General features: G+C 63.6%; 111 protein-coding genes and 1 pseudogene (1 of these 112 only partly in view). 40 read left to right on the top strand and 72 right to left on the bottom strand.

From position 1 onward, the window contains the following. Window positions 1–215 precede the first annotated feature (215 nt). The 4 genes from YH62_RS17970 to amn all read left to right on the top strand — a co-directional run bounded on the left by YH62_RS17970 (window position 216) and on the right by amn (window position 3,193). Window positions 216–476, top strand: coding sequence for a hypothetical protein (locus YH62_RS17970; protein ID WP_046795654.1), 261 nt, complete (start codon window positions 216–218; stop codon window positions 474–476). Between the two features lie 442 nt (window positions 477–918). Continuing rightward, on the top strand, window positions 919–1,212 hold the full coding sequence (locus YH62_RS17975) for a hypothetical protein (protein WP_046795655.1): 294 nt from the start codon (window positions 919–921) through the stop codon (window positions 1,210–1,212). A 222-nt stretch (window positions 1,213–1,434) separates the two neighbouring features. Next, the gene (locus YH62_RS30195; RefSeq protein WP_156176968.1) at window positions 1,435–1,599 is read left to right on the top strand and encodes a hypothetical protein; all 165 of its coding nucleotides are present in this window, start codon (window positions 1,435–1,437) and stop codon (window positions 1,597–1,599) included. A 94-nt stretch (window positions 1,600–1,693) separates the two neighbouring features. Continuing rightward, window positions 1,694–3,193, top strand: a complete 1,500-nt coding sequence (gene amn / locus YH62_RS17980) for an AMP nucleosidase (protein ID WP_046795656.1) — start codon at window positions 1,694–1,696, stop codon at window positions 3,191–3,193. 22 nt (window positions 3,194–3,215) lie between these two features. Here the strand turns inward: amn and YH62_RS17985 are convergent, their stop codons facing one another. Next, a complete protein-coding gene (locus YH62_RS17985; protein ID WP_046795657.1) occupies window positions 3,216–4,193 on the bottom strand; it encodes a lysylphosphatidylglycerol synthase domain-containing protein in 978 nt (325 codons plus the stop codon). Between the two features lie 98 nt (window positions 4,194–4,291). On the opposite strand from YH62_RS17985, the gene YH62_RS17990 reads away from it, so the two are divergent. Continuing rightward, window positions 4,292–5,293 (top strand): glycosyltransferase family 2 protein, encoded by a 1,002-nt coding sequence (locus YH62_RS17990; protein ID WP_046795658.1) that lies wholly within the window; start codon window positions 4,292–4,294, stop codon window positions 5,291–5,293. Beyond that, complete coding sequence (locus YH62_RS17995) at window positions 5,293–6,795, top strand: glycosyltransferase family 39 protein (RefSeq protein WP_046795659.1); 1,503 nt, start codon at window positions 5,293–5,295, stop codon at window positions 6,793–6,795. The genes YH62_RS17990 and YH62_RS17995 overlap by 1 nt, the downstream gene beginning before the upstream one ends. Window positions 6,796–6,825: 30 nt before the next feature. On the opposite strand, the gene YH62_RS18000 is transcribed toward YH62_RS17995, so the two are convergent. Next, the gene (locus tag YH62_RS18000) at window positions 6,826–8,193 is read right to left on the bottom strand and encodes an aspartate aminotransferase family protein (RefSeq protein ID WP_046795660.1); all 1,368 of its coding nucleotides are present in this window, start codon (window positions 8,191–8,193) and stop codon (window positions 6,826–6,828) included. A gap of 91 nt (window positions 8,194–8,284) precedes the next feature. Between YH62_RS18000 and YH62_RS18005 the strand changes: the two genes are divergently transcribed. Further along, a complete protein-coding gene (locus tag YH62_RS18005; RefSeq protein ID WP_046795661.1) occupies window positions 8,285–9,619 on the top strand; it encodes a glutamine synthetase family protein in 1,335 nt (444 codons plus the stop codon). Between the two features lie 103 nt (window positions 9,620–9,722). Beyond that, window positions 9,723–10,466, top strand: a complete 744-nt coding sequence (locus tag YH62_RS18010) for a GGDEF domain-containing protein (protein WP_046795662.1) — start codon at window positions 9,723–9,725, stop codon at window positions 10,464–10,466. A 13-nt stretch (window positions 10,467–10,479) separates the two neighbouring features. On the opposite strand, the gene YH62_RS18015 is transcribed toward YH62_RS18010, so the two are convergent. Next, the gene (locus tag YH62_RS18015) at window positions 10,480–11,418 is read right to left on the bottom strand and encodes a diacylglycerol kinase family protein (protein ID WP_046795663.1); all 939 of its coding nucleotides are present in this window, start codon (window positions 11,416–11,418) and stop codon (window positions 10,480–10,482) included. Window positions 11,419–11,673: 255 nt separating this feature from the next. On the opposite strand from YH62_RS18015, the gene YH62_RS18020 reads away from it, so the two are divergent. Next, the gene (locus YH62_RS18020; protein ID WP_046795664.1) at window positions 11,674–12,912 is read left to right on the top strand and encodes an MFS transporter; all 1,239 of its coding nucleotides are present in this window, start codon (window positions 11,674–11,676) and stop codon (window positions 12,910–12,912) included. Here the strand turns inward: YH62_RS18020 and YH62_RS18025 are convergent. After that, complete coding sequence (locus tag YH62_RS18025; RefSeq protein WP_046796027.1) at window positions 12,898–13,293, bottom strand: helix-turn-helix domain-containing protein; 396 nt, start codon at window positions 13,291–13,293, stop codon at window positions 12,898–12,900. The genes YH62_RS18020 and YH62_RS18025 overlap by 15 nt on opposite strands. Before the next feature lie 127 nt (window positions 13,294–13,420). Between YH62_RS18025 and YH62_RS18030 the strand changes: the two genes are divergently transcribed. Both YH62_RS18030 and YH62_RS18035 read left to right on the top strand, forming a co-directional pair. Beyond that, window positions 13,421–14,431 (top strand): zinc-binding alcohol dehydrogenase family protein, encoded by a 1,011-nt coding sequence (locus tag YH62_RS18030; RefSeq protein ID WP_046795665.1) that lies wholly within the window; start codon window positions 13,421–13,423, stop codon window positions 14,429–14,431. A 139-nt stretch (window positions 14,432–14,570) separates the two neighbouring features. Then, the gene (locus tag YH62_RS18035; RefSeq protein WP_082118409.1) at window positions 14,571–14,987 is read left to right on the top strand and encodes a DoxX family protein; all 417 of its coding nucleotides are present in this window, start codon (window positions 14,571–14,573) and stop codon (window positions 14,985–14,987) included. A 10-nt stretch (window positions 14,988–14,997) separates the two neighbouring features. Here YH62_RS18035 and YH62_RS18040 read toward each other — a convergent pair whose 3' ends face one another. The 3 genes from YH62_RS18040 to YH62_RS18050 form a co-directional block, all read right to left on the bottom strand. Next, window positions 14,998–15,618, bottom strand: a complete 621-nt coding sequence (locus YH62_RS18040) for a L,D-transpeptidase (protein ID WP_046795666.1) — start codon at window positions 15,616–15,618, stop codon at window positions 14,998–15,000. 100 nt (window positions 15,619–15,718) lie between these two features. After that, window positions 15,719–16,246 carry a GNAT family N-acetyltransferase gene (locus YH62_RS18045; RefSeq protein WP_082118410.1) on the bottom strand — a complete coding sequence of 176 codons (528 nt, stop codon included), beginning with the start codon at window positions 16,244–16,246 and terminating at the stop codon, window positions 15,719–15,721. Further along, window positions 16,246–17,910 (bottom strand): electron transfer flavoprotein-ubiquinone oxidoreductase, encoded by a 1,665-nt coding sequence (locus tag YH62_RS18050; RefSeq protein ID WP_046795667.1) that lies wholly within the window; start codon window positions 17,908–17,910, stop codon window positions 16,246–16,248. The genes YH62_RS18045 and YH62_RS18050 overlap by 1 nt, the downstream gene beginning before the upstream one ends. Window positions 17,911–18,183: 273 nt before the next feature. On the opposite strand from YH62_RS18050, the gene YH62_RS18055 reads away from it, so the two are divergent. From YH62_RS18055 to YH62_RS18075, 5 genes are all read left to right on the top strand, one after another. After that, the gene (locus YH62_RS18055) at window positions 18,184–19,584 is read left to right on the top strand and encodes an FAD-binding oxidoreductase (protein WP_046795668.1); all 1,401 of its coding nucleotides are present in this window, start codon (window positions 18,184–18,186) and stop codon (window positions 19,582–19,584) included. A 94-nt stretch (window positions 19,585–19,678) separates the two neighbouring features. Beyond that, on the top strand, window positions 19,679–20,467 hold the full coding sequence (locus YH62_RS18060) for an SDR family oxidoreductase (RefSeq protein ID WP_046795669.1): 789 nt from the start codon (window positions 19,679–19,681) through the stop codon (window positions 20,465–20,467). 84 nt (window positions 20,468–20,551) lie between these two features. Next, a complete protein-coding gene (locus YH62_RS18065) occupies window positions 20,552–20,755 on the top strand; it encodes a hypothetical protein (RefSeq protein ID WP_046795670.1) in 204 nt (67 codons plus the stop codon). A gap of 224 nt (window positions 20,756–20,979) precedes the next feature. Continuing rightward, entirely contained in the window at window positions 20,980–22,212 is a 1,233-nt protein-coding gene (locus YH62_RS18070) for an efflux RND transporter periplasmic adaptor subunit (RefSeq protein WP_046796030.1), read from the top strand. Further along, complete coding sequence (locus tag YH62_RS18075) at window positions 22,209–25,334, top strand: efflux RND transporter permease subunit (protein WP_046795671.1); 3,126 nt, start codon at window positions 22,209–22,211, stop codon at window positions 25,332–25,334. Before YH62_RS18070 ends, YH62_RS18075 begins: the two co-directional genes overlap by 4 nt. Before the next feature lie 152 nt (window positions 25,335–25,486). Here YH62_RS18075 and blaOXA read toward each other — a convergent pair whose 3' ends face one another. Continuing rightward, window positions 25,487–26,311: a class D beta-lactamase gene (gene blaOXA, locus YH62_RS18080; RefSeq protein ID WP_052760455.1), complete on the bottom strand. Its 825-nt coding sequence runs from the start codon at window positions 26,309–26,311 to the stop codon at window positions 25,487–25,489. Between the two features lie 105 nt (window positions 26,312–26,416). Here blaOXA and YH62_RS18085 point away from each other — a divergent pair, with 105 nt between their 5' ends. The 5 genes from YH62_RS18085 (at window position 26,417) to YH62_RS30200 (ending at window position 30,406) form a co-directional block, all read left to right on the top strand. Further along, window positions 26,417–27,298 (top strand): LysR family transcriptional regulator, encoded by an 882-nt coding sequence (locus YH62_RS18085; RefSeq protein ID WP_046795672.1) that lies wholly within the window; start codon window positions 26,417–26,419, stop codon window positions 27,296–27,298. Window positions 27,299–27,443: 145 nt separating this feature from the next. Beyond that, complete coding sequence (locus YH62_RS18090) at window positions 27,444–28,736, top strand: Hsp70 family protein (protein ID WP_046795673.1); 1,293 nt, start codon at window positions 27,444–27,446, stop codon at window positions 28,734–28,736. A gap of 249 nt (window positions 28,737–28,985) precedes the next feature. Then, a complete protein-coding gene (locus tag YH62_RS18095) occupies window positions 28,986–29,885 on the top strand; it encodes a uracil-DNA glycosylase (RefSeq protein ID WP_046795674.1) in 900 nt (299 codons plus the stop codon). Window positions 29,886–30,035: 150 nt separating this feature from the next. Continuing rightward, window positions 30,036–30,227 carry a hypothetical protein gene (locus tag YH62_RS18100; protein WP_046795675.1) on the top strand — a complete coding sequence of 64 codons (192 nt, stop codon included), beginning with the start codon at window positions 30,036–30,038 and terminating at the stop codon, window positions 30,225–30,227. Window positions 30,228–30,250: 23 nt separating this feature from the next. Then, on the top strand, window positions 30,251–30,406 hold the full coding sequence (locus YH62_RS30200; protein WP_156176969.1) for a hypothetical protein: 156 nt from the start codon (window positions 30,251–30,253) through the stop codon (window positions 30,404–30,406). A gap of 2 nt (window positions 30,407–30,408) precedes the next feature. Here YH62_RS30200 and YH62_RS18105 read toward each other — a convergent pair whose 3' ends face one another. Further along, the gene (locus YH62_RS18105; RefSeq protein ID WP_046795676.1) at window positions 30,409–31,347 is read right to left on the bottom strand and encodes a DMT family transporter; all 939 of its coding nucleotides are present in this window, start codon (window positions 31,345–31,347) and stop codon (window positions 30,409–30,411) included. Between the two features lie 306 nt (window positions 31,348–31,653). Here YH62_RS18105 and pepN point away from each other — a divergent pair, with 306 nt between their 5' ends. Next, on the top strand, window positions 31,654–34,302 hold the full coding sequence (gene pepN, locus YH62_RS18110; protein WP_046795677.1) for an aminopeptidase N: 2,649 nt from the start codon (window positions 31,654–31,656) through the stop codon (window positions 34,300–34,302). Window positions 34,303–34,412: 110 nt separating this feature from the next. Here pepN and YH62_RS18115 read toward each other — a convergent pair whose 3' ends face one another. Further along, window positions 34,413–34,964, bottom strand: a complete 552-nt coding sequence (locus tag YH62_RS18115; protein WP_046795678.1) for a TetR/AcrR family transcriptional regulator — start codon at window positions 34,962–34,964, stop codon at window positions 34,413–34,415. A gap of 114 nt (window positions 34,965–35,078) precedes the next feature. Here YH62_RS18115 and YH62_RS18120 point away from each other — a divergent pair, with 114 nt between their 5' ends. Together YH62_RS18120 and YH62_RS18125 are read left to right on the top strand one after the other, a co-directional pair. Further along, complete coding sequence (locus YH62_RS18120; RefSeq protein ID WP_046795679.1) at window positions 35,079–36,275, top strand: MFS transporter; 1,197 nt, start codon at window positions 35,079–35,081, stop codon at window positions 36,273–36,275. 158 nt (window positions 36,276–36,433) lie between these two features. After that, window positions 36,434–38,758 (top strand): ATP-binding protein, encoded by a 2,325-nt coding sequence (locus tag YH62_RS18125; protein WP_046796032.1) that lies wholly within the window; start codon window positions 36,434–36,436, stop codon window positions 38,756–38,758. On the opposite strand, the gene YH62_RS18130 is transcribed toward YH62_RS18125, so the two are convergent. The 21 genes from YH62_RS18130 to YH62_RS18230 form a co-directional block, all read right to left on the bottom strand. After that, window positions 38,745–41,699, bottom strand: coding sequence for a bifunctional [glutamine synthetase] adenylyltransferase/[glutamine synthetase]-adenylyl-L-tyrosine phosphorylase (locus YH62_RS18130; protein ID WP_046795680.1), 2,955 nt, complete (start codon window positions 41,697–41,699; stop codon window positions 38,745–38,747). The two genes, YH62_RS18125 and YH62_RS18130, sit on opposite strands and share 14 nt — an antisense overlap. Window positions 41,700–41,743: 44 nt before the next feature. After that, window positions 41,744–43,135 carry an ATP-binding protein gene (locus YH62_RS18135; RefSeq protein WP_046796033.1) on the bottom strand — a complete coding sequence of 464 codons (1,392 nt, stop codon included), beginning with the start codon at window positions 43,133–43,135 and terminating at the stop codon, window positions 41,744–41,746. A 24-nt stretch (window positions 43,136–43,159) separates the two neighbouring features. Further along, complete coding sequence (locus tag YH62_RS18140) at window positions 43,160–43,918, bottom strand: response regulator transcription factor (RefSeq protein ID WP_046795681.1); 759 nt, start codon at window positions 43,916–43,918, stop codon at window positions 43,160–43,162. An 80-nt stretch (window positions 43,919–43,998) separates the two neighbouring features. Then, window positions 43,999–45,549 (bottom strand): Do family serine endopeptidase, encoded by a 1,551-nt coding sequence (locus YH62_RS18145; protein WP_046795682.1) that lies wholly within the window; start codon window positions 45,547–45,549, stop codon window positions 43,999–44,001. Window positions 45,550–45,784: 235 nt separating this feature from the next. Beyond that, a complete protein-coding gene (locus YH62_RS18150) occupies window positions 45,785–46,216 on the bottom strand; it encodes a cytochrome c-type biogenesis protein (protein ID WP_046796034.1) in 432 nt (143 codons plus the stop codon). 224 nt (window positions 46,217–46,440) lie between these two features. Next, window positions 46,441–48,429, bottom strand: coding sequence for a heme lyase CcmF/NrfE family subunit (locus YH62_RS18155; RefSeq protein ID WP_046795683.1), 1,989 nt, complete (start codon window positions 48,427–48,429; stop codon window positions 46,441–46,443). Further along, window positions 48,426–48,878, bottom strand: coding sequence for a cytochrome c maturation protein CcmE (gene ccmE, locus YH62_RS18160; protein ID WP_046795684.1), 453 nt, complete (start codon window positions 48,876–48,878; stop codon window positions 48,426–48,428). Before ccmE ends, YH62_RS18155 begins: the two co-directional genes overlap by 4 nt. Further along, window positions 48,875–49,999, bottom strand: coding sequence for a c-type cytochrome biogenesis protein CcmI (ccmI, locus tag YH62_RS18165; protein WP_046795685.1), 1,125 nt, complete (start codon window positions 49,997–49,999; stop codon window positions 48,875–48,877). The genes ccmE and ccmI overlap by 4 nt, the downstream gene beginning before the upstream one ends. Before the next feature lie 145 nt (window positions 50,000–50,144). Next, on the bottom strand, window positions 50,145–50,570 hold the full coding sequence (locus tag YH62_RS18170; RefSeq protein WP_046795686.1) for a membrane protein: 426 nt from the start codon (window positions 50,568–50,570) through the stop codon (window positions 50,145–50,147). A 221-nt stretch (window positions 50,571–50,791) separates the two neighbouring features. Next, the gene (locus tag YH62_RS18175; RefSeq protein WP_137326893.1) at window positions 50,792–52,198 is read right to left on the bottom strand and encodes a HAMP domain-containing sensor histidine kinase; all 1,407 of its coding nucleotides are present in this window, start codon (window positions 52,196–52,198) and stop codon (window positions 50,792–50,794) included. A gap of 5 nt (window positions 52,199–52,203) precedes the next feature. Further along, entirely contained in the window at window positions 52,204–52,878 is a 675-nt protein-coding gene (locus YH62_RS18180; protein ID WP_046795688.1) for a response regulator transcription factor, read from the bottom strand. A 54-nt stretch (window positions 52,879–52,932) separates the two neighbouring features. Next, complete coding sequence (locus tag YH62_RS18185; RefSeq protein WP_046795689.1) at window positions 52,933–53,199, bottom strand: hypothetical protein; 267 nt, start codon at window positions 53,197–53,199, stop codon at window positions 52,933–52,935. Between the two features lie 115 nt (window positions 53,200–53,314). After that, window positions 53,315–53,527, bottom strand: coding sequence for a hypothetical protein (locus YH62_RS18190; RefSeq protein WP_046795690.1), 213 nt, complete (start codon window positions 53,525–53,527; stop codon window positions 53,315–53,317). Window positions 53,528–53,542: 15 nt separating this feature from the next. Then, entirely contained in the window at window positions 53,543–57,391 is a 3,849-nt protein-coding gene (locus YH62_RS18195) for a glycoside hydrolase/phage tail family protein (protein WP_046795691.1), read from the bottom strand. Between the two features lie 329 nt (window positions 57,392–57,720). Further along, the gene (locus tag YH62_RS18200; protein WP_046795692.1) at window positions 57,721–58,161 is read right to left on the bottom strand and encodes an NlpC/P60 family protein; all 441 of its coding nucleotides are present in this window, start codon (window positions 58,159–58,161) and stop codon (window positions 57,721–57,723) included. Further along, window positions 58,158–59,033, bottom strand: a complete 876-nt coding sequence (locus tag YH62_RS18205; RefSeq protein ID WP_046795693.1) for a DUF2163 domain-containing protein — start codon at window positions 59,031–59,033, stop codon at window positions 58,158–58,160. The genes YH62_RS18200 and YH62_RS18205 overlap by 4 nt, the downstream gene beginning before the upstream one ends. After that, complete coding sequence (locus YH62_RS18210; protein WP_046795694.1) at window positions 59,030–59,668, bottom strand: DUF2460 domain-containing protein; 639 nt, start codon at window positions 59,666–59,668, stop codon at window positions 59,030–59,032. The genes YH62_RS18205 and YH62_RS18210 overlap by 4 nt, the downstream gene beginning before the upstream one ends. A gap of 14 nt (window positions 59,669–59,682) precedes the next feature. Continuing rightward, the gene (locus YH62_RS18215) at window positions 59,683–60,219 is read right to left on the bottom strand and encodes a phage tail tape measure protein (protein WP_046795695.1); all 537 of its coding nucleotides are present in this window, start codon (window positions 60,217–60,219) and stop codon (window positions 59,683–59,685) included. A 214-nt stretch (window positions 60,220–60,433) separates the two neighbouring features. Continuing rightward, on the bottom strand, window positions 60,434–60,685 hold the full coding sequence (locus YH62_RS18220) for a rcc01693 family protein (RefSeq protein WP_280950069.1): 252 nt from the start codon (window positions 60,683–60,685) through the stop codon (window positions 60,434–60,436). Window positions 60,686–60,720: 35 nt separating this feature from the next. Then, window positions 60,721–61,077 carry a gene transfer agent family protein gene (locus YH62_RS18225; protein WP_046795696.1) on the bottom strand — a complete coding sequence of 119 codons (357 nt, stop codon included), beginning with the start codon at window positions 61,075–61,077 and terminating at the stop codon, window positions 60,721–60,723. Beyond that, window positions 61,074–61,484, bottom strand: a complete 411-nt coding sequence (locus tag YH62_RS18230; RefSeq protein WP_046796036.1) for a phage major tail protein, TP901-1 family — start codon at window positions 61,482–61,484, stop codon at window positions 61,074–61,076. Before YH62_RS18230 ends, YH62_RS18225 begins: the two co-directional genes overlap by 4 nt. A 122-nt stretch (window positions 61,485–61,606) precedes the next feature. Here YH62_RS18230 and YH62_RS18235 point away from each other — a divergent pair, with 122 nt between their 5' ends. Continuing rightward, entirely contained in the window at window positions 61,607–62,812 is a 1,206-nt protein-coding gene (locus tag YH62_RS18235; protein ID WP_046795697.1) for an MFS transporter, read from the top strand. Here YH62_RS18235 and YH62_RS18240 read toward each other — a convergent pair. The 15 genes from YH62_RS18240 to YH62_RS18310 all read right to left on the bottom strand — a co-directional run bounded on the left by YH62_RS18240 (window position 62,807) and on the right by YH62_RS18310 (window position 73,020). Continuing rightward, complete coding sequence (locus tag YH62_RS18240) at window positions 62,807–63,214, bottom strand: DUF3168 domain-containing protein (RefSeq protein WP_046795698.1); 408 nt, start codon at window positions 63,212–63,214, stop codon at window positions 62,807–62,809. The two genes, YH62_RS18235 and YH62_RS18240, sit on opposite strands and share 6 nt — an antisense overlap. Beyond that, entirely contained in the window at window positions 63,211–63,546 is a 336-nt protein-coding gene (locus YH62_RS18245; RefSeq protein WP_046795699.1) for a phage head closure protein, read from the bottom strand. Before YH62_RS18245 ends, YH62_RS18240 begins: the two co-directional genes overlap by 4 nt. Before the next feature lie 2 nt (window positions 63,547–63,548). Then, the gene (locus YH62_RS18250; RefSeq protein WP_046795700.1) at window positions 63,549–64,118 is read right to left on the bottom strand and encodes a head-tail connector protein; all 570 of its coding nucleotides are present in this window, start codon (window positions 64,116–64,118) and stop codon (window positions 63,549–63,551) included. A gap of 123 nt (window positions 64,119–64,241) precedes the next feature. Next, entirely contained in the window at window positions 64,242–65,495 is a 1,254-nt protein-coding gene (locus YH62_RS18255) for a phage major capsid protein (protein WP_046795701.1), read from the bottom strand. After that, window positions 65,492–66,073: an HK97 family phage prohead protease gene (locus tag YH62_RS18260; RefSeq protein ID WP_046795702.1), complete on the bottom strand. Its 582-nt coding sequence runs from the start codon at window positions 66,071–66,073 to the stop codon at window positions 65,492–65,494. The genes YH62_RS18255 and YH62_RS18260 overlap by 4 nt, the downstream gene beginning before the upstream one ends. A gap of 217 nt (window positions 66,074–66,290) precedes the next feature. After that, the gene (locus YH62_RS18265; RefSeq protein ID WP_046795703.1) at window positions 66,291–66,608 is read right to left on the bottom strand and encodes a DUF6107 family protein; all 318 of its coding nucleotides are present in this window, start codon (window positions 66,606–66,608) and stop codon (window positions 66,291–66,293) included. 186 nt (window positions 66,609–66,794) lie between these two features. Further along, window positions 66,795–67,100 (bottom strand): type II toxin-antitoxin system RelE/ParE family toxin, encoded by a 306-nt coding sequence (locus YH62_RS18270; RefSeq protein WP_046795704.1) that lies wholly within the window; start codon window positions 67,098–67,100, stop codon window positions 66,795–66,797. Continuing rightward, entirely contained in the window at window positions 67,100–67,360 is a 261-nt protein-coding gene (locus YH62_RS18275; protein ID WP_046795705.1) for a ribbon-helix-helix protein, CopG family, read from the bottom strand. The genes YH62_RS18270 and YH62_RS18275 overlap by 1 nt, the downstream gene beginning before the upstream one ends. 54 nt (window positions 67,361–67,414) lie before the next feature. After that, window positions 67,415–68,599 carry a phage portal protein gene (locus YH62_RS18280; protein ID WP_046795706.1) on the bottom strand — a complete coding sequence of 395 codons (1,185 nt, stop codon included), beginning with the start codon at window positions 68,597–68,599 and terminating at the stop codon, window positions 67,415–67,417. Window positions 68,600–68,744: 145 nt separating this feature from the next. Further along, window positions 68,745–69,053: a Dabb family protein gene (locus YH62_RS18285; RefSeq protein WP_046795707.1), complete on the bottom strand. Its 309-nt coding sequence runs from the start codon at window positions 69,051–69,053 to the stop codon at window positions 68,745–68,747. Window positions 69,054–69,106: 53 nt separating this feature from the next. Next, window positions 69,107–69,721, bottom strand: coding sequence for a glycoside hydrolase family 19 protein (locus YH62_RS18290; RefSeq protein ID WP_046795708.1), 615 nt, complete (start codon window positions 69,719–69,721; stop codon window positions 69,107–69,109). Between the two features lie 334 nt (window positions 69,722–70,055). Next, window positions 70,056–71,315, bottom strand: a complete 1,260-nt coding sequence (locus YH62_RS18295; protein ID WP_046796037.1) for a terminase family protein — start codon at window positions 71,313–71,315, stop codon at window positions 70,056–70,058. A 241-nt stretch (window positions 71,316–71,556) separates the two neighbouring features. Continuing rightward, window positions 71,557–72,216, bottom strand: a complete 660-nt coding sequence (locus YH62_RS18300) for a hypothetical protein (RefSeq protein WP_245282127.1) — start codon at window positions 72,214–72,216, stop codon at window positions 71,557–71,559. 238 nt (window positions 72,217–72,454) lie between these two features. Next, window positions 72,455–72,778: a BrnA antitoxin family protein gene (locus YH62_RS18305; protein ID WP_046795709.1), complete on the bottom strand. Its 324-nt coding sequence runs from the start codon at window positions 72,776–72,778 to the stop codon at window positions 72,455–72,457. Continuing rightward, window positions 72,775–73,020, bottom strand: coding sequence for a BrnT family toxin (locus YH62_RS18310; RefSeq protein ID WP_046795710.1), 246 nt, complete (start codon window positions 73,018–73,020; stop codon window positions 72,775–72,777). Before YH62_RS18310 ends, YH62_RS18305 begins: the two co-directional genes overlap by 4 nt. A gap of 160 nt (window positions 73,021–73,180) precedes the next feature. Between YH62_RS18310 and YH62_RS18315 the strand changes: the two genes are divergently transcribed. Genes YH62_RS18315 through YH62_RS18325 form a run of 3 tightly spaced genes read left to right on the top strand, consistent with a single transcriptional unit; the run spans window position 73,181 to window position 76,958 of the window. Beyond that, the gene (locus YH62_RS18315) at window positions 73,181–73,696 is read left to right on the top strand and encodes a 2Fe-2S iron-sulfur cluster-binding protein (RefSeq protein ID WP_046795711.1); all 516 of its coding nucleotides are present in this window, start codon (window positions 73,181–73,183) and stop codon (window positions 73,694–73,696) included. Then, window positions 73,693–74,709: a xanthine dehydrogenase family protein subunit M gene (locus YH62_RS18320; protein WP_046795712.1), complete on the top strand. Its 1,017-nt coding sequence runs from the start codon at window positions 73,693–73,695 to the stop codon at window positions 74,707–74,709. Before YH62_RS18315 ends, YH62_RS18320 begins: the two co-directional genes overlap by 4 nt. An 11-nt stretch (window positions 74,710–74,720) precedes the next feature. Beyond that, the gene (locus tag YH62_RS18325; RefSeq protein WP_046795713.1) at window positions 74,721–76,958 is read left to right on the top strand and encodes a xanthine dehydrogenase family protein molybdopterin-binding subunit; all 2,238 of its coding nucleotides are present in this window, start codon (window positions 74,721–74,723) and stop codon (window positions 76,956–76,958) included. Between the two features lie 48 nt (window positions 76,959–77,006). On the opposite strand, the gene YH62_RS18330 is transcribed toward YH62_RS18325, so the two are convergent. Further along, window positions 77,007–78,467 carry a protein adenylyltransferase SelO gene (locus tag YH62_RS18330; RefSeq protein WP_046795714.1) on the bottom strand — a complete coding sequence of 487 codons (1,461 nt, stop codon included), beginning with the start codon at window positions 78,465–78,467 and terminating at the stop codon, window positions 77,007–77,009. 96 nt (window positions 78,468–78,563) lie between these two features. Continuing rightward, window positions 78,564–79,952 (bottom strand): MFS transporter, encoded by a 1,389-nt coding sequence (locus YH62_RS18335; protein WP_052760456.1) that lies wholly within the window; start codon window positions 79,950–79,952, stop codon window positions 78,564–78,566. 212 nt (window positions 79,953–80,164) lie between these two features. Between YH62_RS18335 and YH62_RS18340 the strand changes: the two genes are divergently transcribed. Beyond that, window positions 80,165–80,791: an outer membrane protein gene (locus YH62_RS18340; RefSeq protein WP_046795715.1), complete on the top strand. Its 627-nt coding sequence runs from the start codon at window positions 80,165–80,167 to the stop codon at window positions 80,789–80,791. Between the two features lie 397 nt (window positions 80,792–81,188). Beyond that, entirely contained in the window at window positions 81,189–81,665 is a 477-nt protein-coding gene (locus tag YH62_RS18345; protein ID WP_046795716.1) for a VOC family protein, read from the top strand. 252 nt (window positions 81,666–81,917) lie between these two features. Here YH62_RS18345 and YH62_RS18350 read toward each other — a convergent pair whose 3' ends face one another. The 7 genes and pseudogenes from YH62_RS18350 to YH62_RS18380 form a co-directional block, all read right to left on the bottom strand. Then, the gene (locus YH62_RS18350) at window positions 81,918–82,118 is read right to left on the bottom strand and encodes a heavy-metal-associated domain-containing protein (RefSeq protein ID WP_046795717.1); all 201 of its coding nucleotides are present in this window, start codon (window positions 82,116–82,118) and stop codon (window positions 81,918–81,920) included. Between the two features lie 262 nt (window positions 82,119–82,380). Further along, entirely contained in the window at window positions 82,381–82,803 is a 423-nt protein-coding gene (gene cueR / locus YH62_RS18355) for a Cu(I)-responsive transcriptional regulator (protein WP_046795718.1), read from the bottom strand. A 70-nt stretch (window positions 82,804–82,873) separates the two neighbouring features. Beyond that, on the bottom strand, window positions 82,874–85,288 hold the full coding sequence (locus YH62_RS18360; RefSeq protein ID WP_046795719.1) for a heavy metal translocating P-type ATPase: 2,415 nt from the start codon (window positions 85,286–85,288) through the stop codon (window positions 82,874–82,876). Between the two features lie 75 nt (window positions 85,289–85,363). Next, complete coding sequence (locus tag YH62_RS18365; RefSeq protein ID WP_082118411.1) at window positions 85,364–85,843, bottom strand: cupin domain-containing protein; 480 nt, start codon at window positions 85,841–85,843, stop codon at window positions 85,364–85,366. Window positions 85,844–86,029: 186 nt separating this feature from the next. Then, window positions 86,030–86,449: a DUF2442 domain-containing protein gene (locus YH62_RS18370; RefSeq protein WP_046795721.1), complete on the bottom strand. Its 420-nt coding sequence runs from the start codon at window positions 86,447–86,449 to the stop codon at window positions 86,030–86,032. Continuing rightward, window positions 86,442–86,681 carry a DUF4160 domain-containing protein gene (locus tag YH62_RS18375; RefSeq protein ID WP_046795722.1) on the bottom strand — a complete coding sequence of 80 codons (240 nt, stop codon included), beginning with the start codon at window positions 86,679–86,681 and terminating at the stop codon, window positions 86,442–86,444. The genes YH62_RS18370 and YH62_RS18375 overlap by 8 nt, the downstream gene beginning before the upstream one ends. A 146-nt stretch (window positions 86,682–86,827) precedes the next feature. Then, window positions 86,828–87,292 (bottom strand): annotated as a pseudogene (locus YH62_RS18380) (YcgN family cysteine cluster protein); the annotation flags it as partial. Between the two features lie 213 nt (window positions 87,293–87,505). Here YH62_RS18380 and YH62_RS18385 point away from each other — a divergent pair. Continuing rightward, window positions 87,506–89,728, top strand: coding sequence for a PBP1A family penicillin-binding protein (locus YH62_RS18385; RefSeq protein ID WP_046795723.1), 2,223 nt, complete (start codon window positions 87,506–87,508; stop codon window positions 89,726–89,728). A gap of 4 nt (window positions 89,729–89,732) precedes the next feature. Here the strand turns inward: YH62_RS18385 and tet are convergent, their stop codons facing one another. Further along, window positions 89,733–90,902: a Tet(A)/Tet(B)/Tet(C) family tetracycline efflux MFS transporter gene (gene tet, locus YH62_RS18390; RefSeq protein WP_046795724.1), complete on the bottom strand. Its 1,170-nt coding sequence runs from the start codon at window positions 90,900–90,902 to the stop codon at window positions 89,733–89,735. 101 nt (window positions 90,903–91,003) lie between these two features. Here tet and tetR point away from each other — a divergent pair, with 101 nt between their 5' ends. From tetR to YH62_RS18405, 3 genes are all read left to right on the top strand, one after another. Then, window positions 91,004–91,627 carry a tetracycline resistance transcriptional repressor TetR gene (gene tetR, locus YH62_RS18395; protein ID WP_046795725.1) on the top strand — a complete coding sequence of 208 codons (624 nt, stop codon included), beginning with the start codon at window positions 91,004–91,006 and terminating at the stop codon, window positions 91,625–91,627. A 723-nt stretch (window positions 91,628–92,350) separates the two neighbouring features. Next, on the top strand, window positions 92,351–92,938 hold the full coding sequence (locus YH62_RS18400) for a DUF1214 domain-containing protein (RefSeq protein ID WP_046795726.1): 588 nt from the start codon (window positions 92,351–92,353) through the stop codon (window positions 92,936–92,938). Then, the gene (locus tag YH62_RS18405; protein ID WP_046795727.1) at window positions 92,931–93,509 is read left to right on the top strand and encodes a DUF1254 domain-containing protein; all 579 of its coding nucleotides are present in this window, start codon (window positions 92,931–92,933) and stop codon (window positions 93,507–93,509) included. The genes YH62_RS18400 and YH62_RS18405 overlap by 8 nt, the downstream gene beginning before the upstream one ends. Window positions 93,510–93,528: 19 nt before the next feature. Here YH62_RS18405 and YH62_RS30210 read toward each other — a convergent pair whose 3' ends face one another. Further along, window positions 93,529–93,714: a hypothetical protein gene (locus YH62_RS30210; protein ID WP_197082535.1), complete on the bottom strand. Its 186-nt coding sequence runs from the start codon at window positions 93,712–93,714 to the stop codon at window positions 93,529–93,531. Between YH62_RS30210 and YH62_RS30530 the strand changes: the two genes are divergently transcribed. Both YH62_RS30530 and YH62_RS18415 read left to right on the top strand, forming a co-directional pair. Continuing rightward, entirely contained in the window at window positions 93,713–93,919 is a 207-nt protein-coding gene (locus YH62_RS30530; RefSeq protein ID WP_197082536.1) for a hypothetical protein, read from the top strand. The genes YH62_RS30210 and YH62_RS30530 overlap by 2 nt on opposite strands. Before the next feature lie 376 nt (window positions 93,920–94,295). Continuing rightward, entirely contained in the window at window positions 94,296–95,351 is a 1,056-nt protein-coding gene (locus YH62_RS18415) for a DUF2336 domain-containing protein (protein ID WP_170986375.1), read from the top strand. Here YH62_RS18415 and YH62_RS18420 read toward each other — a convergent pair whose 3' ends face one another. The 3 genes from YH62_RS18420 to YH62_RS18430 form a co-directional block, all read right to left on the bottom strand. Continuing rightward, window positions 95,352–95,699, bottom strand: a complete 348-nt coding sequence (locus tag YH62_RS18420) for a DUF1491 family protein (protein WP_046795729.1) — start codon at window positions 95,697–95,699, stop codon at window positions 95,352–95,354. Between the two features lie 243 nt (window positions 95,700–95,942). Then, window positions 95,943–97,016, bottom strand: a complete 1,074-nt coding sequence (locus YH62_RS18425) for a peptidoglycan-binding domain-containing protein (protein WP_046795730.1) — start codon at window positions 97,014–97,016, stop codon at window positions 95,943–95,945. Continuing rightward, the gene (locus tag YH62_RS18430; RefSeq protein WP_082118413.1) at window positions 96,988–98,586 is read right to left on the bottom strand and encodes a HAMP domain-containing sensor histidine kinase; all 1,599 of its coding nucleotides are present in this window, start codon (window positions 98,584–98,586) and stop codon (window positions 96,988–96,990) included. The genes YH62_RS18425 and YH62_RS18430 overlap by 29 nt, the downstream gene beginning before the upstream one ends. A gap of 437 nt (window positions 98,587–99,023) precedes the next feature. Here YH62_RS18430 and YH62_RS18435 point away from each other — a divergent pair, with 437 nt between their 5' ends. Together YH62_RS18435 and YH62_RS18440 are read left to right on the top strand one after the other, a co-directional pair. Further along, window positions 99,024–99,458 (top strand): DUF5330 domain-containing protein, encoded by a 435-nt coding sequence (locus tag YH62_RS18435; RefSeq protein WP_046795731.1) that lies wholly within the window; start codon window positions 99,024–99,026, stop codon window positions 99,456–99,458. A 210-nt stretch (window positions 99,459–99,668) separates the two neighbouring features. Further along, entirely contained in the window at window positions 99,669–100,088 is a 420-nt protein-coding gene (locus YH62_RS18440; protein ID WP_046795732.1) for a SufE family protein, read from the top strand. 185 nt (window positions 100,089–100,273) lie between these two features. Here the strand turns inward: YH62_RS18440 and YH62_RS18445 are convergent, their stop codons facing one another. The 10 genes from YH62_RS18445 to YH62_RS18490 all read right to left on the bottom strand — a co-directional run bounded on the left by YH62_RS18445 (window position 100,274) and on the right by YH62_RS18490 (window position 108,998). Beyond that, complete coding sequence (locus tag YH62_RS18445) at window positions 100,274–101,098, bottom strand: DUF6456 domain-containing protein (protein WP_046795733.1); 825 nt, start codon at window positions 101,096–101,098, stop codon at window positions 100,274–100,276. Continuing rightward, window positions 101,091–101,513, bottom strand: a complete 423-nt coding sequence (locus tag YH62_RS18450; protein ID WP_245282128.1) for a helix-turn-helix domain-containing protein — start codon at window positions 101,511–101,513, stop codon at window positions 101,091–101,093. The genes YH62_RS18445 and YH62_RS18450 overlap by 8 nt, the downstream gene beginning before the upstream one ends. A 444-nt stretch (window positions 101,514–101,957) precedes the next feature. Further along, window positions 101,958–102,383, bottom strand: a complete 426-nt coding sequence (locus YH62_RS18455) for a MucR family transcriptional regulator (protein WP_046795734.1) — start codon at window positions 102,381–102,383, stop codon at window positions 101,958–101,960. 440 nt (window positions 102,384–102,823) lie between these two features. Further along, window positions 102,824–103,168, bottom strand: coding sequence for a monovalent cation/H(+) antiporter subunit G (gene mnhG, locus YH62_RS18460; protein ID WP_046796044.1), 345 nt, complete (start codon window positions 103,166–103,168; stop codon window positions 102,824–102,826). After that, window positions 103,165–103,572, bottom strand: coding sequence for a cation:proton antiporter (locus YH62_RS18465; protein WP_046795735.1), 408 nt, complete (start codon window positions 103,570–103,572; stop codon window positions 103,165–103,167). Before YH62_RS18465 ends, mnhG begins: the two co-directional genes overlap by 4 nt. Next, window positions 103,569–104,042: a Na+/H+ antiporter subunit E gene (locus YH62_RS18470; RefSeq protein WP_046795736.1), complete on the bottom strand. Its 474-nt coding sequence runs from the start codon at window positions 104,040–104,042 to the stop codon at window positions 103,569–103,571. The genes YH62_RS18465 and YH62_RS18470 overlap by 4 nt, the downstream gene beginning before the upstream one ends. Then, the gene (locus YH62_RS18475) at window positions 104,039–105,616 is read right to left on the bottom strand and encodes a Na+/H+ antiporter subunit D (protein WP_046795737.1); all 1,578 of its coding nucleotides are present in this window, start codon (window positions 105,614–105,616) and stop codon (window positions 104,039–104,041) included. The genes YH62_RS18470 and YH62_RS18475 overlap by 4 nt, the downstream gene beginning before the upstream one ends. A gap of 219 nt (window positions 105,617–105,835) precedes the next feature. Then, window positions 105,836–106,213, bottom strand: coding sequence for a Na+/H+ antiporter subunit C (locus YH62_RS18480; protein ID WP_046795738.1), 378 nt, complete (start codon window positions 106,211–106,213; stop codon window positions 105,836–105,838). Beyond that, window positions 106,213–106,632: a Na+/H+ antiporter subunit B gene (locus YH62_RS18485; RefSeq protein WP_046795739.1), complete on the bottom strand. Its 420-nt coding sequence runs from the start codon at window positions 106,630–106,632 to the stop codon at window positions 106,213–106,215. The genes YH62_RS18480 and YH62_RS18485 overlap by 1 nt, the downstream gene beginning before the upstream one ends. Beyond that, window positions 106,629–108,998 (bottom strand): putative monovalent cation/H+ antiporter subunit A, encoded by a 2,370-nt coding sequence (locus YH62_RS18490; protein WP_046795740.1) that lies wholly within the window; start codon window positions 108,996–108,998, stop codon window positions 106,629–106,631. The genes YH62_RS18485 and YH62_RS18490 overlap by 4 nt, the downstream gene beginning before the upstream one ends. A 166-nt stretch (window positions 108,999–109,164) precedes the next feature. Here YH62_RS18490 and msrB point away from each other — a divergent pair, with 166 nt between their 5' ends. Further along, window positions 109,165–109,575: a peptide-methionine (R)-S-oxide reductase MsrB gene (gene msrB, locus YH62_RS18495; RefSeq protein ID WP_046795741.1), complete on the top strand. Its 411-nt coding sequence runs from the start codon at window positions 109,165–109,167 to the stop codon at window positions 109,573–109,575. A 6-nt stretch (window positions 109,576–109,581) separates the two neighbouring features. Here msrB and YH62_RS18500 read toward each other — a convergent pair whose 3' ends face one another. Together YH62_RS18500 and YH62_RS18505 are read right to left on the bottom strand one after the other, a co-directional pair. Beyond that, window positions 109,582–110,151 (bottom strand): hypothetical protein, encoded by a 570-nt coding sequence (locus YH62_RS18500; RefSeq protein WP_046795742.1) that lies wholly within the window; start codon window positions 110,149–110,151, stop codon window positions 109,582–109,584. Continuing rightward, window positions 110,151–110,531, bottom strand: coding sequence for a helix-turn-helix domain-containing protein (locus tag YH62_RS18505; RefSeq protein ID WP_046795743.1), 381 nt, complete (start codon window positions 110,529–110,531; stop codon window positions 110,151–110,153). Before YH62_RS18505 ends, YH62_RS18500 begins: the two co-directional genes overlap by 1 nt. 109 nt (window positions 110,532–110,640) lie before the next feature. Here YH62_RS18505 and YH62_RS18510 point away from each other — a divergent pair, with 109 nt between their 5' ends. Then, a protein-coding gene (locus tag YH62_RS18510) for an NAD(P)-binding domain-containing protein (RefSeq protein WP_082118414.1) crosses the window boundary here: on the top strand, window positions 110,641–111,027 show its 5' portion. The gene runs 492 nt beyond the window's last position; only the first 387 of its 879 coding nucleotides appear in the window; the start codon lies at window positions 110,641–110,643; its stop codon lies off the right edge, out of view.

The raw sequence follows: 111,027 nt of genomic DNA on the forward strand, positions 1-111,027 counted from the left end.
AGTCGCATGTCGACGCCCGCCACACCGGCAGCATCAACAGCGGCAACCACTCGGTACTCGCCCAGAACGATCAGACCATCAATCGTGGCGATTACTACGAAGGCGCGAACCGCCCGAACTAATCGGCGCAGTTCATTCAGGACACACGGTCTCCCCGCGCACCGGTCGCAAACCTTAGGTGCCGGGAGACCTCCAAAACTCAAAGGATACGCAAAATGACCAAGTCTTTGGCAATCATTGCTGCCGTTGTCGCTTCGACGACCTTTGGCGGCGCCGCTCTCGCTGCTGGCGACTATTACCAGGGCGCTGACAAGAACGCCTCCGAGTCGCATGTCGACGCTCGTCACACGGGCAGCATCGGCGGCACCGGCTATACCCGCTTCGAGCAGACCACCCGTGGCAACCACACGTTCGACAATTCGCTCGGATCGGTCAATCGCGGCGACTATTACCAGGGCGCAACCCGCCCGAACTAAGCCGGAATTCTCCTCATCGAGGCACAAGCCTCGTTCGAGGGTCCGAATAGAAAAAGCGCAGAAAAAAGCCAGCCGCTCAGCGACTGGCTTTTCGCAGTTCATTCAAGACACCGATTGGAAAAGGCGGGTCGCAATCGCCTTTCCGGTGCTGTGCGATGTCATCGCCGGATACGAGCGGTAACATCAATGCGAGCTTAGAATAGCGCCGCGATCGAATCAACGAGAACACGGCGTGATCTTGAACTATTCTTGCTCTCTTGGTTCAGAGGTGTGGCCGGAGCGCCGCAGAACCCACCTCACGACCCCTTGAAAATTTCTGTCCACATCGTGAGCAGGAAACTCAGCTTTTCACGGAACGATGTCCATTCCTGCCGGTTAATATCAGGCAAGCCATGGCGATATCCGTGGCCTTGCTGCCGAAACGCATGGAAAGGACAAAGCAATGAAATCCTATCTCAAGTCCGGCATTGCAGCCACTCTTCTCGCTTCCGCAGCGTTTGCGGGCTCGGCCTTCGCCCAGAGCACCGTCTATGGCGATCGTTTTGACAATCGGCCTTCCTTGAATACCGAGCGGCAGAACCTCGATGAGGGCCGTTATGTAGACCCTATGTCGACCGGTAGCATCGATGGCGGTAGCCAGATGATGTGGAGATCGCAGGGGCCTGCAGACACCTATATCGACGGCTCCCAGGACCGCGGTGACTTTTATGAGGGAGCCTTGCGTCCACAGGACTAAAGCAGTTCCTTCAAGATACCGCTTTCCGCACCGGTCGCATCCATCGTGCGGAGGCAAACAACACGAAAGCCGGCCATTTCAGGCCGGCTTTTTTTCGTGAAAACCGCATGCGCACTCGCAGATCACGCAATGTAACGATAGTGAACATGAGATGAACCGGGCTCTCAGCCGAGGTTCAGCCCGTCGCCCTTATTCTGCCGTCATTGGATCTGGGAGACGACCATGTCTGTCATCGCACGCCGTTTTGCAATCATGACGCTGATCGTGGCGCTTTTCGCGATTTCCTTCTCCGCGCTGGTCGCAAGCAACGACCGCGGCCATCGCGTTCTCGGCAGCGTCGCGCCTTGCCACCATTCGGCCATGCCGGGCTGCGTCGCCCTACTCTGAGGCAGAGCCTGGCTGATGCATGGATCAGTGAGGAATTCCGGGTGCGGCCTCTCGACGTCGTTTGCTTGTCAACGACTTCAGCATATAATGGCGCATGAACACACGAATCTTCTCGCTATCTCCTTTGAGTTTCATCAGCCCCAGCCCCTATGAGCCGCGTGTCTTCGATGATGCCGAACAGGCCGTCGAGGCTTTGATCGAGCTTTACGAGCGAAATACGAAGTTCCTGAACGGCGCGTTCGGCGCATTGGCGGAAGGTGCTCCGATCACCGGCCGCTACCGGGCCTGCTATCCGCAGGTGAGCATCGAGACGACCTCGTTCGGGCATGCGGATTCCCGCCTCTCCTACGGACATGTGACGGCGCCGGGCGTCTACACGACCACGGTCACGCGCCCGAAGCTCTTCCGGCACTACCTGATCGAACAGCTCGATCTTCTGATGCGAAACCACGGCGTTCCGGTGAAGGTTTCGGAATCGACGACGCCGATACCGCTGCATTTCGCCTTCGGTGACGGCGCGCATGTGGAAGCGTCCGCGGCAGCCCTTTCCGATATCCCGCTGCGCGACCTCTTCGACACGCCGGATCTCAACAATACCGACGATCTGATCGCCAACGGCGAATACGAGGAAGTGCCCGGCGTGCCCGCGCCGCTTGCGCCCTTCACCGCGCAGCGGATCGACTATTCGCTCGCCCGGCTCAGCCACTACACGGCAACCAGCGCCGAGCATTTCCAGAATTTCGTGCTTTTCACGAACTACCAGTTCTACATCGACGAGTTCGCCGCCTGGGCGCGCAAGCTGATGGCCGACGGCGGCGAGGGTTACACCGCCTTCGTGGAGCCCGGCAACATCATCACGCCGGCTGGCTCCGACAAGCCGGAAACGACGATCGCTGCCCGGATGCCGCAGATGCCGGCCTATCACATCAAGAAGGAAGGGCATGCGGGGATCACGCTCGTCAACATCGGCGTCGGCCCGTCCAATGCCAAGACGATCACCGACCATATCGCCGTGCTGCGTCCGCATGCCTGGCTGATGGTGGGTCATTGCGCGGGTTTGCGAAACAGCCAGCGGCTCGGCGACTATGTGCTTGCGCATGCCTATGTGCGCGAGGACCACGTGCTCGACGACGACCTGCCCGTCTGGGTGCCGATCCCGGCGCTCGCCGAGGTGCAGCAGGCGCTGGAGAGTGCTGTCGAAGAAGTCACCGGCTACGAGGGCTTCGAGCTGAAGCGGATCATGCGCACCGGGACCGTCGCCACCATCGACAACCGCAACTGGGAACTGCGCGACCAGCGCGGGCCGGTGAAGCGCCTGTCGCAATCGAGGGCGATCGCTCTCGACATGGAATCGGCGACGATCGCGGCGAACGGCTTCCGCTTCCGCGTGCCCTACGGCACGCTGCTCTGCGTCTCGGACCGGCCGCTGCATGGCGAATTGAAACTGCCGGGCATGGCGACGGCCTTCTATCGCACCCAGGTGAGCCAGCATCTGCAGATCGGCATCCGCGCCGTCCAGAAGCTGGCGGCCATGCCTGTCGAGAAGCTGCATTCGCGCAAGCTGCGCAGCTTCTACGAGACGGCGTTCCAGTAGTCGGCCGCGGCCGGCTTCACTATCACGCGCCGGCGGCGAGCCGGCGCTTCCCATGCGCCATCAGTATCGACAGCGCCGCTCCCATCAGGGCGGAGACGATGATGATCAGATGCATGTTGACGCTTGCCTTCGCGAGCGTTGCGACGGCCGGGGCCGCCCTGTCCGCGCCGAGCAGGAGAGCACCCGCGGCAATCCCCGAAGGGTAGGTCCCGACACCGGCCGGCGCGTGCAAGGGCAGCACGGACGAAAGCTCTCCGCCAAGCGCGCCGCCGAAGCTGGCCGCTATCGGAAAAACGCCGAGCAGCCGCAGGCACCAGGCAAACACCAGGACCTTGGTTCCCCAGTTCACGATGGTAAGCACCCAGGCCCGCACGAAGACCCCGGCATCCGCCGGAAGCCCCTCGCGAATACTTTCGAGAATCCTGTGGGGCTTGCCGGAGGATTTGCGCAGCGCAAAATCGAAAAGCGGACCCTTTATGAAAAAGGCGACGAGCGGCGCGGCCAGAAAGGCGATCCATAGCGGCCACTCCAGCCAGGGCCGGTTCCCCTGAAGAACGAGTCCCAGGCCACCTGCCGCGAGCAAGGCGTGAAGATCGAGCAGCCGCATCACCAAGAGCGCCGCCGTGCCATGCAGCAGGCCAACGCCGAACTCGCTGCGCATCAGGAGCGGAAAGCTCGTCTCTCCGCTGCGGAAGGGCAGCATGATGTTTAGAATGTTGTGCACCTGAGTGACATGGAAGACCTCCACGAACCTCCCCTTCGTCTGCGAGGGGAAATAATCGTACAGGCGGTAGGCCCGGACGAAATAGGTCGAGACCAGGAGAAGCATGGCAAGCGCGACCGTGCCGTAGCCGACGGCATGCCACTCGGCGATCAGGGAAGACCAGCCCCAGACATATTGGAGGAAACCGGCGTACAAGATAACGCAAGCCGCAGCGATCAGCGTAAGCCGATGGCGCGTAAGGGCCGAAGGCCGCCGTTCCTCTTCGATCTTGTCCATTGGTATCTCTGGAGATTGGCGTTGTATGGGCTCGGGCGTTCGTATAACAAACGCCGAACGAAAGGCCAGTATTTTCCGGAGCCACCGCCTTGCACCAAATGTCCGCAGCAACACATCCGCAGCCCGTGGATTATTATCCCTACGAGCTGACGGTCCTTATCCCCGTCATGAACGAGGAGGAAAGCCTCCGTCCCATGCTGGATAGGGTCTGCGATGCCTTGAAGGGGCTCGGCAAGCCCTGGGAACTGATCCTCGTCGACGATGGCAGCACCGACCGGACACTTCTCTACGCGCGCGAATATCTCGGTCGCGAGGGACTGGACCTCAAGATCATCGAGTTCCAGCGCAATTTCGGCAAGGCCGCCGCCTACCAGGCCGGTTTCGATGCCGCGCAGGGCCGCCTGATCGTGACGCTCGACGGCGATCTCCAGAACGACCCTCACGATATCCCTGCGATGATAGCGGAACTCGAGGCGCGCGACCTCGACCTGCTTGCCGGCTGGCGCAAGGCCCGGCAGGACGCCCTGGTGCTGAGGAAGATCCCCTCCTGGTGCGCGAACCGTCTGATCGGCTGGGTGACCGGCGTGAACATCCACGACAACGGTTGCGGCCTGAAGCTCTACCGCTCCTCGATCATCAAGCAGGTGCAGATCATCGGTGGCATGCACCGCTTCATCCCGGCCTGGGTGGCGAGCGTGATCCCGAGCACGCGCATCGGCGAGACGGTCGTGACCCATCATCCGCGGCAGTTCGGTGAATCCAAATACGGCATTTCGCGCACCTTCCGCGTCTTCCTCGACCTTCTGTCGGTGCTGTTCTTCATGCGCTTCAAGGCGCGGCCCGGCCATTTCTTCGGGATGATCGGGCTGGTGCTCGGTTTCTTAAGCGGCGTGATCTTCCTCTATCTCGCCTATGTGAAGTTCATCCTCGGAGAAGATATCGGAACGCGGCCGCTTCTGCTCGCCGGCGTCGTGCTGTTCCTGTCATCGATGCAGATGATCACCACGGGTATCGTCGCAGAACTCATCACGCGCAGCTATATGGGCAGCGAAAACGCACCCCTCTACATCGTACGCGCGACCCATAGAAAAGAAGGCTGATGGTCGAAGCCCTGAGACGACAGCCGGCACTGCTTTACCTGCTGCTCGCGGGCTATTTCGTGCTGCAGGTGGTCGCCAGGCTCAGTCTGCCGCGATCGCTGGAACTCGATGAGGGGCAGCAGCTCTTCCTCGCCCAGTGGTTCGCGGTCGGCTACGATACCCAGCCGCCCTTCTACAACTGGCTGCAATATGCGGTGGTTTCCCTCACCGGCGCTTCGGTCGCCAGCCTTTCCGTGCTCAAGAACGGATTGCTGTTTCTCTCCTATCTGCTCTACGGCCTGACCGCCAACCGACTGCTGCAGAACAGGGATCTTGCGATCATCGCCACGCTGGGGCTGCTGACTATCCCGCAAGTAAGTTTCGAGGCGCAGCGCGATCTGACCCATACGGTCGCCGTTATATTTGCCGCCTGCCTGTTTCTCTACGGCTTCACCCGGACTCTGAAGACGCCTTCGCTCATAGGCTATGCCTTGACCGGGGCCGCGATCGGCATAGGGCTGATTTCAAAATACAATTTCGCCCTTCTTCCGGCCGCCGCGCTGCTCGCGACGATGATGGAGGCGGAGTTTCGCCGCCGCCTGTTCGACTGGCGCATGCTGGCAACGATCGCGATCACCCTTCTGATCGTCACTCCTCATGGGCTCTGGTTCCTCCAGCATATGGATGTCGCAACGGGCCGCACGCTGGGGAAACTGCATATAGAAGAGAATGCCGGCCTGCTGGCAACGCGGGCGGAAGGCCTGTTGTCGCTTGCGCTCGCGCTGGTGGGATTTTGTGCCCTGACATTGGCGCTCTTCGCCGTGATCTTCGGTCGAGGGCTTCGCGAGGCCCTTCGCGCGGAAAACATCTGGACGCGCCTGATCGGCCGCATGATGGTGATCATTCTGATCGCGCTCGCCTGCATGATCCTGTTCACCGGGGCGACGCATATCAAGGACCGCTGGCTCGCGCCCTTCTTCCTGGTTCTGCCGCTCTATCTCTGCCTCAAGATCGAAGCCTCCGGCAGGCCGACACTCGAAGGCGCCTTGAAGCGCACGCTCGGGATCTCTGCCGTTATCGCCGTTCTCGTCATCGGGGTGCTGACCCTGCGGGTTCCCTTCGATTCCTGGACCGACGACGACTACGAGAAGGTGAACGTCCCCTACGGGCCCGCCGTCACGAAAATCCTGTCGGAAGGGCCGCATCAGCCCACGATCATTGCCGCGAACGACATGCAGATGGCGGGTAATATACGTCTTCACGAAAGCGGCATTCCCGTCACCGTTCCCGGCTATCAGAGTTTCGAGCCCTCCTATCCCTGGGATAGGGAGCACCCGATCCTGCTGATCTGGAAGCGGGATGGCGAGGAGACGCCGCTGCCGCAGAACCTTGCCGCATGGCTCGCCGCCAAGTCACCGGCGGCGAAAACGGTCACCGGCCATGTCACCCTGCCCTATCACTACGGGGATGGCGACGACTTCTTCACCTTCGGCTATGTCTGGGCCTATCCGCCGGAGCAATGATCGTCGCCATTTTCGCGACGATGGCCGATTTCACTCCCCCATCACCTTCCAGCCGTGATCGAGGCCCTTGCGGGTGGTGTCGATCATCTCGTCCACTTCGGCGCGGGTAACGATCAAAGGCGGCGAATAGAGCATGCGGTCGCCCGTAGCCCGCAGGACGAGGCCATTGGTCAGGCAATGGTTGCGGACCTCGACACCGGCGCGCTCGCCGTCCTTGAAGCGTTCGCGGGTCTTCTTGTCGGCAGCAAGCTGCACCGCTCCGATCAAGCCGACGCTCTGAACCTCGCCGACCATGGGATGATCCTCCAGCGACTTCAGTCCGGCTGCGAAATAAGGGCCGATATCATCGCGCACCCGCTCGACCAGCCCCTCTTCCTCGATGATGCGGATGTTCTCGAGCGCGGCGGCGGCGCAGACCGGATGGCCGGAATAGGTGAAGCCGTGATAGAAATCGCCCAACTCCTCCACCATCACCTCCGCTACTCGATCGCTCATCAGAACGCCGCCGATCGGCAGATAGCCGGAGGAGAGCCCCTTGGCGATCGGCGCCAGATCCGGTTCGAAGCCGTAGTGCTGGTGTCCGAACCATGTGCCCAGCCGGCCGAAACCGCAGATCACCTCGTCGGAGACCAGCAGGATGTTGCGCGCCTTGCAGATGCGGGCGATCTCCGGCCAATAGGTCTCCGGCGGGATGATGACGCCGCCAGCCCCCTGGATCGGCTCGGCGACGAAGGCGGCGACGCGATCCTCGCCGAGTTCATCGATTTTCTCCTCCAGTTCGCGGGCAACCTTGAGACCGAATTCGGCGGGAGAGAGATCGCCGCCCTCCGCATACCAGTAGGGCTGGCCGATATGGTGAATGCCCTCGATGGGCAGATTGCCCTGCTCGTGCATCCATTTCATTCCGCCGAGCGAGGCGCCGGCGACGGTCGAGCCGTGATAGGCATTGCGGCGGGCGATCACCAACGTCTTTTCCGGCTTGCCGAGAACCTTCCAGTAGACGCGCGCCATACGGAACCAGGTGTCGCTCGCCTCGGAGCCCGAATTGGTGAAGAAGACGCGATTGAGCTTGCCGTCGGTATGGGAGGCGATCTTCTGGGCAAGAAGAGTGGTCGGCGGCGTCGTGGTGCCGAAGAAGCTGTTGTAATAGGGCAGTTCCTGCATCTGCCGAGAGGCGGCCTCTGCGATCTCCCTGCGGCCATAGCCGACGTTCACGCACCAAAGCCCGGCAAAGGCGTCCAGGTATCTCTTGCCGGTGGAATCGTAGATGTGCACACCCTCCGCGCGTTCGATGATACGCGTGCCCGCCGCATTCAGCTTCTTCATGTCGGAAAACGGGTGAAGATGATGGGCGGCATCGATCGCGGCGAGATTGGAAAGCGCGGGCTTGTCGTTCACGGCGTATCTCCCTGGCCGAAGGCTCTGATTGTGCCGCCAATTCTTATCGGCTACGAACTGTTTTCGGCAACACCCTTAGAAGAACGAACTCATGGCCGCAGAAACAGCCCCTCCCCGCATCGAAATCCTTCTCGTCGGCATGAACGGCGATCTTCGCGGCAAGCAGATCCCGCTCGAGCAGGAAAAGAAGGTCTGGGACGGCGCGGTGAGGCTGCCCTCCTCCACCCAATCGCTGGATATCTGGGGCGACGACAACGACGACATTACGGGGCTTTCGCTCACCATCGGCGATCCGGACGGCGTCTGCATTCCCGACGAGCGCAGCCTCGCCCCCATGCCCTGGGCGCCGGAAGGTTCGAAGCAGGTGCTCGCCACCATGCACGAGATGGACGGCTCCCCGAGCTTCATGGACCCCCGCGGCATTCTCGCGGCCATGCTGAAGCGTTACGAGGACCGTGGCCTGACGCCTGTGGTGGCGACCGAACTGGAATTCTACGTGGTGCAGGACGACTGGCGGGAAACCGGCCGGCCCCGCCCGCCCGCAAAACTCATGTATCGCGACGAGCCGAACGGTTTTCAGCTCTACGACATGAGTGCCGTCGACGCGCTGGACGATTATCTCCAGACGGTGCGCGCCTGGACGAAGGCGCTGGGCCTGCCTGCCGATGCGACGACGGCCGAATTCGGTCCCGGCCAGTTCGAAATCAACCTGCTGCACAGGGCGGATGCGCTGGCGGCCGCCGATGACTGCATCTACCTGAAACGCATCGCCGAACAGGCCGCGAAGCGGCATGGGCTCAAATCCACCTGCATGGCCAAGCCCTATGCGGATCAGGCGGGCTCCGGGCTACACGTACATGCGAGCGTCATCGACCGTGACGGCAACAACGTGCTCGACGCCAGGGGCGGCGATCCGGCGCTGCTGAAATCCGTCTGTGCCGGCATGCTCGACACGATGCGCGATGCGCAGCTTATCTTTGCGCCATTTGCCAATTCCTATCGCCGCTTCCAGCCCGGTTCCTTCGCGCCCGTCGATATCGACTGGGGCTACGGCCATCGCGGAACCGCGGTCCGCATCCCCGACGCGCAAGGCCCGGCCGCGCGCATCGAGCATCGGGTCGCAGGGGCCGACACCAATCCCTATCTGCTGCTGACGGCCATCTTGGGAGGCATGCTGCTCGGGCTAGACGAAACGCTCGATCCCGGCCCTGCCACCGAGCCCGGCAAGCAGCCGCCCGAAGGCACAAGACGGCTGACGCACGACTTCCTGACGGCGGTCGAGGACTTTTCCGCTTCGCCGTTCATCAGGGATGTGTTCGGAGAGGCCTACCAGAAGCTCTACGGCGACACCAAGCGCAAGGAGGCGATCACTTACCTGCGCACCGTCTCGGATTTCGATTACCAGACCTATCTGCCGCGGATTTGATCGACCGGGCACCGATCTCATAAATAAAAAGGTCGATTTTTCATCTATCTTAAAGTCATGGCGCTTAAGGAGGCGGAATAGTTCTTAGCTTCCGGCGCTGTCCATGCGTAGAGTCCTAGTCAAAGCACTGCTGACCGGTCTTTTTTCCATGCTGGCATCGCTGGCTCTTTCATTCATCTTCGTTCCGATGATGGGCGGAAAAGTCGCCGGCGCCGGGCTGGTCATGACCATCCTCTGCCCGCTTGTGATTTCCATTCCCGCTTCCGCGCTGCATTTCTGGCAATCGGAAAGGGTCCGGCAAGCCGAGGCGGCAACCGCGGACGCACTGGAAAAACTAGCCTTTGCCTATGAGCAATTAAGGCAACAATCGCGCCGGGACGGGCTTACAGGCGTGCTGAACAGGAACGCTTTTCTGGAAGAGCTGGATGCTTTCAGCCGCAAGGGGATGACCGGAGCGCTGATCTTCTTCGATCTCGATCATTTCAAGTCGATCAACGATCTCCATGGCCATGCGACCGGCGACGACGTTCTCCGCCGGGTGGGCCATATACTCGCCGCCTATCGAGGCCAGTTCGACATAACCGGCCGGCTCGGCGGCGAGGAATTCGCTCTCTTTCAAGGCGGCGCCACGAGCCGGGACATGTTGAAACGGTGCGAGGAAATGCGCGAGCGCATAGAGCGCCTCGATATTCATTCCACTTCCGGCACAGCTGTTGCAGTCTCGGCAAGCATCGGCGCCTTCTACTGCGAGCGGGGCTTTGATTCCCAAGCTTGCCTCAAGGCTGCGGACATCAATCTCTACCAGGCAAAGGCGCGCGGCCGGAACCAGGTCGTGTCATCGGCCTAGCAGCCGCGTCTTCTCAAATCCCGCTGCCGAACTGTTCTTCATCCGCGCGCTGCTGCGGAGCGCTGACCAGCACTTTCAGCTCGCCGGCATGGATGCGCAGTTTCACGTCGCGGTCCATCGGCAGGAGTTCGCCATCGATGACGCAGCGGATTTCGTGACGTTCGCGGGGAAAATGGAGTTCCACTTCCGTGGCCGTCATGGCGGTCACCGAAGCGTTTTCCTTCAGCTTCCCGCGCAGGATATCGAGGGCCAGCCTCGCCACGCCGGCAGGCGTCAACGGATCGGCGATGTAGAAGCCGAGATGCCCGCGCGTCAGACTATCGGCATACATCAGCGGATCCGGTCCGAACTCGTTGTTGGAAACCGAGATCGCCGAAACCTTGCGATGGCCGGTCTGGCCTTCTGCGTTGAACTCCACCTCGAACTCGGGCGGATTGAACATGACGCCGACGGCCGCGCGCGTGCTTGCCCTTATCTTGCCGAGCCGCGAGCCGAAGGTCATGGAATTGCGGTAGCGCACCATGCGGGCATGCAGGCCGGCGGAAAACTGGTGGACGAAGCTCCTGCCGTTGGCGCTGGCGATATCGATATTGTCCGCCTCGCCGTTGGCGAGCGCGCCCAGCACCTGCCAGATGTCCAGCGGCAATTTCAAGGAGCGGGCAAACAGGTTCATGGTGCCGGCCGGAACTACCCCGAGCATGGTGCCGCTCTTCCAGGCAATTCCGGCGGCCGCCGAAATCGTACCGTCGCCTCCGCCGGCGATCAAACCATCGACGCCGGAGATGGAGGCCGCGTTTTCCATGGTCTCGACCACCTGATCGCCCGAGACCACATGGCACTCGATCTCGTGGCCCGCCGCCCTGAAGGTGCCGACGGCATGATCGCAATAAGCGTCCATGTCCGTGGTCCTAAAGGTACCGCCATCGCGGTTGAAGACGGCTACGAAATGCATGGTGTCGGGGCTCTCAAGGGTGGGGATAACGGCGGCTTCATAACGGATCACCTGCCATTTGGTTGCGCATTGCGGTTTAAACCAGACGGCTCGGCTTGCTGCACTACGCACGATGCCGTGAAACCCGGCCAAGGCAAAATTTGGCCCTACCGCAATGCACAACGAGATGATACGGTGAACTCGTCATTTCAATGATGCGCTCGCCTTTCGGCGAGAATTGTTTCCCTACCTCTCTTTTCCAGCCGCTCCCGTGCCATGACCGATACTGCCGTTTCCTATGAGACCGCCTCCAGCGCGGAGAACAGCGCTGCCGAAAGCGCGCCGCTTTCGAAGCTTGCCGTCATCCTGATCGAGATCGCTCTTGCCGTCGGCGGCTTCGGCATCGGCACGGGCGAATTCGCCATCATGGGCCTGCTGCCGGATGTGGCGGCGACCTATCAGGTGAGCATTCCGCAGGCAGGCCATGTGATCAGCGCCTATGCGCTGGGCGTGGTGATCGGCGCTCCGATCATCGCGGTCGCGGCGGCACGCATGACGCGCCGGGCTCTGCTGCTCATCCTGATGACCATCTTTGCGCTGGGCAATATCCTGAGTGCGATCGCGCCGGATTTCTGGAGCTTCACGATCCTGCGCTTCATCACCGGCCTGCCGCATGGCGCCTATTTCGGCGTCGCGGCGCTGGTGGCCGCCTCCATGGTGCCGCCGAACAAGCGCGCCCGCGCGGTCGGCCGGGTGATGCTCGGGCTCACGATCGCCACGCTTGCCGGCACCCCGCTTGCCACGTTCATGGGTCAGATGATGAGCTGGCGCGCCGCCTTCCTGCTCGTCGGCGGGATCGGTGCCCTGACCGTGGCGCTGCTCTGGTATTTCCAGCCGCGCGACAAGGTTCAGGAAGGCGCCAGCATCCGCAGGGAGCTCAGCGCTTTCGGCCGCGCCCAGGTGTGGCTGACGCTCGGTGTCGCCGCTGTCGGTTTCGGCGGCATGTTCTCCGTCTTCAGCTACATCGCCTCGACAACCACCGAGACCGCGCAAATGCCGGTGGCGACGGTGTCCATCGTGCTCGCCCTCTTCGGCATCGGCATGAATGTCGGCAATATCGTCGGCTCGCGTCTGGCGGACATCTCGCTGAACGGCACGATCGGCGGCACGATGGTCTTCAACGTGATCGTCATGACCATCTTCGGCGCCTTTGCGCAGTATCCGGCGGTGCTTTGCCTCTGCGTTTTCCTGATCGGCTGCGGCTTCGCCGCGGGCCCTGCCCTGCAGACGCGGCTGATGGATGTGGCCGCCGACGCCCAGACGCTCGCGGCAGCCTCGAACCATTCGGCCTTCAACATCGCCAACGCGCTCGGCGCCTGGCTCGGTGGGCTGGTGATCGCCTGGGGCTGGGGCTTTGCTGCCACCGGCTATGTGGGCTCGGTGCTGTCGCTCGCGGGTCTCTGCGTCTTCGCCATATCGATGAGCCTCGAGCGGAAGGCGTCAGGCCGCGGCTGAAGGCACCTCATCCCGCTCCATGACCATATATTTCCGGCCATCGCGGCAGACGACATGCTCATTGCCCCATAGGCGCAGGGCCGCAATGACCGGCTCCAGCGTCTGGCCGAGCGGCGTCAGATTGTAATCGACGCGGGGCGGCACCACCGGAAAGACGGTACGCTGCACCAGCCCCGCCTCTTCCAGCTCGCGAAGCTGCTTGGTCAGCATGCGCTGCGTCACCGATGGAATGCGGCGGCGCAGCTCGTTGAAGCGCAACGTGCCCTCCTCGAAGAGATGATGGAGGATGACGCCCTTCCATTTCCCGTCGAGGAAACTCAAGGTCGATTCCACCGGGCAACCCGGAAAGTTATCGGTCAATTTCGCGCGGGGTTTCGACATGGCCTCGTCCTCTACGGTATCCTTTTTGGCACTATACACCAAAAATGTGCATTCTTGCGGACCTCGAACATAGGCGCCATCTAGTCCCTGCACAATGAACACCACAGGAAGACCAAGGAGATTTTCCATGCGCGCAGTCGGATTCGACAAGCCTCAGCCCATCAGCGCCGAAACCTCGCTGATCGATATCGAACTGCCCGTCCCGGAAGCCAGGGCGCGCGACCTGCTGGTCGAGGTCAAGGCGGTTTCGGTCAATCCGGTCGATACGAAGGTCCGGGCCTCGGTCGAGAACGGCCAGCACCGGGTCCTCGGCTATGACGCGGCGGGCGTCGTGAAGGCCGTCGGCCCGGAAGTCACGCTCTTCAAACCGGGCGACGAGGTCTATTATGCTGGCGCGATCAACCGGCCGGGCACGAATGCGGAATTCCATCTGGTGGACGAGCGGATCGTCGGCGCCAAGCCGAAGACGCTGAGCTTCGAGGAAGCCGCGGCGCTGCCGCTTACCGCGATCACCGCCTACGAGACGCTTTTCCACCGCATGAAGGTACAGGACAAGGTATCGGGAGCGGCCAACGCGATCCTCATCATCGGCGGCGCCGGTGGGGTGGGCTCGATTTCCATCCAGCTCGCCCGCGAGCTTACTGACCTGACGATCATCGCAAGTGCTTCCCGGCCCGAGACGAAGGACTGGATCAAGTCGCTCGGCGCGCATCACACCGTCGATCACCGGTCTCCCATGGCGCCGCAGATCGCCGGCCTCGGCATTGGCGCGCCTCCCTTCGTCTTTTCCACGACACAGACGGAACAGCACGTCGCCGACATCATCGAACTGATCGCGCCGCAGGGCCGTTTCGCCCTCATCGACGATCCGACGCAGCCGATCGGCATCAGCCCGTTCAAGGGCAAATCGCTGTCGATCCACTGGGAAATGATGTTCGCGCGGCCCGTCTGGCAGACGGCGGACATGATCGAACAGCACAAGCTGCTCAACCATGTGGCGGAACTGGTGGACGCCGGCAGAATCCGCACCACGCTTTCAGAAACGCTTGGGCCCATCAATGCGGCGAACTTGAAAAAGGCCCATGCCATGATCGAAAGCGGCCGCACCAAGGGAAAGCTGGTTCTTTCCGGTTTCTGATGGCCGGTTTCTGAGGGAGCCAGGAACGCCATAGGCGCATCTCTCGCCAAATAGGCGTAAGCCATCGGCCGACATCTTACCGAAGTCTCGCCGATAAGCTATGAAATCCCCCTGGGCATTTTTCTGCGGGGGATTTCATATGGCTACGCTTCAGACGAACAGTTTCGGCAATCCGGTTTCGGCCATTACGGGCTCGACCTGGTTCGGCTATCTGGCGCGCATCGCGCTCACCTTCATGTTCTGGGGGAGCGGCCTTGCCAAGCTCATCGGCTTCGATGCCGGCGTGGCGGAGATGGCGCATTTCGGGCTGGAGCCGGCAACCCTCTTCAACATCGCGACGATCATCGTCCAGCTCGGCGGCTCGCTGCTCATCATCCTCAATCGCTGGACCTGGCTGGGAGCCGGCGCGCTCGCCGTTTTCACGGCGCTCACAATTCCGATCGCCCACAATTTCTGGGCGATGGAAGAGCCGTTCAAGACGATGGAATTCCATGTGGTGATGGAGCACATCACCGTCATCGGCGCATTGATGGTCGTGGCCTGGAAATCGCGCTAGAGCGGCTTTCTCAGGCCTGCTGGACGACGACGCGGCCGCCGACCTTGGCCTTTTCGAAGAGGTCGATCACGTCATGGTTCATCATGCGGACACAGCCGCTCGACACTGCGTGACCGATCGTCTGCGGCTGGTTCGTGCCATGGATGCGGAACATGGTGTCGTTGCCGTTGCGGTAAAGATATATGGCGCGGGCACCCAAGGGATTGTTCGGACCTCCCGGCACGCCGCCTGCATACTTCAGGTTCTTTTCCGGTTCACGACGGATCATGTTCTGGGTGGGTGTCCAGCTCGGCCATTCCGCCTTGCGTCCGATATAGGCGTTGCCGGCCAGCGCAAGGCCCGCGCGCCCTACTCCGACGCCGTAGCGCATGGCACGGCCGTCACCGAGCACGTAATAGAGCCGGCGTTCGGGTGTGTTGACGACGATCGTGCCGGCCGGATAGGGCGTCTCGTAAGCCACTTCCTGGCGGCGCAGTTCCGGTTTGATCTTGTCGATCGGCACCCTTTTCACCGGATGCTCTTCATCCGGCAGGGCGGCATATTGGGCCTGGTGGTTCATCACGCCGCTGGAAGCGCATCCGGCAAGCAGCAGAGGCAACCCGATCAGAAATCCGCGGCGCGAGATCGTCATGAATGTATCCCCGTAATTCATACCCTCATGAGTCGTACGCTACGAAGATTATGGTTAACGAAATGCTAACCGGAGAGGGCAGGCGTTAATCACGAGCGCGTTAACGGGCGAGGCGAGCAATCATCGCAATCCGCCGATCAGGATCGAGGCCGGCCTCGATCTCGGCCGCCAGCGTCTCTTTCAAGTCCGGCGGAAGCTCGGCCTGGGGGAGTTCCCGAAAGCCCAGCGAGGCATAGAAGGGCGCGTTGAAGGTAATCAGGCGATCGGTCGTGAGCGTTGCTGCCGGAAGGCCACGCCGTCGCCCCTCCTCGAGCGCGGTTTGCATGAGGCGACGGCCGATGCCCTTCTTCTGCCAGGCAGTCTCGACACTCATTTCACCGATGTGAAGCCGGCCTTCCCGCTCCGTGGCGGCAAGGAAGCCGACGGCCCTGTCGGCTTCATCGGCGGCGGCGAACAGCAAGCCTTCACCAAGCGCCTTCTTCAGCGCCTCGCGGGGCATCACCGACGGTTCGCCGGTAAAGCCGCAGGCGGCCGCCCAGACCTCGTGCGCATCCAATTCGATCTCCGCCATACGATCGAGATCGGCGGGGCGTGCGCGCCCGATGGGGATCGCCGAACGCTCGCTCATCACATATTCGGATAGACCGGGCCCTCGCCGCCCTGGGGCGGCACCCAGTTGATGTTCTGGTTGGGGTCCTTGATGTCGCAGGTCTTGCAGTGCACGCAGTTCTGCGCGTTGATGACGAAGGTCGGCTCGCCGTCCTTCTCCACCCATTCGTAGACGCCTGCCGGACAATAGCGCGCCGAAGGCCCGGCATAGACCTCGTATTCGGAACGCCTCTGCAGGTCCATGTCCTTCACCTGCAGATGGACCGGCTGGTCCTCCTCGTGATTGGTGTTCGACAGGAAGACCGAGGAGAGGCGATCGAAGGTCAGCACGCCATCCGGCCTCGGATAGTCGATCGGCTTGTGCTTGGCAGCCGGCTCCAGGCTCTCCGCATCCGTCTTGCCATGCTTCAGCGTGCCGAAGAAGGAACGGCCGAAGAGCTGGTTGGTCCACATGTCGAGCCCGCCGAGCGCGATGCCGACGGCCGTGCCGAACCGCGACCAGAGCGGCTTGACGTTCCTCACCCGCTTCAGGTCCTTGCCGATCGGGCTTGCCCGCCATTCGTTCTCGATTTCCACGACCTCGTCATTGGCGCGGCCCGCTTCGATCGCCGCTGCGATCTTGTCGGCCGCCAGCATGCCGGACAGAACCGCGTTGTGGCTGCCCTTGATACGCGGCACGTTGACGAAGCCCGCCGAACAGCCGATCAGCGCGCCGCCGGGGAAGGAAAGCTTCGGCACCGACTGGAAGCCGCCCTCGGTGATCGCGCGGGCGCCGTAGGAGATGCGCTTGGCCCCTTCGAACGTGTCGCGGATCGCCGGATGGGTCTTGAAGCGCTGGAACTCCTCGAAGGGATGGAGATACGGGTTCTTGTAGTTCAGGTGCACCACGAAGCCGACCGCCACGAGGTTGTCGTGCAGGTGGTAGAGGAAGGAGCCGCCGCCGGTCTGCATGCCGAGTGGCCAGCCGAAGGAATGCTGCACCAGGCCTTGTTTGTGCTTCTCCGGCTTCACCTGCCAGAGCTCCTTGAGACCGATGCCGAATTTCTGCGGCTCGCGGCCCTCGTCCAGCTTGAACCGGTTGATGAGCTGCTTGGCGAGCGAGCCGCGCACGCCCTCGCCGATCAGCACGTATTTGCCGTGCAGTTCCATGCCTCGGGTGAAATTCGGGCCGGGTTCGCCGTTCCGCTCGATGCCCATGTCGCCGGTGGCAACGCCGATCACCGCGCCAGCATCATTGTAGAGCACTTCGGTCGCGGCAAAGCCGGGATAGATCTCGACGCCCAGCGCCTCGGCCTTTTCTGCCAGCCACCGACAGACGAGCCCGAGCGAGACGATGTAGTTGCCGTGATTGTTCATCAGCGGCGGCATCATGAAGTTCGGCAGGCGGAGCGAACCGGCGGGACCGAGGAACAGGAACTGGTCGTCCGTCACCGGCGTATCGAAGGGATGGCCTTCCTCCTCGCGCCAGCCGGGCAGAAGCGCATCGATGCCGACCGGATCGACCACCGCGCCCGAAAGGATATGAGCGCCGACTTCCGAGCCCTTTTCGAGCACGACGACGGAAAGCTCGGGATTGACCTGCTTCAAGCGAATGGCAGCCGACAGGCCGGCAGGCCCCGCCCCGACGATCACGACGTCGAATTCCATCGACTCACGTTCGGGGAGTTCCATGTCTTCGCTCATTATCGATCAACCTCCACTTTGGGGTTCCCTTTTATCAGCCTCTCCTTGGCAAAAGCCGGAAAGCTTGTCGAGCCGGGATGCGACACCCTCTGACCAGATAAACAGAACCGCGATTTTTTAGCGAGAATAATTGACGTTTACGTTAGCGTCAATAATTGTCCTCAGCAACTCAATGGGCATTTAGTTGTCATACAACCTGATGACTTAGCAAGAGGGTTTGCGCATATCCTTGCCACGCCTTAGAGATTGGCAACCGAATCCGCAGTCGAGCCCATGCCCAACATGACCTTCAACGCCGACCAGTTTGCCACACGTCTCACCGGCCTTCATCCCGATCTTGCCGTTCTGGGTCCAGAGGTGTTGAAGAGCCGGCACTCAGGCGAGCACAGCAACAACTTCGATGCCGGCGTCATGGCGCAACCCTCTTCCACGGAAGCTGCCGCCGCGCTCATTTCCTGGTGCGCCGAAAACGGCGTCGCTATCGTGCCGCAAGGCGGGCTCACCGGGCTCGTCGGCGGCAATGTCAGCCGGGCCGGCGAGGTCATCCTCTCTTCCGCGCGGCTCAACCGGATCGTTGCGATCGATCCCGAAGAGATGACCGCCACCGTGGAGGCGGGCGTCACGCTCGAGGCGCTTCAGACCGCGCTTGAGCCTCTCGGCCTCATGACCGGCGTCGATCTCGGCTCGCGTGGATCGGCGACGATCGGCGGCATGGTTTCCACCAATGCCGGCGGCATCCTCGCCTTCCGCAATGGCGTCATGCGGCATCAGATCCTGGGTATCGAAGCCGTGCTGCCGTCCGGCGAAATCTTCCGCGATCTTACCCGTGTGGTGAAGGTCAGCGCCGGCCCGGACCTGAAACAGCTCTTCATCGGCGGCGAAGGCGCTTTCGGCTTCGTGACCCGCGTGGTCCTCAAGATTGAGCCGAAGCGACCCCATCGTGCGACCGCGATGATCGGGGTTCAGGATGCGCGAACGGCGCTTAGGGTGATCCGGCATTTCCGGTCGCTGCCGGGCATCACCCTGGAGGCCGCCGAAATGATGTGGCCCCGCTATGTCCGCGACCATGCCAGACTAAAAGCGCTCGACCTCTCCTGGCTTGAAGATGATGCGTCGGCTTTGCTGGTCGAGGTATCGGGCGAAACCGTCGAGACGGCCACAGCCGCGCTCGAAGAAGGATTGGAAAATCTCTGGGAGGCGCTTTCGCTCAAGGGCGGCGTCATCGCCCAATCGCTCGACCAGGCGCGGCGCTTCTGGGATATCCGTGAGGATTCCGGCTTCTATTACGCGGAAATCCCGGATGCCGCCTCCTTCGACATTTCCGTGCCGCCGACTTTCCTCGATGCTTATGTGACCGGTCTCGAAACACGGCTGAAGGCGATCGATCCCACCTATGCCGCCTACGTTTACGGCCATGTCGCCGATGGAAACCTGCATCTGACGCTCATCAAGCGTGGTCCGCTGCCGGAGGAGGAATTGCGCTCCGTCGAGAACGCCGTTTATTCCGGCATTTCGGAAGCCGGCGGCAGCTTCTCCGCCGAGCATGGCGTCGGCCTCGAAAAGCGTTACGGCTACGAGACCTTCGTCTCGCCGCAAAAGCAGCAATTGGCGAGGGCCTTGAAAAAAGCCCTCGATCCGAACGGCCTGTTCAATCCCGGCAAGGTGCCGTTCTGAAAGAAGCCATATCGGGGCTGAACCGGTCTTTCAAAACCGGATCACCTGCTTATAACAAGTCAGCATTCGATTTTCGTCAGGGAAGGACTTCACAATGGACCTCGGAATCACCGGCAAACGCGCCCTCGTTCTCGCCTCTTCGCGCGGGCTGGGCCTCGGTATCGCGAAAGCGCTCGCCCGCGAGGGAGCAAACGTGCTGCTCGTCGGCCGATCCGGTGACCGGCTTGCCGAGAACTGCAAGACGATCAACGCCGAGGGCAAGGGCAAGGCCGATTGGGTCTGGGGCGATCTTTCCGACGACAATTTCGTGGAAGCGATGACCGCGGCCGTGAAGGAAAAGCTCGGCGGCATCGACATCCTCGTCAACAATACCGGCGGACCGACCCCCGGCACGGCCGAGGAAATGACCGCCGACAAACTCGAAACCTTCTTCCAATCCATGGTGCTGCGCGTCATCACGCTCACCAACGCCTTCCTGCCGCAGATGAAGGAGCAGGGCTGGGGCCGCATTCTCACCGTCGCCTCTTCCGGCGTCTTCGAGCCCATTTCAAACCTCGCGCTCTCCAATACCCTGCGCTCGGCGCTGGTCGGCTGGAACAAGACGATCTCGACGGAGGTCGCCGGCTTCGGCATTACCATCAACATGCTGCTTCCGGGCCGCATCCACACGGACCGCATCGACGAACTCGACGGCGCGAATGCCAAGCGGCAGGGCAAGACGGTGGAGGAAGTCCGCGCCGCATCGGTCAAGTCGATCCCCGCCGGCCGGCTCGGCAAGGTGGAGGAATTCGCCGCCGCCGGCGCCTTCCTCTGCTCCGAACCCGCGAGCTACGTCACCGGCACCATGCTGCGCGTCGATGGCGGCGCATCGAAATCGGTCTAAGGGCGCGTCAAGCCGGTTAGAATTCCGTTTCTCTCCACGCAGGCAGCACCTATGATGCCTGCGTGACCCACCGGAGTTGGTAACATGGCATTCGCAAAGCTCGCCCTTACGACCGTCGGTATTCTCGCGATCCTGATCGGCCTCATCTGGATTGGCCAGGGTACCGGGCTCTTCCCCTACCCCGCGACCAGCTTCATGATAAACCAGACGCCCTGGATCGTTTACGGGGCGCTGGTGGCGATCGCCGGCGCCTTACTCCTGTGGAGCGGAAGACGGATCAACATATAGAGGACGGAAGCCGCAGAGGCATCCATGGGAGGCGTTCTGCGCGCGGCGCGGCCGCAAGGCCGCGTGGAAGTTGAACTAGATTAACTCCGCTTCACAAAGCATCATTATTACAAAGATTTAACCTGAGATCGCGGCTTTCCCCACGACCCTGGGCAGATCCGTCTTTTTTGCGCCGCAATGCAGGCAGCTCGATGGAATATCGGGCGAAACAAGCGAGCGGTCTCATGAAGAAGCTCTGGATTTTGGCAGGCGTCATCGTCGTCGCGGCGGTTGCCGGTTGGGAGTTCCGCGACAGGCTTCCCTTTCTCTCTTCCTTCATTCATCCGGCTTCCGCCGATACGGGCGAAAATGCGGGAGGAGATCAGCAGCACCGCCGCACGGGCGGACCGCCGCCGACGGTCAAGACGGTGGCGGCCATCCGCGCCACGCTGCCCATGGACGTCACGGCGACCGGCTGGGCCGATGCGGACGAAAACACCACCATAGCTGCCCAGCAGGCGGGAACCATCCTGAACATCATGGCTGATGACGGCGCCATCGTGAAGACCGGCGACCTGATCGCCAAACTCGACGATCGCACGGCCAAGGCCACGATCGAGAAGGACAAGGCCGTACTCGTGCGCGATCAGGCAACCCTTGCTCAGGCGGAGACGGCGCTTGCCAGGGCAAGCAACCTTCTCAACGGAAATGCCGGCACGCAGCAATCCGTCGATGAGGCACGCGCCGCCCGCGATACCGCGGCAGCGACCGTGGAAAGCGACAAGGCGACGATTTCCGCCGATCAGGTGGAACTGGACAATACCGATATCCGCGCCCCCTTCGACGGTCGGCTCGGAGATATCTCGGTCAGCACCGGCGCCTATCTCAGCGCAGGTGCCGCCGTCGTGACGATCGCCAAATACGATCCGATCTACGTGAAATTCCACCTGCCCGAGGCCTATCTCGAAGCGCTGCGGGAAGGCTTCGCCGCAGGCACCGTCGGCATCGATGCCGCCCCGCAGAACTCCGCAAAGGCCCCGCTGAAGGGAGTGCTGAGCTTCTTCGACAATACGGTGGATTCCGCCTCGGGCACCATTCTGGCCAAGGCAAGGTTTGACAATCCCTCGGGCGCTCTTTGGCCAGGCCAGTCGGTGAACGTGACGGTCCATTTCCAGAGCGATCGGCAGGACATCGTGGTGCCGACGGTCGCCGTCAGCCCCGGCGCTGCCGGTTCCTTCGTCTACTCGGTCGGCGAGGACGGCAAGGTTCATGTGACGCCGGTAACGGTGGCGCGTTCGAATGGCAGCAATACCGCACTCGCCGGCGGCCTCGAGGCTGGCGCCCATGTGGTGATCGAAGGCCAGGTGCAGCTCGTGGACGGAGCGCAGGTGAAGGAGGAGTTTGCCAGTGGCCAGGATACCAGCCTGCTCAACGCCAACGGCAATGATGGGCAGGTCGAAGTGGGGGCGGCGCGATGATCCCGCAATTCTGCATCCGCCGCCCGGTCGCCACCACGCTTCTCGCCATCGGCGTGGTTCTGGCGGGTCTGGCGGGTTATCGGCTATTGCCGGTGGCGGCGCTGCCGCAGGTCGATTTCCCGACCATCAACGTCTCGGCGCAATTGACCGGCGCATCTCCGCAGACCATAGCGACCGCCGTCTCGACGCCGCTCATCAAGAAGTTCGAGACCATTCCCGGCATCAGCGAGATCAGCGCGACGAATTCGCTCGGCAACACCTCGATCGTCCTGCAATTCGATCTCAACCGGAATATCGACGCGGCCGCCGCCGACGTGCAGGCGGCGATTTCGCAGGCGACCCGGCAACTGCCGGACAACATGACGACGCCGCCGAGCTACCGCAAGACCAATCCGGCGGACGCGCCCGTGCTGCTGCTCGCCGTGCGCGGCGACAACCTGCCGCCCAGCAAGGTGGACGAGATCGCCGAGGACGTGCTTTCGCCTGCGCTCTCCACCCTGCCCGGTGTCGCCGAGGTTTCGATCTACGGCACCAAGACCTATGCGGTGCGGGTCGAGCTTGATCCGGCCAAGCTGCAGGCGCGCAATCTCGGGGTCGATACTGTCGCCAATGCGATCGCCAGTGCCAACAGCCAGGCGCCGGTGGGTTCGCTGAAGAACAGCGCCCAGCAGCTCACGATCAATGCCGATACTCAGCGCACCAATGCCGATGAGTTCCGCTCGCTGGTGATCGCCAATCCGAACGGCGCGCCGATCCATCTGGGCGATGTGGCGGAGGTTCAGGACAGCGTCGGAAACCCCGACGCCGGAAGCTGGTATGACGGCAATTCAGCCATCATTCTCGCCATACAGCGCCAGCCGGACGCCAATACCGTGGACGTGGTGGATGCGGTGCGCGCGAAGCTGCCTCAACTGACCGAGGAGCTGCCCGCTTCGGTTTCGATCAACGTCATGAACGACGCCTCGACCGCCATCCGCTCGGCGATCGACGACGTTCAGTTCACGCTGATGCTGACGATCGCGTTGGTCGTGCTCGTCATCTATCTGTTCCTCGGCCGGCTTTCGGCCACCATCGTTCCGGCACTTGCCGTGCCGCTATCGCTGATCGCAACCTTCGGGGTCATGTATCTGCTCGGCTACAGCATCGACAACATATCGCTGCTCGGGCTCACGTTGTCGGTCGGCCTCGTGGTGGACGATGCGATCGTCATGCTGGAAAACATCATGCGGCATGTGGAGGACGGCATGCCTGTGATGCAGGCGGCGATGCAGGGCGCCTCAGAGGTCAGCTACACGATCGTTTCCATGTCGGTCTCGCTGATCGCGGTCTTCATCCCGATCCTCCTGATGGGCGGCGTGGTCGGCCGGTTGTTCAACGAATTCGGCATGGTGGTGACGCTCGCGATCGTCGCCTCGGCGATCGTATCGCTGACCGTCACGCCGATGCTCGGCTCGCGGCTTTCCGGCGCCGAGCATCACCCGGGCCTGATCGCCCGCGTCTTCGACGCCGGCTTCAACCGCGCGCTGAAAGCCTATGGCAGATCGGTCGGCTGGTGCCTCGGGCACCGGGCAGCGATAATGCTGCTGTTCTTCGCCTCGGTCGCCGGCTCAGTCTATCTGTTCGAGACGCTCCCTTCGAGCTTCTTCCCGACGGAGGACATCGGCCGGCTGACGATCTCGACCCAGGCGCGCCAGGATATTTCCTATCCCGCCATGCGGGACCTGCAGGCGCAGGTGGCGGCGGCCGTTCAGAAGAACCCCGCCGTCGCGCATGTGACCTCGATCGTCGGCAGCAACGGCCGAAGCCCGCTCAACAACGGCACGATCTTCGTGGAGCTGAAGGATCGCGATCAGCGCCCTCCCCTGCAGCAGACGCTTCGCGAACTGAGGCAGGCGACGGCGAAGACCGCCGGCATCAAGAGCTTTATCACGCCACAGCAAAGCCTGCGCTTCGGCGGGCGCTCGACAGCGAGCCAATACCAGCTCGTGGTGCAGGCGCTCAACGCGGCGCAAACCAACGAATGGTCCGACAAGATTCAGGCGGCGATGCGAAGCGACCGCACGCATTTCACCGATGTCACCTCCGACGCCCAGAACAATGCGATCGAGGCGAATATCAAGGTCGATCCGGAAAAGGCAGCCGCATTCGGTATCACCGATCAGCAATTGCGCGAAACGCTGCAGATGGCCTTCGGCGGCTATACGGCGGCGGAAATTCAATCCACCGGCGATAGTTACGACGTCATCACCGAGTTCGACAATACCCGGCAGTGGAACGACCAGATACTGCAGGACGTCCACGTGATGTCCTCCAACGGCTCGCTCGTGCCTCTCTCCAATTTCGCCGAGGTCGTGCGGGCGACGGCTCCGGTCACCATCAACCAGACCGGCCAGCTCGTCTCGACGACGGTTTCGTTCAACCTGCCGTCAGGCGTATCGCTCAGCGATGCGACGGCGGCGATCGACCGGATCAAGGCGAGCCTGCAAATGCCGAACGACGTGTTCACCACCTATGGCGGCACGGCGCAGATATTCCAGCAAAGCCAAGGCAATACGCCGCTTCTGATCCTCGCCGCCGTGCTGACCATCTACGTGGTGCTCGGCGTGCTCTACGAGAGCTTCATCCACCCGCTGACGATCCTTTCCGGACTACCGGCGGCGGCCTTCGGAGCACTTTTGGCGCTGAAACTCTTCGGCTTCGATCTCTCCATCATTGCCCTTATCGGGCTCCTGATGCTGATCGGCATCGTCAAGAAGAACGCGATCATGATGATCGACGTGGCGGTGGAGACCATGCGCTCGAAGGGAGAAACGGCAGCCGCCGCCATCCAAGAGGCCTGCGTGCGCCGCTTCCGGCCGATCATGATGACGACCTTCTGCGCGCTGCTCGGGGCATTGCCGATCGCTCTCGGAACCGGCGCGAGTTCCGAACTGCGCCAGCCGCTCGGCATCGCGGTCGTCGGCGGCCTCGTCGTCAGCCAGGCGCTGACGCTGTTCATCACGCCCGTCATCTTCGTGGAGATGGACCGTTTCGGCCGCTTTCTCGCGGGGCTCGGCCGGAAGAAGGATAGCAGCCGGCGAGAGGCAAACGACGATATGCCGGCGACCATCGCGGCGGAGTGAATTTGCCCCTCATCCGGCTGCCGCCACCTTCTCCCCGTTTTGACGGGGAGAAGGGATATGCCGCACCGTCGCCGGCCCCCCTCGCCCCGCTTGCGGGGAGAGGGTCGCCAAGCGAAGCGGAGGCGGGGTGAGGGGCAAGCCCGGGCGCTTCCTCAGAACCCCTCCGCCAGTTTCGGCAGATCCGCAATCAGCCCGTCCCGCACCCCAAAGCTGATCGGCGATCCGCGATGCTGCTTGGTATCGACCAGAAGGCGGGCGAAGATTACCCGGCGATAGCCCTTCACGGCCCAGCCCACGAACCAGCCGAGCGGGCGGTCGCGGTCAACCTTGCCGCTCCTGTCGCGAAGCCAGCCGGCGCCCGTCTTGCCCTGAATCTCCCAGCCGTCTCCCGCCTTGAAACGCGGCAGGATCGTCATCGTCATGTCGACGGCGTGCTCGGAGATCGGCAGCCCGCCCGTCAGGAACCGGCGCAGGAAGGCGACCTGCTCGTCCGGCGATATCTTCAGCGACGACATCAGCCAGGATTCGGTCAGGCCATCCGCATTGCCGGGGCCACCGGAAACATCGGCATTGCCGTAGCCGAAGCGCCGGACGTAATCGGCAAACGCCCTTTTGCCCAACCGGCGCGTGATCTCCTGCGAATACCAGACGATCGAATCCCTTTCCCATACTACCGGATCGACGGATTTCCGCTCCCGCTTCGGACGATCGAACTTTTCCTGATAATCCCAGCGGGGATGTTCCGCATCGATCAGTATGCCCGCGTCATAGCCCATCATGGCCAAGGGCAGCTTGAAGGTCGACATCGGATAGAAGGCCTGATCGCAGGTTCCCCGACGATAAAGGGTATCGCCGCTCGCTTCATCGATGACGACCGTGCAGCGGATCGGCTCGGCCGCCTTTGCCGAGGCGAAATCAAGGAAAACTGCTGAAAATCCGAGGGATATTCCTAGAAGAATGGAATTTCTGAAAGCCATGGATGCGCTCCGGTCAAGTTCGATGGCGCTGTTTTAGGGCCGCTTGTGGGTGCATGACAAACGATGATATCTGCGGATAGACATGAATCAAACTAGGCCATTGCCATGGTTCGACCACATTTGCCGCTGAACGCGCTGCGTGCCTTCGAGGCGGCTGCGCGGCATCTCTCGTTTACGCGCGCGGCGATCGAGCTCTGCGTCACGCAGGCAGCCGTCAGCCATCAGGTGAAGCTCTTGGAGGAGCGGATCGGCGTCACCCTCTTCCGCCGGCTGCCGCGCGGATTGATGATTACCGAGGAAGGTCAGGCGCTACTGCCGACGCTGCAGGAAAGCTTTGACCGCATGGCCGAAATGCTGGAGCGCTTCGAGGGCGGGCACATGCGGGAAGTCCTGACCCTCGGCGCGGTCGGCACCTTCGCCGTCGGCTGGCTGCTGCCGCGCCTTGCCGATTTCACCGAACGCTATCCCTTCATCGATCTTAGGCTTTCGACCAACAACAACCGGGTCGATATCGCCGCGGAGGGACTGGACTACACCATCCGCTTCGGCAACGGCGCCTGGCACGATATCGAAGCGGAAGCGCTGTTCGAGGCGCCGCTCTCCGCGCTCTGCATTCCGTCCATCGCCAGGCAGGTCAAGCATCCGGAGGATCTGGCGCGCCAGCCGCTCCTGCGCTCCTACCGCGCCGACGAATGGCCGAGCTGGTTCGAAACGGCCAGGGTCACGCCACCGCCCATCCACGGCATGGTCTTCGACAGTTCCGTGCTGATGATCGAGGCGGCAATTCAGGGCACCGGCGTCGCGCTCGCCCCGCCGTTGATGTTCTCGCGCCATCTTGCGGCCGGCACCATCGAGCAGCCCTTTCCGATCTATATCTCCAAGGGCAGCTACTGGATCACCCGGCTCAAATCCCGTGCGGTGACGCCCGCCATGGAGGCCTTCCGTCACTGGATCGCCGCAAAGGCGGCCGAGACGCGCGGCAACTGAGATCGCCCCTTGCCATCCGGCCGGGCTTGTGCGATCACGCGCCCTCTCAAAAAAACCATGGGGCGCGGACAAGCGCCCTTTTCGCGTTCGGGGCTTAGAGGTCCCGTTTCAAGCATTCTACGGCGGATGGATAAGGAGCACGGCCATGGCACGGGCGCTCGGGCTTGATTTCGGCACGACCAATACGGTTCTGGCACTGGCGGATGGCGGCAATGCCACGCATTCGATGACCTTCACCTCCAGCGCCGGCGTGACCGACACCATGCGCACCGCATTGTCGTTCATGAAGGACCCGGTGATGGGCGCGCAGGCGCTGAAGGTAGAGGCGGGCCAGGCCGCGATCCGCCAATTCATCGACAATCCGGGCGATTGCCGCTTCCTGCAATCCATCAAGACCTTCGCGGCAAGCCCGCTTTTCCAGGGCACGCTGATCTTCGCCCGCCGGCACGCCTTCGAGGATCTCATGGAGATTTTCCTGCGCCGGCTGAAAGCCTATGCGGACGGCGCATGGCCTTCGGACATCTCAAGCGTGGTCGCCGGAAGGCCGGTGCGCTTCGCCGGGGCGAGCCCCGATGAATCGCTGGCGGTGGAGCGTTACAATGCGGCGCTTGCCCGGTTCGGTTTTCCGGAAATCCGCTATGTCTACGAGCCGGTCGCGGCCGCCTATTACTTCGCGCAGACGCTGAAGAAGGACGCGACCGTGCTGGTGGCGGATTTCGGCGGCGGCACGACGGACTATTCGCTGATCCGCTTCGAAACGAAAGCTGGCAAGCTTTCCGCGACCCCGGTCGGCCATTCGGGCGTCGGCGTCGCCGGCGATCACTTCGACTTCCGGATGATCGACAATCTCGTTGCGCCGGAGATCGGAAAAGGAAGCTTCTTCAAGAGCTTCGACAAGGTACTTGAGGTGCCGAGCGGCTATTACGCCAATTTCGGCCGCTGGAACCAGCTTTCGATCTTCAAGACGAGCCGTGAGTTCGCGGATCTGAAATCGCTGGTCCGCACGGCGCTCGACCCGGACAAGCTGGAGCTTTTCATCGATCTCGTGGATCACGACGAGGGCTATCCGCTCTATCAGGCGATCTCTGCCACCAAGATGGCGCTCTCGCAGACGGAAGAAGCCGAGTTCAACTTCCCGCCGCTCGGGCGCGCCGGCCGCAAGGTCGTGAAGCGCGCCGATTTCGAAACCTGGATCACCGACGATCTGGAGAAGATCGAGGGCGCGCTCGACGAGGTGCTCGACAAGACGAAGACCGAGCCGAAGGATATCGACAAGGTGTTTCTTACCGGCGGCACGTCCTTCGTACCCGCGGTCAGGCGCATCTTCACCCGCCGCTTCGATGCCGACAGGATCGAGAGCGGCGGCGAACTGCTCTCGATCGCCCACGGACTGGCGCTGATCGGGGAAAGCGGCGAAGCGGAGAAATGGGCGGCTTAGAGGCGCTTGTGGTCGATTCCCTCACCAAGATGAGGCAATTGCGACGATGCGTGGAGCCCCTCCCCCTTGTGGGAGGGGTTGGGGAGGGGAAGTTTCGCTTGCGGACAAGAAAACCCCTCCCGCCTGCCGGCCACCCTCCCCACAAGGCGGAGGGTTAGAGATGCCGCACCGCCTTGCCCTAACCTCTCAACCCCTAATCGCCTCGAAATCGGTTCCCTCTCCCATGCGACATGCTGTAGTGTGAATGTGATGAACACTGCCAGAGACATGGACGCCCCAGAACTCGCCGCACTTCTGCATTTCTATGCAGATTCCGGCGTGGAGTGGCTTGTCGAGGACGAGCCCGCCGACCGCTTCGCCGAGTTCGCCGCCCAGAAGGCGGCGCGGGCAGAAGCGAAAATGTCGGCGGTGGCGCGACCGCAACAGCCGGCACAGAACGAGGCCCCCACATCCCAAACGGTGAGCACTCCCCCGGCGCAGAAGCGCACCGCCCAGGCCCCTCGCCCGCCGGCGCCAAGTTCTTCGCCTGCGGTCGCCGTGCCGGATGGCGAAGCGGTATCCGCCGCGCGATTTTCAGCGGAAAGCGCCCGCTCGCTCGGTGAACTCAAGACGGCGCTGGAAGCCTTCAACGGCTGCAACCTGAAGAACGGCGCCCGCTCCACCGTTTTCGCCAGCGGAGATCCAGCCTCGCGGATCATGGTCATCGGCCCGATGCCGAATGCCGATGACGATCGGGACAGCATTCCCTTTTCCGGTCGGCAGGGCCAGTTGCTCGACCGCATGCTCGGCGCGATCGGTCTATCGCGGGAGGTGGTGATGCTCACTAATGTCATCCCCTGGCGTCCGCCGGGAAACCGCCAGCCCTCGCCCGCCGAGCAGGAAATCTGCAGGCCTTTCCTGGAACGGCAGATCGCGCTTGCGGAACCCAAATACCTGCTGCTGCTCGGCAACTTCCCGGCCCGCTTCTTCTTCGGCGACGGCGGCACGATCCACAGCATGCGCGGGGAATGGCGCGACATCCGTTTCGCCGGGCTGGAGCTTGCCGCAATCGCCACGCTGCACCCGCAGGAGCTGCTGGCGGCACCCGCCAACAAGGCGCTCGCCTGGCAGGACCTGTTGACGTTCAAGTCGCGACTTGAAGCCGTCTAACGGCTGTATTTTGATCAAGATTACCAAATTATGAAAGTTGCCATGCAGTAAGCGCATGGCAGCGCAGCGTCCCGCCGCATTGCGGAATCTATGCTGCGCTGCAATATATGCAGTGTCTTGGGAGGAAGATCAGGTCAAGGAACCAAGGCAATGACGACCCGCTATCGTCCGATCCATTCGGGCTTCGAAACCCTCCGCATCGCCGGCCTCTCGCCGCGCTCGAGCGAGGGCTATCACCGTTTCGGCTCCGCCACGCACGAGCAGATCACCGCGCGCGCCCTCGGCCGCTCGGGCTCTATCACGCGTCCTTCGGCCATCTTCGCCGACTTCCGCGAACGTTGATCCGGAAAGCAGGAGAGCGAACCATGACGGCAGCCTTGCAGACGATCCGCACCCTTCGCGAGACCCTTTACCAGATCGGCACCGCCGTGAACGCCGCCCGGGAATATAACCGCGCCGGCGCCGCCCGTGCCGATCAGGACAAGCGCTTCAATCCGGCATCCGCCGCCATTCCGCTCTAGGGTCAGCTTGCCGGCGGCGATGCGCGGCGCGCCGCCTTGCGCTCCAGCCCAAGCTGGTGCTCGCGATAGATGATGAAAATTCCCGCCGAGACGGTAATCGCCGTGCCGATCAGCATGGTCGTGGTGGGGATGTCGCCGAACAGCAAGAAGGCGACGGCAATTCCCAGCAGAATCGACGTATATTCGAACGGCGCGATGGTCGAGACATCCGCGTGCCGATAGCTTTCGGTCAGGAAAATCTGGGCTATCCCGCCGCATATGCCGGAAGCGATCAGCAGCAGGGCCGGTTTCAACGGCAGCGAAGCCCAGCCGAAGGGAAGGCTGACAAGCGCGAAAACCGAAGCCGTCAGCGAAAAGTAGAGCACGATCGTCGAGGTCTTTTCGGTGCGCACCAGTTGCCGCACCTGCACCATTGCAAGGCCGCCGAGCACGGCCGATAGCAGCACGGCGAGCGCCCCCAGCGCCTGTTCGGAGGCGAAGCCGCCTTCCCGGAACATGGTCAGCTTCGGCCACGAGATGATGAGCACTCCGAAAATGCCGATAAAGACCGCCGTCCAGCGGTAGAAGCGCACCGTCTCACCCAAAATCACCGCCGCGAAGACCACCGCCATCAGCGGCGACGCGTAGCCGATGGCGATCGCGTCGGGGAGCGGCAGATGCACCAATCCGTAAAAGCCGCAGGCCATGGCGAGAATGCCCAGGAAGCCGCGCTTCAGATGTCCGAGGAAATTGTCCGTCCGAAACGCTGCAAGAAGATCGCGGCGGAAGGTGAGATAAATGGCGATCGGCAGGATGGCGAAGGCGGAACGATAGAAGGTGATCTGTCCCGCCGGGATATCCGGCCCCGCAGCCTTGATGCAGGTTTGCATCACCAGGAAGACGACGACGGATAGTACCTTGAACATGATCCCCCTGAGGGGATTTAAGGCATCGGCGGCCATTTACAGCTCATCGGGGGCTGGGGCGGGCAAAAATCACTGCCGCGGAAGGAAAATCGAATCCAATTGGAGAGACCTGTCACAATTAACGGAGCGGGGAATAAAACGGGATGAAAACTGCTGATGGATCGATCAATATACGTGTCGGAAGGATAAGATCCGTGGGCACGACCGATAAGAGCCTGCCCCGAAGAGTTTCAACAATCGTTTAGCTTTGCATGCGATTGTGCCCGCGGCAAACGGGCAAGTGCCAGTCGAACGGGCATCGGAGGTGCCCGACGCCATTCCATAGACGGTTCAGGAAGCACCATGCGAACAGATACGGGCCAGATCGTTCATCTGGCAGACTACCGCCCCACCGATTTCGTCCTGGAACGCGTCGATCTGACCTTCGAGCTTGATCCGGCCAATACCAAGGTGGAGGCAAGGCTGATCTTTCATCGCCGCGAAGGTGTCGATCCCTCCGCTCCGCTCGAGCTCGACGGCGACGAGCTGACCCTTTCCGGCCTGCTGCTCGACCAGTCCGAGATCCCGGCCGGACAGTACGAAGCGACGGCGGAAAAGCTGACGATCCGCGACCTGCCGGCCGAAGCACCGTTCGAGATCACCATCACGACCTTCATCAATCCCGAGGCCAACAGCCAGTTGATGGGCCTCTACCGCACCAATGGGGTCTACTGCACCCAATGCGAGGCGGAAGGCTTCCGCCGCATCACCTATTTCCCGGACCGGCCGGATGTGCTGGCGCCCTACACGGTCACCATCGTCGCCGACAAGGCGGCCAATCCGGTGATGCTCTCGAACGGCAATTATCTCGGCGGCGGCAATTTCGACGAGGGCCGGCATTTCGCGGCCTGGTTCGATCCGCATCCGAAACCCGCCTATCTCTTTGCGCTGGTGGCCGGCGATCTCGGCGTCGTCGAGGATAGCTTCACGACCATGTCCGGCCGCGAGGTGAAGCTGAAGATCTATGTCGAGCATGGCAAGGAGCCGCGCGCGGCTTACGCCATGGATGCGCTGAAGCGCTCGATGAAATGGGACGAGGAACGCTTCGGCCGCGAATACGATCTCGACATCTTCATGATCGTCGCCGTCTCCGATTTCAACATGGGAGCAATGGAGAACAAGGGCCTCAACGTCTTCAACGACAAATACGTGCTGGCCGATCCCGAGACCGCGACTGATCAGGATTACGCGAATATCGAGGCGATCATCGCGCACGAATATTTCCACAACTGGACCGGCAACCGCATCACCTGCCGCGACTGGTTCCAGCTCTGCCTCAAGGAAGGTCTGACGGTCTATCGCGACCACGAGTTCTCGGCAGACATGCGTTCCCGCCCCGTCAAGCGCATCGCCGAGGTGCGGCACCTGAAAGCGGAACAGTTTCCTGAGGATGCAGGGCCGCTCGCCCATCCGGTGCGGCCGACGCAATATCGCGAGATCAACAACTTCTACACGGCGACCGTCTACGAAAAGGGCTCCGAAGTCACCCGCATGATCGCCACGCTTCTCGGCCGGGACGGGTTCAAGAAGGGTATGGACCTCTACTTTGAGCGCCATGACGGCGAGGCGGCGACCGTCGAGGATTTCGTGAAGTGCTTCGAGGACGCCACCGGGCGTGATCTCTCGCAGTTCTCGCTCTGGTACCATCAGGCCGGCACCCCGCTGGTGACCGCCTCGGGCAGCTATGACGCCAAGAGTGCCACGTTTACGCTTTCGCTCGAGCAGAAGGTCCCATCGACGCCGGGCCAGCTCATCAAGGAGCCGATGCACATCCCGCTCAGTTTCGCGCTGATCCTGGGCAATGGATCGCTTGCCGCGCCCGAAAGCGTGGCCGGCGGCGAGGTGACCGGCGACGTGCTGCATCTAACCCGCCGCAAGCAGACCTTCACCTTTTCCGGGATCGCCTCCCGGCCGGTGCTGTCGTTCAACCGCTCCTTCTCGGCACCGATCAACCTGCATCTCGACCAGGCGCCGGACGATCTCGCCCATATCGCACGGCACGACACCGACCTCTTCGCCCGTTGGCAGGCGCTGACGGGTCTTGCCATGCCGAACCTGATGCAGGCGGCGCGCGATGTCCGCGAGGGGCGGGAGGTGAGCTGCGATCCGGTGTTGATCCGGGCGCTTCTGGAGGCGGCGGCCAACGAAACGCTGGAGCCTGCCTTCCGCGCCCAGGCGCTGACACTGCCGAGCGAGGCGGATATCGCCCGCGAACTCGGCGAGAACAACGATCCGGACGCCATCCATGCCGGCCGAAATGCCATCCTATCGGCAATCGCCGAGGCCGGCTGGAAGACCTTTACCCGCCTCTTTGTTGGAATGAAGGCCGAGGGAGCCTACATCCCCGACGCGGCGGGTTCCGGCAGACGGGCGCTCCGCAACCTCGCGCTCTCCTATCTCACCTATGCCGAGGCTTCGCCCGCCCGCGCGGCCGAAGCCTTCGCCCTGGCGGACAACATGACCGATCTCGCGCAGGCCCTTACCCTGCTTGCGCACCGCTTCCCCGATGCGTCGGAAACGACGGCGGCGCTTGCGAGCTTCCTCACCCGTTTCGACGGCAATCCGCTCGTCATCGACAAGTGGTTCTCGGTTCAGGCGACCATTCCGGGAGCCCACACGCTCGACCGGATCAAGGCGCTGATGCAAAATCCGCGCTTCGTCTCCACCAACCCGAACCGCGTCCGCGCCCTGATCGGCACCTTCGCCTTCTCGAACCCGACCGGCTTCAACCGCGCCGACGGCGAGGGATACCGGTTCCTGGCGGAGCAGATTCTTGCGATCGATCCGAAGAACCCGCAACTCGCCGCCCGCATCCTCACCTCGATGCGCTCCTGGCGCTCACTGGAGCCGCAGCGCGCCGATCACGCACGCGCCGCACTGATGACGATCGAACGCGCCTCCTCGCTTTCGAGCGACGTGCGCGACATCGTGGAGCGCATATTGAAGGGGTGAGACCCGTTCATCCGTCATCCTCGGGCTTGTCCCGAGGATCTGCAACGGCTTGATTTACGATCGGTGGTAGATCCTCGGGACAAGCCCGAGGATGACGAGTGATCGGTGGGCTATTTCCCGAAAAAGCGGTCAACCAGGGAGCGGCAATAATCCGGCGAGAGTTCGCGATCGCCGAACAGAATGTGGTAGACGATCGGGGCCATGATGCGGTCGATGGCCTCGTCGATGTCGAAGGGCCTCTCGCCGCGCATCACGGCGCGCTCCCGCAGCGTCTCCAGGTGATGGTAGGTATATCGGCAGCATTGCGCGGCTGCTTCCCCCTCCACGCTGCCGACGACATCGACAAGCATGGCCCGGCCGACCCTGGAGGACATTTCCTCGGCATATTGCAGGATGAAAGCCTCGATATCCGAGACCAGCGCCCCGGTATCGTCCGGGTCGGCGATCGGCCGCATCCGGGCAACCGCGACATCCGCGAGGAGTTCGGAAAGATCGCCCCAGCGGCGATAGATCGTCGAGGGCGTCACCCCTGCCCTTTCCGCGATCATCGGGACGGTGATCGCGCCGCGGTCCATGCTTTTCAGGAGTTCCTGAACGGTGCGATGCACCTCGGCCTGTATCCGTGCGCTCCTGCCCCCCTGACGCAGCATTTCTCTCGCCATTCTTCTTCTCCTTGCCGGCGCCAGGCCGGAATCTCTTAATGCAAAGATATTGCGTTAAGGCATAAATGCAACTATATCCCGCTAACGCTAAAAATTTGCGTTAAGGTGAGCGATATGAGCATCCCATTTTCCCCCGCCGCTTCCACCTCCCGGATGACCGTCTACAGCTTCCTTGGTGCTGTCACGATTTCCGCCTGCAGCAGCGCGCCCACGCCACTCTATCATCTCTATCAGGAGCTTTTTCATCTCTCTCCGGCGATGATCACCCTGATTTTCAGCTCCTACGCCTTCGCGCTTCTTGCAGCCCTGCTCACGCTCGGAGGGCTTTCGGATTACATCGGACGGCGGCCGCTGATCCTGCTCGCCCTGCTTTTCAACGCCGCGGCGCTGGTGATCTTCATGCTGGCGGAATCCGGCGCCATGCTGATGGCGGCGCGGATCGTTCAAGGCATGGGAACGGGCATCGCCTTCCCCACATTCGGCGCGGCGATCCTCGATACCGACAAGGAAAGAGGCCCGCTTCTCAACGGCATCACCGCCTTTCTCGGCCTGATGATCGGCACGCTCGCCGCCGGCACGCTGGTTGCCTTCGCACCGGAACCCACCCGGCTCATCTATGAAGTGCTGCTCGGCGTCACCATTGCCGGCATTCTGGCGCTTGCTTTCATGCCGGAAACAGCGGCCGGCCGGCCCGGCGCACTTGCCGCCATGCGGCCGCAGCTCAGCGTTCCGCGGGCGGCGCGCTCCACACTTCTGCGGGTCACTCCGGTCAATATCGCCGGTTGGGCGCTCGGAGGGTTCTATCTCTCGCTGATGCCGACGCTGGTTGCCATCGCAACGGGCCTCACCTCGCCCTTCGTCGGCGGCTCCGTCGTCGCCACCCTGATGCTCAGCGCCACCGCTTCCGTCTTCATCTTCCGCACCTGGAGACCCCAGCGGGTCCTCTTGACCGGCGCGGTCGTTCTGATAGCGGGCGTCGCCGTCACGCTCGTCGGCGTGTACCTGCAGGATGTCGGCGTGCTTTTCCTTGGAACCGCGATCGCCGGCCTCGGCTTCGGATCGATCTTCGCCAATATCCTGCGCATCATGCTGCCGCTCGCAGCGGCTCATGAACGGGCCGGCCTCTTCTCCGCCTTCCTGGTGGAAAGCTATCTTGCCTTCGCCCTCCCGGCGATCGCCGCCGGACTTGCGGCTCCAGCACTCGGCCTTTCCATGACGGCCTATGTCTATGGCGGCGGCATCATCCTGCTTGCGGCGATCTCGCTTCTGGCAACCCGCGTGAGCCCCACGCAAGCTCCCGCGACCTGCTGAAAGCCGAAGGTGCCGACTCGAATCCTCTGGATTCGCTTTCGATTCAATTGGTTAAAAAAATATTACCAACCCTCTGGACAGCGCGAATCACTAGTGATTCATTAGGGTAGATTCGAGCGAGCGGCGCGCGAATCACCACGAGGGACAATATGAATACGATGGCGGACGTGCGGCGGGCAACCGCGGCCGAGGGGCGTTTGCGTCTCAAATTTCCGGGCTTCGCGCGGCTGCGGCAAGCGCTTCCCGAAAGCGCGAAGCTTTCCGTCAGGCCGATCTCCCGGCAGGAGCCTCGGGTGGAGCTGGTTCTGAAGCGCTCCATCCCGCTTCTCATCCTCGCCTTCCTCGCCGTCGTCGCCGCATCCCGCATTCTCGGCATCGTCGCGGAACATGACCGCATGCATCAGACGGCGCAGCGCACGACGGCGCTGATGGCCGCGACAGGCACCGCCGCCTTTTCCGGCATGGAAAGCCTCATCCAGAACGGCGACCGCACGGCAGCGGAGCATCGCTTCGCAGCGTTCCTGCCGCAGGACCGCATGGAAGACGGCGCCTTCGTGCTTTTCGTCAATGAAGCGGGCCGGGTGTTCGGCGGCTCGACGGCCGCCAGCGGCTATGCCGGCATGCCTCTCGCCGCCCTGCTGCCCGAAACCACGACGCTTCGCCAATTCGGCGTGTTCGAGACCTCTTTCGGCGCCACGCCCTTCTATGCGGCGATCGAGCCGATCGGAAACGAGGGCGCGCTGATCGTCGCCGCCCATTCGATCGAGACGATAAACCGGCTCTGGCGCCATGAGGTTTCGCTCAACGTCACGCTCTTCACCGGCATTTCGGCGATCCTGCTCGTCATCCTCTACGCCTACTACATGCAGGTGAAGCGGGCCCGCGACGCCGACGACATATTCCTTGAAACGAACATGCGCATCGAGACTGCGCTTTCGCGCGGCCGATGCGGCCTGTGGGATTTCGACGTCGCCAACCGGCGCCTCTTCTGGTCCAGCTCGATGTACGAGATGCTCGGCCTGCCGCCGGCCGGCAACGTGATCTCGTTTTCCGATGCGGCACGCATGATGCATCCGACCGACGGCAATCTCTACGCGCTTGCCCGCGCCATCAGCCGCGGCAATGCCAAGCAGGTCGATCAGGTCTTCCGCATGCGCCACGCCGCCGGCCATTACGTCTGGATGCGCGCCCGCGCCCAGGTTGTCCGCACCGCAAGTGGCCGCACCCACGTCATCGGCATCGCCATGGACGTCACCGAACAGCACCGCCTCGCGCAGCGCTATGCCGAAGCCGACCAGCGCCTCGCCGACGCCATCGAATGCACGTCCGAAGCCTTCGTGCTGTGGGACAAGAACGACCGCCTCGTGATGTGCAATACCCATTTCCAGCAGGCTTACGGGCTTCCGGACAGCGTCCTGGTTCCCGGCACCGAGCGGACGGTCGTCAATGCCGCGGCCGCCCGGCCGGTGATCGAACGGCGCGTGGCCGATCCGGACGGCAGCGGTCTTTCACGCACGACGGAAGTGCAGCTCGCGGACGAGCGCTGGCTGCAGATCAACGAACGGCGCACCCGTGACGGCGGCATGGTCGCAGTCGGCACGGACATCACCCTCTTGAAACGCCACCAGGAGCGCCTGCGCGAAAGCGAGCGCCGGTTGATGGCCACGATCGGCGATCTTTCCGCCTCACAGAAGAAACTGGAGCGGCAGAAGACGGAACTCTCCATCGCCAACGCCAACTATCAGGCCGAGAAGGAACGCGCCGAGGCGGCCAACAAGGCGAAATCCGAATTCCTGGCCAACATGTCCCATGAGCTTCGCACGCCACTCAACGCGATCCTCGGCTTTTCCGAGATCCTGACGAACGGCATGTTCGGCCCGCTTGGCTCTCCGAAATACTGCGAATATTCCAAGGACATCCACGATAGCGGCAAGCACCTCCTCAACGTCATCAACGACATACTCGACATGTCGAAGATCGAGGCGGGGCATTTGAAGATCGAAACGGAAACCGTCGATCTCGCGCCGCTGATCGAGGAGAGCCTGCGCCTCACCGCGGTCCAGGCCGAAGAAAAGAACATCGCCATCCGCCAGCGTCTCTCCACCGGCCTCACCATGAGCGGAGACCGGCGCGCGATGAAGCAGGTCATGCTGAACCTGCTCTCCAACGCCGTGAAGTTCACCGACGACGGCGGGCGGGTGGAACTCCGGGCCTGCAAAACCGAGCGGGGTCTGGCGCTGACGATTGCCGATACGGGAATCGGCATCCCGAAAGCAGCGCTCGGCAAGCTCGGACAGCCCTTCGAGCAGGTGCAGAGCCAGTATGCCAAGAGCAAGGGCGGCTCAGGCCTCGGCCTCGCGATCTCCCGCTCGCTGATCGCGCTGCACGGCGGAACGATGCGCATGCGCTCCTGCCCCGGCAAGGGAACCGTCGTTTCGATCAATATTCCCGAAAGTTCGCTGCCCGCCGTCAGGATCGCTTGACGATCCGTCCGAAGACGGTTCGTACCGCCTTCGAGAAACGAACGACCTCGGCTTCCAGCGTCCTGAGGTCCGGGCAATCTCCCGCCCGGCAGACGCGCTCCAGAAGCCCCGCCGGCGCGTCTTTCGGATCGAACGGCCCATCGATGCAAAGGCGGATGATCTGCGAAAGCTCCGTGAACAGCCTCAGCGCCGTCAGGCAGGTTTCCACGTCGTCCGGCTTCATCAGCTTTTCGCCTAGCATCTTCAGCGTTTCGGCCGTGCTGAAACCGTAGGTATCGGCGGCAACGCCCTTTGCCGGCGCGACAAGCCGCAGATATTGCGCGATGAACTCGATATCGATGAGACCACCCGGGATAAGCTTGAAATCCCAGATGTCGCGCGGCGGCTTCTCGTCCTCGATCAGCTGCCGCATCTCGGCGACGTCCGCGGCGATCTTGGCAACGTCCCGCTCCGACGAAAGCACCTCGCCTATGACGCCGCGGACTTCCGTTTCAAGACTCTCCTCGCCGCAGATCAGGCGGGCGCGGGTGAGCGCCATGTGCTCCCAGGTCCAGGCCTCTTCCCGCTGATACTTGCGGAAGGAGTTGATCCTCGTCGCCACCGGCCCCTTGTTGCCCGAGGGACGCAGGCGCATGTCCACCTCGAAGAGAATGCCTTCGGCCATGGGCGCCGAAAGCGCGGAGATCAGCCGCTGCGTCAGACGGGTGAAATAGCGCGTGGAATCGAGCGGCTTCGGGCCGTCGGATTCGAAGACCTCGCTGTCGTAGTCGTAAAGCAGGATGAGATCGACGTCGGAGCCTGCCGTCAGCTCGAAGCTTCCGAGCTTGCCCATGCCCATGACGGCGATCCGCCCGCCGGGATAGACGCCATGCGCCGTCTCCACTTCCCTGACGACGGCGCCAAACGCCGCCTCGATCACGAGGTCGGCGAGATCGGTGAAGGCGCGGGCGGCCAACGCTCCGGGAATCGCGCCGGTCAGAAGCCTGATGCCGATCAGGAAGCGCTGTTCGGCCGCGAAGATGCGCAGCCGATCGAGCAGATCCTCGTAGTGGCGCGCGCCGTTGAGGAATGTGGCGAGCCGCTCGGAGAGATAGTCGCGGGTGGGCAGTTCCGCCATCAAGCCGGGATCGAGCATGCCGTCGAAGACATGCGGCTTGGAAGCGATGATGTCCGCAAGCCTCGGCGCGGAGGACATGATCGTCACGATCAGCGAAAGCAACGCCGGATTGTTACCGATCAGCGAGAATAGCTGGATGCCCGCCGGCAGGCCCTTCAGGAAATTGTCAAAGCGCAGGAGCGCCTCGTCCGCCCGCTTGCTCTCCCCGAAGGCCTTGAGGAGATCGGGCGTCAGCTCGGTCAGGCGCTCGCGTGCCTCCACCGATTGCGTGGCGCGGTACCGGCCGTAATGCCAGGTCCGGATCACGCGGGAAATGTCGGCCGGCCGTTCGAAGCCGAGCGCCGCGAGCGTCTTCAGCGTGCCGGGGTCCTCCTTCTGGCCGGTGAAGACGAGGTTTCCGTCGCTCGAAGAAAGCTTGGCTTCCTGCTCAAACAGGCGTGCGTAACGCTTCTCGACCGTTCGCAGCACGCTTTCGAGCTTTTCGGAAAAGCCTGCCGTATCGGCAAAGCCGAGCATCAGTGCGATGCGCTTCAGCTCGGCGTCAGTGCTCGGCAGGTCGTGGGATTGCTCGTCCCGCACCATCTGGATGCGATGCTCGACGTCGCGCAGGAACCAGTAAGCTTCCGTCAGCTCAACGGCGATCTCCGGGGCGATCCAGTTCGCGTCGGCCAGCGCCGCAAGCGCCTTTTCCGTCTCCCTGGCTCGCAGCGGCGGCATGCGTCCGCCGGCGATGAGCTGCTGCGTCTGCGCGAAGAATTCGATCTCCCGGATGCCGCCGCGCCCGAGCTTCACGTCATGGCCCTTCACCGCGATCGCGCCATGCCCCTTGTGGACATGGATCTGCCGCTTGATCGAATGGATATCGGCAATCGCCGCGTAATCGAGATACTTGCGGAAGACGAAGGGGGTGAGCTGGCGGAGAAAATCCTCGCCCGCCGCGAGATCGCCGGCGATCGGCCGCGCCTTGATGAAAGCCGCGCGCTCCCAGTTCTGCCCGCGACCCTCATAGTAGATAAGCGCCGCCTCGACCGCCACCGCAAGCGGCGTCGAGCCTGGATCCGGCCGCAGCCGCAGATCGGTGCGGAAGACATAGCCGTCCGCCGTGCGCTCCTGCATGATGCGGATCAGCCGCCGCATCATCCGGCCGTAGGTTTCCGAAGCGTCCAGCGGGTCGGCAAGAATGCCAGCCTCGGGATCGAAGAAGACCACCAGGTCGATATCGGAGGAGTAATTGAGCTCCCGTCCGCCGAGCTTGCCCATGCCGAGCACGAGCAACCCGGAGTCTTTGGCGGGATCGCCCGGATCGGCAAGCTTCAGCTTGCCGCCGTCGTGGCCGGCGAGCAGCAGGTGATCGATCGCCGCGGCGACGGAAGCATCCGCCATGGCGCTCAGCCAGCGCGTCGTATCCCTGGCAGAAAAGATGCGGGCAAGGTCGGCAAGCGCCACGAGGAAGCTCAAACCCCGCTTTGCGGCCCTCAGCGCCGTCATGACATCCGCCTCGGTCGGCGTCTTGCCGTCCTTCGGTCGCCAGCTCTGCCGCGCCGTCTCGACCAGCCCTGAAAGTACCGGCTCCAGCGGCGCGCCGATGGCGGTCGCCAGGAGATGAGGGGAAACCGCAGCCGTATCACGCAGATAGGGCGAAAGGCTGAACGCCGCTATGAGGAAATCCTTGAGCGAACCGTTTCCGTTCATCAGCTCGGCGACGCGAGGCTCGGTCCTGCCGATTTCCTTCAGCACCGCCGTAGCGGCTTTCGCCTCCGTCTGGTTCAGCGGACGGATCACATCCGCCTTCACCGCATCGAGCCGCTTTTCGCTTTCCGCCACCCGCGTCCTCCCGAATCTCTCCCTGACCTCACTTGGCCTTCAACCTAGGGCTTCGGTGCGGGAAAGACCATGGTAATGGCAAGCCCCGGCGCCTGGAGATTCGTCTCGTCCGTGGCGGAGAGTTCCAGCGAGCCGCCATGCAGCTCCATGACAGCCTCGACCAGCGAAAGTCCGAGACCGGTGCCCGGCTTCGAGCGGCTTTCGTCGAGCCGCACGAAGCGCTTCGTCACCTCGCCGCGCTTGTCCGCGGGAATGCCGGGACCGTTATCGCAGACCGAAAGACGGAAAGTGCCATCGCGCTGGCCGAGCTTCACCTTGATTGCCGGTTCACCCTCTCCTTCGCCGGAATATTTGATAGCATTGTCGAGCAGATTGAAGATCGCCTGGCCGATCAGTTCGCGGTTTCCGCTGACCGTCAGGCCCGGCTCGATCTCGGTCTCCAGCCTCAGGCCCGCCTCATCCGCGACCGGCTCGTAGAGTTCGGCGCTATCCGCTGTGATCGTCGAAAGGTCGACATCCGACATTTCCGCCGCGATGGAGCCCGCCTCCACGCGGGAGATCATCAGCAGAGCATTGAAGGTCCGGATGAGCTGGTCGGATTCGCCGATAATGCCTTCGAGCGCCACCTGGCGGGTGTCCTCGTTCTTCTCGGCCAGCGCATCGGCCGCCTTGTTGCGCAGCCGCGTCAGCGGCGTCTTCAGGTCGTGGGCGATATTGTCGGAAACCTGCCTCAAGCCCTCGTTCAGCTTCTCGATGCGCCCGAGCATGGCGTTCAGCGAATCCGAAAGACGGTCGAACTCGTCGCCGGAGCGACCGACCGGCAGGCGCTGCGAAAGATCGCCCGCCATGATCTTCTGGCTTGCCGCCGACATGCGGTCTATGCGTTTGAGCGCATTGCGCCCGATGCCGAACCAGATCACCAGGGCGCCGACGCCCATGATCGCCAGCGCCACCATCAGCGCCCGCCGCACGATGCTGCGGAAGCGCGCCGGCTCACCGAGATCGCGGCCGATCATGATCCTCAGGCCGCTGTCGAGGAAGAGCACGTTGGCGGTCGCCATATGCGGACGCGCGTCACCGCTCTCCGAATAGGGCTCGTAACTGAAGGGAAAACGCGTCCAGCCTTCCTGGTCGAGAACGCCGGGCTGCACGGAAGCGACATTGCCGGCAAGCATCTCGCCATTGGGACCGGCGATCACGTAGAGATTGGCGCCCGGCTGGCGGGCGCGCCGCTCCATGATCCGCAGCAGCAGATTGACGCCGCCGCGGCCATAGGCGCGCTGGATGTCGCCCACCTCCTCCTCCAGCGACTGGCGGGTCTGCTGCACGAGCAGCCGTTCGGACATCGCCGTCACGTAGAACACGAGGAAGGCGGCGCACAGCGCAAAGAGCAGAATATAGAGCGCCGACAGCCTCACGGCCGTCGATCGGAACATCAGGCGCAGTCGCGTGAGCAAGGGCTACCCCTCGTCCTTGATCATGTAGCCGGCGCCGCGAATGGTCTTCAGCAGCGGCCGGTCGAAATCCTTCTCGATCTTCGATCTCAGCCGCGAGACGTGCACGTCGATGACATTGGTCTGGGGATCGAAGTGATAGTCCCAGACATTCTCCAGCAGCATGGTGCGGGTCACCACCTGGCCGGCATTCTTCATCAGGTATTCGAGCAGGCGGAACTCGCGCGGCTGCAGCAGTATCTCCTTGCCGTTCCGCTTCACCTCGTGGGAAAGCCGGTCGAGTTCCAGGTCCCCAACCCGGTAGACCATGTCCTGTTCGGGTGTGCCCTTGCGGCGGCCCAGCACTTCGACGCGGGCGAGCAGCTCCGAAAAGGCATAGGGTTTCGGCAGGTAATCGTCGCCGCCGGCGCGAAGGCCGGTCACCCGGTCGTCCACCTGCCCTAACGCGGAGAGGATCAGTACCGGCGTATTGATGCCGCGTTTCCTGAGTTCGCTGATGACCGAGATGCCGTCGCGGCGCGGCAGCATTCGGTCGATGACCATCACGTCATAGGCGTTTTCCGTGCCCATGAAGAGGCCGCTTTCGCCGTCGCTCGCATGATCAGCCACGATGCCCGCCTCGCGAAAGGCCTTCGTCATGTAGGCGGCGGCTTCCAGATCGTCTTCTATCACCAGAATCTTCATGTGCGGAACAATAGCGTCCGCGCCCGTTTTTGCACCATCGGATTCGCCGGCGCGGAGAGAATATCCGGTACTCGTCGCCATCTGTCGCTCCATCGGAATATGAGAAGGGCGCCGGCCGTTGCCGGCGGCGCCCTTCGTCAAGCTGGTTGACCTTGGAAAGCTCAGCCCTGGTCGATAGGCAGGGCCACGAAGCGGCTGCCGCCTTCGGCTTCGACCTGGAAGAGCGCGCGGGTGCGGCCGTCCTTGCGGGCGGCTTCGAGCACCTTGCCCACGTCTCCGGCGGATTCGACCTTCTGGTTGTTCACTGAGAGGATCTTCTCACCGGTCTTGATGCCGCGTGCCGCAGCCTCCGAATCCGGGTCCACATCCGTCACGGAAAGGCCGGAACCGTCTTCAGCCGGGGAGACCGTGATGCCAAGGCTTGCAAGAGCCTCCTCGGTCGAAGGCTTCGGCGCATCCGGCTCGGTCGTCTCGGCGGATGCCGCTTCGTCGCTTGCGAGATTGCCGAGCGTCACCGGAAGCTTCTCCGCGCGGCCGTCGCGCCAGATGTCGACTTCGACCGTGGTATTCGGGCCGAATGTGGCAACCTTCTTGGCGAGATCGCGGGCGTCCTTCACCGGCTGGCCGTTCAGGGCGGTGATCACGTCACCTTGCTTGATGCCTGCCTTTGCGCCCGGAGAACCTTCCTGGGGAGCTACGACAAGGGCGCCGGAAGGCTCCTTGAGGCCGAGCGATTCGGCGATATCCTGGTTCACGGGCTGGATCTGCACGCCGAGCCAGCCGCGCTCGACCTTGCCGTCCTTGATCAGGTCCTGAACCACGTCATTGGCGACGGAGGCCGGGATCGCGAATGCGATGCCCACATTGCCGCCGGAGGGCGAGAAGATCGCGGTGTTGATGCCGACGACCTGGCCTTCGAGGTTGAAGGTCGGTCCGCCGGAATTGCCGCGGTTCACCGCCGCATCCACCTGGATGTAGTCGTCATAGGGGCCGGAGCCGATATCGCGGCCGCGGGCCGAAACGATGCCTGCCGTTACCGTGCCGCCGAGACCGAAGGGATTGCCGACTGCGACGACCCAGTCACCGACGCGGATCTTGCTGTCATCGGCGAAGTTGACATAGGTGAACTTGCGGTTCGCATCGACCTTCAGCACGGCGAGGTCCGTGCGGCTGTCCTTGCCGACCAGCTTGGCTTCCAGCTCGGTGCCGTCGTCCATCACGACCGTATAGGCGGAACCGTCCGATACAACGTGGTTGTTCGTCACGATGTAACCGTCTTCCGAAATGAAGAAGCCGGAGCCCTGAGCGGTCGGACGCAGGCGATGCGGACGGTTGGCGTTCGGGCCGCGGTCGCCGGGAGCACCAGGGCCGCGGAACTGCGGGCCACCACCGAATTCACGGAAGAAGCGCTTCAGCGGGTGATCGTCCGGCAGCTCGTCGAAACCACGTCCGCCGAAATTGAAGCTGAAATTGCCGCTGTCGTCGGAGACCGGCTGCTGATCGGACTGCACGCGGACGGAAACGACGGCCGGAGAAACGGCGGATACGACGTCGGCGAAGCTCGGAGCCTGCGGCGCGTTGACTTTTACCGGATCGGCGAAGGAGGAGTAGACCTGGGCCGGAATGCCCGTCGAGAGCATGACGGCAGCAAGGCCGGCAACGGTCGATGTCTTGAGGACCGTCTTGAGGGAGGGGCGTCCAATTTTGCTCATGTTCAAGCTACCTTCTTCTCTTCAGTCACATTTGGCCGGAGCAGTCCGGCGAGGGATGTCTGGGCAGAGATATAGGAGGCTTCAGGTTAACTGCACGTGGCGGGCGGATGAAATCTTGTTAATGTTCACTGGACCGGGACGGACGCCGAAAACTCAGGACCTGACGTTTCGATAGCGACCTCCATCAAATCAACAGCTTGGGTGGCATCGCTCCGAGCGCGATCGCTCCCGCCATTCACTTCTTCAGAAGCTCTTCGATCCGGGCATTTTCCTCCGCCGTCAGCGCCGGAACCGCCTGTTGAGCGGGACGCGTGCGCATGAAGACGAGAACCGCTGCGAGGCCGATCAGCAGCAGCACGATCGGCGCGGCCCAGAGAAGAACGGTCTTTGCGCTGACGCGCGGCTTCAGAAGCACGAACTCGCCATAGCGCGATACGACGTAGTCGAGGACCTGCCTGTCCGTATCGCCGTCGACCAGGCGCTCACGTACCAGCACCCGCAGATCGCGCGCCAGTTCCGCGTTGGAATCGTCGATCGACTGGTTCTGGCAGACCATGCAGCGCAGTTGCGCCGAGAGATTGCGCGCCCTCTCCTCCAGCACCGGATCGGAGAGGATCTCGTCCGGGTTCACGGCGAATGCCGGGAGGGGCGTGAGGAGAGCGAGCAGAAGAAAAAAAACTGCAAAAAATCCCCCTCTGGCCTGCCGGCCATCTCCCCTACAAGGGAGGAGAAAACTGGTGGCACGGCCTCGCCCAAACGAAACCAGAGCAGCGGGGCAGTTAAGCCCCTCCCCCTTGTGGGGGGCCGCAAGGACGGGTCGAGACAAGGGGCTCGACCCCGGTCGGGTTGGGGAGGGGCCTGTCCAACAACGCGTTGAGGAGCTTGTCGCCATCACTCCGCCGCCTCCAGTGCCGCCTTTACAGCCTTCACCCGCCTGGTCGGCGCGCCGACGCGCAGACGCCGATCGGAGAGCGACACGAACCCGCCGATCATCATGACGAGCGCGCCGCCCCAGATGCAGAGAATGAAGGGCTTCCACCAGACCCGCACGACGATGCCGCCGCCTTCCATCGGATCACCGAGCGACACGTAGAGCTGGCTCAAGCCGAAGGTCACGATGCCCGCCTCGGTCGTCGGCATGCGCCGCGCTGTATAAAGCCGTTTCGACGACCAGACATCGGCGACCGTCACTCCGCCGCGGCTGATGGTGAAGTGGCCGCGCTCCTCAGTGAAATTCGGTCCGACCGCCTCGCGCATGCCGTCGAAGATGATCGAATAGCCGCCGGCTTCCGCCGTCATGCCCTGCTTCAGCTCGACGACCGTTTCGGTCTCGAAGGTGGTCACCGCCACGACGCCGAGCACCGTGATCCCCAGCCCGAAATGCGCGAGCGCGGTGCCGAAAGCAGAACGCGGCAGGCCCTTCAGGCGGCTCCATGCGACACTGAACTTCGCCTTGCCGAAATTGGCGCGATACCAGAGATCGGCGAGCGCGCCGAACATGCCCCAGAAACCGAGCGCCAGACCGGCAACGGCCATGACCGGGCCGCCGTTTTCGGCGTAGTAGAAGGCAAGCCCGGCAACCAGCGCCAACCCGGCCACCAGATAGAGGCGCTGCAGAGCGCCGAGAAAGTCGCCGCGCTTCCAGGCCAGCAACGGCCCGAATGGCACGGCAATCAGGAGCGGCAGCATCAAGAGGCCGAAAGTCATGTTGAAGAAGGGCGCGCCGACTGAGATCTTCTCTCCCGTCAGCGTCTCCAGCACCAGCGGATAGAGCGTGCCGGTCAGCACCGTCGCGGTCGCGACCGTCAGGATGAGGTTGTTCAGCACCAGCGCTCCCTCACGCGAGATCGGCGCGAACAATCCGCCCGCCTTCAGCATCGGCGCCCGCCAGGCAAAGAGCGCGAAGGCCCCGCCGATGAAGACCGCCAGAATGCAGAGGATGAAGATGCCGCGGCCCGGGTCTGTGGCAAACGCATGTACCGAGGTCAGCACGCCGGAGCGCACGAGGAAGGTCCCGAGCAGCGACAGCGAGAAGGTCATGATGGCCAGCAGCACGGTCCAGATCTTGAGCGCCTCACGCTTTTCCATGACGAGCGACGAATGGAGGAGCGCCGTGCCCGCAAGCCAAGGCATGAATGAGGCGTTTTCCACCGGGTCCCAGAACCACCAGCCGCCCCAGCCGAGCTCGTAATAGGCCCAGTAGGAGCCCATGGCGATGCCGGCGGTCAGGAAAGTCCAGGCGGCAAGCGTCCAGGGCCGCACCCAGCGCGCCCATGCGGCATCGATCCGCCCGCCGATGAGTGCCGCCACCGCAAAGGAGAAGCTGACGGAAAAGCCCACATAGCCGAGATAGAGAAGCGGCGGATGGATGGCGAGGCCGAGGTCCTGGAGGATCGGGTTGAGGTCCTGCCCTTCGGCGGGCGCCGGATCGAGCCTGAGGAAAGGATTGGACGTCAGCAGAATGAACAGCAGGAAGGCTATCGAGATCCAGGCCTGGACGCCGAGCACGTTGGCCTTCAGCGTGTCCGGCAGGTTGCGCCCGAAAACCGCGATCAGCGCGCTGAAAAAGACGAGGATCAGCAGCCAGAGCAGCATGGAGCCCTCATGGTTGCCCCATACGCCCGAATATTTGTAGATCAACGGCATCAGGGAGTGGGAATTCTCCCAGACGTTCTTCACCGAAAAATCCGAGACCGCATAGGCCCAGGTCAGCACGGCGAAGGAAATGCCCACCAGGCCGAAGAGCACCAGAGAACCCAGCGGCGCGAGCGCCATCATCGCCGTGTCGCGACGGCGTGCGCCGATGACCGGCACGACCCCGACGATCAGCGCCACGGCAAGGGAAAGAACAAGGGCATAGTGACCGATCTCGATGATCATTGCGATATACCCTCGCCTTCCTTCCACACGCCCTGCTCTTTCAGGCGGTCGGCCACTTCCTTCGGCATGTAGTTCTCGTCATGCTTGGCAAGCACGGTATCGGCCACGAAGGAATGGGTCGCGGCGTCGAAGGCGCCCTCGGTCACCACTCCCTGCCCTTCCCGGAAGAGGTCGGGCAGGATGCCGGTATAGCTCACCGGCACGCTTCCGCTGCCGTCCGTCACCGTGAAGCTCACGGTCGATCCGCCGCCGCGCTTCACCGAGCCCTCGGCCACCAGTCCGCCGAGACGGATGCGGGTGCCCGGCGCGATGTCGGTCGTCGCGATGTCGGCCGGCATGTAGAAATAGGCAACCGACTGGCTGAAGGCGAACATCACCAGAAGCACGGCGGCGATGATGAAGCTCATGCCGCCGGCGATGATCGTGAGCCGTTTTTGTTTGCGCGTCATTGGCTCACCCCTTCCACCGCGATGCCCATCTGCTGCGCCAGCGCGACAAGCTCGCCGGAACCGGGGAACTGCTTCAATCCGCTTTTCAGCGCCGCTTCCGCCTTCTCGCGGTCACCCAGAACCGCGTAGGAGCGGGTGAGCTGCAGCCAGCCCTCCAGATTGTTCGGGTCTTCCTGCATCTTCGCCGCAAGGCTTTCCACCATGCCGCGGATCATGTCGCGCCGGTCGCTCTCCGACATCTGTTGAGCAGCCCTCATCTCCTCCTGCGTCGGCCCCGCGGGCGCGGACGAGGTCGGAGGCGGCACGGTTCCACCGTTCCTGGCGATATGCTCGCTCACCAGCTCCATCCAGGGCGCGTCAGCCGGCGAATCCTTCGCCAGGGCCTCGAAAGCCGTTCGGGCCTCGTCACGCTTGCCGGATTGCTCAAGCGCCAGCGCGATATAGAAGCGGGCATTCGGAGTGTCCGGCTGCAGTCGAAGAGCCTCCTCGAACGAAACGCGCGCATCCTCGGTCACGACGCCGTCGCTGGCCGCCACCAATGTCTCGCCGAGGCCCGCCAGCCGCGCCGGGCTGGCGCCCATAAGGCGGATCGCGTTGCGATAGGCAAGTTCCGCGTCGCCGAGTCGCATGGAGCGGTAATAGATCGGCGCCAGCAGGTCCCATCCCGCTCCGTCACTGGGGTTTTGCGCAAGGTGCCGTTCAGCCTTTGCGACCAAGAGCGCGATATTGTTGCCGGGATTGGCGAGCCGCGCTTCGAGCGGCTGGGCCGGCAGGTTGGGGCTGCCGAGCATGAGATAAAGACAGAGCCCCGTCGCGGGCAGAAGAAGGGTCACGAAGACGGTCGTAAACCCGTAACGGCTCGGCTTGCTTGTCTCGCCTTCCGCGTCTGCGTCGGCGGCGGCCAGCAATCGCCGGCCGATCTCGGCGCGGGCATAATCCGCCTGCTGCGCATCGATCAGACCGAGGCCCTGGTCCCGCTCCAGTTCCTTGAGCTGATCGCGGTAGACGGCGATTTCACCGGCATGCTCCGCCGGGACCGCCCTGGCGCTCCGCGCGAAAGGCAGGATCAGGATGGCGGCGACACCTGCCGTCAGGATTGCAAGGACGATCCATAAAACCATATTGGCCCATTACTTCAACCGGCCGGGCTTTCCAACTGCAACGCCCGTTTTGACGCAAATTTGAGGCGTTTCGCCGCAAGCCCGGCCCGAATATGGGCGCCTCGCAGCCGCTCGGCCATGATCTGCGTCAAAATCCGCGACCTTTTCAGGTCAGGGGCGTCCAGCTTCCGTCGCTGTTGCGGCAGGCTGCGCCGCGCGCCGTCACCTCGCGCCCCTCGGCAGTCAGCGTATGGCGGTACTGGCGGCAGTTCTGGGTGCCGACCTGATAGGGCGCGCTCGCCACGACCTCGCCCTTCACGTCGCTGCCGCTCCAGGTCACCGGCTGGCCGCCGGGGGAAGCTTCCAGCGCCCGATATTCCGCCTCCAGCGCCCGCGAACGGTCGCTGCCGGAAATATCGATCCCGCTGCGGCTGATGATGCCGCCCTGCAGCGCCGTGATATAGGGCGTTGCGGCAGCCGGGCGCGGCGAAAAGATGCCTCGTGCGGGAGCGTCGCCCTTGGTGGCGCAGCTACCAAGCAGGCCCCCGACGAGAAGCAATGAGACGGCAATTTTAAAGCTGGAACAACGCATCTTGTCAGAACCGGATGGCAGAATCGAAACGACGTGGGCAGCCACCGGAACCGCTGCGGTCCCGGCATGGCATCATTATGGCATCATTGGGAAAATTCGCAAACGTGCCTATCTTGTTCTCCCATGTTTTGAGAGGCGCGAAGAAAACACGAAGCCTCCGGCCGAACATCATAGTAGCCCCAAGTCTCTCCAGAAGCCCTGTTTTCCCCAGATCGCATGGGTCAGGCCGCATCCTTGGTCACGCCCGGCAACAGGAGCCTGGCCTTGAGCCCGCCGCGGGGACCGCGCGAAAGCTCGAAAATGCCCTGGTATTCGCCGGTGATCTCCCGCACGATCGAAAGGCCGAGGCCGGCGCCCGGCTTGCTCTCGTCGAGCCGCGTGCCGCGCTTCATCGCCTCTTTGATCTGGTCCGGCTCGAGCCCTGGCCCGTCGTCCTCCACGGCCATCTCCACCCAGGAGCGGCGAGGTTGGTCGCCTCCCTCCATCCCCGGCGGTTGGGGGGCTGGAACGGCAGTCACCCAGACGCCGGTCTTGCAGAAACGGGCTGCATTCTCCAGCAGGTTTCCGACGGTCTCCTCCATGTCCTGCTGCTCCATGGCGAGCGCCAGACTGGAAGGCTGGATGGAAAGATGGAAGTCCTTGTCGGGGTTGAGCCGCCGCATCACCCTGATCAGCCGCTCGAGCACGGGCTCGGCCTCCGTGCGGGCGAGCACCGATTCGCGCTGAGCGGCGATACGGGCGCGGTTGAGATAGGATTGTACCTGCGCCTGCATCGCCTCTGCCTGGGACTTCACGAGTTCCGACTGCGGGCGATCGAGCGTGCGTGATTCGTTGAGCAGCACGGCGATCGGCGTCTTCAGCGAATGAGCGAGATTGCCGACCTGCATGCGGGCGCGCTCGACGATGCGGCGGTTGCTGTCGATCAGCGCGTTGATGTCGTTGGCAAGCGGCATGATCTCGCGGGGAAAATTACCCTCCAGGCGCTCGGCTTCCGCGCGGCGCACCTTTTCCAGCGCCTTGCGCGCCGCGTCGAGCGGCAGCAGGCCGTAAAGGATCGCAAGACCGTTGACGATGAGGCTTCCCAGGCCGAAGACGGCAAGCGCGATATAGAGACTGCGCGAAAAGGTGCGGATATCATCTTCCACCACGGCAAGATTGCCGGATACCCTGAAGCGCGCCGCACGCCCCTCGCCGTCCAGCACGACTTCCGTCTCTGCCACCAGCACATGGTTCCCGAAGGCGTCGTTGGTCTGGTAAAACCGCTCGTAACGGTTGTCGAAGGGCACGTTGAGGATCGACGGCACCGCGATATTCGAAACGCCGAGCGAGGAAGAGGAAAGCGGCGTCGCCGCGAAGGTGCCGAGCGGCTCGATGATCCAGTACCAGCCGGTCTCCGGCTGCGAGAAGCGCAGGTCGCCGAGCTGCGGATTGCCGACGAGGGCGTTGTCCTCGCCGATCGAAACCGAATTGATGACGTTGTAGAGCTGGGCACGCAGGAGATCGGTGAAGGCCCGTTCCGCCGATTGCCGGTAGAGCGCCGAGATTACGATCGCGATCACCACCAACGCCAGCGCCGACCAGGCCGTGGCGAGCAGAAGGACGCGGGCGGTGAGCGATCTCGGACCGATCCTCTTCATTTAGCCGCTTCGCTCGGGGCCTGCATCCGGTAGCCGAGACCGCGCACGGTCTCGATCAGATCGACTCCGAGCTTCTTGCGCAGGCGTCCGACGAAGACTTCGATCGTGTTGGAATCCCGGTCGAAGTCCTGGTCGTACATGTGCTCCACCAGCTCGGTTCGGGAGACCACCTGGCCCATGTGGTGCATCAGGTAGGAAAGCAGCCGGAATTCGTGCGAAGTGAGCTTCAGCGGCACGCCGTCGACAGTGGCCTTCGAGGCCTTGGTGTCGAGCCGCACCGGCCCGCAGACGATCTCGGAAGAGGAGTGGCCGGCCGCGCGGCGGATGAGCGCCCGAACCCGCGCAAGCACCTCCTCGACATGGAAGGGCTTGGCGACATAATCGTCCGCGCCCGCGTCGATGCCCGCCACCTTGTCGCTCCAGCGGTCGCGCGCCGTCAGCATCAGCACCGGCATTCCCTTGCCTTCGGTGCGCCATTTCTCGACCACCGAGATGCCGTCCATCATCGGCAGGCCGATATCCAGAATCACCGCATCATAGGGCTCGGTTTCCCCGAGATAGTGCCCCTCTTCGCCGTCGAAGGCCTGGTCCACCACATAGCCGGCTTCCTTCAGCGCGTCGGAAAGCTGCCGGTTGAGATTGACGTCGTCTTCGATCACCAGAATACGCATGAACCGTCCTCGTAATAATAAGCTCGGGCTTCCGTGGCCACGGCAGCATTCAGCCTACATCGGCACCCTTACGGTGACCTTACGCGGCCTTTCGCTGCCGCTACCCTGCACAAGCACGGTCACGACGCAAGTCTGGCCGTCCGAGGAAGGTTCGGCCGATAGAAGCTGGCCGCCGGTTTCGCGCACGACCCGCGATGCGGCCGAGCCGCAGTCGCTTGCAACGAGAATAAGATAATCACGCGCGGACGCCCTTTCCGGCAAAAAACCGGAGCCTCCGGCAATGCCGGCGGCGAGTATCGCTATGATCGGCAGTCGCGCCATGGTTACAACTTCCACTTATGTGACGGACAGGTTTCATATCCAAAGCATGTGGGAACTATGTAACCAAAGGCCCCTGAATGGCAAATGAATGATGCCCTCAATCCCCCGCCACGGCCTACCTGCCGCGGATGCCGCTCCCTGCAACTATCCGGCCGTAAAGAGCCACCAATCCGCCGCCCACACCGGCAAGCGTGACCGCAATATCCGCAAGTTCGGACTGCACTTCCTCGCCGAGATTGATGCCCGTCGCCTGCAATAGCGATGCGACGACCGCGATCAGCGCACCCCACACCGTCTTCGACTGATACCATGCCTTCATGCCGTCCATGCTCTTCTCCTCTTTCTAGAATGAAATGGTTGCCGAGGCCGGAAGCCCGAGCGCGACTGCCCGCCCGAGTTGACGTATCCGCACCGAAAGCCGCTCCTGCGGAGCGCCGAAATCGGCCGCTTCCGCCGCTGTCCCATAAATGAATGCGGGGCTGTTTGCCTCCGCGGTCCGCTTCACGGCCGTGCCGTCCATGATCTCGACCAGATAGCGTTCTTCCGGCTCGTCCAGCGGTATCTCCGCCCCTTCCCAGGTATCGGCGTCGATCCGGCTGCGGCGTGTCCATGTGAGGCGAATATCGCCGTTCGCCTGCCGCGTCCCGCGCAGATGAACCGGAGAGAGCGGTGTTTCGGCGCGAATTCCGCCCGTGAAGACCTGCGGACCGATTCGCCCGCCGCCGCTGGCTGCCGCCTCCGCGAGCCAGTTGAGGCCAAGACCCCGCTCCTCGGACGCCAGCCCAAGGGGCATCACCGCCGCGTCCAGCACGACGACGGGTGCGCCGGCCGAGGCCCCGACGTTGGCCGCGTCCTCGCTGCCGGCGAGCCCTCGCAGCAGTCCTGACAATCGCCAGCGGTTCGGCCCGATCTCCTCCGCCTCGGCGAAGTCGATCACCTCCCAGACATCGTTCACAGCCTGGACCGCGATCCGGTTTTCGCCACTGAGCAGAGAGAGCCTATCCACCGAAGAGAGGCCTCCGAAGGAAAGGTCGACCACCATCGGCCGCGCCCTGTCGAACCTCCCGAAAATGCCCGAAGGAGAAAGCGCCTCCGCAAGCAGGCCTACCCGTGCCGGGCGATCCAGCACCGCCCGCGTTCGATATCCCTCGCCCGAGACGGAAGCCGAAATGACGATGCGGCGCCACGGTTTCGCAAAGCCCGCCACCCGCGCAAAGCTCGTGGCTTCTCCAGAGGAAAAACGTGGCAGATCGAGGAAGTGCAGGACGGGCGAGAAGGCATTCGACGCCGTGCCTCCACCCACCGGCTTGCCGGTTTCCGCGATCGGCGCCGGCGAGCTGGCGGGCGAGTGCCGCCTCGCCTCGATGCGCCGCGTCGCACCTTCCTCGATCCGCTCGATGACGAAGACGCCGTCCGGCCCATCGGCGAGCTGAACCGCGTCACCCGGCTCGGGCGATATCTCGTTCGGTGGAAGGGCGAAATTCAATGTCCGCCTGGCGATCCGGTGGTCCCGCAGCAGGTTTTCCACCGCGATCAGCGCCGTTTCCTCCGCCAGAACGGCCGGCAGGTCGTAGCCGAGCACGCGCAGGCTTTCGGCTCGCGCTCGCCTGGAGCGCGTGCTTGCCTGCTCGTAGTTCAGCGCCGGATTATAAGACGTCAGGATCGCTTCCGCGGCGAAATCGCTGTCGTGGCCGCGCAACTCGCTCCAGAGCGGCCCGCCGTCCGGATCGGCCAGCACGGTCAGTCGTTGCGGGGCAAGGCTGACCTTGCCTCGGGAACGGAAACGCAGCTGGCCCGCGTCTTCCCGCACATCCACCTGGAAGACTTCGAGCAGCGGCTCCAGAAGTGCCCGCGCCGAGGTCACTTCGCCCTGCACGTAGCCGACGAGATCGCCGCTGACCTCCGAGACGTCGAAGTCGGCAAAACCGTGCTCCGTCAGAAGCGCCGCGATCGCGTCGGCAAGCGTCGTTCCGCCCAGCCGTCCGTTCAGCCAATGGCCGGTGCGCCAATTGCCGCCGTCGCTCCACAGCGAAAGGTCGTTCGGAAATGCCGGATAGGGCCGCGCATCCCACGTCCAGACGAAGACATGGTCCGGATCGACCATGCCCGGCCGCGTGCCTTCGCCGCGCCACCAGTCGTGATGCGCTTCCAGGAAGCGCCGCTGCATACTGTCGGAGCGCGCGCCGCTGGAGAAATGCGGCACCGCGCTTTCGGTGGATTTCGGGTCGAGAAAGACGTTCGGCTGGTTCGCGCCCTTGTCGATCGCCGCGCAGCCGAGTTCGGTGAACCAGACCGGCTTCATCCCAGGCTCCCAGGCCGTGGGTTCCGCCTTCTCCGCGCCGCCAACGCGGTCGTAATGACGGTTCGACCACCAGCCGAAGATATCCTTGTGCCGGAATGTCCAGTGCTTCTGCGCCAACCCATCGGTAATGGGAGATCTGATGCGGTTTTCCCGGTTCTCGGCGCCGGCATAGTACCAGTCGTAGCCTTCCCCGGCCTCGATCTGCCGCTGCAGGGCCTCCACATCATCTGCAGTCCGGAAACCGTCGGGATTGCCGTCCGCGAGATCGGTATCCCGCCAGTCCCCGAGCGGCATATAGTTGTCGATGCTGACCGCATCGATCGCGGGCGACGCCCAGAGTGGGTCGAGATGGAAATGCACCTCGCCGGAGCCGTCCTGCGGGTGATAACCGAAATATTCGCTCCAGTCGGCGCCGTAGGTGAGCCTGGTGCCCGTTCCGACGATCGCCCGCACGTCCTCCGCCAGCCGCACCAGTTGCTGCACGAACGGAAAGCCGCCGGCGTCGTCGCGAAGCTGGGTCAGCCCGCGCAGTTCCGAACCGATGACGAAGCCGTCGATACCGCCCGCCACCGCCGCCAGGTGCGCATAGTGCAGGACCATGCGGCGATAGCCCTCGTCCCGCCCTTCATACCTCACGCTGCCGTTGCCCTTGCGGAAATCACCCGCGGTCGCGGAGCCGCAGAAAGCATCCACCTGAGTTCTCGCCATCGCCGTCCTGTCGGCGCTGCCGGGCCGCATCGGCGCCGGAAAGCAGGTGATCCGCCCGCGCCAGGGAAAGGCCGACTGCTCGGAACCGCCATAGGGGTCGGGCAAGCCGTTTCCGGGCGGCACGTCCATCATCACGAAGGGATAGAGGTAGACCTTGAGCCCGCGCGCCTTGAGGTCCGCGATCGCCTGCAGCACGCTGCGGTCGCTCGGCGTTCCGCCATAGGCGGGGCCGCCGGCGACGCTGCCGATGAGGTAGGCGTCCCCTCGCGAGATGCCGCTGACCGACCATCCACGGCTTTCGTTCTTCCTGATGCTCACCTCGACGCCCGGCACGATCCGGCAATGGCCGGCCCGCAGGTCGGTACCGAACCATGTGAGGACCAACGCCACGCTTTCCAGGTTCGGGCACACCGCCGTCAGTTCATCCAGTGAAGCCTCCCAGTCGGTCGAAGCCGTCAGCGTGTTGCGGTTCATGATCCGGGCGCTGCCCTCGCCCGTCTTTTCCGTCACCCGTTCCGTGGCATAGCCATGCTCCGTTGCGCCGGGGATCATCGTCACGGCGCGGATCTGCTTCTCCAGCCGCCCCACCGACCGCACCACCTCGAACTGCAGGAGAGGAATGCGATTTCCGAAGGTCTCGAGAGGCAATCGCTCGAACACCACATAGGCAAGCCCCCGATAGGCCGAAGCATTGCCCTCTCCCTGCTTGGCTTCGATCAGCGGATCGGGAAACTGGTCCTCCGTCCCGCGATAGACACGCATTTCCAGCGAGGTCACGTCGAGTTCCCGCCCATCGGCCCATACGCGCCGGACGCAGGCGATCGGCCCCTCGCAGAGCCCCACCGCGAAGTTTGCGAAGTAGCGGAAATTCTCGATCCTCGGCCCGCTGCCCTTGCCTCCCGACCGCTCCTCGGTGATCTCCTCCTCGAAGCGTGTCGCCCAGATCAGAGTGCCGCCGATCCGCGCCGTTCCATAGAGCCGGTTGATCGCAGTCCCCTCGTCTGCGCCCGGAATGCGTGCGGTCGCAAGCCGTGCTCCGGAAATCGTGTTGCCGCCGCCGAGCAACGCCCGGTCGACGACGCTGCCCGCAAGCGCTCCGGCCGCCCGGCCGGCGATCGCCCCGACCGGGCCGAACACGCTGCCAAGCGCCGCACCCGCAGCCTGGAAAAGGATGGTGGCCATCTGAATCCTTCAGCGATCCAGCGCTTGCCACTGGATGCTCGCTTAAATTGTGATAGCGTCGGTAAATTCGGGAGCAGAAGCAGCAAGCGCCGAACCAGCCGGCGCGTCAGTGGAGATAGGCTACACTGACTCAGGCAGGAGCCCTGCTCTCGAATATGGAGGTGATGTTATGAGGCTTGTGCCGATTGGCATTACGCTTAGCTTAAGGATAACCCGGACGGGCTGGTCGATCGCCGTCCGGGTCAACTTCAAAGCTTAGCAAACGGTGGGCGAGGTAGCAGCCTCGCTCACCACTCCATCACAATAGGCCAATCGGCGGCTTTTTTCAATCACACCGCGATACCGGGAAACCTGTGCACGGCCGCAATCCGCCGTCTCCACGAAGGCACCAGAGCAGATCGCGTCACCGCGCCTTGCTCGTAGGCGTGAATGAAATGGTCCGGCCCGGCCAGAATGCCCGCGTGCTTGGCGGCGCAATCCGGTCGCCAGCGGAACAGCAGGAGGTCACCCGGTTCCGCTTCACGCAGCGGCAAGGCCGGCCCGAACAGCCGCAGCGCGGCCTCCACCAGCCGTTCCTCTCCCGAGCGCTCCGCCCAATCCGGTGCGTAGGGCGGCACGGCCACTGGCTCCTCGCCGTAAAGTTCCCGCCAGATACCGCGGATCAGGCCGATGCAATCGCAACCGATCCCCTTGGCCGCGCCTTGATGCCGATAGGGTGTGCCGATCCATCCCTCCGCCAGCGACACCACCTTTGCGCCAACCGCGCTCATTCGAAGATCGGGCTGCCGTCGTGCACCCGCTCCCCATCGGCATAGGAATAGGCGAAATCCGCGCCCGGAACATGCGGAAACCCGCGAAAGTTCAAGTGGTTTGCGAAGCGCGCCTTGCAGGTCGCGAAGGTCTTGTCGCAACCGGCCGTCAGGGTGAATGCCTGCCCCGCCTCCAGAGCCCTTTCCGGCGGAATCCAGAGGGCAAGCTCCGCCGTCCCGTCTGGGTTCAACTCGTGCCCCTCGACGTCGAGACTTGTCCCATCCGCCAGCATCATCACCCCGCGCCGGAAGAATCCGTCAGGAAATGCCCCGAGCCCCGAAACCACGATCCGGCTTGCATCCCGCATCTCGACAACCGTTACCGCTCCCTGCCATCGTGCCAGGTCGACCTGGCAGCGGCTGTCTCCGAGGCTCGCGTCGCATCGCCTGCCGTAGACCCGCCCCTGCGGCTGGTTCAGCCGATGCGCGATGCTGCGCAGTTCCGCGCGGAACTCCCCGCCGGCGCGCGAGACTTCGCCGATCTCGCGAACCGCGACCAGCATATGCTCATTGGGCGCCTGCCAGTTGACGAGAAAAAGCTCCACCCGCGCGCCGTCATATTTCCCAGCCGCCAGATCGGCCTCGCTGATCGCCGCGCTCGAAAAACCGCCCGCCACTTCCGATGAATCCGCCTGAAGCCCGGTCGCCGCCTCGGTCTCACCCGCGGCAAAGCCGCTGGCGGCCAGGAAGGCCGTTCCGGCGAAGTTCAGGTCGCCGTCGTGCTCGGTAAAACCGAGGACCGTGCCGTCGCGGCGCGTCACTCGCCAGCAATGGCAGGTTGTCGTCGCCTCACCCTCCAGATGCGCGGCCAGAGCCTCCGGAACCTGTCTCATGCCAGTATCTCCGTCAATGGAATGGTCGGAATGCGCCCGGCATCGAAATGTGCGAGGTTGACGTCGATCCGGTCCGTATCGAAGCGAACCGGCACGTCGAATTCATAACCGGAGGTCACCGGCGCACCCGCCGGCGGGACCTGTCCGGCCGCAAAGGTCACGATCCCCGTCGCCGTATCGATCCTGTAGGCGGATAGCGGCTTCACCTCTCCGCCAACCGCGATCACCACCGATCCGGCCACCGGCTTGACGATCCGTCGCCGCCAGCTTCCCCCAGCGTCTCCATAGGTCTTGATGAGTTGGAAGGTGGCCGTCGTCCCGTTGCCGATGCCGATCGCCTGGTCGGTGGCGGAAACGGCCCTCCCCGGCGCGGAGGATTTCCAGTCCACAGGATCGCGGAAACGAAACCCGTAGAGCTGCCCGCCCCGCGCTTCGAAGAATTCCAGCACGGCATAGAGATCATCGATCGATTTGACGCCCGATCCCGCATCGTAGCTACGCCTCGAATTGCGCCAGCGTTGGTTGCGGTTCTCACGCCCGTTGGAAAGATTGACGATATCGGTGCGCCTGACCGGCCCGCCGCTCACGCCGAGTGCCAGCCGCAGCGGAAACCGCACCTCGTGAAAGCCGCTCATCGTTCAGCCTCCTTTTACAATCCGCGCCGGCCGCGCGCGACGCTGCGCGCCAGCATGGCGGAGATCTGCCCCTCGCTCTTTCGGAAGCTCGCCGCATCCGTGGCCGTCACGTTGAAGACGACCTGCGGCATGCCCCCGCCACCGCCTGCCGAAACTCCGAGCGATCCGTCCGGCCCGCGCCTCAGCGGCAGGATCGCCTCGGCGCCGGCCTCGCCCATCAGGCCCATGTCGCCGCCCATCGGAAAGAAGCTCGGGGACCGCACCACCCCGCCATCGGCAAAGGGCACCACCGAGCCCATCATGCCGCCAATCGCATTGCCGAGCAGGTTTTCCAGCGGCTTCAAACCCGCCGCGAGCCCAATGTCGGAAAGTCTGTTGCCGAGGCCGCGCAATACGTCCTCCAGTCCCTTCCCGCCCACTGTGGCGGATCGGAGAGCGCCCGTCAGCGCCGCACCGAAGCGCTGCGATCGCGTCTCCAGATCGGCCATGACATCGGCCAGTGCTTCCGCTCCGCCGAGCGCGCCCGTAAATTCGTTATTGTCGTTTTCCATGATGCCTCGCGTTAGTTCGGATGCCCCTCATCCGGCTGCCGCCACCTTCTCCCCGCATGCGGGGAGAAGGGATATGCCGCACCGGCTTCCTCACTCCGCACCGGTAGATTGGACACGTCCCCTCTCCCCGTCAAAACGGGGAGAGGGTTAGGGTGAGGGGCATTTCCGTGAATATGGAGGAACACCGCCTTACCCTCCCCCTTGAGGGGGGAGGTCATCGCGAAGCGACGGGGAGGGGCAAATCCGGAAACGCCCGCATCAGCGCCTCCAACCCGTCCCGTCCGAGAGCCCCGCCCTGCGGCCGCATTCCACCCGTCATGGCGGAAAGCTCCAACGGCGTCAGCGCCCAGAAATCCCTGGAGGAAAGCCGCAGCAGGCAGAAGCCGGCGTGCATCGCCGCCTTCCAGGGAAAGGGCTCCGCTCGCTTTTCGTTGGTCGCAGGTGCATACGGAAAACCGCCTGGCACTTTTCCTGCAACAGCTTCTCCGCCTGCTGCGGCTCTCAAGGGTTTTGCGTCACCCCCTCCTCCGAACCACCAAAGGTCGCCGCCAGAAGATCGCCGACGATCCGCGCATAGCCGGCAATCCCGCCCTCCATGCTCATCGCGGCCACCTCGTCGTCGGAGAAGAGGTTGCCGCCGCCGCGAAGGCCGGCGCCGATCACCCGTATCATGTCCGCCGCCTTCAACCGCCCGGTAGAGAACCGTTCGGCAAGCCCGTTCAGATCGCCGGCTGCGAACGCAGTCTCCAGTTCCGCCAGCGCTCCCAGCGTCAGACAGAGGATGCGGCGCTCGCCGTCGATCACCGCCTCCACCTCGCCGCGCCTGCGGTTCGCGCGTCCGCCCATCCTCGATGTCATCGGATCGCTCCGAAAGTCAGCGCGCCGGCCGATTCCAGCGCCAGCTCGAACTGCATCTCGCCATTGTGGTCGCCGGAATATTCGAGCGCCGTCACCTGAAAGAGCCCGCTCACCGTCCCAAAATCCGGGATCACCACCTGCCAGTTCAGAATGCTCGCCGCGAAGAAGGCTGTCCGCACCAGTCCGTCGCTCGCCTGGTCCTTGAAGATGCCGGCTCCGGTCAGCGAGGCGCGCTGCACGCCCGCCCCGCCCAAGAGCTCTCGCCATCGGCCGGCGCTTTCGGCGTCCGTCACGTCCACCGTCTCGGCATTGAAGGCGAGCCGCCTGGAACGCAGCCCCGCCACGGTCACGTAACTTCCACCATCGTCCATCTTCAGAAGCAGGTCCTTGCCCTTCTGAGCCACCATCTTCTCGTCCTCTCCAAAATGAAAAAGGCGCCGCCGGGCGCCTGTCATGGAAATGTCGCTTTCGCCGGAATGCGCCGCCTGCTACTGCAAGGCGGCACGCCCCTCCTCTATTGCCCGTCGCCATGGCCTCTCTTCCCATCCGCTCCATCCAGACCGTCGCGGTGCTGGCCGTCACGCAGCTCGCCGGCTGGGGCACGAGCTTCGAAGTGCTCGGCGTAATGGGGCGCGTCATCGCGCCGGAACTCGGCTTAGCGAACGAAATCATCTTCGCCGGCCTCACCATCATGATGATCGTCAGCGCGCTTGCCGGGCCTTTGACCGGCCGTCTGCTCGAGCGTCACGGCGCGGCCCGCGTCCTTGCCGCCGGTGCCCTGGCGTTCGCACTGGGCCTTGCGATGCTGGCGGCCGCAAACGGCCTGCTGATCTATATTCTCGCCTGGATCGTCATCGGCATCGGCGGCGCATTCGGGCTGTCCGCTCCGGCCTATACCGCGGTGGTCGAACGCGAGGGACCGAACGCCAAGCGCACGATCGCCATCCTCATGCTCTTCACCGGCCTCTCGGTCACCATCTTCTGGCCGCTCTTGAGCCTGCTCAACGAGCTGATCGGCTGGCGCTTCACCTTTGCCGCCTGCGCAGCCATTCAACTGTTCGTATGCCTGCCGCTCTATCTCTTCGCCTTGCCGAAGCCGATCGCGCGCCAGGAACAAGGTGCGAGCGCCGATCTCGCGCCCGTGGAACTCTCGGCCGCCGAACGTAGGAAAGCCTTCCTGCTCGTCGCGGCCACCACCACCATCGCCTCCTTCGTCACCTTCGGCCTCGCGCCCTCTCTCCTCGAACTGCTCCGCCAGTCAGGCGCAACGCCCGAATTCGCGCTGCAGCTCGCCGCGGCGCGCGGCGTCATCGGCATATCGGCGCGCGGCGTCGACATGCTGCTCGGCCGGCGCGGCAATCCGCTGCTGACCTCGATCGCCGGCACCGGCATGATACTGCTCGGCTTCACCTGCCTTCTGGGCCTGCCGCCTTCGACCGCCAGCCTCTGCGCCTTCATACTCTTCTACGGCTTTGGTTCCGGCGTGCTCGCCGTCGCCCGTGCGCTTCTGCCGCTCGCACTCTTTTCGCCTCGGGAATACGGGCTGCAGGCAGCCCGCCTCTCGCTGCCGCAAAATCTCGCCAATGCGGCGGCCCCCGTGGTCTTCACGGCCCTCCTCGACCGCGCCGGCTATCAGGTGGCCATCGTCTTCGCGATAGCGCTAGCGCTCGTCGCCCTTGCGGCAATCATGATGCTGATCGGCCTGGTGCGGAAGGCACATACAAAAGCCTCATGACGCCGGTTCCGTCACCGCGCGGAAGCGGACTTCAGCGCAAAACAGCTTCGACTTAGACTCACGCCGTATGCGCAGATCCCGGTGCCTCAGACTAACGAGAACCGCACCATCGAGCCGCAATGCCGCATCGTCGAGCAGCGCACACACCCGTCCGGCGATCTCCACCGCCTCCTTGCGGCCCTCTGCGCCGGACCAGATCTCCAGCGTCAGCAGATGTTCCTCCGCCTCTTCCGTGGAGGTCGAATAGTTCCTCGTCTCCATCTCCCCGAAGACGATGCAGGGCATGTGGGCGCGCGCAAGCCAGCGGTCGCGAATACCATCCCGCCCCACGAGGCCGGTAAGCACCGCATCGCCGGATAACCTCGCATGGATTGCCGCGAGCAGCGCATTCGCAGCCGTCATCGGCCGTCCTCCTCGCACTGGCAGACGAGATAACGCCGCGTCTCGTCCGGATCGCGCACGAGCTTCACCACGAAGGTCCGCGCACCTTTGCGGAACCGCATCCCGGCCTGCACGTCCTCGCGAAAGCGGACCCAGATGCGGTGGCTCACCGTGCCGGTCTCCGCCACCGCCTCCTCCCTCACCACATGCGAAACCGGCTCGATGCGCGCCCACATGGAAGCGAGCACTTCCCAGCCTGTCACCGCGCCGCCCTGGCCATCCGGCGCCGCACTCGGCGCCTCCAGGTCCAGCCGCGCGGTCATCTGCCCCGGATCGAAGAAGACGATCGCCATGGTCAGAGCCTCCGCATCCGGAACGGCCCGATCAGACGCTCATATCCATCCGGAATGCCGGCCGGCTGCTGGTCGGGCGAGATCGCCCCCCGGAACGCGAACATGTGGCCGATATGGATCGACATCGCCCGCTTCAGCGTGTCGGGCACGTCCGCGCCCGCCTCTCCGAAGCCGGCGGAAAAATCGATCTCGATGCCGTTCGCCGCGTGTCCGAGTTCAAGCCTCTCACGTAGCCAGAGCCGTGCCGGGCGGCCCACGCCGTCCAGAAGGTGATCTTCAAGCGGAACTTCAGAAGCAGTGCCGTCCGCGTCATAAACCGTAATCTTCTGAATCTCTTGCACCGGCGATTTCAGAATTCGAATCACGCCGTCGCGGGGCCAGCGATCGAGATAGAGCCGCCAGCCCTGCGCAATCAGGCAAAGCCCGGTCTCGCGCTCCAGGTGCTGACGCGCCGTTCGGATCAGCGACAGAATAAGCGCATCCTCCTCGCCGCTGTCGAGGCGCAAATGCGCCTTCACCTCGGCAAGCGTCAGCGGCTCCGCGGTGGGCGGATGGATCAGGGCGTAGGTCATGAGGGTCCTTCGGAAGCGAATAGCGAATAGGAATTGGCGAATAGATGGAGAGCCGACGAAACAGGGCAGCCAATGGCCGCCCTCTATTCGCTATTCGCGACTCCCTATTCGCTTTTGCGAGCATCAATTCGCCGCGAACTTCACCAGCTTGATCGCCTCGAAATTCTGCACCCCGCCGCCCACGCGCTTGGTCGTGTAGAAGAGCACGTAGGGCTTGGCGGAATAGGGGTCGCGCAGGATGCGCACGCCCGCCCGGTCGACGACGAGATAGCCGGCGCGGAAGTCGCCGAAGGCGATCGAGAAGGCGTCCGCCCCCACATCCGGCATCTCCTCGGCTTCCGCGATCGGAAAGCCCATCAGCGAGGCCGGCTGGCCTGCCGCTGCCGGCGGGCGCCAGAGATAGTTGCCGTCGGCATCCTTGAACTTGCGGATGTCGGCTTGCGTCCTACGGTTCATCATGAAGGTGCCGTTCTGGCGATGCCCGGCCTTCAGCGAATAGACAGCGTCGATCAGCGTATCGGAAGGGCCGTTCGCCGCCCAGTCGCCCGCTCGTCCCGTCGCCACATAGCCGAGGCTGCCCCAGGCCCAGACCTCTTCGGCCACCGTGGGATAGGAGAGAAAGCCGCGCGGCTTGTTCACGCCGTCACCGCGGATGAAGGCATCGCCCTCCTGCTCGGCGAAGACGATGTCCACCTCGCCGGCGATCCAGGCCTCGATGTCAACCGCCGCATCGTCCAGCAGGCTCTGGGTCGCCGCCGGCATGGCATAGAGTTCCATGGTCGGGAAGGAGAGTTCGGAAAGCTGCGGCGTGGCGGTCTGCGGGCGCGCGGCCGTTTCCGCCACCCAGCCGGTGGCAAGACCCGTCGCGGCAAACGGCTTCTTCAGCACGGCGGCGGAAACGGTCCTGACGGTCGAGAGCGCCCGCATCGGAGAGACCGCCGAGATCCGGCGGCCGATCTCGGTATCGGTTTCCGGCGGCACCAGATAGCCGCCGTCGGCGCCTGCGCCGGAAGAAAAAGCCTTGGCTTCCAGCTCGCGCAGGCCCGCTTCCTCGCCGCGCCTCACATAGGCGTCGAAGGCAGCCTTGTGCTCGGTCGCTTCCGGCGAAAACTCTCCGCCGCCACGCCCAAGCGGCGGGCGCGCCTTCTTCAGCGCGAGCTGGTCGAGCACTCTCTTCTGCTCGTCCATGGCGCGGTTGATGCGATCCATCTTGTCGCGCGTCACCACGTCGGCCGTCAGCTTCGTCTCGATCTCGTCCAGTCGGCGGTCGTTCGTGTCCTTGAACGTCTCGAAGGCTTCCATGAAATCGTCGAAGGCCGCCGTCACCGTTTCCGGCACCGCCTTCACCTCCGGCGCAATCTTCACCTGTTCCGTCATATCGTCTTTCCCTTGAAGCTGGAGTTCAACATGAGTTTCGCCGCCCGGCGCACCTGGCGGACGAGCTCGGTTTCCTTGTCCCGGAAGAACCGCGCATGCTTGACGTTGGAGACCCTGGCCGAAGGCAGCATCGGAAAGGTCACCACCGAGATTTCCCATAGATCGGCTTCCAGAATGCGCCGAACACCGGTCTTGGCATCGGCCCGCGCCTTGACGGTGCGAAAGCCGATCGAAAGCCCGTCGAGCGCTCCGCTCTTCATCAGCGCGTGCACCTCGCGGGCACGGGCGACGCCTGGCGAGAGCACCCCTTCGACATAGAGCCCGCGGGCATCCTCGCGGATCACCTTCCAGGCGCCGATCGGCTCGGCCGGATCGTGCTGGTAAAGCATCCGCACGCCCCTCGCGCCGCGCTCGACGAGCGAGTTCATGAAAGCACCGCGCTCGATCGTGTCCTTGCCGAGATCGACCTCGCCGAAGATGCTGGCATAGCCGGAAAAAGCCCCGTCGCCGGTCACGCCGGCAAGTTCGAGATTGGCGAATTTGCGCATGGCGGGACGCGGCCCGCGGTAAGCGTGCATGGGTTTCTCCTGTTATGAGATTTTCGCCACCCCTCCCGGCCTGCCGGCCACCCTCCCCACAAGGGGGAGGGAGATATGCCGCACTGCCTGGCTTCCCGATTGAGGGCCGGTGGAGGAATCAATGGTCATTTTGGAACGAGGTCCGGCCGCTTGTTTCCCTCCCCCTTGTGGGGAGGGTGGCCGGCAGGCCGGGAGGGGCAATACAAGAGGCAGTTAGTTACCTCCGCGTTCCCCCATACCTCTCCGCCACTCGGGCAAGCGCGCCGAGCACCCACCAGGCCGAAAGGCTTGCCGCCGCCGCTCCCGTCAGCATCACCTCCGTGCCGGAAAGAGCGTCTGCGATGCCGAGCTGCTCGATGAGCCACAGTCCCGTCGGACCGCCGAAGATCAGCCCGCAGCTCATGCCCGTCATGAAGCGGCTCGCCGCCTCGCGACGGCTCTTGGGCAGGAGATAGATCAGCGAAATACCGGCTCCCGCCGTCGCACCCACGGCCTTCGCGGCCCACACGCCCGGTTCGTTGCCAAGGTCAGCCATCGTTAATCTCTTGTTGAGGTGAAGCACATAGATCGGCGGGCACGCACGCCGCCGCAAAGCATCGGTTGAAGTCGCCGGATGCCATTTCCGCAAATCTTGCGAATCCCTTAGCGGGTTTTGTTCGGACTTTGAGTCCGGAAGTTCAGAAGTTGATTCAACGGCGCGCCAGCAAGGCCGAAGCCGCGTTCATTCGAAGACGTCGTCTTCGTCCTTCTCAAGATCGGCAGGTCCCTGGCGGGCGTGCATGATGGAAACAATCAGTATCCGGTCAGCCTGGAGGATATAATCCAGATGATAGGGCGCCGATACGAAGCGGCGAATTCCTTCGGCTGGCGCAACCGCGGTTCCGACGCGAGGGTGATCGCCGATAAGCTGAATAGCTCTCCTGACCTGTTCCGAAAAGGCTACGGATGCACGTCGGCTGAACTGAGCGAGATACGCCCTTTCTCTCTCGACATAGCGTATGGCTTCTTCCGAGAGAAACACCTTCATCAGGCGGCATCCTCACGATTGAGGCGATCGAGCTCAGCTAGAAACTCGTCGGCGTCCACGGTTCGACCGGCCGCGACATCTTCCAGGCCGCGCCGGATGCTCAGCACCTCACTCCCCTCCGCCATCAGGTAATATTTCAGCGCGCGGACGATCACCCAGCTCCGGCTGCGATCCGCCGTCTCGGCGATCTTCTCGATGTCTTCCAGGATGTCGAGCGGCAGGCGAAGCGTGATCGGATCGGAAAGAACGGGCTTGGTCATGGCAGCCTCCATTTGTAATACGGCGTATTACAACATACACCATATCCACCCCGACTAATACCCCACCGCTTCCCGCTTCTCCTCATCCGTCAGGAATGCCGCCGTCCCCACCCGCGCCCAGAGCGCATCGCGTTCGGCGGAGAGCCCGGCCACCTTGTCGAGGTCCGGCTCCAGCCGCAGCCGCTCGCCAAAGGCCTGCGAAAGCCAGGCGGAGAAGCTTGCGGCGGTGCGGGAGATCAGCGGCAGCACGGTCAAGCGGTAGAAGGCGCGGTTCGCCTCCTGATAATTGGCATAGGTATTGTCGCCCGGAATGCCGATCAGCATCGGCGGCACGCCCAAGCCCAGCGCTATGTCACGCGCGGCGGCGTTCTTCGCCTCGATGAAGTCCATGTCCTTCGGCGAAAGCCCCATGGATTTCCAGTCGAGTCCGCCTTCGAGCAGCAGCGGCCGGCCGGCATTCACCGCGCCGGAATAGCCGGCCTCCAGCTCGTCCTTCAGCCGTTGATACTGGTCGGGCGAGAGATTGCCGCCATCCTTCGGCTGGTAGACGAGCGCACCGGAAGGCCTGGCCGAATTGTCGAGCAGCGCCTTGTTCCAGCTTGCCGCCGCATTGTGAAGATCGAGTGCTGCACCCGCGGCCGCAAGCGGCGGAAAGCCCGAATGATCGTCGAGCGGATGAAAGAGCTTGAGATGCAGCAGCGCCAGGCCCTGTCCCCCCTCGGTTGCCTCCGCCGGCAGCCGGCGCGTCACCCCGCCGGCGCGATAATCGTAGGCGACCACCCAGCCGTCGCGGCCCTCCACCAAGCTCACTCGGTCGGGGCGAAGCAGGTGCAGTTCGCGTAGCTCCCCGCCGAGCGCCAGCGGCTCGACATAGGCATTGCCGGAAAGCATCAGGTGCCCGTAGAGCGCCTCGAAGAAATCCGGTCCGCTCTGCCGGCCGTTCGGCCGCGCGAGCAGTCCGAGAGCGGGGTGCTCGGCAAGCTCGGTCGCGCCGTCATAGGCAAGCCAGGGTACCGCCGCCGCGGCCTCGGCGATCATCCGCACGGCCCGATGCGCGACCGGGTTCTTCATGAACCCGCCGCGCGAAAGCGCCGCATAGGAGCGGCCGGACCAGTGCGCCGCGCCCTCGCCGGCAACGATCGCGAAACCGCCCGCCATCTTCGCCTCGATATGCTTTTCAGCAGGCACGCGCCGTCGTTCCGCCGTGGAGGCCCACGGCAGCCGGAATGGAGATTTCATCGGAAAATCCTTGTTGAAGCGAATAGGGAGTAGCGAATGGCGAATAGTTATGAGTAACGAGACAAAAGGCAGACAGTCCTCGCCTTCTATTTACTATTTACTACTCACTATTCGCTATTCGCTATTCGCTATTCGCCAATAACCATCAAACCGGCCGTTTCGCCGCCTTGTCCGCATCATAATCCGCCGCGATCCGCATTTCCCGGAGCGGGCGAACCCGCTCGATGGATTTCTGGTAAAGTGGATGCGCCTTGTAGGCGGCAAGCGCTGCCTCGTCGTCGAACTCGCCATAGACCACGAAATCCACCACGTTGCCGAGCTGGTCGGTCTTCGCATTGCTGCCGATCTCCAGGAGCCGCGCATGCGGTATCTCGGTCAGCAGCGACAGGCCGGCAAGCACCGCGTCGCGGTCCTCCCGGCTCCGGGCGGTGAAGAAGACGATATGGCGGATCATGTCTCACTCCGGTCTCATGCAACGCCACGCGGCTATCACATATCCGCCCGGCCTCAAACCCCGGCAAGCGCCCTGCAAAACGCCTTTCCATGCCCGGCCACCAGTTCTGCCCGGTCCGTGCCGTTGATGATGCGCCGCGCGCCCAGCCAGTCGGACCGGCCGGGCCCGAAATAATTGCCAAGCTTCAGGCCTGTGAATGAGCCCGCCCGCATGCCCTCGATCAGGATCGTCACCGAAATCTCCAACTCCATGGCGCGGGCCGGATCGGCCACCAGGTCCACGCCGGTCAGCTTCGACATGGCCTCGTAGTTCCGCCGGTGGGTGAGCTGCACGAGCCCCCGTCCGAGCCAGCTTTTCCCTTCCGCATCCGGCCACCAATAGGGCGTCCTCACAGAACGCAGCCGGCCGCTCGCATAGGCCTTTTCCAGCCTGGCGATCGCTGCGGCATCGGTCCTCGCCAGCGTCTCGCGCACCGGCTGCATGGTGCCGGCGGTCTCGTGAAAGGCCGTCGCCAGCACATAGGCAAGCGCTTGCCGGTCACCCTCCGGAGCCCGTTTTTCCCAGCCGTCGAGAATCGCGCTCACCCCCTCCACCTGCTTTGCCCGCAGCCTGCCGCCGAAGATTTCGGCCCGCGCACAATCGAAGAAATAGCGCCGGTCGACACCCATGCCGCCCTCCCTGTCAAACGTTTCTGAGGAAATCCGAAAGTTTCAATCGGTTTAGAAAAACTAAATCGTTTTAAGCCGTTAGGCGGGTGATTTACTTTTGCGAAACCCTGTGGAACCAAGAGGAAGGAAGCAACGTTAGATGGCTCGCTGAAAGGAGATCATGATGATGCACCAATCTGCCCCAGTCGCTGTCGATAACGCCCCGGCCAAGCAGCCCATCCCACAGCATGTGCTGGATCGCCTCGAATCCGAATGGCAGCAGATGCGCGAAAACGCGCCCGCACCATCCGTTCAAATCCCCTTGAAACGCCCTTAAGCGAGACGAGCCAGGGCGTCAGATCCCGCGCACGCGCGGCTCGCCCTGCCCTTCGAACATCAGCGCCGTCAGCGCCCAGACCAGCGCGTCCAGCCGGTCGGGCGAACGGCCTGAGGAGAGCCCGTCGGGTCCGAAGTCGCACATCTGGTCCTCCAGTTCGGCGAACCTTCCGGCATGGGCCACCCGCCCCTGTTCGTAGAGTGCGGCCACCGGCTCGGCGCGCAGGAATTTGCCGCGCGTCGCCCGCACCATGGTCACGGGCAGGTTCGCATCCACGCTTTTCAACATGGCCGCCACCATCTCGCCGCCCTGGTTGACCTCCGCCACCACCCGGTCGGCCCGGAAACGCTCGTAGGCTCTCGCCACCGCATGCGCCCAGCCGGCGGGGCTTTTCCCTTCCACCGAGCAGTCCGCCAGCACCACGCCGCGTCCGCCCGCCTCGATCCCGGCCACCACGATGCCGCAGCAGGAACTTGCTCCCGCGCCCGAGGGCGGGTCGACCGCCACGACGATGCGCCGCAGCGCTCCGGTGAAGCGGATCACACAGGTTTCGAGGTCGTCGCGCTTCCAGAGCGCGTCTTCACGGTCCTCGATCAGCTCACCGTCGAGTTCCTGTCTTCCCAGTCGTGTGCCTCCATAACGCCCTTCGAGCGCCTGGATGAAGCCCGGCGCCAGGTTGCCGGAATTTTCCCTGGTCGATATCCTCACGAGCCGCGTTCCCGGCTCGGCGATCAGCCGCTTCAGCACCGGCACGGGCCGCGGCGTCGTCGTCACGAGCTGGCGCGGATCGGCCCCGAGCCGCAGACCGAACTGCAGCATGTCGAAAGTCTCTTCCGGATATTTCCACTTGGCGAGCTCGTCGCACCAGGCAAAGTGGAATTGAGGTCCGCGCAGGCTCTCCGGATCTTCCGAGGAGAATATCTGCGCCACGGCCCCGTTCGGCCAGACGAGCCTTCGCCGCGAGATCTCGAATTCCGGCCGCTTGCCCCGCGCAATGCGGCAAATGCCGGAAACGCCGTCGATCATCACCTCGCGGGCATCGCCCAGCGTCTCGGCCACCAGCGCGATCCTCAGGTTCGAACGCTCGGAGGCGCAAGCCAGCGCATGCACCCATTCCGCGCCCGCCCGCGTCTTGCCCGAACCCCGCCCGCCCATAACGAGCCAGGTGCGCCAATCGCCTTCGGGGGGCTTTTGTTCGGAACGGCCATTGAAATCCCAGTCCCGGTCGAGGCCGAAAATGAAGTCGGCGTAGGGATCGGAACACTCCGGAGCCAACATATCTCCGTCATTCCTGTGCTTGTCACAGGAATCCAGCCAGCCCAAGTCTTTGGGCTGAAAAGACTCTTCCGCGCCGCCGCCGCGGCGCTGCTGGATCCCTGTGACAAGCACAGGGATGACGGGAAGTGACCCTGCGGCGCTCTCATCAACAAAGGTCGGCACCTGCCCATCGGCCATCGCGACACCGTCTGTTATCCGCTCGCCAAGCGCGCTACCTTGCCTCACGGCCTCCAGGCTTTCCTCACGCACGGCCGCGATTGTCCGTACGCCTTGATTCAGCCGCTTCGAAAGCAACAATGCCTTGCCCGCCGTCCGCTCCTGCGCCCGCCGCAATGTCCGCTGGCTCGGCGGCGCAGCGCCCAACCCTCTCGATAACTGAGGTCGGTGGACCATCCCGTTTCCATGCTTCGTAAAGGCGGAAAGCGTTTTCATTGGCACGGTCCTCGATAAGCTTCATGAAGCGGGCCTTGGCCTCCTCATAACCGCCCTCCTCCGCCTGCCGCTCGGCCTCCGCTTCCCGGTCGCGGGCAAGCTGGCGCTGCAGGGCGTCCACCTTTTCGAGCGTGCGCACGATCAGCGACATGGCGTCGGTCGCGGCCTTCACGTCGGCGCGGGCGAGCTTTTGCGCCGCCTCGTCGCCGCCGTCGAGAAGCGCCTCGGCGGTCGCGCGCAGCTTGCGGAAGGTCGAAAACTGCGCGCGCATCTCCACGGTCATCTCGTTGAGCAGCCGCCGCAGTTCCTCGGCCTCGGAACGGGTCCCTTCGGCCGATTTGGTTTCCAGCAGCACGCCGCGCACCCTTTTGGCGAGGTCCAAATCCTCCATGCGCACGGCCTCGTCATAGCGCGGCCGTTCCGCCCAGAGCCCGAAAAGCGCCGGTTCGAAAGTCTCGAATTCATTCATGGCCGATATCCAAAAGGCACGCGAAACCGCGCCGGCGGCCTTAAACCACCACCGACGAAACGCTGCCGAAATCCTGGAAAAAAGAAAGCCCGGTCTGCTTGAGCCGGGCCAATTGACTGGAAGCCTTGCGACCGTCTGCCTCTCAAGGCTACCCGCCGGTCGCAATTCTTCGACGATAACCAAAACCTACCAAACTACCGTCACGCCGTCAAGGACTATTTTCCTATCCACGCGATTTTTATCGCCGACCGGCCTTCAACCCCGCAGCCTTCCGGAGGTCGTCATTCATCTGGCTTTGCCAGCCCTTTCCCTTGGCCTTGTAATGTTCGACGATATCGGGATCGAGGCGGATCGTGACAGGTGTCTTGGTCGTTTCGAGCGGCGGCCGACCACGCGAACGCAGGATGCTGCCATAAAGTTCGGGAAAGACCTCGCGAAACGGTTTGCCACCCTCGGCGATCTCTTCGTCGCTTATCTCGCAATCCTCCGGATCTTGGGCAATCTGCCGCTGGATTTCAGCCTCCTCGGCATCTGAAATTTCTGGAATCCGTTTCCTGCTCATAACGCTTGCCTTTCCTTTCGGCTGGCCCGTCGCATGGAAACGATCGAGATCGCCTCCATTCCAAGCGGTCTGAAGATAACCGCAATGATCATCCCGTTCAGGAAGCCGATGGCCTTGTAGCGGCCATCCCTTGCCGGAAAGACCACCGCCGAGGCAAAGAACTCCATGTCGACGTCTTCAAAATCGAGGCCTCTGCTCTCGAGGTTCCTCAAACGCTTCGGCGGATCATAAACGATCTTCACGCCAATCTAACCCCCGCATCCCCCAGATTTCAATAAATATCGTACGTACAATAATAATGCAATCTAAAGTTTATTTCCTGTTCAGGAAGGAACATCTTCCAAATCCCGGGGTTACGTCGCCAATCGATCGTGGGCCAACCGATCGTGGAAAGGGCAGACCATGGAGACCGGCGCAAGTCATTCCCTCCCCAGCATACCCGTCACGCTCACCGTCAACGGCGAGCGCCACCGGTTCGAGCTTCACCCCTGGGTCACGCTTCTCGATCTTCTGCGCGGACCCCTGCAGCTCACCGGCACCAAGAAGGGCTGCGATCAGGGCCAGTGCGGCGCCTGCACGGTTCTCATCGATGGCGAGAGGATCAATTCCTGTCTCAAGCTCGCCGTCAGCGTCGACGGCGCCGAGATCACCACCGTCGAAGGGCTCGGCACGCCGGAAAACATGCACCCGCTGCAGAAGGCCTTCCTGGAGCACGATGCCTATCAGTGCGGCTATTGCACGCCGGGGCAGATCTGTTCCGCCGCCGGCCTGCTTGCCGAAGGTCATGCCCATTCCCGCGCCGATATCCGCGAGCTGATGAGCGGCAATCTCTGTCGCTGCGGCGCCTATACCAATATCGCCGACGCCGTCGAGGAGGTCATGGGCAACCAGGCGGTTCTCCGGGAGGCGGCGGAATGAGGCCCTTCGATTATACCCGCGCCGAAACCGTCCGCGAGGCCGTTGCCGCACTTGTCGCCAATCCCGAGGCGCAATTGCTTGCCGGCGGCACCAATCTCGTGGACCTGATGAAATACGAGGTGGCGCACCCCGCCGCCATCATCGATATCAACCACCTGCCGCTCAGGCAGATTGAGGAGCTTGCGGACGGCAGCCTGCGCATCGGCGCGCTCGTCAGCAATGCCGCCGTCGCCTACGACTCTCGTGTGAAGGAACGCTATCCGCTGCTTGCTAGTGCCATTCTCGCCGGTGCCTCGCCGCAGCTCCGCAACGCCGCCACCACCGGCGGCAACCTGCTCCAGCGCACGCGCTGCTATTATTTCTACGATCCGTCGAGCCCCTGCAACAAGCGCGAGCCGGGCTCCGGCTGCTCGGCGATCGGCGGCGTCAACCGCATCCATGCCATTCTCGGCGCCAGCGACAAATGCATCGCCGTCCACCCATCCGATATGTGTGTGGCGCTGGCGGCGCTCGCCGCAACCGTCGAGGTCGAGGGGCCGGAAGGCCGCCGCTATATCCCGTTTGCCGAATTCCACCGGCTGCCCGGCGATCATCCGGAGCGCGACAACACGCTGGCTCCGGGAGAAATGGTTCTCGCCGTCCGGCTGGAGGGCAATCACTTCGTCCCCCATCACAGCTACCTGAAACTGCGCGACCGGCTTTCCTTTGCCTTCGCGCTGGTCTCGGTCGCCGCGGCCATGGATATTGCCGATGGCGAGATCGTCGATCTGCGCGTGGCGCTCGGCGGCGTGGCCCACATGCCCTGGCGCGACAGTCTGGCGGAGGCCGAATTCGCCGGCGCACCGCCGACGGAAGAGACCTTCCGCAAGGTCGCGGTGCGGCTTCTGGCCGGCGCGAAGGGCCAGGGCGGCAATGATTTCAAGATCCCGCTCGCCCATCGGGCAATCGTGCGGGCGCTCTCCCAGGCGGCCGCCGGCACGCCGCAGGACCAGACCGTCAAAGCCTTCCAATAGAGAAATTCGCCATGCTCAATCATTCGCGGATCGTCGGCTTTCCTTTCTCCCGCATCGAGGGGCCGCTGAAAGTCACCGGCCAGGCGCACTATGCCGCCGAGCATCACGCGCCGGGCCTGCTGCACGGCTTCGTCGCGGTCTCCACCGTTGCCGCCGGCAGCATCGCGGAGATCGACACGGCCGAGGCCGAGCGCTTTCCCGGCGTGGTGAAGGTCTATACCCATGAAAACCGGCCCCAAACGGCGGAAAGCGACGACAAGTGGAAGGACACAGCCGCCGTGCCCGGCCACCCGTTCCGGCCGCTCGAAAACGGACGCATCCTTTACGACGGCCAACCGGTGGCGCTGGTGATCGCCGAGGGTTTCGAGGCCGCGCGAGATGCCGCCTCCCTCATCCGCATCCGCTACATCGCGGACGAGCCCCATACCGATATCCTCCGCGAAAGGCGGCAGAGCTATGTTCCGGCCGAGCCGCGCGGCGAGAGCATGGTTCCGCCCCCTCCCCGCGGCGAGCCGGAACAGGCCTTCGCGGCCGCGCCATGCACGGTCTCCGCCGAATACGTGCTGGAAGGAGAGCACCATAATCCGATGGAGCTTTTCGGCACGACGGTGCTCTTCGAAAACGGCGGCCTCACCATCCATGACAAGACGCAGGGGCCGCAGAACACCCAGGCCTATGTCTGCAATGTCTTCGGCCTCGATCCTGAAAAGGTGAAGGTCAGGAACGATTTCGTCGGCGGAGCCTTCGGCGCGGGCCTGCGCCCCAAGCACCAGCTTTTCCTCGCCGTCATGGCGAGTCTCGATCTCCAGCGTCCGGTCAAGGTGGAGCTTTCCCGCCGCGAGATGTTCTATCTCACCTGGCGTCCGGCCACCGTCCAGCGGGTCTCGCTCGCCGCCGATCGCGACGGCCGCCTGCAATCGGTCATGCACCATGCCGTGCAGGCCACTTCGCGCTACGAGGACTATCAGGAGAATGTCGTCAACTGGTCCGGGCTCGCCTATCGATGCGACAATGTCAGACTTTCATACGAACTCGCCAAGCTGGATGTCTCCACGCCGGGCGACATGCGCGCGCCGGGTGCCGCCACCGGCGTCACGGCACTCGAAACGGCCATGGACGAACTCGCCTACGAGGTCGGCATCGACCCGCTGGAACTGAGGCGCCGCAACTTCGCCGACCACGACCAGAACCAGGGCAAGCAGTTCACCTCCAAGGCGCTCGACGCCTGCTATCGGGAAGGCGCCGCCCGTTTTGGCTGGGATCGGCGCTCCTTCTCGCCCCGCTCGATGCGCGAAGGCCACGATCTCGTCGGCTGGGGCATGGCGGGCGGCGTCTGGGAAGCGTCGATCGCGCCGGCGGAAGCCCGGGTGCGCCTCTCAGTCGATGGCGCGGTCACCGTCTCGGCGGCCGCCTCCGATATCGGCACCGGCACCTATACCATCCTCGGTCAGATCGCTGCCGAGACCTTCGGCGTCCCCCTCGGCCGGGTCAAGGTGGAGATCGGGGATTCCACCCTGCCGAAGACCGGCGTCGAGGGCGGTTCGCGCACCGCCGCCTCCTCCGGCTCGGCCGTCCAGGTCGCCTCGAAAGCGGCCGTCAAAACGCTGCTTGCCCACGCGAAGGGGATGCCGAACTCACCGCTTGCCCGCGCATCGGAGGAAGACGTCTCCATCAGCGAAGGCCGGCTCGTGCTCGAACGCAACCACCAGATCGGCCTTTCGATCGGCGATATCATGGACGCCGCCGGCGTCTCCTTCATCGAGGAGCACGGCAAGATCGAGCCGGACGAGGCGCAGATGAAGAAGTTCATCAGCTACACCCATTCGGCCGTTTTCGTGGAAGTGAAGGTGGATGAGGATCTCTGCATCCCCCGCGTCACCCGCGTCGTCAGCGCGATCGCCGGCGGGCGCATCCTCAATCCCAAGACAGCCCGCAGCCAGATTCTCGGCGGCGTCGTCATGGGCATCGGCATGGCGCTTCACGAGGAAGGCATGATCGACCACCGCACCGGCCGGATCATGAACCACAATCTCGCAGAATATCATATGCCCGCCCATGCGGATATCGAGGATATTGAGGTCGTTTTCGTGGAGGAAGAGGACGACAAGGTGAGCCCGATCGGCGCCAAGGGGCTCGGCGAGATCGGCATCGTCGGCGTCGCCGCCGCCGTCTCAAACGCCATCTTCCACGCCACCGGCAAGCGCATCCGGCATCTTCCCATTACGGTTGATAGAATTCTGGGAGCGTGAGGCGGGGCTGGGCAGGCGGATGAGGGGCAGCAACACTGCGTAGCCGATCTACGTCCCGCAGAACGTCTTCATCACTCGCTCCTCGGGCTTCGGCGGCACGGTGAAATCGGCAAACTCGGCGATATCCTCATAGGGCCGTTCCAGCGCCGCCAGCAGGCGTTCGAAAGGCTGCATGTCGCCGGCGGTCGCGGCAACGATCGCCTCCTCGATCCGGTGATTGCGGGGAATGACGGCCGGGTTGACCGTCCGCATCGCAGCGGCTCGCACCTCATCGGACTGCGGCTCTTTCGCCAGCCGTTCCCGCCATGTCGCCAGCCATTCGCGCGCCTTTTCCGGTTCGGAAAAGCCGGAAAGAAAGGCCTCGTCCGATCCTTCCGCCGCATCGCAAAGCCGCCGGAAGGCCAGCGTGAAATCCGCCTGCCCCTCGTGCATGGCGCCGAGCAGCGCCTGCACCAGATCGCCATCGCCCTCCTCTTGCCGGAAGAGCCCGATCTTGGCGCGGAACACCTCGAGCCAGCGCGCCTGAAAATGCTCGCCGAACTCCTTCAGCACGGCATTCGCCTCGTCCACCGCCTTATCCTGATCCTCGTCGAGCAGCGGCAGCAGGCATTCGGCCAGCCGCGCGATGTTCCACTGGGCGATCCCCGGCTGGTTGCGATAGGCATAGCGGCCCATGTGGTCGATGGAGGAGAAAACCTTCATCGGATCGTATTCGTCGAGGAGGGCGCAAGGTCCGAAATCGATCGTCTCGCCGGAAATCGTCATGTTGTCGGTGTTCATCACCCCATGGACGAAGCCGATGCCGAGCCAGCGCGCCACGAGATCGGCCTGCGCCAGCGCCACGGCGCGTAGCAGCGCCAGATAGGGCTTTTCCGTGCCTTCAAGCTCGGGATAGTGCCGCCCGATCACGTAATCCGCCAAGAGCCGGATCGCCTCATTGTCGCCGCGCGCGGCGAAGAACTGAAACGTGCCGATCCGGACATGGCTCGCCGCGACCCGCACGAAAATTGCGCCCGGCTCCACCCGCTCGCGATAGACCGGCTCGCCGGTCGCGACCGCGGCAAGAGCCCGCGTGGCGCGGATGCCGAGCGCATGCATGGCTTCCGAAAAGATATATTCCCGAAGCACCGGCCCGAGCGCGGCCCGCCCGTCACCCCTTCGGGAAAAGGGCGTCGGCCCCGAGCCCTTGAGCTGGATGTCGCGGCGCCGGCCGCTCGCGTCCACCACCTCGCCGAGCAGGATCGCCCGCCCATCGCCGAGCTGCGGCACGAAGCTGCCGAACTGGTGGCCGGCGTAGGCCATGGCGATCGGTGCGGCCCCTTGCGGTACGACATTGCCGGCCAGCATGGCAGCCAGCCGCTTCGGGTCAGTCAGGTCCGCTTCGATCTTCAGTTCCGCCGCCAGCGCCTCGTTGAATTTCAAGAGGACAGGGCCTTCCACCGGCTCGGGATAGACCGAGGCGTAGAACCTGTCCGGCAGGCGGGCGTAGGAATTGTCGAACTGGAACAAGCAGAACTCCCTTGGGGGCCGGTATCGGCCGCTCCCTTCAATATGGGAACAGCCGATTCTCCGAACAAGGAAAAAGCGGATTGGTTGCGCCCGACTTTACTCCGCCTTCAACCTCACCCCGAAGCCGAGCAGGAAGGTCACGAGCGCACCGGCCGCGGCAACGCCGTAGAGCCAGGCGGCCGGGCCGCTTGCCTCACCCGCCGCGAGCTTTTCCACCAGACCCGTTGCCGAGGCGATCATGCCGGCAAGGCCGGCGCCCACCGCATAGCCCGCGGTGGAGATGGTCGGCAAAAGCGCGCTGGTGAGGTCCCGCTCGGCGAGCGTCGCCGCCTCCATGGCCGCCTGGTTCACATTCGCCCAGGCGGTGCCGAAGCCGGTGCCGATCGCCATCTGCCCGAAGATCAGCAGCCAGATCGAACCCTCGCTGAGCGAAATCGCGATGGCGATGAAGCCGACAAACTGGAAGAGCGGGCCGCTCCGCAGCCAGAAATGCCGTCGCGGCAGGCTCTTCGCCCAGCTCGCCACCACGGCGACCACGCTCCAGGTCAGCGCCATCAGCACGACGATGTAACCTACCGCCGCCGGGCCGTAACCCCAGGTTTCCGCCGCCATCGGCGCCAGGTAGACGCTGCCGACCGAATGGGCGGCCGACATCAGGAACAGGACCCAGAACCCATGGCCGAGCACCGAGCGGAGGCGGAAGGCGCCTTCGGGGAAGAGCTTTTTCCCCACCCGGCCGTCGAGCCTCAGCGTCAGCATGAAGAGCCCGGCGCCGGCCGAAAGCGTGGCAACCTGCATCTCCGCCCGCTCCATGACGGCCGAAAGCGACAATACGAGCGCGGCGGCAAGGCAGAGGCCGATAGAGACCGGCTGGAAGTGGGTGGCCGCGGCCTCGGTGGTGCGCGGCTTTGCGGCCAGCACGAAGACCGGCAGCAGGAGAAGCAGCGGTGCGCTCGCAAGGAAGGAGATGCGCCAGGAGAAGGCCTCGGTCAGCCATCCGCCGGCCACCGGGCCAGCAAGCGCCGTCACTGCCCAGACCACCGCCTCCACCGCGAACACCTTGGCGATCAGCGCGGAAGGGAAATTGGCCGGGATGAGGCTGTAGCAGATCGCCACGATCAGCCCGTCGGCGATGCCCTGCAGCAATCGCCCGGCGAGAATCCAGGAGAAGGTGGGAGCGGCGAGCGCCATCAGCCCGCCGGCGGCGAAGACGAAGCTGGAAAAGAGAAGAGCGGCCCGCGTGCCGAAGCGGTCGCGGAAGGAAGCGGCGCCCGTGCCGCCCGCGATGGAGCCGATGAAATAGAGGCTGTAGGCCCAGCTGAAGGCGCTCATGCCGCCGAGTTCGGCGGCGGCGAGAGGCATGGCCGCGACGATCGCGAACTGGTTGAAGGCATGCAGGCCGATGCCCGCCGAGATCAGGCCCAGCATGAGCCCATGGTTGCCGGCAAACAGCGCCGACCATTCCGTATTTCTTGTGTTTGACACGCAAATCCCCGTGGTTTTCAAGTCGGCGGGGAAGCTACAACCTCAAGTCCAGTTGAGGTCAATGGCGACCACCAAAATTATATATGTGCCATTTCATGGGCTTATCTGGGGGCGCTCAAGGGTGCGGTTTCTACCTGGCGTGATATTTTAGCTACAGCTTTTTAAGAGAATTGCCCTACCATCCTTTGCACCACTCAACGGAGGGAAGAATCATGAAGGCAATTTTCATCCTCGCAGCGTCGGCCGCCATGACCGCGTCTTCCGTAGTTTATGCGGCTGACGCTGTCGAACAGATCCCCGAGGCTCCCGTAGCCGTGGAGACGCCCGTCTTCACCTGGGCCGGCCCCTATATCGGTTTGCATGGCGGCCATGGCTGGGGTGACGGCGATATCGAAATCCTCGGCGACGAATCCTTCGACGGTTGGCGCATGGGCGGCTTCGTCGGCTATAACTGGCAGATGTCCAGCGGCTTCGTCGTCGGTATCGAAGGCGACGTGAACTACGACTGGAACGACCACGACTATGGCGGCGGCCTCGAGGCCAAGTCCGGCTTCTCCGGTTCGGTACGCGGCCGCGTCGGCTATGCCTTCGACCGGGCCCTGCTCTATGCGGCAGGCGGCTGGACGGCCACCAACGTCAAGCTGGAAGGCCCCGGCTTCGACGAAGACGACACGCTGCACGGCTGGACGCTCGGCGCGGGCCTCGATTATGCCTTCACCGACAATGTCTTCGGACGCCTCGAATATCGCTACAACGACTTCGGCAGCGGCGATCTCGGTGGCCTCGACGCCGACTTCAACCAGCATGTCATCAACGTCGGCATCGGCGTGAAGTTCTAAAAACAGAGAAATTCGGAGGCGCCTCGCGCGCCTCCCCCAAAAGGGTGATGTTTAATCCTCGGGATATGCCATCATCCTCATGCCTAAAACAGAACTGCCGGGGGCTCGGACGGGAAAAACGGCCGGGCCCCCACTTTTTCTGAGGGCGTACTGCGTCATCGGCCGGAAGGCCCGCGCCCTGGCGGACCAGCGCGGCTTTTCCGGCCCCTGACGTTGCCGGCAGCGAGCCGGATTTGCCCGCGCACGCGCCCCATTTTTTCGCGCCGGCATGTGTCGGTTTCCCCAAACTTCAAACGTCCTTCGTTCGTGAACGTCCCCGAGCGCCTCGCAATGCGCTCCGGATTTTTTGGCCCATGTCGTCATTGGCGACATACCAGCGGTACTAAGGAGGACCCCGATGGCGCACGTTGTTTCAACTCTCTGGTTCGAGAAGGAAGTGACCGAGGCGGTCGAATTCTACATCTCGATCATTCCGAATTCCCGGATCATCCGCAAAACCACCATGCCCACCGAAACGCCGAGCGGCCCGCCCGGCAGCGTCATCATCGTCGAGCTTTCGCTTGGCGGGCAGAATTTTTCCGCCTTCGAAGCCCGCCGCCCGGAAGCCTTCAATTATTCCTTCTCAATCGCCGTCCAATGCGAGAGCCAGGCGGAAATCGACCGCATCTGGAACGCGTTCCTCGAAAACGGCGGCTCGCCCCAGCAATGCGGCTGGCTCAAGGATCGCTGGGGCCTTTCCTGGCAGATCGCTCCGCGCAGCCTCGGCGATATGGTCGCCAACCCCGATCGGGAAGCGGCGAAGCGGGCGACGGAAGCCATGCTCCAGATGGTGAAGCTCGACATCGCAGAGCTGGAGCGGGCGTTCAGGGGCTAGGCAGGCGCTCGGCACCCGCCGTCAATAGAGCCACATGCTTGCCAGGATCGCGCAGGCAAGGGCCAGATTGAGCCCGATATAGAACGCCAGATCGTGATGGTGGTTCGGAACACGTTGCATGTTCATCTCCTCCTGGAAGAAGAACATGCTGAGCACCTCAAGAGTTCCGAATACTGGAGCAGGAGCCGTTGCTTACCCCCCTCTGCCCTGCCGGGCAGAGGGGGGTGGAAGCTTAATCCAGGGCGGCTGGCGTCAAGTCCCCACCCGCTCGGGGCTGTAGCCCGCTTCGCGGATCGCTTCCTCGGCCACGGCGGCATCACCTTCCACGGTGACGATCTTCGACGTGAGATCGACGGTGACCGGGGCGCCTGGCAGCACTTCGCCGAGCGCACCGCGCACGGTCTTCTCGCAATGGCCGCAGGTCATGTCAGGGATGTTGAAAATCGCAGTCATCGGTAACTCCTTTTCTATCAAAATCCTTCTGCACCTTCCTATAATGGGAAGGTCAAGGGTGCTTGGAAATTCCCCCTCTGGCCTGCCGGCCATCTCCCCCACAAGGGGGGAGAGGACTCGCGGCAATCACTTGCCTTGAATGAGCGGCGACGGGAGCGGCGAGTTAAGCCCTCCCCCTTGTGGGGGTCCGCAGGTCGGGTCGAGACAAGCGGCTCGACCCCGGCCGGTTTGGGAGGGATGTTTCGAACAGATCCCGGCGGCCTCAAGCATGCTGTTTCATCTTCTTCATCGGAGGCGCCTCGCCGGCCAGATCGTCGAGGATCGGGCAGTTCGGCCGGCTGTCGCCGCCGCAGCAATGGGCGAGATGCTTCAGCGTCTTCACCATGCCCTGCATCTCCGCGATGCGGCGCTCCAGGTCCTTGATATGGGTGCTCGCCACCTCCTTCACCGCGGCACTCTCCCGGCTCTGGTCCTGCCAGAGCTTCAGAAGCGTCTCGGTCTCTTCCAGCGAGAAGCCGAGCGAGCGCGCCCGCTTGATGAAACGCAGGATATGCACCTCGTCCTCGCCATAAACCCGGTAATTGTTGCCGGTGCGGCCCATGGGGCGGATCAAGCCGATCTCCTCGTAATAGCGGATCATCTTGGCCGAAACGCCGGACGCTTCGGAGGCCTGGCCGATATTCATGTATGATCTCCATCTATCTGCTTTGACGCAATTCCGGACGCAAAACCGGTTCCCGCTTTTGCTGGAATTGCTATGGTTTTACAGCCTTCAACCTCAACGCATTGCCGAGCACGAAGACGCTGGAAAGCGCCATGGCGGCAGCCCCGATCATCGGCGAAAGCAACCAGCCGAAGGCCGGGTAGAGCAAGCCTGCCGCGACCGGGATCAGCGCCACGTTATAGCCGAAGGCCCAGAAGAGGTTCTGCTTGATGTTCCTCATCGTCGCCCGGCTCATGGAAATCGCCGCGACCACGCCGGATAGCTCGCCGCCGACCAGCACCACGTCGGCGCTTTCGATCGCCACGTCCGTGCCGGTGCCGATGGCGATGCCGATATCGGCTTCCGCCAGCGCCGGGGCGTCGTTGATGCCGTCGCCCACGAAGGCCACCTTGCGCCCGCCGGCGCGCAGCTCATGCAGCGCCTTCACCTTGCCGTCCGGCAGCACCTCGGCCACGACCTTGTCGATGCCGACCTGGCGGGCGATGGCCCCCGCCGTGCGGCGGTTGTCGCCCGTTACCATGGCGACCTCTATGCCCATCTGCCGCAAGGCCCGGATCGCGTCGCGGCTTGCCGGCTTCAGGGGATCGGCCACCGCGATCGCCGCCGCCACCTTGCCGTCGATCGCGGCATAGATCGGCGTCTTGCCCTCGTCGGCAAGGCGCGCTGCGGCTTCCGCAAAACCTTCCACCGAAAGGCCCAGCTTCTGCATGAAGCGATCCGCGCCGACGGCAACCCTACGGCCGTCGATCTCGGCCTGAATGCCGTAGCCGGTGACGGATTCGAAATTCCGCACCTTCGGCAGAATGATGCCGCCTGTCTCCGCCGCCTTGACGATGGCGTCTGCGATCGGATGCTCGGATTGCGCCTCAACGGCTGCGACAAGACCCAGCACCTCCTTCTCGTCAAAGCCTTCGGCGGCCACGAGATCGGTCAGTTCCGGCCGGCCCTTGGTCACGGTGCCGGTCTTGTCGAGCACGACGATTTCGACATTGCGCAGTTCCTGCAGCGCCTCGCCCTTGCGGAAGAGGACGCCGAACTCGGCGGCCCTGCCACCACCCACGACGATCGAGGTCGGCACCGCAAGCCCCATGGCACAGGGGCAGGCGATGATGAGCACGGCCACCGCGTTGACCACCGCATGGGTGAGCGCCGGGCTCGGCCCATAGAAGAACCAGACGGCGAAGGTCAGCGCCGCCAACACGATGACGGCCGGCACGAACCATGCCGTGATCCGGTCCACCAGCGTCTGGATCGGCAGCTTAGCCCCTTGCGCCTGCTCCACCATGCGGATGATACTCGCCAGCATGGTGTCGCGACCGACCTTGTCGGCGCGGAAACGGAAGGCGCCGGTCTTATTGATCGTGCCGCCCACCACCGAGGCGCCGGCTGCCTTTTCCACCGGCAGCGGCTCGCCGGAGATCATCGATTCATCGACATTGGACTGGCCGTCGATCACCGTGCCGTCCACCGGAATGCGTTCGCCGGGCCGGATGACCACGATATCGCCCGCGACTACCTCGCCGGCGGGAAGATCGACCACCTTGCCGTCGCGCTCCACCCGTGCGGTCTTGGCCTGCAGGCCGGCCAGCTTCTGGATCGCCTCGCCGGTGCGGCCTGTCGCGCGGGCTTCGAGCAGCCGGCCGAACAGGATGAGCGTGACGATGACGGCCGCCGCCTCGTAATAGACGTAGCGGGCGCTTTCAGGCAGCAGATGCGGCGCGAACGTCGTCACCAGCGAATAGCCATAGGCTGCCAGAACGCCGACGGCGACCAGCGAATTCATTTCCGGCGCGCCGCGGAAGAGCGCCGGCAGGCCGATCCTCAGGAAGCGGAAGCCGGGCCAGAAGATCACGGCGGTCGCAAGCGCGAAGTAGAGGTAATAGAGGTTCTGCGTCTCAACGATCCCCATCAGCCAGTGATGGAAGGGATCGTAGAAATGGCTTCCCATTTCCAGCACGAAGAGCGGCAGCGTGAGCACAAGCGCGATCAGGAGATCGCGCTTCAGCACCCCCTCCTCGCCGGCATGCATGTGCATGTGGTCATGAGGGTCGCTGGCGCTGGCGGCTTGCTGGTGGGCAGAGTGATCGTGGGCGTAATGGGCGTGGCTTGCCGAATGCCCCCTCACACCGTTGGTGAGAAGGTGGTCCGAAGGACCGGATGAGGGGGCATCCGCCAGCATTCCCGCCTCGTGCAGCGCATGCCGCATGGCGGCGGCGGGGATTTCGTAGCCGACCTTCCTGATCGCCTTTTCGAGATCCTCCGGCGAAAACCCCTCGGCCGACTCGACCGTCAGCTTCTTCGTCGCGAAATTGACGGCGCTTCTATCGATGCCCGGCACCTTGGCGGCGGCGTTTTCCACGCGGCGCACGCAGGAAGCGCAGGTCATGCCCTCGACGGGAACGGTGAAGGGTTCGATGGGACGGTTCGTTTTTACAATCTCGTTCATAGGCAGGAATCTCCAGTTCCCGCCCTATGTGGACCTTCCCATCATTGGAAGGTCAAGAGGCCATTTCAACATTTCTCAGGCGTGGGCCTCATTCGCCGCTCCGACCAGGAATTCCATTCGGTTGCGGGCGCCGATTTCAAGCACACGCGGGATATCCGGCGGCCCATCCTGGACCGGGAAATCCGTCGTGCCGTCCGGCACAAGGTCGCCCGCCTCGCTGAAGAAGGCCTCGTGTATCCGGCCGGGAGAATTGATGACCAGCATGCGCGCCGGCGCCGGCCCCACATTCCGGAAGGCATGCACCGCCCCGTTCGGCACCTTCACGCAATCGCCCGACCGCGCCGGGATATTCTCCTCCCCCACCCTGAACTCGAACTCGCCCTCCAGCACGTAGAAGACCTCGTCGTCTTCCGGGTGCCGGTTCGGGGGAGCGCCGGCACCGGGCGCGGTGCGAAGCTCCACAAGGCAATAACCGCCTCCGCTCTCCGGCGGCCGGACATGGAAGCGGATGAGATTTCCAAGCAAATGATAGGTATCGCCGCGATCTGCGCTCATTGCCGTTCCTCCTCGACGGAAATTCGGATCATCGATCATTCAATCGAACACGACGATGATGGCGCAGTGCGCTGCTTTGGCAATCACCCGTTTGGAGGAGGCGCGGAAGGTACGCGACACGGACTGGTCAGGTCGCCTGCCCTATCGCGAGGTAACCGTCACTAACAACGCGCTAGATTTCAAAGATCAGTGGTTGGCGGTTTTCTTTGGCCTACCACCTTTTGCACCATTGGAACGGGCTGCAGCGGCCTTCGCCGGCGACGTAACGCGGCCGGCCATACGGGCCAGTTCCTTGGTCATCCATTCACGAGTGCCAAATATGCCGCTCACCAAGGCGGGCACATATAGATCCACGTCCAAAGCCGGCCAATGCAAATTGAACCCCAATCCGTCCACTTCGATCTCCGCCAGATCGGGTTCACTGGCCCCTTGGAGATCCTGAACAAGTTGAACCGGAAAGACGTACGTGCAGCCATTGACCAAATCGACAACGACCCGGCCGCTGGTGGCATCATAGTACGCAGCTTTAGCCCGCGGCTCGATTTCGAGCAGTTTCCGGCCCCTTTCCTCAGCGTCACGGAGCGCCGCATCCGTCAGGTTAGCCATGAATTCGCTCCCATTCCTTCAATAGACGATCTTGGTGCTCTTCGACTTCCGCAAGCAACCGGCGCAAATCGGAACGCTTGATGCCGATGCTGTATTCGATCTCAGGACTGCCATCTGCACCAAGGAGATTGACCTTGGCCTGCCCCGCACCCGTGATATGAATATGGGCCGGCTCGTGATCGGCGGTATAGATTACAAAACGAAAGCCGAAAGCACGGTGGACAACAACCATACCTCAAAATAACCCAACAGATGGGTTTTTCAAGGGATGGTCAAAATTTATCCCTTCACCCCATCACGCGCGAGCAGCTCCGGCAGCGAAACCGCGTCGGCATCGCCGCGGCCGAGTGCGGCCTTCCGTTCTTCGGCAAGGCGGGGGTCGTCGGCATCCTCCCCCACCGTCAGCGGCCAATCGACCAGGTAGTCCTCGTAATCCTCGATATCGACTTCCGCCTCGCTGATCGTTCGGCCACGGGCGGAAATGCCGGCAAGGTGCACGGTTTCCGGATCGCCGGAAACCAGCGGATGCCACCAATAGAGGTCCCTGTCCTCCTGCACGAGGCGATAGCCGCAGGTCGGCGGCAGCCAGCTGATCTCGCCGACCGTCTCAGGGGTGAGCTGGATGCATTCGGGAACCGTCGCCTGGCGGTTCTCGTAATCGGAACAGCGACAGCTATGGCCGTCGAGCAGACGGCAGGCAACCGAAGTGAAGGCCACCTCGCCGGTGTCCCAGTCCTCCAGCTTGTTGAGACAACAGAGGCCGCAGCCGTCGCAGAGGCTTTCCCATTCCTCCTGCGTCATCTCGTTCAGCCGCTTGGTTTTCCAGAAAGGTTCGTCAGTCATCGGTCCTGCATCGGACGGGCATCACATTTGTGGCATTCCGGAACAAACCTGCCCCATTGTCCTTTACCCTGTTGCGATTTGGCTATCGCGCGTCAACCATTTGTCAGCTATTGCTGAATAACGGTGGGAGGCTCATGCTCTTGATCCCTTGAGGGGACGGCGTCAAGCACATCCCATCGAAAAGAGCGAGGAATTCAAGCGGGAACAACCAAGGTGCAGGACGAGCCACAGTCATCCGAAGAGCTCCCTCCCGGGCGTCCGCGCAGAAAGCGCCACCTCCTGCTCCGGATCGATTCCTGGATCGATTCCACCGTCTGGAACCTGGGCTTCCGGCTCGGCGAACTCTGGGAGGAGATCACCATCTTCTCCCGCAAGTTCCGCGTCCGGGGCTGGAAGCGGGCCGTCTTCGAAGTCGCCGGCGAGGCCATGACGCTCGGCACGGCGGGCGCCGTAGCACTTCTCGCGCTCGCCCTTCCCGCATTCGAGGAAACCAAACAAGATTGGCGAAACCGGGGCGATTTCGCCGTCACCTTCCTCGACCGCTATGGCAACGTCATCGGCCACCGCGGCATCATCCATGAAGATTCGGTGCCGATCGACGAGCTGCCGGACCATCTCATCAAGGCGGTGCTCGCCACCGAGGACCGCCGCTTCTTCACCCATTTCGGCATAGATTTCATGGGGCTTGCCCGCGCACTGAATGAAAACGCCAAGGCAGGCGGCGTCGTGCAGGGCGGTTCGACGCTTACCCAGCAGCTCGCCAAGAACCTGTTCCTCACCAACGAGCGGTCGCTCGAGCGCAAGATCAAGGAAGCCTTCCTGTCGCTCTGGCTGGAGGCGAACCTTTCCAAGAAGGAAATCCTCTCGCTCTATCTGGACCGCGCCTATATGGGCGGCGGCACATTCGGGGCGGCGGCGGCGGCGCAGTTCTATTTCGGCAAGAACATCGCGGAGGTGAACCTTGCCGAATCCGCCATGCTCGCCGGCCTCTTCAAGGCGCCCGCCAAATATGCCCCGCACGTGAACCTTCCAGCCGCTCGCGCCCGCGCCAACGAGGTGCTGTCGAACCTCGTGCAGAGCGGCATGATGTCCGAAGGGCAGGTGATCGGCGCGCGGCGCAACCCGGCGACCGTCATGGACCGCGCCGAAGCAAAGGCCCCGGATTTCTTTCTCGACTGGGCTTTCGACGAGGTGCAGCATCTCGCCGATGCCGGCAGGTTTCGCGAGCATTCCGTCATCGTGCGCACCACGATCGACACGGGCCTGCAGCAGGCGGCGGAAGCGGCGATGGAATCGAGCCTTCGCGAATATGGCGAGGGATACAAGGTCAAGCAGGGCTCGCTGGTTATGATCGAGAACGGCGGGGCCGTGCGCGCCATGGTCGGCGGCCGCGATTACGGCGAGAGCCAGTTCAACCGCGCCGCCCGCGCGCTGCGCCAGCCGGGCTCCTCCTTCAAGCTCTACACCTATGCGGCCGCCATGGAGAGCGGCATGACGCCGGAAACGGTGATCTCCGACGCGCCGATCACCTGGAACGGCTGGTCGCCGCAGAACTACGGCCGCTCCTACAAGGGCAAGGTCACGCTGATGACCGCCATGTCGCAATCGCTGAACACCGTTCCGGTGCGGCTTGCCAAGGAAAAGCTCGGCACCAAGGCGATCGTGGAAATGGCAAAGGCCATGGGCATCGAAACGCCGCTTAGAAGCGACAAGACCGTCCCGCTCGGCACATCGGAAGTAACCGTGCTCGACCAGGCGACGGCTTATGCCGTGATGCCGGCGGGCGGCATGCAATCCCGCCGCCACGGCATTTCGCAGGTGCTCGGCTACGGTGGCGAGGTGCTCTACGATTTCCAGCGGGACGAGCCCCCGGCAAAGCGCGTGCTCTCGGAAGACGCCACGAAATCCATGAACCGCATCCTGACGACCATTCCCTATAACGGCACGGCGCGGCGCGCCGCCGTCGAGGGCGTGCTGACGGGCGGCAAGACCGGCACCTCGCAAAGCTATCGCGACGCCTGGTTCGTCGGCTTCACCGGCAATTACACCGCAGCCGTCTGGTTCGGGAACGACGATTTCACGCCGATGAAGGAGATGACGGGCGGCACGCTGCCGGCCATGACCTTCAAGAAGCTGATGGATTATGCGCATCAGGGCATCGAGCTTCGGCCTATTCCCTTCATCGACAATCCGCTGCCCGCCGGCGACCACAAGGGCGGCCAGGCGGTGGCGAAGAAGGAGGAAGGCAGTGAAACCGACCTGCCCGCACTCATCCGGCCGCGCTCGCTCTCGGCAGAATCGACCCGCGTGCTGCGCCAGATCGCCAAGGATCTGAAGGCGGCCGGCCCGCTCCTGCCGGGAACGCCGAAGGTCGCAGAAGCGGATATGACCGAGGCGGTCATCAAGCCGGCGGCGGGCGGAACGGAAACGCGATAGGCTTTCAGGCGGCGGCCGGCCTCTGCAAGGCTGGCAGGCAAGCGAGATAGAGTACGGCACCTGCTATCCAGACCCAGCCGTTCCACGTTCCCGCCGTCTGCGCATAGAGAGCGGTGAAGCCCAGCGGTCCGATGATGGAAGTCAGATTCGTCAGGCTGGCGAGCGTTCCCTGCAGCCTGCCTTGCGCATCATCGCCGACAGATCTCGACAGCATGGCCTGCAGGGTCGGCATGCCCACTCCGCCGGCCGCCAGCAGGAAAAGGATCGGCAGGACCATCCACCCCTGCGTGGCGAAGGCCAGAGCCAGAAAGCCGGCCCCGTCGGCCATCATGCCGAGAAGCAGGGTGCGCCTTTCACCGAGCCGAGCGGAAAGCGGCCCGGTGACGAAGGCCTGGAACAACGCATGCACGGCGCCGAAGGCCGCAAGCGACAGGCCGACCGTCGCCGTTTCCCAATGGAAGCGATCCTCGCCGTAGATCACCCAGAGTGCTGCCGGCACCTGGCCGATCAGCTGCATGGTGAAGAAGACGCCAATCAGCGCCAGAAGACCGCGCAGAGGACCATCCAGCCGGAAGGCGGCGAGCGGGTTGATGCTTGCCGGCTTCTCCGCCTCGCTCCGGCCCCGTCTGGATTCGGTGAGGAAAATGCAGGCAAGCAGAAATCCGAAGCCGTTGAGAAAGGCCGCCGCCATGAAGGGCGCATGGGCGGATATGCCGCCCATCAAGCCGCCGATCGCAGGGCCGGCGATCATGCCGCCGCCGAAGCAGGCGCCCATGAAGCCGAACCAGCGCGCGCGTTCGTCTTCCCGCGTCGCATCCGCGATGGTGGAGGCGGCCACCGCTCCGGTCGCGCCGGTGATCCCCGCGACGATCCGGCCGATATAGAGCACCCAGAGCACCGGCGCTGCCGCCATGACGGCATAATCGACCGTTGCCCCGGCGAGCGAGGCGAGCAGCACCGGCCGGCGGCCGTGCCGGTCCGACAGCCTCCCGATGAGCGGCGCGAAGAAGACCTGCATCAGCGCATAGAGCGACAGCAGGACGCCGTAATGCCCGGCCACCTCATGCGACGGCACGAGTTCGCGCAACAGCGCCGGCAGGACCGGCATGACGATCCCGAGCCCCATGGCATCGAGGGCGACCACGGCCAAGGCAACGGCAAGCGACCTGTTCATGTAAAACCTCAAATCCGGCACCGCCGGAAATTTATCATCGATAAGGAAATGGACAAAAACTTTATCGATGATAAATTGTCAAGAGCAGGAATGGAGCCAAGATGACGAAACTGGACCGGGAGACGGTGATCCGCGCGGCACTCGACCTTCTCAACGAGGTCGGCGTCGATGGCCTGACGACGCGCAGGCTTGCCGAGCGGCTGAAGGTTCAGCAACCCGCCCTCTACTGGCATTTCCGCAACAAGCGGGCGCTGCTCGATGCGCTGGCCGAGACGATGCTGGCGGAAAAGCACATGCGCTCCATGTCGAGGAAGGGCGAAGACTGGCGCATGTTCCTCAGGGAGAACGCCCGAAGTTTTCGGAAAGCCTTGCTCGCCTATCGCGACGGCGCCCTCATCCATGCCGGCACGCGGCCGACTTCACCGCAGTTCGATATCGCCGAGGCGCAGATCCGCCTGCTCTGCGAAGCGGGCTTCAACGCGAGGCAAGCCGCCCAGGCGCTCGCCGCGATCAGCCATTACACGGTCGGCGCTGTCATCGAGCAGCAGACGGCGGAGGCGGATATGGCCGAGCGGCAGGGGATGGAAGCGCCCGCAGCACCTTCGCCGCCGGCCTTTCTGCTGCATGTTTTCGACGAACTGGAGAGTGCCGGGGCGGATGCCACTTTCGACTACGGCCTAGACGCCCTCATTGCCGGGTTGGAGCAGAAACTTCCGGGTGAGTGATACGCTCTTCAGGCGGCAGACGGGACGGAGACGCGATAGCGCGAGGCTGGCCGGAGTTACAAACAAGAAACCCCGCCAAGCTTGTTATCGCCGTGACGGGGTCTGCCTCCGCGGAGGTCTTGAGGCTGAACGACTCTCGTCGCCAGCGATCGAACTCAATATGGGGAATGCCCCTTAAATTTCAAGTTAAATTCCCAGTCCTGCCCTGACAGCCAGGCGAATTCTCTCCAGGGTATCCGCATCCACTCGTCTGGTTAGATACTTGCGTTTCCCCTGCTGATCCCTGCTTGTGCGAAAGAGGTCAAGGCGATCAAAACTGACCGTTGCGATCATATCGCATTTGGCCCACATCATCGGCGAATCAAAGGGCGAAGGAAGGATCGGATCAAGGATAAGCTCAACAACATAGTCGAGCGATCGGGATGGCGGAGTTGTCGAAAGCGGCACGACTGCGCAAAGTCCATCCCGATGAGGAAGCCGTGGAGACACCACGATCGCTGGCCGACGTTTGACCATCTCAGGCGGTACGAAACCACCCAAAGCATAGTCGCAAAGCAAAAGTGTTCCTGGAGGAACGGCATATCGAATCGGCATCGCGGAACAGTAGCCGATTCGGCGCGATTCACATCTGTCTGGAACCTTCCACAGCCCCTCCTCCATTCCTTCTCAAGAGAATCAATGCTAAGGCCTGACCCAAGCAATCGTCCGAGGGCCCGGTTTCAGGTGTTTCGTGTCCCCTTTCTCATCGCCGTCGCGCTTGCCATCGCCTTCGGCGGCGGTATCTGGTCCACGCTCGTGGCGCTCGATGCGACGGTGGGGTTCGGCGCCATAAAGCTTGGTCCCTGGGAGGCATTCCCGGACGCGCAGACCTCCAAGGCCGATCCTTACGCGAAATCGCACCGCGCGAATGCCGGCAAGCTCCTCTATGCCAGCGCCGAGGGGCTCGTCTTCACCGCTGCTGTCGATAGCACCGGGGCACGGCTTTCCGGCGACTGCACCTACCGGCTTTCCGGCCACACGCCGCCGGCGCGTTTCTGGACGCTGTTTCCCACGCGCCCCGGTGGCGCGCCGCCCTCGATTACCAGCGACCTGCCCACCGCGCTGAACTCGCGCACGGTGCTGCGCCAGCCGGACGGCAATTTCACGGTAGACATCTCCGCCTCCGCCAGGCCCGGAAACTGGCTCGCCGTTTCCGCCGGCCAGCCCTTCCGCCTGACGCTGACGCTGTTCGATACGCCGACGGCCGGCAGTTCCGGCCTGGTGGATCTCTCCATGCCCTCGATCGTAAAGACCGGATGCGGAAATGCTTAGATCTTTCGCGTTCAAGCTCGCGCTGGCGATCGCCACGGGCCTCATCGGCGCGGCGCTGCTGCATCTCGTGATCGTGCTGTCGCTGCCCTATTTCAGCGAGCGCGACGCCTATACGCGCGTGCTCGCCAAAGGCGAGCGCCACCGCTTCTATCCGCTTGCCGAAAAGCCCGATCAGGCAGGGCTTGCCAAGGACGATCCCTTCCTCGAGGTGGCGGTGTGTTCCTTCGATATCGGCAGCGGCCCCATTCGCGTGATGGCGCCGGGCAACGTGCCCTTCTGGTCGCTCGCCGTTTATGACGGCGCATCGAACGAGGTCTTCTCGATCAACGACCGCACGTCCGTCGGCGGGATGCTGGATGTGGTGATCGCAACGCCCGTGCAGCTTACGCTTCTGCGCAAGTCGCTGCCGGAGCCGATCGCGGAATCGATCCTGGTGGAGACGCAGGCTGCGGAGGGTTATATCGTGCTGCGCAGCATGGTGCCGCAGCCGAGCTTTGCGGCGCCAGCGAGGCAATTCCTCGCTCAGGCGACCTGCGCGCCTTTCGAATGGCGGGCCAGAAACCAGTTCTGATTTCACCCCGCGGGAGCTGTCACTTCTGTTCTGTGCGAACCAGTGCGTTTTCAGCCTGCCGGCGGGGCGCATCCCCGGCGCGCTCGTAGCGCACGCCGGTGAAGAGCAGCAATTTGCCCTCCTTTTCCTGCGGCCTGCCGATATGCACCGGCGGCCGCCTGCTCGGCCTGAGACGCCATCTGTTCAATACCACGATCTCTGCCATGCTCGTCTCCATTCCAGGGTTCGAGACGGATGAAGGGCTGATCGATTTCACCCTGCCCTTCCGGAGGGCCTCACGCAATTCCCGGCAGCCTCACCTGCGGGGACTTGCGCTTCTTGAGCGCTCCTTACATCCAAAGCGCGGCGACACCTATTCCGAGACCGGTTTCGCCTGGACCGGGCTTGATGCGCTGGCGTCTTTCCGGTGAACCGATCAGGAAAACCATGGGGACGCCGAACATGCGGCCAATTCAGCCATAAGTCGGTTAACGGACCATTTACACTACCAAGGCATGTGGCTTCGTGCCGCCCCTGCCCACAGCAAAAACGCAAAAGACCGGCATTTGGTTCAAGCCTCCGGCAGGAGAAATTACCGGCTCGCGACATGGCTGCGTATCCATGCCGGGATGGGACGATACTGTTTCGAAACGGTCCGCCTTCACCTCCCATTAACCCTTACAGAGTTAGCATCCGGTAAACAGGATCGGGAGAGGTCGGCGCCATTTCCCCATGACCCACTTTCCTGCCGGGATCTCCCCGGAGCGCGCAACGCCTCCGGGTTTGTTTTGCGTAGTGAGTATGGCTGTGATCGACCAGTTTCGAGATCTTGAGAGGCCCGCGGCCATGCGCAGGAAGGATGTGGTTTTGATGGCCACGGTAACCAGTTTCGAAAGCCTTGCCCGCCCCTCCCGTTCGGAACTGCGGCAGTTCGCCGAACTCTTCGCACCGCTCTTTTCCGCCTCCACCGAGGAAGCCCGCCGCCAGGCGGTCGCAGCCCTCTCCCAATGCCCGAACGTGCCGCCGGCCGTCGCCTTCTTCATCGCAAGCCAGCCGATCGCGATCGCGGCGCCGTTTCTCGCCGCTTCCGCCTGCCTGGACGATGAGACGCTGGTGGCCATCGCCCGCACGCAAGGCGAGGCCCATGTCCGGGCGATCGTGCGGCGCGAGGCGCTGTCGCCGACAGTGATCGATGCTCTGGTGGGCCTGCGATATCCGAAGGAAGAAACAGAAGCGGAGACCGATGCCGAGGCGGGCGAGCCGGAGGCTCCCCCATCCGTCCAATCCGAGGCAGAAGTCCCCGAAACTGCAGAAGGCAAAGACCGCCTGGAGCGCGAAGAAGAGCTTCGCGAACAGATCAAGGCGCTGGCTGCCCATATCGACCGGCCGGCGAGCGACCGCCTCGGCCTGCGCAGTCTGACGCCGGCGCAGGAGGCGCTGCTCGTGCGGTTCGCCCGCAATCGCGAGGCAGGCTTCTTCGCGAGCGTGCTTGCCGATGCGCTTTCGGCCAGCCGCTGGCTTTCGGAGCGCATCATGCTCGACATTTCCGGCCAGCAGCTTGCCGCCACGCTGAAGGGGCTCGCCATGCAGCCGGCAGACGCGCTCTTCATCCTCGAGCGGCTCTACGGCCACCTCGCGCAGCGCACGGAAGGCGAAAGCCGGGCCGAGGCCCTATGGGGAAAGCTCGATGCGGACGAGTGCTACGGCCGCGTGGAAGCCTGGCGGCGCGCCGACAGCTATACCTATGCGGCCGGTCCGCGGACGATCTCCGAGGAAAGCGAGCTGGAAGCCCACCATGCCGCGCGGCCGCAACCGGCGGCCGTCAGCTCGCGCAGGGTGCCGCAGGCGGTTCGCCGGCGCTGATTATCCACCGCGCTCCACGACTTCGAATAGATCGCCGATTTCATCCGTTTCCAGCTCCACGAGCCAAAGATCGGGATCGAAGCGCAACTCGCGCGCCAGCATCTCCTCGATCTCGTGGGACTGCGCCTTTTCCAGACGCAGCTCGAACTTGCGGGCGCCATCGTCCGCCTCGTCGAAGAAGTTCTGGGGAGCCGGCGCGAACAGCGTTTCCAGCCCATCGCGCCCGCGCTGGCGGATGAAGATCGCGCCCGCCTCTTCCGCGCCCTTCTTCTCGACGGCGGCGAACCCGCCCGCCGAAAAGACGCGACGGATGAGGGCGGAGGCGAAGATATCGGAACGGATGCGCATGGATTTGTCTTATGGCGGTTCAATGGGAAGGGCAAATGCTGGCATGTCCAAGGGTCGAACTGCCCTGGTCTTACAGGGAAACTGCCCCTCACCCTAACCCTCTCCCCGTTTTGACGGGGAGAGGGAACGTGCCCAGCGGAACGTCGCGAATAGGGGCAGGCCGAAGCGGCATACTTCCTTCTCCCCGCTCGCGGGGAGAAGGAAGTATGCCGGATGAGGGGCAATTTTGCCGATAGCCGAAAACTAAAGAGCGCCGATCGATTTCAGCTTCTTCAGGACCTGCTCGTTCGGCTCGCCGGTCTCGGGAAGGCGGTAGTGCTTCTCGAAACGGCGGATCGCCGCCTTGGTCTGGTCGCCCGCCACGCCGTCGACGGTGACATCGGCATAGGCGATGTTGGAAAGCCCGCGCTGGATCTGCAGCACGAGATCGGACGGCGGGAGTATCGTCGGCCTCGACGCCGATACCTGTCTCGCAGGCCCGCCGACATTGGCGGGCGGGCGCGCGGACGGGCTCTTTTCCGCAGAGCGGATGGCGGCTGCGACCGGATCCTCCCCCGCATGGATGTTTTCCGCCGGGCGGGCGGCGGGGACGACGGCCACCGGCGCGCGCGGAGCTTCCGCCGGCTGCTGGGCGGGCTCAGCCGGGCGGGACGCCACCTGGGTTCCGGCCTTCAGCGCGGCGAGCAGTTCGGCACTGGCGCCGCCGGTGCGTTCCAGGCCCGCGGCCTCCTGGAAGGAGAGGATCGCGGCCGCGGTGCGCGGGCCCATCAGCCCGTCGTCGGCACCCTCATAGAGGCCTCGGCGGGAAAGCTCGCGCTGGACTTCAGCGACCAGGGCCCGGTCGGCCGCCGTCTGTTGCGGCGGGGGGGGTGCCTGCGGCGCCTGAGGCTCGGCTGCGGGAACCGGTGCCGGAACCGGAGCCACGGCCGGCGTCGTCCCCGCGCTTTCGGCGGGCGCCGCTTCCTCCACCCGCCCTATGCGGAATGTCGTGACCTCTTCGGGGGCTGCCCGCCGTAGCGGCCGGTAGCCGGCGATGGCATTCGGATCTTCCAGATCGCGGGTTGCGAGGAAGGGAGACGGGTGGCCGCCCGGCTGATACCAGAGGGCGTTGGCTGCGACGAAGCTGAACACGACGATGAAGGCGGAGGCCCCGGCCACGATGCGCGGATGGCGCGCGGCCGCGGCCCCGAGCGAACCGGCCACCGCCGCAACACCAGCCCCGGCCCCACCGGCCACCGCCGTGGCCAGGCGCAAGGGAAGACCCGGCCCCTTGGCCGACTTCCTCCTCTCAGGCGATTTTCGCTTTCGCGCGGTCATGGTCAAAATCCCGTTCGTCCGTCATGGGCGCTCCCCCGCCGACCTTGGGTTCCCCGGGGAGGCCCTTGGAGAGGCCCCTGGGGAGACGAGGGGGAAATTCGATCGTCTGCTCCTCCGCCGCACCATCGCGGCGTGCCGCGCCGGAGCCATCCGCCGGCAGCAGGACCGTCACCACGGTCCCCTCGCCGGGGCGGCTTCTGATCTCGAAGCGGCCGCCATGCAGCGCCACGAGACCCTTGACCAGCGACAGGCCGAGGCCGGTCCCTTCGTAACGGCGGGCGAAATCATTATCAACCTGCATGAAGGGCTCGCCGATCAGTTCCAGCTTTTCTGCCGCAATCCCGATGCCGGTATCGCTGACGGAGAGGACGAGATCGCCGCCGTCGAGCGCCGCATCGATGGAGACGACGCCGCGATCGGTGAACTTGATGGCATTGCCGGCGAGATTGATGAGGATCTGCTGCACGGCGCGGCGGTCCGCCACCACCTCGCCCAGCCCCTTCTGCACGCGGCAGGTAAGCGTGATTTCCTTCTCGCGAGCGGAAAGATCGAGCATGGCGCGGCAGGCCTCCATCGCATCGGCGATGCGGAAGGGCTCGGTCAGGAGCTCGTAGCGCCCAGCCTCGATCCTGCTCATGTCGAGCATGGTGTTCACCACGGAGAGCAGATGCGCGCCCGACTGGCGGATGAGGCCCACATATTCCCGCTGGCGCTCGGTTTCGAGCTTGCCGAAATATTCGCCCGCCAGCACATCCGAAAAGCCGAGAATGGCATTGAGGGGCGTGCGCAGCTCATGGCTGACGGCGGCCAGGAAGCGCGATTTCGCCTCATGCGCGGACTGGGCCTCGGCCGTGCTCCGGACGGCTTCGGCGCGCAGCGCCGCCTCCTCGGACGTATCGCGAAGCTGGGCGAAGACCTGGAAAAGCCGTCCCTCGCCATCGCGAAGGGCGGTCATATCCATCCGGGCATAGAGGAACTGCCGGCCGCCGGAAGCGCAAAAGGGACGCTCGACCCGGACTTCGACGAGCGCGCTCTCGCTTCCCTGGCGCAGAGCGTCGAATGCCTGCATGAGGGTGATGCGGTCGGAGACATGAACCAGCTCGGCAAAGACGGCGCCGGTCGGCGCGCGCAGGTTTGCAGGCAGGCCGAGGCGATCGCGGCCGCCGGCCTTCACCACAACGCCCTGCGGATCGAGGATCAGCGCAAGGCCGGGGCATGCGGCGAAAACGGCGTCATCCGGCTCCAGGCCGGAAAAGGGCACTACAGCGGAACGCCGGAAGGCGAAGGCAGCGGCGGCGGCCACGAGGAAGAGCGAGAGAACGACGGCAGCGCCCACCGGCAGCGCCAGCGAGGGGCTCGCCACGAAACTTAAGGCAAGAGGCACGTAGACGAGCGCGGCAAGGCAGGAGAAGGCGAGCCGGCGCAGGAAGGCGATCTCGCCTGCGGGCGCCCGATCACCTTCGCCGATACGCTCCAGCCATCGGAGCGCGGCATGGTCGACCAGTTCGACCGCCCAGCCGGCAATGTTACTCAATACGCGCACGCCAAATCCTGAAAACAACAGACTCATTCGTTGAAGGGACAATAGGTCCATGCGGCTTAAAGAAAGGATAAAACAACCCCTTTTGAAGGTTCCAGGCACCCCGAAATCCCGCTTTGACACACAATCCGGGGCACTTCTGCGATCATGGTTAACGCGGCGTAAGCAACGGATTCGACTGCGTTTTCCGCCTCACGTTAACCTTTATGGCGAGGGCCGCCTCCGCAAAGGCCATGGCTTCGGGGCCCTGCCGCATTTATGCTTAACGGCAATCGCTAAACTTGTACTCGAATTCGGCTCAAACCTGTCTCAAACGGGGGCAGGTAAAAATTCCGGAGAAATTTATTTAAAAATCGAGCGATCATATAAAAACGCTGTTCGCTTCCCGGCTGTAAGGTCTCGGCCAGGACCGGAAGCAAGCCGGCGGCCGCCGCGGCGGTCGGACGGATTTAGAGGGTGACGGGACAATGTGGTTTCTGATCAAGGGAAGTTTCTGGTTCGCGGCGGTGCTCGTCGTGCTCTCCTATTTCAGCTCCCGCCCCGCCCAGGAGACGGAAGCCGTTTCCGCGCTGCAGGTCACCGATACGTTCCGGGTCGCCACCGAGGCCTATCAGTACATGAGCGCGCTCTGCTCGGAAAAGCCGGATGTTTGCGAGAAGGGCGCCGAGACCCTGACGCTGCTCGGCCACCGGGCCCGGGAAGGCGCGCGCGTCGCGTTCGAGCTTCTGGACAAGCAATTTGCGGAAGACGGCAAGCCGGCCGAAAACGGGCCGATCGCCGAGCTTGCCGATCCCGATCCCGCGCCCTTCCCCGGCAAGGCCGCCGCTCCGCGCCATGAGGGCGGCGCCGACACCATCATGACCGGAGCCATTCCGCTGCCGCAGCCGAAGCCGCTTCACTGAGTCTCTTTATGCAATTCCGAAAGCTTGCGCCGCGCTCCTTTGGGGTTCACGGCGCCTGTCTGCCTGCCCTGTATCTCGGCATCCTGCCGGCGCCGCGAGGAATGAAATCCTCGCGGCGATTTTTTTGCTGTTTTCCCCGAGGCGGTTCCTCCCTATATGAGGACTGAACGCTGCGCAGTCTCTGCGCGACATGCTTTAGCAGGAGCCGCCATGGCGAGCCTCGACCAGATCATCGACGATTTCGCTTTCCTCGACGAATGGGAAGACCGCTACCGCTATGTCATCGAGCTCGGCAAGCAACTGCCGGAGCTTGCCGATGACAAGCGGACGCTCGAGAACAAGGTGCAGGGCTGCGCGAGCCAGGTCTGGCTCGTCAGCCATTCGGACGGCGCGGCCGACCCTGTGCTGACCTTCGAGGGCGATTCCGACGCGCATATCGTGCGCGGGCTGGTGGCGATCGTGCTCGCCGTCTATTCCGGCAAGCGCGCCTCCGAGATCGCCACGACCGACGCAATCGAGATCTTCGACCGCATCGGGCTGGTGGAACACCTCTCCTCGCAGCGCGCCAACGGACTGCGCTCCATGGTGCGGCGGATCAGGCAGGAAGCGACAGCGAAGGTCGCGGCGTAAAATAGCCCCTCCCGGCCTGCTGGCCACCCTCCCCACAAGGGGGAGGGAGATATGCCGCGCCCTCATCGCTTTTTCTCATGACCGGAGACAAAGTAGCCTGGCAGGATGCGATGGAGCGGGGACATTGCCGCTTGTCCCCTCCCCCTTGTGGGGAGGGAGGCCGGCAGGCCGGGAGGGGTAGCAAATCACAACACCGGCCGATAATCCTCCACGCCCCAATGGTGCCTGCGGCGCCGGCGTTCCGGCGCGGGCGGAGCATAGTGGCGGGCAAGCGCCAGAAGTGCGGCGCGCAGCATCAGCTTTGCCGAACGCACCGGCCATTGCCGCTCCCGCTCCACCAGTTCCAGCCCCTTCGAGAAACAGCAGACATCGACCGCCACTCCGGCAAGCTCGGGCCCCATCGCCTCCACGGCGCGGGCGAAGCGGTCACGCGCCGCCATTGCGCTTTCGGCGATCTCGGCCTGACCGCCCGCCTGCCCCTTGCCGCGGCTTGCAAGTCTCGGCTCCCACGAAGCCGTTACGCGCGGCTGCAACTGCGCCCTGGTAAAATCGGCAAGCAGCCGCTCGCCGGCCGCGATCGCCTCTTCCGGCAGGAAGGAGGCACCGTTGCGATCCCTTATCCTGGCGAGCGCCGAAAGCGGCGATTCCGAAAGATTGCGGCGCACCGGCTGGCGGGCTCCCTCCACCTCGACGCTTTCCACCGCGATCTCGCGATGCTGGCCGCCGAACCTCTCGTCGTCATCCCCCTCGACCAGAGCGCGGCGCAGAAAGGCCGAGGCTTCGGGATTTGCCGAGGCCCTACCCTCCACGATCCGCAGGAGCCCCCTCGCCTCTGCCGCACGAATGGTGGCGCGGGAATAGGCGCGCCCCTCCTCCCCGAGCATCAGCATTTCTCCGTTGGGCGAGGGTTTGACGGTGCATTCGCCGCGGGAAAGCTGGCGGATGAGGCACAGCATTTCCTTCCTGGCGGCGCGCGCCAGCTTCGCTTCGCTTCCGGTTACCTCAATCATGAGCCGACATCTCCGAAAGCCCGAAGACGGCCGCGACGATGCGCTCCACGGCGGAGACGAAATCATCGAAGGCGGGATCGTCGCGGCGGTCCTCGACCACATGGCAGGCATGGCCGACCGTGGTGCGATCGCGGCCGAAGGCATCGCCGATATCGCTGAGCGACATCCTGAGCGAGACATGGCAGACATACATGGCGATCTGCCGCACATGGCAGGACGGGCGGCGGCGGTCCCGCGGCGGCATTACGCGATCGCCGAGCAGCACGACCATCTCGCTCACGAGCTGCCGAACAATGCGGCAGGTATTCCTCGAGGGCAGGCTGAGGGTCATGAGTATCGGCAGGCGCCCCGCGCCCGCCCGGAATAGAGCGGGATGCGTCGGCTGGGAGGCGTTCGGAAGCTTCTCAAAAGGCATGACAACTCCTCAATGAATAGGAATTAATTCATACACCTTAGAGCAAGAGCGGGGATGCAGGAAGCGACGGGTCGGTTGTGACTCACTGAAATTCCTCAGGTTTTTCAATGAAGAGGAAATCGGAGATGGGAATTTTTTCCTCTCATCGTCCCCGCAACGTGGCACAATCCTACAATGCGAAGGCGCATGCTTTGCGGGGAGGTTCGCGCCGAGCGCGGCAAGGGAGAAGCATGGAGGCAGCGCGAGCTGCGGAAAAGCCGATGACGGAGATCGGCAACATCGCGCCGGCTTTCCGCCGGAGCGCCCTCACCACCTTCAATCAAGGAAGAGGGAGCATGCAGCGCGGCCACGCATCGTGCGTAGGGCGCTGCAGTCTTTCACAAAGAGTTGCCCATAGGGGGGTGCCCGTGGGAGCCGAGCCGAGGGGCTGCCGCCCCTCCAAAATCACGCCCGCTTGCGGCGCTGGCCGAGGCCCATTTCCTTGGCGAGACGCGAGCGCGCCTCGGCATAGGCAGGCGCGACCATCGGGTAATCCGCCGGCAGACCCCACTTTTCCCGGTATTCTTCCGGGGTCATGTTGTAATGGGTCATCAGGTGCCGCTTCAGCGACTTGAACTTCTGCCCATCCTCCAGGCAGATCAGGTAATCGTCCTCGATGGACTTCTTGATCGGGACCGGAGGCTTCGGCTTTTCGACCGTCGTTGCGGCGGGAGCCGGAGAAGAGGTGTTGGTGAGGGCCGAGTGGACATCCGAAATGAGGTTCGGAAGGTCGCCCACGGGGACGACATGGTTGCTCACATAGGCAGCGACGATGTCGGCGGTCAGTTCCACCAGCAGGTCCTGGCCCTTGCCCAGTGCGATCTCTGTCATTTCATGTCTCCTGTTCAAACTGTGACGACGAGGCCCGCGACCTCCGCGGCACCCGTCCGAGTGGAGCATTTCGTGGACAGGACACCACCTAGCCGCATCGTCGCGAAGACATGAAACCTACCCCTAGATTTCACACGGCAAGGAGGCGTTCATGGCCTCGGACATGCCTCGAAGCAGGTTTTCCTTCAAACCCCGAGTGTTTCCGCCAGCTTTTCCAGAAGGATCGGCTAGACACGTTCGGCATTCTCGGAAAGAGACCTCTTCCAGGCAACATCAGCGCTCAACTACTTTGGAATTAGACCTCTTGCGAAAGTCCTTCAAGTGCGAAATCTGGTAATAGGGGGCATTTTTCAGCTCTACACCAAAAGAACAGTGCAATTACTCCGATAGATTCGGAAAATATTGCCTGCTGAAAAAACCAATAAATCTACCACTGAGGGTTATATTCGCTTCTCATAATCGCTCATTTCATCGCAAACGGAGCGCGGCGACAGCGAATAGCCGACCTGATGCGCCGCTTTGGCAAGCAAGTGGGCCGAAACCGGGGCGGTCAGAATGAAGAAGAAAAAACCGGCAAGCGCGCGGGCAAGAGTGGCCAAATCGCCGGAATGCACGCCGACGGCGAGCAGCATCAGCCCCGAGCCGACCGTGCCGGCCTTGGAGGCCGCGTGCATGCGGGTATAGATGTCCGGCAGCCGGTTGAGGCCGATCGCCGCGATCAGCGCGAAGGCGGAGCCGGAAAGGATCAGCGCGGCGGTCGCCAGCGCAAAGAGCATGTCCATCAGGCCTTTCTCCCCTTTCCTGCCGCCGGCGGAGCGGGTTTCGCCTTCGCCTTTGCCTTTGCTCGGCCGCCTGCCCTCTCGGCGGGCGCGGCTTCGGCGGCTGCGGGCGCGCCCTCGGACGATCCGTCGCGCCCACGCGCCAGGATGAAGCGGGCAAACGCGACGGTCGCCAGGAAGCCGACGAGGCCGAGCGAGATTGCGATATCGATATAGAGCGTGAAGCCGGTCCTGATGGCGATCACGCCGATGAAGCCGATCACGATGCCGACCAGCATATCGAGCGCCACCACCCGGTCCGGCAGGGTCGGCCCCTTGATGACGCGGTAGACGGTCAGCAGAAAGGCGATGCCGAGGAGGACGAGGCCGATCAGGATGGCGACGGAGAGAACGGTATCGGGCGCGCTCATCTAAACGCCTCCATGATCTTGCGCTCGAAGCCTTCGGCGATATCCCGCTTCGTCGCCTCGATATCGGAGCAATCGATCGCATGGACGAACAGCGTCTTGCGATCGACCGAGACGTCGACCGAGAGCGTGCCTGGCGTCAGCGTGATGAGGTTGGCGAGCAGCGTGATCTCGAAATCACGGTCGACCGTCAGCGGGAAGGCGAAGATGCCGGGCTTCAGGTCCATGCGCGGGCTTACCACCAGAACCGCCACCTTCCAGGCGGAAAGCGCGAGTTCCTTGAGGAAGAGGACGAGGAGTGAAAGCACCCGCCCGAACCGCTTCCAATAGCCGCGCCCGCCCATCTCGTCGCGCACGATCCACAGGCAAAGCGTCGCGAGCAGGAAGCCGAAGGCGAGGTTGTGGAAGCTGGCGCTGCCGGTGATCGCCACCCAGACAGCGGTGAAGAGCGTGCTGACGATGATCGTGGTCATGGGGCTCCTCCGGCAGGAATGGGCGCGCCTCCGGGGAAGACCGAACGGATATAGGCGGAAGGATCGGCAAGCCCTTCGGCGGCTGCCTGCGAGAGGCCGATCAGGCTTTCCGGAAAGAGGCCGAAGACGACGGAGAAGGCAACGAGCCCGGCGATCGGCAGCACGATCGTCATGCTGGCCCTTGGAGCGGGCGGGGCGTCATCGGCCCGCGGACGCCAGTAGGCGAGCAGGAAGACGCGGCCGAGCGCGAGCGTGACGATGAAGGCGGAAACGAGGATCGAGGCGGCGAGCCACCAGGCACCGATATCGAGCGCGGCCTTCAGGAGCGCCACCTTGGGCCAGAGGCCGAGGAAGGGCGGCAGGCCGGCAACCGCCAGGAACAGGATGAAGGACGCGGCCGTAAACCAGGGCGAGCGGACATAGAGGCCGCCGAGGGCCGCAAGCGAGAACGAGCCGCCGAGCCGCGCCGCCTCGCCCGTCACCAGGTAGAGCGCCGTCATCGCCACCATGGAATGCAGGGCATAGAGGATCGCACCGCTGACGCCGGGCTCCGTGCCGATCGCGACGCCTGCCATCATGTTGCCGATGCCGGCGATGACGAGATAGCCGGCGAGCCTTCTCAGATCGTTCTGTGCCAGCGCACCGAGCGCGCCGAGCAGCATGGTGAGCGCAGCGGAAATCGCGATCACCAAGCTCAGCTCCTCCCGCTCGACGGGGAAGAGCATGACCATGATGCGGATCAGCGCGTAGATGCCGACCTTGGTCAGCAGGCCGCCGAAAAGCGCGGAAACCACGATGCGCGGCGTGTGATAGGAGGCCGGCAGCCAGAAGTTTACCGGGAAGGCGGCCGCCTTCATGGCGAAGGCGAGCACGAAGAGTGCGCCAAGCGTGATGGTGGGCGCGCTGCCGCGGTGATCGGCGGCCTTTGTCGCGATATCGGCCATGTTGAGCGTGCCGAAGATCGCATAGAGATAGCCGACGCCGATCAGGAAGAGCGTCGTGCCGAGGAGGTTGAGGATCGCGTATTTCAGCGCGCCGTCGATCTGCTCCCGCTCGGAACCGAGGATCAGCAGGCCGAAGGAGGAGATCAGCAGAACCTCGAACCAGACATAGAGGTTGAAGACGTCGCCGGTCACGAAGGCTCCCGTGACGCCCGCCATCAGCAAGAGCAGGAAGGGGAAGAAGCCGTAGCGGCGACCGCTGGTATCGATATCGCGCAGCGCATAGATGCCGCCGGCAAGGGCCGCGAGCGCCGCGACCAGCGCCATGACGGCGCCGAAGAGATCGACGGTGAAGGCGATGCCGAAGGGCGGCAGCCAGCGGCCCATGGTCATGGTGACGGGCCCGCCCGACCAGACCTTCCAGAGCAGCGCGGCATCGATGAGCACCAGGAGCGCGAGCGCCGGCACGGCGAGAAGGCCATGCAGGTCTATGCGGTGGCGGATCATCATCAGCGCGGCGCCGGCGCCGAGCATCAGCGCGACCGGCAGCACAACCAGCCAATCGGCGAATGTGGCGGGCGCAAGCACCAGGGCTGCGGAGAGATCGACGGGGGTGGAGGTTGGAGCGGCCATCAGAGGTTACCTCCACCGGAGACAAGCTTCCCCCTCTGGCCTGCCGGCTTTTGGGGTCGAGACACTGGTCTCGACCCGTCCTTCGGACCCCACCACAAGGGGGCAGAGGACTCGCGGCAACGCCTACTTCCCGGATCGAAGGCGGTGCGGCATGTTAAGCCCCTCCCCCTTGTGGGGAGGGGTTGGGGAGGGGTCTGAACCACGGAGAAGAACACCATACTAATACCCCAGCGGCGGAAGCGGTTCGTCGCCCGGTTCGGCAAGCCGCATTTCGTCCGTATTGTCGGTGCCGAGTTCCTGATAGGCGCGGTAGGCCAGCACCAGCAGGAAGGCGAAGAAGGAAAACGAGATGACGATCGCGGTGAGGATCAGCGCCTGCGGCAGCGGATTGGCGGCGCCGGCCGGCAAGGCATCCAGGCCCGCACCGATGATCGGCGGCACTTCGCGCGTCAGCCGGCCGGCGGTGAACAGGAGCAGGTTCACCGCATTGCCGAGAATGACGATGCCGAGCAGGATGCGCACGGTGTATTTCGACATCATCAGATAAATGGCGACGGCGAAGAACAAGCCGATGAGCAGGGAAAACAACACTTCCATCAGTCGTGATCCCTTTCTTCCAGCGCAAGCGCGATCGAGGTGATCGCGCCGACGACGACCAGGTAGACGCCGATATCGAAGGACACGACGGTAGCGAGCGGCACCTCCACCCCGAAAAGGGTCGGATAGATCCAGAGCCCGGTCATGAAGGGCACGCCGGCAAAAATCGAGATCACGCCGGAGATGACGGCAATCAGCAGGCCGAAACCGGCGATCGCCATGGGATGGAAGCGGATGGCACGGCGCACGGCCGAAACGCCATAGGCGATGCCGTAGATGGCAAGCGCCGAGGCCGCGATCAGCCCGCCGATGAAGCCGCCGCCCGGCTCATTGTGGCCGCGCAGCAGCACGAAGACCGAGAAGAGCAGCATCAGCGCGGTGATGAAGGGTGCGACGGTGCGCAGGATCAGCGTGTTCATGGCGCCCCCCTGTCCTTGCCGGGGACATTATCCGCCAGCCGGCGCGTGCCCCCCACCCGGATGCGGATGAGCGCCAGAACCGCAAGGCCGGTCACCATCACCACGGCGATTTCGCCCAGCGTATCCGTGCCGCGGAAATCGACGATGATGACGTTCACGACATTCGCGCCGTGGGCGATCACCTTCGAATAGGCGTTGAAGAATTCCGTCAGCGCGTTGTTGAAGGGCGCCTGGGTGGCTTTCAGCAGCAGAAGCGCGAAACCCAGCCCGCAGGCGATGGCGATCGTCGCATCGAACAGCATCTGGCCGCGCGGCCGGTGATCGCGGGGCGAGAGCCTGAGCCTCGTCATGACAAGCGCCAGGATGACGACCGAGAGCGTCTCCACCATGAACTGGGTAAACGAGAGGTCCGGCGCGCCGAAGAGCAGGAAGAGGACCGCGACCGCAAAGCCCTGAATGCCGAGGGAGACGATGGCGGTGAGCCGGTCCGCCGCCTTGAGGACCGCGAAGAGGCCGATCAGCGCGATGGCGAGGAAGGCATATTCCTGGATCAGCGCATCCCGCGGCCAGGCCGGCATATCCGGCAGTTCGCCGAAGAGGAAGAGCGGCAGAAGCAGCGCCAGCGCCACGAGGATGAAGCTTGCTGTGATGTAGACCTCGAGCCTACCCGGCTGGACGAAGCGCGTCACCGAGACGGCAAGCCGCACCAGGCCGGAGACGAAGTGATCAAAGCCGCGATCCGGCCCTGGGCCGAGCGCGGCAAGCAGCCGGACCATGGCGGCGCGGGCGCTGTCGATCCGCAGATAGACGAGGATGCCGAAGAGAACCGTGACGATCGAGAGGAGAAGCGGCAGGCCGATATGCGGCACGGTGGAGATATCGATCGTCACCGGCGCGCCCTTCACCGCGCTCGCCATGGGCGAGGAGACGTAAAGATGCGCCGGGGCCGAGATCAGGCCGGCGAGAAGCCCGAGGACGGCCAGGACCACCGGCCCGAGCCACAGCAGAACCGGCCCCTCATGCGCGTGCTTCGGCGTCTCGACGTGCTTGCCGATAAAGGGCTTCAGCCCCACCGCGAAGGCGACGGCGAACATCAGCGCATTGCCGATAACCGCAACGGTCGTGAACATGATCGAGCGCGGATCGCCATGGGCGAGCGCGTAATAGATCTCCTCCTTGGCGAGGAAGCCGAAGAAGAGCGGCAGGCCGCCCATGGAAAGCGCGGCGAGCAGGCCGGCTGCGAAAGTGACCGGCATGGCCCGGCGAAGCCCGCCGAGACGGGTCACGTCGCGCGTTCCGGCCTCGTGATCCACCGCACCGGCGACCATGAAGAGCGCGCCTTTGAAGAGCGAATGGGCGACCAGATAGAGCACCGCCGCCTCCACCGCGTGATCGGCGCCGAAACCGGTCAGCATCACCAGCAGGCCGAGCGAGGCCATGGTGGTGTAAGCGAGCATGAGTTTCAGATCCGTCTGGCGGAGGGCGAGCAGCGTGCCGGCGATCAGCGTCACGCCGCCGAAGAAGGGCAGCAGGATCTGCCAGGCGGGCGTATCGCCCATGACCGGGTTCAGCCGCATCAGGAGATAGACGCCGGCCTTCACCATGGTGGCCGAATGCAGGTAGGCCGAGACGGGCGTCGGCGCCTCCATGGCGTTCGGCAGCCAGAAATGGAACGGGAACTGCGCCGACTTGGTGAAGGCGCCGCCGAGCACCAGAAGAAGTGCGGCGAGATAGAACGGGCTTTCCCTGAGGCCATCGCCCACATGCACGAGCAACGAGAGCTGAGTGACCCCGGTAATGTTCCAGAGGAAGATCAAGCCGGCGAGCAGCAGCAGCCCTCCCCCGCCCGTCACCACCATGGCCTGAAGTGCTGCGCGGCGGGCTTCCGGGCGCTCGTGATCGAAGCCGATCAGCAGGAAGGAGGTGATCGAGGTCAGCTCCCAATAGACGAAGAGCATCAGGAAGCTGTCGGAAATGACGAGCCCCAGCATCGCGCCCATGAAGAGCAGAATGAAGGAGAAGAAGCGCCCCTGCTGCGGATGGCCCTTCATGTAGCCGCCGGAGTAAAGCACGATCAGCGTGCCGATGCCGGTGATCAGAAGCGCGAAGGTGAGCGACAGGCCATCGAGGAACCAGGAAAACGAGATATTGAAGCTCGGCACCCAGGCATAGCCGCCGGTGACCACCTCGCCCGCCGCCACCTCGCCGAGAAAGCTCGCGAAATGCAGGAAGGCGAAGGCCGGCGCCAGCGCCAGCAGCCAGGCGGCCTTGTGGCCGAAAGCGCGTGTGAGGACCGGAGCCAGGAAGGCTGCGATGAAAGGCAGGAAGAGACACAACAATGTCAGTGCCGGCGCGCTGGCAGCCATATCCTCTCCCGATCTTCACTGCAGAATCCGCCCCGTCCGGACGGCACTATCCTCATTAGGCGAATGAATCCGGTGCCTCAAGAATTTTCGGGCGCGATGCACAGAAAGCCGGCTTTTCGTCGCACCCGGCAGACCCTATCTATGGGAAAACGAGAGGAAGATTTCCATGTCCGACGTCACCACGCCGAAAGTCCACAAGAGCGACATCGAATGGCGCGAGCAGCTCACGCCGGAGCAATATCGCATCCTGCGCCAGGCCGGCACGGAACGCGCCTTCACCGGGCCTTACTGGGACAGTAAGGAAAAGGGGCTCTACCGCTGCGCCGGCTGCAACGAGCCGCTGTTCATATCCGACACCAAGTTCGATTCCGGCTGCGGCTGGCCGAGCTATTTCGAGCCGGTCAAGGAAGGCGCGGTGACCGAGCATCGCGACAGTTCCCACGGCATGGTGCGCACGGAAATCCGCTGCGCCAATTGCGGCGGGCATCTCGGCCACGTCTTCCCCGACGGCCCGCCGCCGACGGGCCTGCGCTACTGCATCAACGGCCATGCCATGGTGTTCGAGCCAGGGAAATAGCCTTCCTCAAGCGCCCTCCAGCACTTTCCATCCTCTTGGCGAGAGCCGGTAGCCGGTCTCGAGACTTTCTGTAAGGCCGAGTTCCTTCAGGCGGCGTACCTCAGTCTTGAACGCCGCCTTTTCCATACCGAGGAGATCGGCAAGCTCCTGCGCCCGGCGGCCCGGATTTTCGCCGATGAGGCGCAGCGTATTCCGCGTCCAGCCAGGTCTTTCGAGGCGCTCATCGATGCGCCGGAGTTTGCCGTGGAGAGTGGCGAGCTGGGCTTCATCGAACTCCGTCTCTTCCCTCAGCGCCGCGCGGCCGTCCGCGCCTGCGTAGGAAAGCGAAATGCGGTAGATCTCCCCCTCGCCCGCAAGCTCCTTCCTCAGCGCATCGAGCGATGCATGGCCGGCGGCGCGGGCATCGTCCGCAGTCAGGCTTTCCGGGGCGACAATCGAAACATCATGGATGGCAAGCTCACCGACGGCGGTGCGCAGCCGGCCGCCGCTTCTGACCGTCGGACGCTTCCAGCGGCGGAAGGCGAGCGTCACCTCGCCCGCCACGATCTTCTCCAGGACCGGTTTGCGGATCAGCATCAGGCTCTCAGTGCCACAGGGGACGCCATCGGCGGGCGGGCCTCCTCTTCGGCCTTTTCCGCCATGCGGATCTCGAAGGCCTTGCCCCAGTCCGCCATCACCGTCACCGCCTCGTTGAGGCTGCGGCCGAAATCGGTCACGGAATATTCCACCCGCTGGACCTTGCCCGGAAACACCTCGCGGCGAATGAGATCGTCCGCCTCCATCTCGCGGAGCTGCTGGGCAAGCACCTTCTCGCTGACGCCCGAAAGGATGCGCCTCAGTTCCCCGAAGCGGCGCGGCGCAAGGTTGATCTCCCAGAGGATATCGGTCTTCCACTTTCCGCCGATCACGTTGAGGGCGGTGGCGAAGCCGCAATCGTCATCTGGCAGGCGTTTCATGGTCTCTTCTCCTTACCTCAACGTAACCGCTTACCCGAAGGTGGGTAATTTACCACGGCGGTTTCCCGGTCCTATCAGGGTGGCATCGCAAATATTGGAGTTATGATCGATGACCACAATAGGTTTTCTCGGCGCAGGCCGCATGGGCGCGGCACTCGTCAAGACGCTGCTCGAAGCCGATCACGGCGTGCATGTCTGGAACAGGACGGCTGAAAAGGCGCAAGCGCTGGCGGGTTTCGGCGCAATCCCCGAGCCGACGCCGGAGCGCGCGGCAGAAGCTGCGGAGATCGTCATCGTCAATCTTCTCGATTACGAGGCTTCCGACGCGCAATTGCGCAAACCGGCCGTCGCCGAGGCGCTTAAGGGCAAGCTCCTGGTGCAGCTCACCTCCGGCTCTCCGAAGACCGCCCGCGAAACCGGCAAGTGGGCGGAGGACCATGGCATTGCCTATCTGGACGGCGCGATCATGGCGACGCCGAACTTCATCGGCGGGGCG

Origin of the sequence: Rhizobium sp. LC145 (assembly GCF_001005825.1) — a bacterium.
Taxonomy (GTDB): Bacteria; Pseudomonadota; Alphaproteobacteria; order Rhizobiales; family Rhizobiaceae; genus Neorhizobium.

What these genes read in the sequence shown, in the direction of transcription:
- YH62_RS18180 (WP_046795688.1), bottom strand. Translation starts at nt 52,878, where the DNA reads ATGCGTATTCTGGTGATCGAAGACGACGTCAATCTCAACCGGCAGCTT.
- YH62_RS18170 (WP_046795686.1), bottom strand. Translation starts at nt 50,570, where the DNA reads ATGCGTTGTTCCAGCTTTAAAATTGCCGTCTCATTGCTTCTCGTCGGG.
- YH62_RS30530 (WP_197082536.1), top strand. Translation starts at nt 93,713, where the DNA reads ATGCTCGTCTCCATTCCAGGGTTCGAGACGGATGAAGGGCTGATCGAT.
- YH62_RS18300 (WP_245282127.1), bottom strand. Translation starts at nt 72,216, where the DNA reads ATGAATGAATTCGAGACTTTCGAACCGGCGCTTTTCGGGCTCTGGGCG.
- YH62_RS18360 (WP_046795719.1), bottom strand. Translation starts at nt 85,288, where the DNA reads ATGAACGAGATTGTAAAAACGAACCGTCCCATCGAACCCTTCACCGTT.
- YH62_RS18010 (WP_046795662.1), top strand. Translation starts at nt 9,723, where the DNA reads ATGCGTAGAGTCCTAGTCAAAGCACTGCTGACCGGTCTTTTTTCCATG.
- YH62_RS18445 (WP_046795733.1), bottom strand. Translation starts at nt 101,098, where the DNA reads ATGATTGAGGTAACCGGAAGCGAAGCGAAGCTGGCGCGCGCCGCCAGG.
- YH62_RS18100 (WP_046795675.1), top strand. Translation starts at nt 30,036, where the DNA reads ATGACGACCCGCTATCGTCCGATCCATTCGGGCTTCGAAACCCTCCGC.
- YH62_RS17985 (WP_046795657.1), bottom strand. Translation starts at nt 4,193, where the DNA reads ATGGACAAGATCGAAGAGGAACGGCGGCCTTCGGCCCTTACGCGCCAT.
- YH62_RS18060 (WP_046795669.1), top strand. Translation starts at nt 19,679, where the DNA reads ATGGACCTCGGAATCACCGGCAAACGCGCCCTCGTTCTCGCCTCTTCG.
- YH62_RS18140 (WP_046795681.1), bottom strand. Translation starts at nt 43,918, where the DNA reads ATGGCGACGAGTACCGGATATTCTCTCCGCGCCGGCGAATCCGATGGT.
- YH62_RS18340 (WP_046795715.1), top strand. Translation starts at nt 80,165, where the DNA reads ATGAAGGCAATTTTCATCCTCGCAGCGTCGGCCGCCATGACCGCGTCT.
- YH62_RS18030 (WP_046795665.1), top strand. Translation starts at nt 13,421, where the DNA reads ATGCGCGCAGTCGGATTCGACAAGCCTCAGCCCATCAGCGCCGAAACC.
- YH62_RS18070 (WP_046796030.1), top strand. Translation starts at nt 20,980, where the DNA reads ATGAAGAAGCTCTGGATTTTGGCAGGCGTCATCGTCGTCGCGGCGGTT.
- YH62_RS18405 (WP_046795727.1), top strand. Translation starts at nt 92,931, where the DNA reads ATGCTTAGATCTTTCGCGTTCAAGCTCGCGCTGGCGATCGCCACGGGC.
- YH62_RS18245 (WP_046795699.1), bottom strand. Translation starts at nt 63,546, where the DNA reads ATGGCGATCGTCTTCTTCGATCCGGGGCAGATGACCGCGCGGCTGGAC.
- YH62_RS18145 (WP_046795682.1), bottom strand. Translation starts at nt 45,549, where the DNA reads ATGAGCAAAATTGGACGCCCCTCCCTCAAGACGGTCCTCAAGACATCG.
- YH62_RS30195 (WP_156176968.1), top strand. Translation starts at nt 1,435, where the DNA reads ATGTCTGTCATCGCACGCCGTTTTGCAATCATGACGCTGATCGTGGCG.
- YH62_RS18200 (WP_046795692.1), bottom strand. Translation starts at nt 58,161, where the DNA reads ATGAGCGCGGTTGGCGCAAAGGTGGTGTCGCTGGCGGAGGGATGGATC.
- cueR (WP_046795718.1), bottom strand. Translation starts at nt 82,803, where the DNA reads ATGAATATCGGCCAGGCCTCCGAAGCGTCCGGCGTTTCGGCCAAGATG.
- pepN (WP_046795677.1), top strand. Translation starts at nt 31,654, where the DNA reads ATGCGAACAGATACGGGCCAGATCGTTCATCTGGCAGACTACCGCCCC.
- YH62_RS18230 (WP_046796036.1), bottom strand. Translation starts at nt 61,484, where the DNA reads ATGGTGGCTCAGAAGGGCAAGGACCTGCTTCTGAAGATGGACGATGGT.
- YH62_RS18225 (WP_046795696.1), bottom strand. Translation starts at nt 61,077, where the DNA reads ATGACATCGAGGATGGGCGGACGCGCGAACCGCAGGCGCGGCGAGGTG.
- YH62_RS18155 (WP_046795683.1), bottom strand. Translation starts at nt 48,429, where the DNA reads ATGATCATCGAGATCGGTCACTATGCCCTTGTTCTTTCCCTTGCCGTG.
- YH62_RS18295 (WP_046796037.1), bottom strand. Translation starts at nt 71,315, where the DNA reads ATGTTGGCTCCGGAGTGTTCCGATCCCTACGCCGACTTCATTTTCGGC.
- YH62_RS18250 (WP_046795700.1), bottom strand. Translation starts at nt 64,118, where the DNA reads ATGACCTACGCCCTGATCCATCCGCCCACCGCGGAGCCGCTGACGCTT.
- YH62_RS18045 (WP_082118410.1), bottom strand. Translation starts at nt 16,246, where the DNA reads ATGAGCGAGCGTTCGGCGATCCCCATCGGGCGCGCACGCCCCGCCGAT.
- YH62_RS18265 (WP_046795703.1), bottom strand. Translation starts at nt 66,608, where the DNA reads ATGGCTGACCTTGGCAACGAACCGGGCGTGTGGGCCGCGAAGGCCGTG.
- YH62_RS18425 (WP_046795730.1), bottom strand. Translation starts at nt 97,016, where the DNA reads ATGACCGCGCGAAAGCGAAAATCGCCTGAGAGGAGGAAGTCGGCCAAG.
- YH62_RS18435 (WP_046795731.1), top strand. Translation starts at nt 99,024, where the DNA reads ATGTGGTTTCTGATCAAGGGAAGTTTCTGGTTCGCGGCGGTGCTCGTC.
- YH62_RS18490 (WP_046795740.1), bottom strand. Translation starts at nt 108,998, where the DNA reads ATGGCTGCCAGCGCGCCGGCACTGACATTGTTGTGTCTCTTCCTGCCT.
- YH62_RS18120 (WP_046795679.1), top strand. Translation starts at nt 35,079, where the DNA reads ATGAGCATCCCATTTTCCCCCGCCGCTTCCACCTCCCGGATGACCGTC.
- blaOXA (WP_052760455.1), bottom strand. Translation starts at nt 26,311, where the DNA reads ATGGCTTTCAGAAATTCCATTCTTCTAGGAATATCCCTCGGATTTTCA.
- YH62_RS18260 (WP_046795702.1), bottom strand. Translation starts at nt 66,073, where the DNA reads ATGCACGCTTACCGCGGGCCGCGTCCCGCCATGCGCAAATTCGCCAAT.
- YH62_RS18465 (WP_046795735.1), bottom strand. Translation starts at nt 103,572, where the DNA reads ATGAGCGCGCCCGATACCGTTCTCTCCGTCGCCATCCTGATCGGCCTC.
- tet (WP_046795724.1), bottom strand. Translation starts at nt 90,902, where the DNA reads ATGAACAGGTCGCTTGCCGTTGCCTTGGCCGTGGTCGCCCTCGATGCC.
- YH62_RS18365 (WP_082118411.1), bottom strand. Translation starts at nt 85,843, where the DNA reads ATGAGCGCAGATCGCGGCGATACCTATCATTTGCTTGGAAATCTCATC.
- YH62_RS18050 (WP_046795667.1), bottom strand. Translation starts at nt 17,910, where the DNA reads ATGAGCGAAGACATGGAACTCCCCGAACGTGAGTCGATGGAATTCGAC.
- tetR (WP_046795725.1), top strand. Translation starts at nt 91,004, where the DNA reads ATGACGAAACTGGACCGGGAGACGGTGATCCGCGCGGCACTCGACCTT.
- YH62_RS18290 (WP_046795708.1), bottom strand. Translation starts at nt 69,721, where the DNA reads ATGGGTGTCGACCGGCGCTATTTCTTCGATTGTGCGCGGGCCGAAATC.
- YH62_RS18480 (WP_046795738.1), bottom strand. Translation starts at nt 106,213, where the DNA reads ATGGAAGTGTTGTTTTCCCTGCTCATCGGCTTGTTCTTCGCCGTCGCC.
- YH62_RS18095 (WP_046795674.1), top strand. Translation starts at nt 28,986, where the DNA reads ATGAACACTGCCAGAGACATGGACGCCCCAGAACTCGCCGCACTTCTG.
- YH62_RS18440 (WP_046795732.1), top strand. Translation starts at nt 99,669, where the DNA reads ATGGCGAGCCTCGACCAGATCATCGACGATTTCGCTTTCCTCGACGAA.
- YH62_RS18280 (WP_046795706.1), bottom strand. Translation starts at nt 68,599, where the DNA reads ATGAAATCTCCATTCCGGCTGCCGTGGGCCTCCACGGCGGAACGACGG.
- msrB (WP_046795741.1), top strand. Translation starts at nt 109,165, where the DNA reads ATGTCCGACGTCACCACGCCGAAAGTCCACAAGAGCGACATCGAATGG.
- YH62_RS18345 (WP_046795716.1), top strand. Translation starts at nt 81,189, where the DNA reads ATGGCGCACGTTGTTTCAACTCTCTGGTTCGAGAAGGAAGTGACCGAG.
- YH62_RS18285 (WP_046795707.1), bottom strand. Translation starts at nt 69,053, where the DNA reads ATGATCCGCCATATCGTCTTCTTCACCGCCCGGAGCCGGGAGGACCGC.
- YH62_RS18085 (WP_046795672.1), top strand. Translation starts at nt 26,417, where the DNA reads ATGGTTCGACCACATTTGCCGCTGAACGCGCTGCGTGCCTTCGAGGCG.
- ccmI (WP_046795685.1), bottom strand. Translation starts at nt 49,999, where the DNA reads ATGGTTTTATGGATCGTCCTTGCAATCCTGACGGCAGGTGTCGCCGCC.
- YH62_RS18075 (WP_046795671.1), top strand. Translation starts at nt 22,209, where the DNA reads ATGATCCCGCAATTCTGCATCCGCCGCCCGGTCGCCACCACGCTTCTC.
- YH62_RS18475 (WP_046795737.1), bottom strand. Translation starts at nt 105,616, where the DNA reads ATGGCCGCTCCAACCTCCACCCCCGTCGATCTCTCCGCAGCCCTGGTG.
- YH62_RS30210 (WP_197082535.1), bottom strand. Translation starts at nt 93,714, where the DNA reads ATGGCAGAGATCGTGGTATTGAACAGATGGCGTCTCAGGCCGAGCAGG.
- YH62_RS18270 (WP_046795704.1), bottom strand. Translation starts at nt 67,100, where the DNA reads ATGAAGGTGTTTCTCTCGGAAGAAGCCATACGCTATGTCGAGAGAGAA.
- YH62_RS18005 (WP_046795661.1), top strand. Translation starts at nt 8,285, where the DNA reads ATGGCCGCAGAAACAGCCCCTCCCCGCATCGAAATCCTTCTCGTCGGC.
- YH62_RS18105 (WP_046795676.1), bottom strand. Translation starts at nt 31,347, where the DNA reads ATGGCCGCCGATGCCTTAAATCCCCTCAGGGGGATCATGTTCAAGGTA.
- YH62_RS18040 (WP_046795666.1), bottom strand. Translation starts at nt 15,618, where the DNA reads ATGACGATCTCGCGCCGCGGATTTCTGATCGGGTTGCCTCTGCTGCTT.
- YH62_RS18375 (WP_046795722.1), bottom strand. Translation starts at nt 86,681, where the DNA reads ATGGTTGTTGTCCACCGTGCTTTCGGCTTTCGTTTTGTAATCTATACC.
- YH62_RS18320 (WP_046795712.1), top strand. Translation starts at nt 73,693, where the DNA reads ATGAGGCCCTTCGATTATACCCGCGCCGAAACCGTCCGCGAGGCCGTT.
- YH62_RS17970 (WP_046795654.1), top strand. Translation starts at nt 216, where the DNA reads ATGACCAAGTCTTTGGCAATCATTGCTGCCGTTGTCGCTTCGACGACC.
- YH62_RS18505 (WP_046795743.1), bottom strand. Translation starts at nt 110,531, where the DNA reads ATGAAACGCCTGCCAGATGACGATTGCGGCTTCGCCACCGCCCTCAAC.
- amn (WP_046795656.1), top strand. Translation starts at nt 1,694, where the DNA reads ATGAACACACGAATCTTCTCGCTATCTCCTTTGAGTTTCATCAGCCCC.
- YH62_RS18020 (WP_046795664.1), top strand. Translation starts at nt 11,674, where the DNA reads ATGACCGATACTGCCGTTTCCTATGAGACCGCCTCCAGCGCGGAGAAC.
- YH62_RS17995 (WP_046795659.1), top strand. Translation starts at nt 5,293, where the DNA reads ATGGTCGAAGCCCTGAGACGACAGCCGGCACTGCTTTACCTGCTGCTC.
- YH62_RS18275 (WP_046795705.1), bottom strand. Translation starts at nt 67,360, where the DNA reads ATGACCAAGCCCGTTCTTTCCGATCCGATCACGCTTCGCCTGCCGCTC.
- YH62_RS18090 (WP_046795673.1), top strand. Translation starts at nt 27,444, where the DNA reads ATGGCACGGGCGCTCGGGCTTGATTTCGGCACGACCAATACGGTTCTG.
- YH62_RS30200 (WP_156176969.1), top strand. Translation starts at nt 30,251, where the DNA reads ATGACGGCAGCCTTGCAGACGATCCGCACCCTTCGCGAGACCCTTTAC.
- YH62_RS18455 (WP_046795734.1), bottom strand. Translation starts at nt 102,383, where the DNA reads ATGACAGAGATCGCACTGGGCAAGGGCCAGGACCTGCTGGTGGAACTG.
- YH62_RS18305 (WP_046795709.1), bottom strand. Translation starts at nt 72,778, where the DNA reads ATGAGCAGGAAACGGATTCCAGAAATTTCAGATGCCGAGGAGGCTGAA.
- YH62_RS18485 (WP_046795739.1), bottom strand. Translation starts at nt 106,632, where the DNA reads ATGAACACGCTGATCCTGCGCACCGTCGCACCCTTCATCACCGCGCTG.
- YH62_RS17990 (WP_046795658.1), top strand. Translation starts at nt 4,292, where the DNA reads ATGTCCGCAGCAACACATCCGCAGCCCGTGGATTATTATCCCTACGAG.
- YH62_RS18065 (WP_046795670.1), top strand. Translation starts at nt 20,552, where the DNA reads ATGGCATTCGCAAAGCTCGCCCTTACGACCGTCGGTATTCTCGCGATC.
- YH62_RS18370 (WP_046795721.1), bottom strand. Translation starts at nt 86,449, where the DNA reads ATGGCTAACCTGACGGATGCGGCGCTCCGTGACGCTGAGGAAAGGGGC.
- YH62_RS18235 (WP_046795697.1), top strand. Translation starts at nt 61,607, where the DNA reads ATGGCCTCTCTTCCCATCCGCTCCATCCAGACCGTCGCGGTGCTGGCC.
- YH62_RS18115 (WP_046795678.1), bottom strand. Translation starts at nt 34,964, where the DNA reads ATGGCGAGAGAAATGCTGCGTCAGGGGGGCAGGAGCGCACGGATACAG.
- YH62_RS18255 (WP_046795701.1), bottom strand. Translation starts at nt 65,495, where the DNA reads ATGACGGAACAGGTGAAGATTGCGCCGGAGGTGAAGGCGGTGCCGGAA.
- YH62_RS17975 (WP_046795655.1), top strand. Translation starts at nt 919, where the DNA reads ATGAAATCCTATCTCAAGTCCGGCATTGCAGCCACTCTTCTCGCTTCC.
- YH62_RS18420 (WP_046795729.1), bottom strand. Translation starts at nt 95,699, where the DNA reads ATGCGCATCCGTTCCGATATCTTCGCCTCCGCCCTCATCCGTCGCGTC.
- YH62_RS18125 (WP_046796032.1), top strand. Translation starts at nt 36,434, where the DNA reads ATGGCGGACGTGCGGCGGGCAACCGCGGCCGAGGGGCGTTTGCGTCTC.
- YH62_RS18315 (WP_046795711.1), top strand. Translation starts at nt 73,181, where the DNA reads ATGGAGACCGGCGCAAGTCATTCCCTCCCCAGCATACCCGTCACGCTC.
- YH62_RS18205 (WP_046795693.1), bottom strand. Translation starts at nt 59,033, where the DNA reads ATGAGACAGGTTCCGGAGGCTCTGGCCGCGCATCTGGAGGGTGAGGCG.
- YH62_RS18025 (WP_046796027.1), bottom strand. Translation starts at nt 13,293, where the DNA reads ATGTCGAAACCCCGCGCGAAATTGACCGATAACTTTCCGGGTTGCCCG.
- ccmE (WP_046795684.1), bottom strand. Translation starts at nt 48,878, where the DNA reads ATGACGCGCAAACAAAAACGGCTCACGATCATCGCCGGCGGCATGAGC.
- YH62_RS18055 (WP_046795668.1), top strand. Translation starts at nt 18,184, where the DNA reads ATGCCCAACATGACCTTCAACGCCGACCAGTTTGCCACACGTCTCACC.
- YH62_RS18470 (WP_046795736.1), bottom strand. Translation starts at nt 104,042, where the DNA reads ATGACCACGATCATCGTCAGCACGCTCTTCACCGCTGTCTGGGTGGCG.
- YH62_RS18215 (WP_046795695.1), bottom strand. Translation starts at nt 60,219, where the DNA reads ATGGAAAACGACAATAACGAATTTACGGGCGCGCTCGGCGGAGCGGAA.
- YH62_RS18500 (WP_046795742.1), bottom strand. Translation starts at nt 110,151, where the DNA reads ATGCTGATCCGCAAACCGGTCCTGGAGAAGATCGTGGCGGGCGAGGTG.
- YH62_RS18195 (WP_046795691.1), bottom strand. Translation starts at nt 57,391, where the DNA reads ATGGCCACCATCCTTTTCCAGGCTGCGGGTGCGGCGCTTGGCAGCGTG.
- YH62_RS18325 (WP_046795713.1), top strand. Translation starts at nt 74,721, where the DNA reads ATGCTCAATCATTCGCGGATCGTCGGCTTTCCTTTCTCCCGCATCGAG.
- YH62_RS18135 (WP_046796033.1), bottom strand. Translation starts at nt 43,135, where the DNA reads ATGTTCCGATCGACGGCCGTGAGGCTGTCGGCGCTCTATATTCTGCTC.
- YH62_RS18210 (WP_046795694.1), bottom strand. Translation starts at nt 59,668, where the DNA reads ATGAGCGGCTTTCACGAGGTGCGGTTTCCGCTGCGGCTGGCACTCGGC.
- YH62_RS18450 (WP_245282128.1), bottom strand. Translation starts at nt 101,513, where the DNA reads ATGCCTTTTGAGAAGCTTCCGAACGCCTCCCAGCCGACGCATCCCGCT.
- YH62_RS18015 (WP_046795663.1), bottom strand. Translation starts at nt 11,418, where the DNA reads ATGCATTTCGTAGCCGTCTTCAACCGCGATGGCGGTACCTTTAGGACC.
- YH62_RS18350 (WP_046795717.1), bottom strand. Translation starts at nt 82,118, where the DNA reads ATGACTGCGATTTTCAACATCCCTGACATGACCTGCGGCCATTGCGAG.
- YH62_RS18240 (WP_046795698.1), bottom strand. Translation starts at nt 63,214, where the DNA reads ATGACGGCTGCGAATGCGCTGCTCGCGGCAATCCATGCGAGGTTATCC.
- YH62_RS18185 (WP_046795689.1), bottom strand. Translation starts at nt 53,199, where the DNA reads ATGGCGCGACTGCCGATCATAGCGATACTCGCCGCCGGCATTGCCGGA.
- YH62_RS18035 (WP_082118409.1), top strand. Translation starts at nt 14,571, where the DNA reads ATGGCTACGCTTCAGACGAACAGTTTCGGCAATCCGGTTTCGGCCATT.
- YH62_RS18190 (WP_046795690.1), bottom strand. Translation starts at nt 53,527, where the DNA reads ATGGACGGCATGAAGGCATGGTATCAGTCGAAGACGGTGTGGGGTGCG.
- YH62_RS18430 (WP_082118413.1), bottom strand. Translation starts at nt 98,586, where the DNA reads ATGAGTCTGTTGTTTTCAGGATTTGGCGTGCGCGTATTGAGTAACATT.